Origin of the sequence: Butyrivibrio hungatei NK4A153 (genome assembly GCF_000424465.1) — a bacterium.
Lineage (GTDB): Bacteria > Bacillota > Clostridia > Lachnospirales > Lachnospiraceae > Butyrivibrio > Butyrivibrio hungatei_A.
Map to the genome: position 1 here is coordinate 1 of NZ_AUJY01000007.1, position 115343 is coordinate 115343.

Genomic DNA, 115343 nt, shown 5'->3' on the forward strand with positions numbered 1-115343 from the left:
TAAAATGAACCCCAAGAAGTGGACACAGCCAAAAAGCATTTTGGCAGGATTTCAAACAACAAATCCGACATGTGGACATAACATTGGCTGTATATTTACTAAAAAATGTGATAATCCCAACATGTGGACACGGATGTAACTGTCTTTGCTGATATAATTAGCAAGGGAGGACTCTATATGAATCCAAAAAAGAAACCATGTTACACAAATGAACAAGTTGCAATTCTTGTTCAGAATCCTTATACACACACAGCTACCCCCTATAGGCTAACGTTCACTCTTGAGTTCAAGGAATATTTTATTGACCAGGTAACTAACCATGGTCTTACAACACCTAAGATTCTTAAGGCTGCTGGGTATGATCCCTCGATGTTCGCAAGGACTACCATTGATAACATACGCAGAAATATCCTTGCAGAGGCGACTTCTCCTGAAGGATTAAAACCACCTAGGGGATTGTCACAAGCTGAGCGCACCAAGGCCTATGCAAAGAAAAACCTTGACGCCCAGAGGACTTCAACATCTATCAAAGAGATGCAGCAAAGAATCGTACATCTTGAACAGCAGGTTGAGTTTTTAAAAAAAATTCAAAATATATATCTTCATCCTCCGGGAAACTAGTTCATCAGAAGGAATATATATTTAAAGCCATCCAAAGAGAAGTCAGCTCTAATGACAGTTGTCTGGATGTAAAGGAGCTCTGCGAACTCGCAGGTGTATCGCGCTCCGGGTATTATCGCTACATATCAGAGGCTGCTTCACAACACCGTCTCCAGAGTGAAGCTAGGGATCTTCGGGATTTTGCTCTTATAAAACAAGCATATGACTTTAGAGGATACGCCAAAGGATATCGAAGCATATGCATGAGGCTTGTCAGAACGGGCACGCCCATGAATCACAAGAAAGTCATCAGGATTATGCGAAAGTATGGCTTAAAATGTCCTATTCGAAAAGCGAATCCCTACAGGCGCATGGCAAAAGCACTCAAGACAAATGCTGTTGCTCCGAACCATGTACAACGTCAATTCAAGAGCCATGGACCACGACAGGTGCTGCTAACAGATATAACCTACATCAGATTAAATGACGCTTTCTGCTATCTATCAGTGATTATTGATGCTTACACAATGCAAGTACTGGCTTTTCAGCTTAGTGAATCACTTGAAATAGACTTTGTTCTTGAAACAGTGCGTCAACTAATGAGGAATCACTTATACTCATTGAATGCTACTACATTCATTCACAGTGACCAAGGCTGTCACTATACTAGCGTTAAGTTTAGAGATCTTATTACTAACACAATCCTCACACAATCTATGTCCAGAAGAGGAAACTGCTGGGATAATGCTCCACAAGAGAGTTTCTTTGGACATATGAAGGATGAACTTAGCCCATATATAAAAACCTGGAAGACATTCGATGACGTCCAGAACAGAATAAATGACTGGATTAACTATTACAATAACGATAGGTACCAGGTGCAACTACAAGGGATGGCACCAAATGAATACTATCATTATAAAGTAACCAATCAACTACCATCAGCATTGGCAATAAATACTGCCAAAAAATGAAGCGTGTGTCCTTGACATGGGGTTCACATTATCACTCCCGCACCGCACACAATCTCCTCAGTCTCTCTGTACAGTGCACCTTCTCTACCGCACAAACTCAACGTACATTTCTCTGTAGCTCATCACTTACTCACATCTGCTAAGCGAAGCACCACCGCTATATGTGTCGGGGAATTCTTCTTCATTCCAGGTCTCATAGTATTCAAGTACATTCTCATCGCTTTCGGAAGTCTGATAAGTATACTTAACTCCTGTTGATGATGTCGCTTGTATTTTGCACTTTGCCCCCAGTAACAGCGCCTCTATCTTATCGACATGATCTACAACAAACTCTTCATCTTTAAGATGCCCGTATTTTATCTCTGAATCCGTAAATTCCACATAGTACTCGGGTTGCATACTTCCATCGTCTTCGTATGACATAGAAGCCGTCTGCCATCTTCCCTCCAATTTTGATTTAGAATCATGTAAAGCTGATACCAAGTCCGCCGAATTATCATCTGCATCCGAAGAAATATAGTCAGATGCCGGGCCATCATCGCCAATTACTTCCTCAAGTTCTTCAAAAACATCTTTGTTTTTTTGTCCGCAACTTACTGCTGACAATGCAAATGTTGTCAATAAAAGCATCAAAGGCAATCTTCTCATAGAAATCCTCTTCCAATCTTATTATTTATGCGCTGAATCTGCATATGTTTTTATTGAATCACATAGCATATTATTTCTCAAAATAACTCTTACTAAAAATATGCATAGAAGCGCAAAACTTCTATGCATATAATTATACATCTTACTATTTTGGGTGAATATCAATTTTTTAAGCATTTCAGGTTCCCCAGTACAACCAAAAAACTCAATCTCAAATACTACCCAAAATTGAAACACTTTTCACATAGCTGTATATCCACCATCAACCGGAAGGATAACTCCATTTACATATGTACTTGCAGGAGAAGAAAGGAAGATTGCAGCACTATCAAGCTCTCCTTCTTTTCCATATCGTTGCATAGGAATCATTGTACGTGCGTACTGTTGAAAAAACTCACTGTCCAAAGTTTCCTTTGTAAGCGGCGTTTCAAAATATCCCGGGCAGATTGCATTTACCGTAATGCCCTTATTTCCCCACTCGGAAGCAAGTGCTCTTGTAAGATTGACTACACCGCCTTTTGCAGCATGATATGCTACCGCAGGAGCAATATTGTTTCCAACAAGTCCATACATGGAAGCAATATTAATAATTCTGCCATATGCAGCAGGAATCATTGCTTTCTTTGCAACCGCTCTTGCCATCTTAAAGCTTCCTGTAAGATCTATAGCCACTTCACCTTCAAATTGAGAGTCTTCAACATTCTCGGCAGCTGTAGCTCCCGATCCAGTACCGGCATTGTTTATAAGAATATCGATTCTTCCGAATTCCTTCATTACAGTATCAACTGCATCATTTACATTTTCTGTGCTTGTAATATCACATACAACGCCGATTGCCTTAACCTTATATTTCTCACTGATTTCTTTTGCAACTTCATCAATAAGATTCTTGCGGCGGGCAACCGCTACAATATTGCACCCCTGTGATGCAAGCGCTTTCGCCATCTGTACTCCGAGTCCCGAAGAACAGCCTGTTATAATCGCAACTCTCTCTGATAAATCAAAATAATTTTTTTCCATGTTTTCTTCTGTATTATCCGATAATTAATGAAATAATGTCGGACATACTTTCCCTTTCCTAGTGCTGCTGTCATCAAATAACTCGACTTATTTGGTGACAGTAGCACTAATATTGTGTTATATTAAGGGCTTATGTAAGCTACCGTAATATCAAAAACATAACCATTTATTCCTTATTTCTCTGTTATTGTATATCCCAAAGCTTCTATATCTTTGGTAAAAGAGCTGTCGTCAACTTCCCTGTCGTAGCTGACAATCGCCTCTTTCCTTCGCAGATTGACTTTGGCTGAAACGCCGTCAATTCTGTTTATTGCGCGCTTAACTCGGTTTACACAGTTTTCACAGTGCATTCCTTCTATTTCAAACACTTTAGTCTTTATAACAGGACCGGCTAGCTCTTTGTCAGGTTCTTTCACTGTCGAGCCGCCACCTCCGCAGCAACTTCCTTCACCCTTAAAGTGTTTAATCGCTCCGCTAAAAGCCGCGAACAAAATTATTGCCAAAATCGCTGCTATTATAATATTTGACATAATCGGCACCTCACATATATGACATTCTATATTCGTAACCGCTTATCCCCAAACATGCCCCCACTACATTTATTCATTTAGACCTTATTCCCGATTCTTTTTTTGGAAGTAAACGTTATCCAAGCCTTCATCACTTCTTTACTATAACCTCATTTAAATCATTTTCCTTTATCACTTCTTCGCGATAACCGTTATCCACGGCTTGTTTCCATGATGATCCGCAACAACATTCTTAAATCCGGCTCCTTTAAGCGCACTCTTGATATCATCGATTGTATGACATTTCATGCCTTCAACAATCTTCTCAAATCCAAGGCTTGCCTTGTCCATTCCGTCAGATTCATTTACGATCATGAATGTTCCACCGGGCTTAAGCGCCTTATTCACTTCACCAAAACATCTCTCAAGTCCCGGCCAGAAATAAATGGTCTCAAAAGCCGTAGCAAGATCAAACTGCTCATTCATATTAAGCTCGGCAACATTTCCCTGCTGCACCTTACATCTTCCACTCGCTATCATATCCGCGTTAAATGCCTTGGCCTTCTCAACGGATAACTCGGAATAATCAATAGCCGTAAGCTTGGAAGAAGGATATTTCTTCATAAGCGCAGATGCATTTCTTCCGCCTCCGCACCCAACTTCCAAAATTTCATCCGGCGCAATTGTCTGAAGATGTGACATTCCCCAGTCAGCCATCTTCGCATGTCCGCCGTTCATAGTATCAATCATCATCTTTCCCAGAAAACCTTCCGGTTTACTCACCTGATTTACATACTTTTTGAATAATCCCATATTTTTTTCATCCTCATCTTTTTTATCCGGCAAGCTCAAACCCTAGTACATCATTTTCTAATTAACTATACATTTTTACTTGCTAAAAAGTGTATGTAATTAGAAAACGATGTACTAGCCAAGTCAACTTGCATAGTTCACATCGAATAATTTAACCAAAATCTGTCACTCAACATTCTTAAGTGCTTCACTCATCGGAATCTTACCTATCTTCCTGTACTCAATAACGGCAACAACCGCATAAGTAATTATTCCCATGAGGAACATCTTTACATAAACCGACGGATCAAGCCAGATAACCATCCATCCGCTCATCATCTGCTTTAACATAACTCTGAATATTCCTACCATGACATAAGACAATATCGGGTACGAAATAAGGAGCGAAGCCACAACCACAAGCGCCGTGGGGACTATATACAACGCCGCAACCTCTTTTCCCGTGTACCCCAGAATCTTAGCCATAGATATCGACTGCACATTCCTTTCGATGATGAGTTTGGACAAAAGATATATCAGCACAATAAACATGACCACCGAGAACCCGTCTATCATGTACATGAGATTCCCCATCGAAATCATAAGCTGCCTCGACACTCTTGTAAGCGACTCTTCATCTACGACAGTACCAATGTACTTATCTTCAATATCAGTAATCTCCGTATCGGAGAAATATCCCGAGAACATATCTTCCGAAAGTCCCATTATGTCATTTAGATGTTTTTTGCTCATAAAGACAGCAATTCCGCCGTCGTAGTCATATATTCCCGTTACATTAAAGCCGTAATACTTATCTTCGTAAGGCTCTTTAAGCGTTATCACATCGCCTTCTTTAAGCCCGTACTTATCTGCATACGCCGATGAAATAAGAACCGTCTTATCATCAAAGTCAGCGTGAATAAACTTACTGTTCTCTTTTATCCCGTACAGACTTACATCTTCAACTCTGCTTCCGCCTTCACCCGTTGTCTTAAGCCCGTAAGCAGAGAATTTCTCCGCCGTCGGATTATTTGTACTTATCTTGTTCAGTAAAAAGACATATGAAAAAGCCGTCGACAATTCATCTTCGTCATCTATCGCCCCTGCCGGAATCTGAAGCATATATGTGTGCTTTGCAAGCATATTCTCTGTCACAATCCCCTGAAAATGCACAAGAAGCGGCGGAAGCATCATTCCGAAAAAGAGAAGCAGATTGGCAAACAAAAGCCCCATAAAAAGAATTATATAACTGCTCTTATTCTGAATAAGAATTCTTATACGGAAACGGTCAAAAAACCTTATCTTTTTATTCAAAGCAATCGCAGCCCGTGGCTTCTTCCCGCTAAGGTCGCGCTTGATAAGCTTTAAAGGACTTAAGCTCAGTTTTTTCCTAAGGATAAAGTAAGTAATAAAGATCATTATCACTATAGGAATTGCCGTGGTCTTCCAAAAAGCCTCCGCACTCCAGATTGTCACATATGTAGGAAGTGAATAGCTTCCGTAATACATAGCAACGCATACGTTCTTAAAACATGTATATCCCAGAATATTTCCGATGACCGCCGCGATAACGGTTACAATAAGCGGCATTGACATATAATGTCTTATAAGCTCATTTATCGTATATCCTGACGCCCTGAGCGTACCTATTACAGTAGCTTCTTTATGTATAGTGTTATTGATCGTAACTCCGAATACAAAAGCAATAATGATGATTATTATGTACAAAAGAACTTCCATCATTGCCTTGTCGCCGACGATATCTTCTCCCGTGAACGTAATCGACTGATTAAGATATCCCGGAACAAAATTCTCGAGGGAAACAATATTAGCCAGAACGTCCATCAGATCGTCAGAAACTTTTTTCTCTTCTTCGTCAGTCTGTGGTTTATCGTCATACAGCCAAGCATAGTTATAACGAATCTTACCCTCATCGTATTTTGCAAACTGCTTATCCGATACGACTGAAACACCAAATGCAGATGCGTCAAACATCATGTCGTTATTGCTGTAAAAAAGTGCGCTGTAGTCAGACAATGCCACGAGACCTACAATCTCATAGCTCTCACTTCCCGAAACCAGTTTGTCTCCGACACTCAGCCCGTTATTATCTGCATACATCCTGTCTATCGCAATCTCATAAAGGTCATCCGGAAGTCTTCCCTCCATCACGCATACCTTATCTATCTGTTCCCTGTTTGCAAATATTCTAAGTTTTGTGTTGTTATCAAATTCTTTTTCTATATAGAAGTTTTCAAATATGGAAACTCCTTTTTTCTCAATCCGCTCTTTTTGCGCGGCGGTTATTTTCTCTTCTGTTCTGAAGTTCCCATCTTCTATGTTATATTTTTCAAAGCTCTCATTATAAGCTTTGATCATGCTCTCACCGGCAACAAGAAAACCCGAAACAAAGCCTATTGAAAAAACAAGCAGAATGAAAATAACAATGTATTTTCCAATATCGCCTGTAAGTTCTCTGATAAGTCTTTTGTTAAGCGGTTTCTTCATCTTACCAGTCAAGTTCTTCCGCTGTTTGTTTCGTTTCATTTCTGTAACTCTTTCTTATAACGCCGTCTCTTAATTTCACTACAAAATCTGCCATATTTTTTATGGCATCATTGTGAGTGACCATGATGACCGTATTTCCATATTCCTTATTAACTCTTTCGATAAGTGCAAGAATCTCTTTGGAAGTGTTGTAATCGAGGGCTCCTGTTGGTTCGTCGCACAAAAGAATATCCGGATTCTTTACGATTGCTCTTCCTATCGAGCATCTTTGCTGCTGTCCTCCCGACAACTGACTCGGTATTTTATTCTGATGTTCCTTTAGACCAAGTACCTCTATAATCTCATCGATATCAAGCGGATTCTTGGAAAGATATGCCCCCACCTCTATATTTTCTCTCACTGTGAGGTTTGGGATAAGATTGTACATCTGAAAAATATACCCAAGGTGCTCTCTTCTGTATGAAGTAAGTGCCTTCTCATCCATATCCGCCATACTCTTTTCTCTGATAATTATCTTGCCTGAATCGGCGGTATCAATCCCTCCGATTATATTAAGGAGAGTGGACTTTCCGGAACCTGACGGGCCAAGAAGTACCACAAACTCCCCTTTTTCAATGCCAAGGCTAATATCCTTAAGTACTTCAATACGGCTTCCACCCTCGCCATACGATTTTTTGATGTTCTGTAATTCTAATTGCATAATAATTCCTTGTTCTATGGAATGGTGCCGTCAATTATGTTTGATCATGTCTATTCTCTCAACAGCCCCAATGTCCTCCAATTCTTTTATCATACGATAAACAGTTGCTGTCCCTATTGATTCGTCTCTATTCTTGACAATACAGCATATTGTCTTGCATGAAACACCATCATTCTCAGCAATAACCTTAGCCACAATTTTTCTCTGTTTAGTTATTCGCATTCCGTTGTTTCGTAGCATCATGATTATCTGTTCATCATTCATAATCTCGTCTCCAATTCAAAAAGCCATCATACTGTTCCGTCTGTTATATATCGTATGTTAGCTTAAGCTAACCCTTTGTTATTAAGTAAGCCCGCATTAAACGGGCTTACAAATTATTAGTCAAGTTTATATTCAAGTACCATTTCTCTCTGAGTTCTCTTTATGAGATATACAATAACACCTGCAAATACTGCGATTGCAACAAGTCCTGCCGCAAATCCTGCGCCTACAGTTCCTGTTGTAATAAGTGTTCCAATCTGATATACAAGGAAACCAACAGTAAATCCGGATGCAAGCTGAAGTCCGATTGCTCCCCAGAGCCACTTGGCAGACTTCATCTCAGAATTCATAGCACCAAGAGCAGCAAAGCAAGGAGGTGTGTAAAGGTTAAACATAAGATATGCAAGAGCTGCAACCTTAGTGATTCCCATTACTGCCGCAACAGCGTTACCTTCTCCGATAAGCTCAAGTTCTTCCGTATCGATAAGATTTGAGATTGCATATACGGTAGCGATTGTTCCTACTACATTTTCCTTCGCAATAAATCCTGTGATAGCTGCTGCCGCAAGCTGCCAGCTCATGACACCTACAACAGGAATAAGAAGATAAGCAAAAGGTCCTGCAACACCTGCAAGGATCGATGTTCCTTCCATTCCCTCTTCTACAGGCTGGAAGCTGAAATCAAATGTCTGCATGATCTGAACTACAGTATTGCAAACAAGGATAACGGTTCCTGCTTTAACAATGTATGACTTACCTCTCTCAAGCATTGACTTAATCGCAAACATAAGGCTCGGAACCTTGTACTCGGGAAGCTCAATGATAAAGAAGCTCTTTCTGTACTTCATACCTGTAATAGCCTTGATAAGAAGTGCTCCGAGAAGGATAAGCAATATACCTCCCATATAGCAGATGAAACTTACCCATCTTGATTCAGGGAAAAATGCGCCTGCAAAAAGTGCGATAACAGGAAGCTTGGCTCCGCAAGGCATAAATGTTGCAAGCATAGCTGTTGCACGTCTTTCTCTCTCATTTCTGATAGTACGGCAAGCCATGATCGCAGGTATACCGCAACCTGTTCCGATGATCATAGGAATAACCGACTTTCCTGAAAGACCTACTCTCTTAAAGATAGGATCAAGCACAACAGTTGCTCTTGACATGTATCCACAATCTTCAAGAAGCGCGATAAGGAAGTACATTACCATAACAAGAGGAAGAAATCCTACAACCGCTCCTACACCGCCGATGATACCATCTACAAGAAGTGCATAAAGAAGCGGATTGGCATCTGCCATTGCATCTCCGACCATTCCCTGGAAACTCTCAATCCATCCTGCAAGAATATCCGCAAGCCATGTTCCGACCGTTGTCTGTGAAATATAGAACACAAGCCACATAATAGCAGCAAAAACAACAATTCCGATAACAGGATGTGTGATCACATTATCGATCGTATCACCGAAGTTCTTATCCTTTGTAAGAACCTTACGGTTCTCAACTTCACTTACAATCTTATTTACAAATTCAAAACGCTTTCTGTCAGCCGCTTCAACCGCCGCTTTATCATGAACGTCAACATCTCCCTGTCTGTAAGGCTCTTTCTGTCCTTTTCCTTCAAGTGATGCCGCAACCTTAACCACATCTTTAAGACCGTTCTCAGATGTTGCAACAGTCTTAATCACAGGACATCCGAGCTTTTCTGCCAATGCCTTCTCGTCAATTGAATTGCCCTTTTTGTCATTGGCATCATTCTTGTTGAGTGCAACAACAACAGGAATTCCAAGTTCAAGGAGCTGCGTTGTAAAGAAAAGGCTTCTGCTTAAGTTAGTTGCATCAACGATATTTATTATCGCGTCAGGATGCTCATTCTTTACATAAGCACTTGTGATGCTCTCCTCTGAAGTAAACGGTGACATCGAATATGCACCGGGCAGATCGACAGCGATCAGCTCTTTGTCTCCATCATAATAACTCTTTTTAATAGCATGCTCTTTCTTGTCAACAGTAACTCCTGCCCAGTTACCAATCTTCTCGCTCCTTCCCGTCAGAGCGTTGTACATGGTCGTTTTTCCACTGTTGGGATTACCTGCCATTGCGATTCTCATTACAATTCCTCCTAAAATCGTTTAAAAAAATTTATGGAAAGCAGATTTCTGCACATCCTCAGATATTGATAGCTCCCGCTAACTCAGGATCGATATTATATCTTGCATCCTTAATAGCGACCACAAGATTACGTTTCTTATCAACAACAGTAATCTTCTCTCCGCTATAACATCCCAGTGAAAAAAGGAAGCTCTCCATCTCCTCATCTCCACCTGTGTCTATAGCATCAATTATGTATTCCTTACCAAGTTCCGCATCATTAAGTGTCATATTACCCTCCTGTAACTCGAGTTAGCATCATACAATCATTATTAGCTTATGCTAACCTCAAACATAGAATATTCTTATTAAGAATGTTTGTCAATAGCATAATCGCAAAAACATTTCTATCCACCAAACCGCAGAAAAAATGCCGCATTGGCAAGATGCGGCATTTTGTGTAGGAGATTTCTGTAAACATACGTATGTCACACGTTAGATTTACCTAACTGCGTTCATGTTAGCACTTGCTAACTTCTTTGTCAACACTTTTCCGTTAGTTTCTGGTAACCATTTACAATTTTTTGTCTATTTTGCTCATATCAAAGCCGCGAAATCTATGATAGACTTCACTGGTGACTGGTTAGCACTCGCTAACATATTATTTTTCTACTTAAGAGAGGAGCTATAAATATGAAAATCAAAGTTTTGTCAGTCATCTTCTCTGCTATTCTTGTATTATCTCTTACAGGATGCGGAAAAGACGGCGTGGATTCATCCGCTTCCGATACCGGTAGCAGCACCACAGAAGTAGCCGATAATGCAACCGACAGTACAAGTGTCAGTGGAACATTTGTAAAAATGAATATTCCTTACGGAGATTTCTTTGCAAATGAATTCGAAGGCGGCGAAGGAGTTGATGCCGTATCAAGTGCGACCATGAATAAAGCCGCTAATGACAAACTCACAGGCGGTACCTATCACCTTAAAGATAACAGTATGATCTTAGGTGTCAGCTTTCCCGTCTGCATTCCTGAAGGAACTGAAATTGACGATAGCTTAAAGGTCAATGACGAAGCATCCTTATATGATGCTGCCGACTACTCTTATGTCGAGCTTGCAGAAATTCCAAAGAATTATAAAGAACTTTCAAAAGATTCTTCCGGAAAATATTCATTCAGTAAAACCATCGGTGATACCGAGGATCTTTCTTTATCCGAAGCAAGCATAAATACAGCCACACACTGGGGTGACTATGAGATTGATCTTGATGAATCACTTTCTTCACAGGTCGTATCTGCCGCAACCATTCATACAACAGAAGGAAAGACTTACGGAATGCGTTCACTTGAAAATGTATGGCGCGGCTTTGAGATTGCATTTGCAACAACAGAAAGCTATAAAGAGCCACACGGCAACACTGTTGCATATCTTCCGTATGCAGATCTTCCCGGAAAGACAATCGACGAGATCGTACTTTATACACCGGAAGGCGTAAAAAAAGCAAGTGTTAACCTCTATCTTCCTTTGAAATTCGATAACGAGATAACTGCTGCCGATGCAGCACTTACAAGTAATACAACTACCGTTAAAACAAGCGGTTTCCCTGAAGACTACGAGCCCGAATATTCAGTTGATGGTGACAGCAGCGATATCACATGTGACGGAACAAATATCACATGGAAAGAAGCCCTTGCAGGTAAATACACTCTTACCATAAGCGATAAGTCAGGTGTCTACGCACCTTATACAACCGATTTTGTTCTTTCAACAGACAAAGCTGTTGCAAAAGCCGATAAAGACGGTATAGTGAAAGCTGATGGTGTTTCAGACGAAGAGTTTGCCGCATATATCAAGAACATCGAAGCTTATGACGTCAGCGGCAACGAAGTATCCGGAACAGGCCATAAAGGCGCAAAGCTCATCAAAGAAGACGGCACTGTCGACAAGACTGTCTCAAATGTTTTTGACAAGACAGGTACATTTAAAGTAATTGTAAAATCTTCGGGATATCCCGATGTCACACTTGATGTTGATATCACCGAAGTGGCTCCCGCAAAAGAAGAGCCAAAGAAATAACATAGAAATAACAGATATATTTTTTCAAAAAGGAGCAATATTGCATGATTATTTTCATATCCTTACTGACAGCCATATTATTTGTTCTCCTGTTTGAAAAACCGCTGCAAAAAAATCCAATGCCCTTTTATGTGATTTTTTCAATCCTTTCCCTTGCAACAATCATCTTACAGTTGCAGGGGATAACCCCCGGCGGTTTTGTAGGAACATACATATTTCCCATGTTCACAAAAGCAGGTCTTGCCACCTCGTTTTTTGTCCTGGTAATGTATGCGGCAACATTTAAAAACGGATCGCAGCCAATAAAGCTCCTTATGTCTATAAGAGGGCCGCTGTCGATAATCGCATCAATTCTGGCTTTGGGACACGTTTTTTCTTTTTCTGCCCTGTTATCTCCAAATGCATCCGCACTGTATATCTTTTCAGTTATCATGCTGTGCATCATGATTCCTCTGTTCATTACATCTTTTATTAAGATCAGAAAAAAAATGAATCCGAAGGCCTGGAAAAAATTACAGCGTTTTGCATATATCTTTTACCCAATGATCTATGTACACATACTCTTGCTGTATGTAAAAGTCGCACTGAGAGGCGATTCAAGATCCGCTCTGAATATCTTTGTGTATTCAATCATATTCTTGTGGTATTTTATCTGTCGCCCTCTAAAGGCTTACAGCGCTTCTCACAAGGACTTTAACCTTGATAAATACAGATATATATCACTCATCCTTGTTACTTTTGTTTCGCTTATCTTCTATCTTTATATAACCACCGTTTCGAATCCCAAAAATGTTTCGGATGATATGAGCACAACTTCCGAAAGCACCGAATCAAGCACAAACTCATTATCAGTCACCGACGGTGTTTACAGCGCTACGAGCTTTGGATACACAGGAGATATAACGGTTGAGATAAAAGTAGAAAACGGAGAAGTTACCGATATTACTCTTCCCGATTACGAAGATGAAAGTGACTACAAGCATTATTCAGAGGAACTGGTTGATAAGATAAAGCAAGATCCTCTTGCAGATTTCGATACCGTAAGCGGTGCAACCTTTTCAACCGGGGCTGTAAAAGATGCTTACAATGAAGCACTTAAACAAGCAGGTTTGAAATAACTTTTTTGCATTATTGGCCAAAAGTTTTGTTGTTGAGAAATCTTCTCGTTTGCAATGCCGCACATATCTTCCATTTGAAATTCTATCTTCCTATAATGATTAATTACCAAAACATTAAATGATATGCGCATTTTTATAAAATGCACAGAAAGGATAACTTATGATCAAGTGGAGTACAGTTGGAAAGATAGCCTGTGGATTTTTGGTTGGAACGGCAGGAGTTAAAATTCTTGGAAGCAATGATGCAAAGAAATGCTACACTCATATAACCGCCGCTGCATATCGTTGCAAAGATTCAGTTATGGAAACATATACGAACATCAAGGAAAACTGCCAGGATATCAGCGCTGACGCAAAAGAGATCAATGAAAACAGATATGCCAAAGAAAGAGAAAAAGAAATCGCTGATGCCAAAGCCGTCCTTGAAAATGCAGGAGTATAAGCAAGAGGCGCTATATGAGATGTAAAATACTTCATGAATCAAAAGAAAGAATGAGAGTCCATTTATACCGGTCGCACATGACGCCTTTCGAAGCCGACCGACTTGAGTATTATCTGGACTCTTTTGATTATGTAAAAAAAGTTTCTGTAAACGAAAGAACATCGAATGCCATCATATTTTTTGACCAAAACAAACGTGATGAAGTCCTATCTTCGCTCGCGAGTTTTGACATTATAAATACCGAGGTTGCGGTCCCCGAACATACAGGGCGCGAACTTCGCATAGAATATGAAGATGAGATGTTCTTTCATATTGCACGAAAAGTACTGAACAGGCTGTTCCTGCCCGCTTCTATCGGCAGGCTGATAATCATTTGGAAAGCTATTCCGTATATCATCAGTGGTATTAAAACTCTTCTGCAGGGGAAACTCGAAGTATCTGTTCTTGACGCTACAAGTATAGGTGTTTCCTTACTTCGAGGAGATCACAATACCGCAGGTTCCGTAATCTTTCTTCTGAAAATCGGCGAGATAATGGAAGAATGGACACACAGAAAATCAGTTGACGACCTTGCAAGGGCTATGTCACTTAATATAGACAAAGTCTGGGTTATAACAGATGATTCTCAGGAAATTCTTGTAAATATTTCCGATGTAAAAATTGGTGACAACATAGTGGTCCGCACAGGAAGCATGATTCCTTTGGACGGAATTGTTTTACACGGCGATGCCTCCGTTAATCAGGCGGCAATGACAGGCGAATCCGCTCCCGTTCATAAAACAATCGATTCCCTCGTATATGCGGGAACCGTTCTCGAAGAAGGAGAACTTATCATCTCTGTTCAAAAAGCTCAGGGCTCGGGAAGATATGACCGAATCGTAACAATGATCGAAGAGTCGGAAAAACTCAAATCAGACACCGAAGCACATGCTTCCCACCTCGCAGACAGGCTTGTTCCTTACACATTTGATGCAACTCTCCTTACATGGCTGTTTACACGGGATGCCACAAAAGCTACATCTATTCTGATGGTGGATTTCTGCTGTGCACTTAAATTGTCCATACCTATTGCCGTTCTTTCCGCAATGCGCGAAGCCGGAAATCATAAAATCTCGGTTAAAGGTGGCAAATTCATGGAAGCCGTAGCCGATGCAACAACAATTGTTTTCGACAAGACAGGTACGCTTACTTATGCCAATCCCAAAGTCCATGATGTTATAACATTTAACGGCACGGATGCGGATGAAATGCTAAGGCTCGCAGCATGCCTTGAAGAGCACTATCCTCACTCAATCGCCAATGCCGTTGTTAAAGCTGCCAAAGATAAAAACCTGTCTCACGAAGAAAAACATACTAAGGCTGTGTACATCGTCGCACATGGAATTTCAAGTACCATCGATAATCAGAAAGTATGTATCGGAAGCCATCATTTCATTTTCGAAGATGAAGGATGCACTATTCCCAAAACAGAAAAAGAACGCTTTGACAATCTTCCAAATGAATATTCGCACCTATATATGGCAATAGGCGGAGTTTTGTCAGCCGTCATACTTATAGAAGATCCGATCAGAGAAGAAGCTCCGTCAGTTATAAAGAAGCTAAAGAACATCGGATTTGAAAATATCGTAATGATGACAGGCGACAGCGAAAGAACTGCCGCATCGGTCGCTTCAAAAACGGGTGTGACCAGGTATTTCTCAGAAGTTCTGCCTGAAGACAAAGCTGCATTTATCAAAGCGGAACACGAAGCAGGACGAAAAGTCATAATGGTCGGCGACGGAATAAACGACTCTCCCGCTCTCTCCGAAGCTGATGCCGGAATAGCCGTAAGCACAGGTGCTTCAATCGCAAGAGAAATTGCCGATATCACCATTTCTTCCGATGACTTGTCTGTACTCATAACTTTAAAAGAACTAAGCAGCAAACTGATGGACAGAATTGACTTTAACTATCGTACAATACTTGGATTCAACTCATTCCTCATCCTTATGGGAATGTTTGGAATATTCAGCCCCACAACAACGTCACTTCTGCATAACACATCAACGGTTGCACTAAGCATTAAGAGCATGACAGATTTGCTGGAATAAAAATGTGTTATGCCAAGTTTATTTAGAAATAATAGCTGTACCGAGTAGCTAAAATTATAGCTACTCGGGTACAGAAACACTTACTGGAAATTTCCTTGTATTTAAAAAAAATGCAGCAGACCATTTCTGATCTACTGCTCTAAGTGCATAATAATTATTCAATCACAAAAAACAGAGTGATTATTTTGCTACAGCCATATGCGCATCAACATATGCCTTAATATCGTCCCTGTCCTCTTCACAATAAATTAAATCATAAGCATCATCAAATGAAAGATTCTTATTGATCATTATCTTAATAATTGTATTTCCAGTATTTTCTATAACTGTTCTTTCTCTAATTCCTTCGCCTAAATTACACATAGTATTCGCCTCCTCACTCATTGACTTCGTCATTGGGATGTCAAAATCATTTTCAAGAATGCTCTTCTTTTCCTCCGGCTTTGTTTCTGAAGATAGCAAAACATCCAACAATCTCAGTATCGGCTTATCATTAGCTTCTTCAGCAGATCCAAGCCTAAGCATCAAAACCGTCATAAGATCATAATTGCTTTCTTTTTCAGGAACATTACCAATAATCTGTTCTTCGGTCACACTATACTTTGTGATGGTATTTTTATTTGCTTCATCTACATCCATCTGAATCCAGATAGAGTATACCTTGCGTATCTTTTCATAATGCTTCTTCGTGAACACTGTATTCTTCTGTGCACTTATCATTCTGCTAACATAATACAGTGCCCTCTTTATAAGCGGGTACGGTGTTTTGTCCGATTTCTGAGCCTCTACGTTAATAAAAAGCTGAACAGGCTCTTTCGAATCCGGAACCACAGCCGAAAACTTGATATCGTAGAAAACTTTTCCTTCCTTTATCGAGTTATCTTCTGTGTTCTTTCCCTCTATTCTTTTATCGGACATATCCTCAAGATACTGAATTTCATCTTTATCAAGTTCATCCTGATCAACTGCTACCTTTGATACCTGTGGTTCACATTCAATACAGTCCTTTGCTATCTGCGCAACAGAAAACTGTTTGAACTCCGATACACACTCTTTCATTATCCATGCAAGGACAAGTCTATTTGATAAAAGCTTCTTAACGCAAGTATCGTACTGTGCCTCCTGATCTGCTGTATCAATGCTGTTTGCAATTCCTGTCTGTTCAGCCATTATAATTCCTTCCAGTTACATATCTTCTCACCATCATAATACGTCAAAATGATATGATTTTCAATCAACTCTCGGTTATCTAAAACAGATGTCCTGAAGTCGCTATTTTCTGCCTCAAGACAAAAAGCACAGTCATCTCTCCAGATAACTTGCTTCCTCTGTACTTACTATGAAGCGTTACGTATGTTATGCCATCTTCCACTTCTCAGACTGCATCTGAACCGAGATCATATGCTTGTATATTCCGTCGATTTCTCTAAGTTTCGAAGGACTGCCTGATTCTGCAACCGTTCCATCTTTTAGGACAACTATCTTATCCGCTCCGTCTACAGTTCTCATACGATGTGCGATTATAAGAACCGTCTTGTCCTTTATGAGGTCACTGATTGCTTCCTGAATGAGCGATTCGTTGTCTACGTCTAGAGAGGCAGTTGCTTCATCCATGAGGATAATCGGTGAATCCTTAAGGAATGCTCTTGCTATAGAAATTCTCTGACGTTCGCCGCCCGAAAGCTCCGATCCGTTCTCACCTATAAGCGTGTTATAGCCATCGGGAAGTTTCTCTATGAATTCATCGCAGTGAGCAAGCTTAGCTGCTGCCATAACTTCTTCATCCGTAGCCTCTTTTCTACCGATCCTGATATTCTCAAGTACTGTATTATTGAAAAGAGTAACATTCTGGAAGACGATTGAATACATCGACAAAAGCTTCTCGGGATCGATCTTCGAAATATCCATTCCGCCAACCGTAATCCGGCCTGCGTCGATATCCCAGAATCTTGAAGCAAGTCTTGAAACCGTAGTCTTACCGCCTCCCGAAGGTCCGATGAGCGCTGTAACCTCGCCCTGCTTAGCCACAAAGCTCACATCTTTAAGAACAGTCTCCCCGTCCTCGTAGGAGAACTTTACATTCTTAAACTCAATATCATATCCGCTATTAGTAAGCTCCTCCGTTCCGGTCTGCTCATAATGTGAAAAGATTTCATCCATTCGCTCGCACTGGGTATCTGTTGCAATAAGTGCCGAGAAATTCTGAAGTGCGATCTGAAGAGGTTCATACATCCTTGATACTACAAGTAAGTACATGAAGAATGTAACAACATCAATCTCATTTTTGATAAGAAGTGCAGATCCTGTTACCGCAACCGTACCTATTCCCAATTTAAGAATCATCTGCGCGCTGCAGACAAATGCTGCATTTAAGAACTCCGAGAAAATATTGTGAGACTCAACATCTTTTATCTTCTGCGTAAGTCCAACCATATATGAGTCCTGCGCATTGTATGCCTTAAGATCACGCACAGTCTCAAGTGCCTCCTGAATCCCGTCAAGACATGCAACCTTGTATCTGCTTCCTCTTCTGTTTACAGCATGCATAACACTTCTTGATGTAAAGACTATGATGAAAGCTACGGGAAGCACCCATACTGCCGCAACAGCCATTCTCGCATCAAAGAAGAAAAGGCTGACAACCACGATTGTAGTTGAAATAAATGCTCCCACAAGTTCCGGCAGCCAGTGCGACGAAGCAGTCTCGATCATAGCACAGTCGGCCATGATTGTATTTGTAAGATCGGCAAGATCTTTTTTACCAAAAAAAGAAAGAGGGATCTTTCTAAGCTTTTCCGCAAGCGAACGCCTTCTTACACCACTCTCTACGTAGGTTGAAAAGAAAGTTGCATTATACTGCAGATACTCCGTAAAAGCGATAAGAAAAAGGCAAATAAGACCGCCTACCACAAACAGTATTACATGTTCCTTGGGAATACTGCCTGAAAGCAGATCTCCTGCCATTGTAAAAAGAATACCAACAGGCATCATCTGTGCAAGATTTGCTAAAGTGCACGCTCCGAAAGCTTTCACCATATCTTTGGTACCCTGCTCCGAAAGCGCATATTTGTGTTGCATTTTTTCCATTATACTCATGCGCCCTTACCTACCTTCCAATTAACAGATTTCTGATATTCATTCCACATATGGCTGTAGATACCGTTCTTTTTAAGAAGCTCATCATGTTTACCTGATTCTGCCACTTTTCCGCCTGACAAAACGCATATCTTATCGGCATCAACAACTGTAGATAAGCGATGTGCGATCATTATTACGGTCTTGTCTTTTGACAGATTTGCAAACGCCTGCTGAACCATGATCTCATTGTCAGGGTCTGCAAAAGCTGTCGCTTCATCGAGAATCAGAATCGGCGCATTCTTAAGGAACGCTCTTGCAATAGAGATTCTCTGTGCCTCTCCTCCGGATACGTAAGTGCCCTTACTTCCGATCATCGTGTGTATGCCATCGGGAAGCTTTTCTATAATATCCCAGCACATTGCATCTTTAAGAGCCTTAATAACTTCCTCATCCGTAGCGTCAGGTCTTCCCATTCTGACATTGTCTAAGATTGACATCTTAAGAAGCTTACTGTCCTGAAAAACGTATGAAACCTGCTTCATAAGCTCGTTGGTCGCAATATCTTTTACATCGACGCCACCAATCTTAATACTGCCCTCTTTAACATCCCAGAACCTTGCGATAAGTGAAGCGAGCGTGGTCTTACCGCCTCCCGAAGGTCCGACAAACGCAACATGCTCACCGGGCTTAATATCAAGTGTGATGCCGTCTATCGCATTCATCTTGTTTTCGTCATAAGTAAATTTGATATTGTCTATGCTGATTCCGCTATCTTTAGGGATCTTAGGATCTTCTGCCTCTCTAAGCGGTTCAACTTCCAAAAGAGAATACATCCTCTCAAGAGCATCTTTTACTATCATCTGACTCTCTCCCGCGTATGCCACTTTCATAAGTGTAACCGTGAGAATTGGCGTGATTATGATGTAGAAAAGAATGTTATACAAAAACGGATCCGTTACCGTATTTCTTGCAAAAATAAAACTGCATGCCACAAGCGCCGCGAATATCGCATTTGCCGCCGTTGTAAAGCCTATCATAGGCATCCTCATGCCGACAGTATAGGTAATAGTCCACTTTTCATATTTATCAATCGCATCTTTGAATCTTTTAAAAGAAAATACAGACTGACCGAAAGTCTTTACAACAGGAATACCTCTTACATATTCAACCGCCTCGGCAGACATCTCATCGAGGGCATTCTGATACTCCTTCATATCTTCCTGCATCTTCTCTCCCATCATACTGCCCATCATGAGAAAGGCCAGAACAGCGGGAATAAGACAGATAAGACCTATCTTCCAGTCAAAGATAAGAAGCATTGCAATAAGTCCTATGGGAGTTGCATAGCTTACCGCCTTGTCGGGAAGGCTGTGTGCCAGGAATGTCTCCGTAGCAGCACTTGAATCGGCAACTATCTTTCTTATCTTTCCGCTTCCCTGTGATTCGATATATCCCATTGGAAGCTTCATTACATGCTCCATCATCCTTGTTCTCATATTTGCCTGAACTCTGAATGCGGCAATATGTGAACACATAAGAGCTGCGATATATATCACCATCGCAAGAAGGCTCATCCCGACAGCGCTCCATCCGTAAGAAACAATATGTGTCGCCTTTCCGAAATCATCGCGAACTTCCACAACCTCTTTAATAATGCACCATATGTAATAAAATGGAACCAGTGCTACAATCGCACTTATCGCAGCCAGAATCCATGAACTTACAGTAAAATACTTGTGATTCCCCGCATACTCAAACAGCTGCGAAATAACGCTCTTTTTCTTTTCCATCTTTGCTATTTCCTCCGCTTATTTTAATATCAGCAACATGACCTTTTTCCAGTCTAAGAACAACTGTTGCGCATCTTCGTATAAGATCCGGATCATGTGTAACTACAAAAACAGTTTTGTTTCCTCTAAGCGACCTTATAAGTTCAGCTACTTTCTCCATATTGTAAAAATCAAGCCCGCTTGTCGGTTCATCAAATAATATTATTTCCTTTTCCGAAAGAACTGCACTTGCCACTGCAACTCTCTGCTTCTGCCCTCCCGAAAGACTCATAGGATGCCTGTCTGCAAATTCTTTAAGCCCAAGCTTTTCCAGAACTTCCAGCGCTATCTCTTCATTTTCATCGTCCATGCCAAGTGTCACTTCATCCATAACACTTTCACAGAAAAGCTGATGATTTACATCCTGCATAACCATATACGCGTTCTTAAGAAGCTTTCCGGATTTGTATTTTTTTCCATCGATCTCAATATATCCTTTGAAACTCTTCATAAGACCACAGACGCATTTAGAAAAAGTGGATTTTCCCGCCCCGTTATGTCCGACTATGGCAATCACTTCGCCGCGTGGAATTTCCTGCCTTTTTATATCAAGTGCATCGAAACCTCTGTAGCTGTATGAAAAATTTTCAAGAATCATATTTCCTGCATCTAAAGGACTTTCTTTTACGGGAGTCATTTCAAGATTCTCATTAACAGATCTAAGCCCATGACTTCTTAGTTCCGATTCACTTAAGTTTTTGAACTCATCCATCGTCATGTCAAAGACTATTTTGCCATTCTTTAAACATATGACTCTGTCGCATATGTCTTTTAGCCAATATAGTCTATGCTCGGCAACCACTATTGTCCTTCCCTCTTTTTTCCAACAATCCAATGTGTCTTTAAGATCATCGATTGCTTCAAGACTGAGATTCGATGACGGTTCGTCAAGAACGCATACTTCAGGATTAAGTGTATCGACAGAAGCACATGCTATTTTCTGCTTCTCTCCACCCGACATATCAAAAATACTTCTGTTCATCAGAGGTCTGATATTCATGGAAGATACCGTCTTATCAATTCTTGCAAGTATCTCTTTCTCGGATATCCCCATATTCTCAGGTCCAAATGCCAGCTCACTTGTGCTATCAACGCAAAAGAACTGACTTCTGGGATTCTGAAAAACAGATCCGACAATCTTTGCCGTTTCATAAAGCTCAGCCTGAATGGTATCCGTTTCATTCACGTAAACATGTCCATTCATCCGCCCTTCATAAAAATGCGGTATAAGACCGTTTATCATCCTGACAAGCGTTGTCTTTCCGCATCCTGATTCTCCGCATAGAAGGACCGCTTCGCCCTTTTTTATTTCCAAAGTGATATTTTCTACAGATGCATCATCAGAATCCGGATAATTAAAACTTACATTTTCAAACTTTATCATTTCACCACATCCACAATCAGTAATATCCACGGAATCAAACACAATGCCATTGCAACATAATCCTGCATTCGAAAACCTATCTTACAGATGTTTGTCCTTTTTACATTTCCGCCAAGCCCTCTTGTAAGCGCAGCTGCTGACAATTCTTCACCTATATTGACGCAACATGTCATAAGAGGCACCATTCTGTATTCAATGATCTTCGATGCATGCTTGCCGGTAAGGCTTATTCCGCGCATTTTCATAGCACATCCTATAGACTCAGCTTCATCTATTACCGTTGGAAAAAAGCGAAACATAACAGACATAGGTATAATAAAGTTGTCACTTACGTGCATTCTTTTCATTGCGGCATTAAACTCGCTGACCGTTGTTGATTCCATAAGATAACGTCCCATCATTATGCACGGAAGAAATCTTCCCAGAATTCCGCATGAACCAAGAAGAATGTAATATAGAAATCCGCTCATGCCGTGGGTATTTGCAAATCCTAAAAGAAATGTCGTAACCCAGAACAAAAATATCCCTATGACAGCCGTCTTAAATCTCTTTGCCGTAATAAGAAGCAGGAAAGGCATCATACACAAAACCGGCACGAGTGCTTCCACTCTTTTCCCGCCTGCACCGCCAAGCGCAAAGGTTGTTATCGTGATAAGGATAAGAAGCTTTGTCCTAGGATCCATAACAAGGCCTCGATTTAGTTTTTTACGATTGTATAATTCACTTTCCATTAAACAATACCGGCTTTCTCAAAATGCTTCTTCATAAAGCTCATTCCAAGAAGTGCTCCGAGAACACCGAAAACAAATGCACACCCCAAGATTATAGGTGCTGTCCAAGGCTGAAAAATAGTCTTGAGCACATTAACATAATCACTTCCGTAAGATGTTCTTGACGCAAAGTAACCGTCGATATCAAGATACAAAGGAAGAAAACATCCAAAGATCGTAATATTCATGATTCCATGGCTTAACATCGTCATCTTCTTGCTTGCGTAATTTCCACCCTTAGCAATAAGATCCGCAACAACACCGCAAATTATTCCAAAAATAAAAGGCCAATAGCCCATTCCGGTTATCCACAAAAATGCTCCGATCAAAACAGTAATGATAGTTATCATTCCAAACTTCTTTACCTTGGTATAAAAAAGCATCATTGTTATTCCGCCGATAAGAGGACACAACACCGCGAGCGACGGCATAAGAACAGGTATAAAACCAAGCATTGAGATTGCCGTCATGATCACGCAATAAATAGCGGCATATATTCCGATATTTATCAGATCCTTTCCCCCAAGCTTTCCGTTTGACTTCTTTGTGATTACTCCATCCATACTACTTGTACTCCTTTTGATATAATTGTTTTGGTTAGTTTTAGCTAACTAATAATTAAACTTACCTCGAGTGTCACTTCGACATTCTGATATATAATATCACCATTTGTTAGTTTTTGCTAACTTTTGAACAAAAAATTTTGGAGCAACACTTAATTAGATGTTGCTCCAAAATCTCAAAATAATCCCTTTTATAGTCTTACCCGTAGCTTTATTTATTCCAATACTTCTTTACTTCTCTGTAAAAATTTTCATGTGTTCCGGCAAGAATAACAACTACAAGTTCGTCATTAACATACTCTACAGTATATGCCACGCGATATTCCGTCCTGTTATATCTGAAACCATATGACAAAATTCCTTCAAGATCACCATGTTTTTCCTCTCCTACTGTAGGATCGGCTTTAATCTCATCAAATGCTTCCTTGAATAATTCCTTTAAATTCTTGTCTTTCAATTTCTTTATATACTTACCGGTAGCAGGAGAAATAATAATATTTGCCAATTACTTACTCCTCCTCACCAAATACATCATCATATGACATCGATTCCATTTCACCTTTAGCCATCTTATGAGCTTCATTTAGCATTTCCTTTATGGCAGGTCTGACTTTCGATTGTCTTGACTTAAATTCTTTTAAGAGATCCTTTCCCGAATACCCTTCATTTATTAATTCTTCAAGTATTTCTTCCGCAAATTCCCCGTTAGACTCCAAACGAGCAGGACGAATAACAAGTTCATTGTCTCTTATAATGCATTCTGCCTTGTCATCAAAACCAAGCTTTTCAAAAAATGCTCCCGGTATTGTTAATTGACGTTTGGAAGATATACTGATTATTTTCCTGTTCAATCCAGCAATCATCGGCTTTCCTCCTATATATAAACCAATTTCACATTTTCTTTGTTTCTTGGTTTCATTGTAATCAAATTTCTTTATTTTTTCAACTTCAGTATAGTATCTTTATACTTTTTTCATTTTCCCGCTTCACAAAATCAAAGGCCTATGCTATATAAAAAAAGCCATTTAGCGTTTAAACTAAATGACTTTTCTTATATTGATTCTTCAAGTATTTCTTCTGCAAATTCCCCGTTATTGTTCCTTACTGTACCATCGCCTTTCCTCTTTGATTATAACAAAGTCTGCATGATAGCCACAGCGTAATACACAATAAAAATGAAATTAGTATACCCTCCGCATATGACCATATGAAGTCCCTTGGGGAGTTTCCTTGATAATGGCTTTAAAAGAAAAAGAACTCCGGGAGATATCAGTGCCATCCACTGCGGGAACACTGTCTTTCCTAAAGCTATCAGAACTATCAAAATCAGAAGTCCCAAGCCTTCACCTGCATACAATATAAGTGCAAGCTTCTGAAAATACTTCATGGCTATATCTAAACCGTCTCGATGCTCATCTGCTCCAAGAAGTCCAAGATAAGCACAGTGACTGTGATATGCACCTCCTGCAATAATACCGAAACAACTTAGCAAAAATGCCGCAAACGCAGCATTATGAAATGCCTCATCCGTAATCAGTACAATGTGATAAAAGCCTATACAATAAAGAAACGCCGCTACAGGCCCTATCAAGCCGCCAAGCATAACACGCTTTGGAGGAAGCTCTTTCATAATATCAATAATAGGATTTATTGTTCCGTCTTGCACATAATCATCCTTATCAAAGTATAAGGTCATGTCTCCGCAGAACATAAGAAGCGCTCCTATAAGGCCTACTGTAATTACTGTTGTCATACCTGCTCCTTTTTATATTTATATTTTATGCAAAATACTTCTTCGCAAGCATCTGCAAATTTCCCTTATTCACATCAAGCATCTTCTCTGCATCCAGATCAAACATCCTTGTGCATGTGTGAGTGATAAACTCAAAGTCATGTGATACAAGAAAAATAATGGCTCCGCCGCCTGAAAGCTCTTTTATAAGTTCACTTACCCTTATCATAGAATCATAATCAAGTCCGCTTGTCGGTTCATCAAAATAAAGCACTTCACTGTTTTTTATAAGAGATGCGCCGATAGTAACACGCTGTTTTTGCCCTCCCGAAAGAGCTGCCGGATGTTTATCTTTATATTCTGAAAGTGCAAGCTTATCAAGCGTACCTGAAACAAGGTCACTGTCAACATCTGATATTCCAAGCGTAAGTTCCTCTTCCACACTTGTTGTAAAGAGCTGATAATCGGCATCCTGCATTACAAGATAAGATAACCTGCGCCTGTTTGCAGGTGAAAGCTTCTTTCCACCATAATACACCTTTCCGCCTTTCTCTTTTAATATTCCAGTTAGTACGGAAATCAATGTTGTCTTCCCCGCTCCGTTATGTCCGATAACACCTATAACATCTCCGGGAGACGCTTCAAATGAAATATTATCAAGTATCCTTTGCTTCTTTTCATATTCAAAAGAAAGATTTTCAACCTTAAGCTTATGTCCTCCAAGCCTCGATTTCACAGCCAATTTATCATCCTGCTTATTATCGATTTCTTTTTCGGGATAAACTGTTCTTAGTCCCTTATGAATCCTCAGCGTTTTATCAAGCTCACAAAACTCTTTTCCCGTGTATCTTGCAACTATACTGCCATTTTCTATATATATGACGCTATCAATAAGATCTCTTAAATAATAAAATCTGTGATCTGCGACAATTATCGTATATCCTGCACTTTTCAGCTTCTTCATTATTCCCGCAAGGCGCTTTGTAGCCTCATGATCGAGATTTGCAGAAGGTTCGTCAAATATGTATACTTTTGGCGCAAGTGCATATACAGAGCCAATTGCTATCTGCTGCTTCTCACCACTTGATAGCGCAAAAATACTTCGATTAAGATACTGTTCAAGCTCAAGATCGGTCACCGCTTTCTCAACTCTGCTTATTATCTCTTCGCGCTCATAACCCATATTCTCACAGCCAAAAGCAAGCTCCCTTGTCGTATCGGTCATAAAAAACTGAGAGCGCGGATCCTGAAACACCGTACCTACCTTTCCCGCAATCTCAGAAGGAAGCATCTTGAGCAAAGATTTATCTCCGTATAAAAGATCTCCTTTTGTTTCCACGGGATAAAAATGTGGAATCAGTCCGTTTAACGAACGAAGTAAGGTTGACTTTCCGCAGCCACTTCTTCCCGTGAGCAAAAGAAACTCACCGTCTTTTATCTCCATATTTATATTCTTCAATGTATCTTCATTCATTCCTTCATAACAAAAGGAAAAATCTGCAAATCTAATCATCCCTGTCTCCATAATATGTATTGGCCTATCTCAGACCTGTCTGCCACAAAAAGAGCAATGACCAAGCAAAGCGTACATGCAAGAATAACATATTCTTTAGCACCAAATTTTATCTTAAGAAGTGCATGGCGCTTATTCTCTCTTTCCATTCCCCTTGTGGTACCTGAAGCCGCAAGTTCATCCGAAACCTTAAGGCATCTCATAAGTAGCGGTATCAGTATGTATTCGACGGTCGCAAACGGGTGAGTTAATACTTTTAACACCGTATCGCTCACCCCCCGTATCCTCATGGTATTCCTGATCATCCTATACTCTATTGCAAGAGTAGGTATATACCTAAACATAACAACAAAAGGAATGATCACCGTAAGCGGCATACCTGCTCTTTCGAACGACACCGTAAGTTCATCCATATACGTACTTTTTATCACCCATCTTCCCAAAGTAATGATGGGAATCATCTTAAGCACCGTAACTCCGAAGATACTTATCATAAGGCTGAGCACCGGAATCGTCAGATATCTGAGACACGTATTCAGATATGAGATGACCAGATAAGTTATTAACATCTTTATTCCCCAACCGGGATCACTGCCTGCCATTACAAATAACGTAACCGACAACATCAGCAGTAATACAGGTATATCTCCATTTATAAAAAAGCTGACACATCCGAGTATTATCAGCAATAAAAGCTTTAGTCTGGGATCAAGTCTCGCAGTTCCATGAAAAGATACCGCAAGTATTTTTTCTCTTATAGATTGATTCATAATAAATACTCCGTAAAAAGATATTCTTTATTTATGAGCAAAAAGGCTGAGCCCTTAAAGCATCAGCCTTTTTCAATATATCTTGGAAAATTACATTCTTTTTTGGAATTTTAATACTTATGCTGCCTGCACAAGTCCTGCCTTTACAAAGTGCTTTTTAAGCACCTTAAGTCCGATGAAGCCTCCGACAAGTCCTCCGATGAAGCCTGCAATAATAATAACTGTGAGCATAGGCCACTGTGTCATATTGATAAGGCCGTCAACATACTCCTGTGAAAGACCATTTCTGAGTGTTGTCTGCATGAATGCATCTCTCAGAATATTCATGGGTGCAATGGCCCCGAATGTGAAAATTCCGCTAAATACCGAATATGCAGCGATCATCTTTCCTGTTGTGATCTCTCTTTTTCCGATAATAAGGAAATCAGCTAATAAAGCTCCGACAATAAGACCTGTTCCTACAGTCCAGAATGCGCCTACAAGGAATGAAAGAAGTCCCTGTATAACTCCTGCAATTGAAAGTGCTCCAAACTTTGGCACCTTTGCCAAAAGAAGCATCATAACAATACCATTTACAACTGAAACAGCGGGCGGATAGAAAACGTTGGTAACAGGTCCCGCAAGACTCATAACAATACTGATAATCATGTAGATAATAAACATAAGTGCTGTAAGTGCTCCCGTAAGGATAAGATCCTTTCCGATAAGCTTAGTATTTTTCATACCCTAATTCCTCCCATGTGATGTGATTGCGGTTAGTCATTGCTAACCTTTAAAGATTATATATTTCAATTTTTGTGCAGTCAAGCGCTTTTACCGTCTTTGATAAATGTTAGCATTGACTCAGATATCTTCCCGCCTTTAAAACCAAAATCTGATAATTCTTTCATCAAAACGTCCATTTCAATAAACTGCCATTTCATCTTATCTTCATACCCAGATATTGCCTCATCTCCGTTAAATATGCTGTATTCCAAAGTCCACTGATATAAATCACTGCCGAGACACTCTTTATTTTTAATTGTTGTCTCATAACGGTTCTTACCTACATAATTAACAGAAAGCATCGTTCCTATCTGTGCATCTTTCATTTTGGGATTAAGTAGCCCTATAAACATAGGAGCATTCGGAACCAGGACCTCACTCAGTTTTCTCCATAATTGCCTGCGCTCCTCTTCATATAGATGACCTATAACTCCGTCACATATTACTCCCCCTATCCTTCCCTTATACTCAAAGTTCTGAATATCACTGGGAATAATCGTTATGCGATTTCGAATATCATCATAATGATGCAATGCCAATTTTGAAAGAAACGCCGTGCGCATCACAAGAGATGGCTCAACCGCCAATATCTCTGCATCTTTGATATTGGTTGCAACTTCTATCGCCACCTTACCTGTTCCCGCTCCGATATCAAGTATCGGATATTGTGCATTTGCAAAAAGTTTCGATATTTTACCTAAAACAATTTTCTTTGTTTTCCATGTCTCAAGTTCTGAGATATCATAGTATTCGCTAGATTTATCGTACATTACACAAACTCCTTATTTGTTAATAATGTTATCGTAAACTGCCTTTACATCTCCTACACTTTCGTACTGTACTAACTTTGCGTATCCAACTCTTTGGCATATATCAGACCACAGCCTTGATACAAATATCTGATACTGTCCATCCATTCGCTTTTTTGTTATATCCTGTGAAAACAATTCATCTAATGCTTTTATAACAGCACCCGTCCATATCCTGCTAAATGTCTGCGATACACTCGGCGCTTCCGTTCCCGACAAAACTATTCCGGACGGTATATTAAGTTCTGCATCCCCATTTTCAAACCGAAGCGTATTATTTGCATTTCTGGGAATCTTTGCAAAAGGAAGCCAGACAATCGGCCCGTTTGTGTTGACCAGTATAAGCTTTCCTGTCGTAAATGTTATTCCTATCTCATGATAAAGATGCATCGGATGATCGGGATCTGTGCTGTCGACATTGGTATTAACTGTGATCATGGTTGGAATTTCGCCGATTACCGCATTTACCGTCCTGTTGCCTGCTCCGGATAAAGCTGTCTCAACACCTTCCGAAGCATCTCCCAGTTTCCACTTTGAGATATCTCCCAGTGCGCATCCAAGCATATCTATACCATCGTATAATACATGAATGGCACAGTTTAAACTTGCATTTATAATTTTAGATTTTGTAGCCATATACCTTGCAAGTTTTATAAACTCCGATACCGCCTCAGTATAACGATAAAACGGATTAAGCATAAAAGGTGTTGTCTTGGACGATGCCTTAAGACAATCCAAAATTTCTTTTTCATGTGCAGGATGCTCCAGAAGAGTCGGTATATTTTTCTTCAAAAGTTCACATGCTATTGCAGATCCGTTCCCACCGCCTGCCGCATTCGGAACGATCACACACGCTCCGTCTACCTTGCCTATCGCATCATTCATATCTGTATAGCACGGAACTCCAAACATCTCAGCAAGTTCCCGTGTCCTGCTGCTTCCCGTTCCCAGAATACCTCCAAGCTCGTATTTATCCGATTTAGAAATCGCATTAATATATATTTTCCCAAATCCGGTTCCGCATATAAGTAATCTTTTTTTTTCCATATCTGTCATTAGTCCTTATATTTTATGCTAAAAGACATATATCCTTGCATTGTTTTTTTAATCTCATCAATAATAGGACGATTTTCCATAACATCACATAATGGATATATACCTTTTCTTTCTTTGCAGATATCCTCATTTTTCACCAGAACATCTGCACTTAAAGCCAAAACAGTTCCTGTAACGGTTCCCGGATCTGCAGCCTCAAAACAAAGTTCCACACTTTTTCCGGCATCATAAAAAGCTGTGGTAATAATACATTTTTCCTCACTATACTTAAGCTCCGTAAGTTGCTTTGAATCAGGCTGTCCCATCAGCATTATCTGTCTCAATGCATTGTCTACGACCGTAAAAGAATCAAGATTTTTTATCTCTTTATTTTTGCCAAGATAAATAAATTCCTCAGATAAATACGGAATAAAACTAAATCCGTCAAGAACAGCCGGCTTATATTCAGATGTTATCCTCTGTATCGGAGAAATCTCCCCTTTTCTTATACAAGCCATAGGAATTCCTGCTTTGCTGTCTTTGGCTTCCTCTGCAAAATCAATTGCTGCAGCCTTTGAAAATGTATATATTCCGCCCACACAAGTTTCAGCCCTGCCATTATCTGTCACAGCGCCATATTTATTTACAAACAATCTCCTGGAATATAAAGTCATCCAACCTGACAATCCCGGAAACACACCTGCTCCCACTACCGACAAACTGTCAAACGGCTCACTTTCTTCATACTCACGTATAAGATGCATACCACCGGGATCAAGATAAGGAATTCTTCTTTTTTCCGCCATTTCAAGCATTATATGACTATAATATACAGATGGGCCTACTCCGCCGATAACCGCATCCGCACCTTCAAAAAAGTCATCAATCCAAGCCTCGTTATCACAGCTTTTTTTAAGCTCTCCGGAAAAAATTTCTATCCTGCCGGCATCCTCATCGCTTAAACCACTTTCCTTATAACTTTTCATCACTTCTTCAGGCTTTTTTCGACATAACAACCGTACAATATATCCTCTTTTTATCAGTTCAAGTGAAGCCGCCTTTCCGACAGCCCCACTTGCTCCAAGTACACAGATCATCCCTTTCACGCGATATCCTCCGTCAAAACATCAAGTACCTCATCCTTATTGCACTCTGTAACTTCTCCAAGTATACAATCTTTCCAAAGTCCCGATATTTCTTCATCTTCACAGGCAAGAACGATATCTCCGAGATAAAAAGTATTCTCTTCAGGTTTTCCGGGATCAACAAGGACTATCCTATCAATTGAATTTCCCTGCGTAAGAAGCTCACTTGCAATCTCAATAATCTTATTTGCCCCATCACCTCCGGAAAGAATGAATGTATTATCTTCGTCTTTTGAGGCAATATTCTTTTTAATATTTCCGATGTCACATATATTGCATGATATTTTTTTCTCTTTTGCCCTTGTTTCAAGATTGTCGATAACATGTGCCATACCCTTATCAACAACCAGTCTGACTGAATAATCATCGGAAAGATCATCAGTATCATCAACAGGTATCTCATTCTCTTTTTCCGTAGCGACTGAAGTTTCAATATATTCAGCAATACTAGCTATTGTCGATTTGGCAAGCGCAACTCTAAGGATTTCATCAAATCTGATATTCTTTGCCTTAGGAATCTCTTTTACAATTCTTCCTGCTGCCTGAGACAGCAAAAGCGAATCGAAGCCTTCCTCAATAAGATTCTCATAAAAGCCAAGCGTTGTTTTTCCTGAAATCTGCTTAAGGATATCCGCAATTTCTTCAGCTGTTTTGATATCCGGAAGCTTAATTTCATCAGTCTCCTTACCGGTTGAAGCATCCACAGAATCCGTAGAGACTGTTTTTAAACTTTTCGCATATTCAATAAGAGACTTTCTGTCTATTTTTCCGTTATTTGTTACCGGAATGAAATCTATCCTTCTGATTATCGAAGGAACCATCGCATCCGTAACTCTTTTCTTTAGAAATTCTCTGTATTCTTTGTACTTTTCATCAGGTTTCTCGGTTTTTATTGCCACAAAAAGATCATGATCAAGAAGCGTATATACACTCTCCTTCTTCGGAAATTCACTTACAAGATCCAATCCGGCACCTGTAAGGATTCTTCTCCATTCCGAACGTTCAAGGAAACACTTGTGGCCCTCCGCTCTCATATCCGTATGCTCAGGCATCATAAATTCCTGCGATACATTTATCTCAAAATGCTCTCCCACCGGTTCAGTTATAAATAAGATTCCTCCATGTTTAAGGTGATTACTGAGTTTCTCAACAGTCGCCGGAATATTGACAGTGTTGTTAAGAACTCCCGCCGCAATGATCACATCAAATGTTCCGAGATTCTCATCATCTATCCTGTCCATATCAAGAATAGCCGTACCCATCTCAGGATATTTTTTCTTGCAATTTGTCAAAAAGAATTCCGAAAGATCTGTAAATAAGTAATCATACTTAATATTATTATTCCTAAGGTTCTCAACAACTTTGTCTGTGGTTGCCCCAATTCCGCCACCAACTTCCAATATAGATATAAATCTACCCGGCGTAGATGCGTATAAGCTTATCGATTCGGCAATGATCGGATTCAAGTAACTTGCAATTGCCGTGCTGCCATATAATTTCTCAGCAATTGCCGTATCTCCCTCAGGAAACAGGAACACAAGCGGATTAAGTTCCTTCTTAAACAAAGCCTGTATATTATCTGCATGATGTCTTATGTATTCACTGACTTCAACAGGCGCCATATTAAGCATTTCAGAAAACTTAAACTCTTCCCACAACTCTGTGTTTGCTTCTCTTTCAAATCTATAATTTCCGCCGATGGAAGTTATATAATTCTTTTCACATAAAATTCCAAGCCATTTTTCAAATATGAGATCATATTCTTCTATAACTCCCAGTGCTTTCTTTATCTGCTCTTTTGCATATGTCTTTTCTTTGGAAAAAGAAGCATCATCATCTTTTACAGCATCACAAAAGCCCTTATATACACTTTCACAAATAGCACATTCAAGGAGGCGGTTAAACTTGATGATTGTCTCTTCACAGACGCGATCTTTCGGAAGATTCACTTTTGCAAAAGTCTCATCTTTCACACTGTCTTCCACAACAAATGCAGCCAGTTTCTCTTTTCCCATATCCTTATAGTGAACAACACAGCTTTCCTTGACATTCGGAATCTCATTTAGTGCGCTCTCAATCTCGCCAAGCTCAATTCTGTGTCCGTTGACCTTAACCTGATTGTCGATTCTTCCAAGGAATTCTATGTCACCGTCACTTACAAATCTTCCCTTATCTCCTGTTCTGTATATGTATTTCCCTATACTCTCAAGATATACAAATTTCTTATCTGTAAGTTCTTTGGCATTCAGATATCCCATGGCAAGTGACAATCCACCGATAACAATCTCGCCCGTAACATAATCGGGACAAATTTCAAGATTGTTATCTATAACGCTCATCCACTGCCTGCTGAGAGCTTTTCCGTAAAGTATGGACGGACGTTCTTCCTCTACTCCTATCTTATGGAAAATAGACCATATTCCACCTTCTGTTGCTCCACCAAGACTGGTTATTCCGGCATTTGGCATAATTTTCCTCAAGTCATTCGGAAGTCCTGTTCTTATCCAGTCTCCTGACAACCAGATATTCCTTACACTTGAAAAACTCTCATTTCCATCGACGAAATTTAACAGCATCTCTGCCTGCGCCGGAACAGAATTCCAAAGAGTTATACCGTACTTTTTAACCAATTCTGCCCAATGAGAAGGATCCGATCTCTTTTCAGGATCGGTAAGCACTAACGTAGCTCCCAGGTCAAACGTTCCAAAAACATCCGAAACAGAAAGATCAAATGACAACTCGGCAATTCCAATCACTGTTTCATAAGATGTAAGGCCAAATCTTTCCCTCATATCAACCAAAGTGTTGTATGCCGCTTTATGGCTCATCATTACACCCTTAGGCTCACCTGTTGAACCGGAGGTAAAAATGATATATGCAAGTTCATTTAACTTATCCTTATTAAAAGAAAACTCTGCTACGTTGAACGACAGCGCTTCCTTGATATTATTATCATCAAATATAATATCCGGCCGTGCTGAATCAATTATCTTGTTAATTCTAATTTCCGGTTGCTTAGTGTCAATAGGAAGATATGCGAAGCCTGCCATGATTGAGCCAAGTGCCGCCGCAATCTGATCTGCCGATTTTTTCATCCTGATCGCAGCAATCCTGCTGTTTGCTTTCATAACATTTTGGCTTATATATGCGGCAATATTGTTTGCTTTGACTAACATATCCGCATAAGAATATTCTCCTTTGTAATCAATTACCGCTGTTTTATCAGGATTTTTAAGGGCATTATAAAGAAAACCGTCAACCAAAGATATCTTCATATTATCCTGTATTTCTTTAATTTCCGATAATTCCTTATAATCACAACTTGTTCTTACATTAAGTAAAAGCTGCCTATGCCAGTCGCCTTCACTTTTTGCAATATCTGTTAGGGTATTTACAAAAGCATCAAACATATCGTCTACAATTTTCTCTTTGATTGCCCCGTTTCTTATATCCCAACTGATCATAAGTCCTTTGTCAGGTTGTCCCATCTCAGAAACATCAACAACCTGGCAATCAAGCCATACCTGCGGAGTTCGGCTAAATCCACCCTCAATAGTTCCGTTCATTGAAGATGCTTTTAAAACCCCCGTAAATACATACGGCATAAAGCCCGCATCGCGTCCTCGTTTCTTTGACAGTTCTCTTAGTACCTCAATACCTGAAAAGCTCTTATGTTCAAGATCTGAATACAATTGCCCCATTATAGCTTTGACGTTTTCAATAAAAGGCTTATTTTCTGTCAGATCAATTTCAAGCAGATTTACATTCGTGAAATCTCCCACCATTCCTGAAAGTGCTTCATCCTCAGAGCGGTTCTGAATAGGAAGATTTAATGTAAACTTCTTTTCATCACTCCATTTGGCACATACATAAGCATATAAAGTCACCAGAACCGCAGAAGGTGTCACCTTATTATCGGCTGAAAATCTTTGTATATTGCCCCATACAAAATCCGAAATATAACTTTGCTTTCTGCTAAACTGTTCTTCACAATCTTCCTTTGCCTTAGCCCTTCCGTCCCGTGGAAGCTGCGGCGCACAGGGAATTGCCTCTATCCTGTTCATCCAATATCTTCTGTCTCTGATTCCTCTTATACTGTTCCTTATCGCATCATTATATCTTGCAACAGAAGAATATCCGATTCTGACAGGCTCAAGCTCCTCATGGCATATCAGCCTGTCCAGTTCGTTTATAAGAATCTGCATACTTGCAAAATCAACTATGATAAGATCTACGGAAAGATGGAAATAATTGCCATCAGGCCGCTTGGTTATCAATGTCTTAAAAAGCGGTAGTTTGTCGGTATCATATCTGAGATTTGCAAATTCTTTTCTTATATCTCTGAGTTTTTGGTTTCTTTCTTCATCCAATAAGTTTGATACATCAACAACAGCCGTCTCAAAAGTAATCTCAGAAAAATCAACTGTTTCGATGCCTGTAGCAAGCACCTTGCTTCTTAACATCTCATGTCTTTCAACAAGTTTTTTCCATGCATCTACTATTTCCGGCACCGATTGATCGTGATAATTAACTTCTATATATCCTTGGCATCCGACATCCCCCCAATCAACCGCACCGGTTCTACCTGCAAGATATGCTGCCTGCACGCTTGTAAGCGGTATTGTTCCACTTGTCAAACTATCAATATTTATAGATGATTCTTTTTTTAGAATATCAATTATCTCTTGCTTCTTTTCTGAAATTTCTGCTCTAAGATCATCAGATAAACTTCCGGAATTAAGTTTGTACTTCAATTTTTCATTATCTAAATATAAGCAAATCCCTTGTTCTTCCAAATCCACAATAAACTCTTTAATATTGTGCGATTCATTGATGTTCATTATATTTCTCCTTCTTCTCCGTCTGCGCCGTCAATAAGTTGCATTGCTATGTCAGCCAGATCTCTGACTGTAGGATTTTCAAATACCGTGTTAAAAGAAATCGTCACATTATATTCAGTTCTCATACGTTCGATAAATTTCGCTATAGTTAGGCTGTCGGCTCCGAGTTTGAACACATCCTCATCAAGATTATCAATTGTTCTTCCCGTAAGTTTTTCCAATTCCCTGACTACCACATTTTTATCATCATCAGAATCATCTTTTGTTTTGACGATCAAAAGATATTTTTCTTCCAAAGCTCTTCTGTCAATCTTACCGTTCTGATTAAGAGGCAAGCTGTCCGTATATATATATTTACTTGGCATACTGTATTCGGGAAGGCAATCTTTGAGATAATCCGCAAGCTTTGCTTCTTCACACTCTTTTCCGGTGCAAAAAACAATGATTTCTTTATGGAATTTATCTCCCGAAGCAATTGCCGTTGCAGCAGCAACGCCTTCAATAGATTCAACTTTGTTTTCTATTTCACCAAGCTCTATTCTGTGCCCGCGAAGCTTTATCTGATTGTCCAATCTTCCAAGAAATTCTATGTTCCCATCAGGAAAATATTGCCCCAGATCACCTGTCTTGTACCACCTCTTATGACAATCGTCATATACAAACTTGTCATTTGTCTTTTGCTCATCGTTTATATAACCATTCGCAAGACTCCGGCCACCAATCCATAATTCGCCGCTCTTACCGGGTTCTTCTATGACTTTTCCGTCGCTGACTATACAAAATTCCTGATTAGGAAGTGCCTTTCCGTAAGGTATTGATACCCATTCATCTTTTACTTCATCAACCACAAAGTAATTTGACCAGATTCCCACTTCCGTAGCTCCTCCGAGAGAAACAAACTTGCTGCCTGCTTTCGAAAAACCATTCCACTTATCAAAAAGCCCCATGGGAATCCAGTCTCCCGAAAGAAATGCCAGTCTAAGTGACGAAAGATTATCTTTATCATTTGCTACCGCCGACAGCATTTCCATCAAAGCAGGAGCACTGTTCCATATAGTTACGCCATTTTCTTTGATTGCTTTATACCATGCCCCCGGATTTCTGTAATCCTCATCTCTTATCAGTACAACCGTTCCTCCGACCGACAAAATTGCATAGAAATCAAATACAGACAGATCAAAGTCTGAAGAAGAAACATTTAAGATACTGTCATTATTATCAATATCAAAAAGCTCTGTAACTTCATTTATGGTATTCATTGCTGCTTTATGAGACATTTCAACGCCCTTTGGAATTCCCGTAGATCCCGATGTATAGATTACATAGGCGGAATTGTTCTCATCCGTAACAATATCCTCATCATTAAACTGTATTTCATTTTCCGCTTCGCTCAGATCTTTGGATTCAATTAAAAAATCAGCTTTTGAATCCTCTATTATCTGTTGTTTTCTGTTCAATGGTTGATGGATTGAAACAGGAATATAAACAGCTCCAATACTCATGATTGCAATATAGGTTGCCAATTGCTGAGGTCCTCTTTCGATAACCACAACAACCTTATCTTTATTACTTATTCCTTTTTTCCGTAAATTAGCTGCAGTCCTCCTGACCATATCAGAAAAATCTTTATATGTGATACGTTCATCTTCATAAACTACAGCAATACTTTCAGGATTTTTTTTACTGTTTTCAAAAAAACCTTCATGTAATGTCTTATATCTACTAAGCTGCATCTTCATCATCCTTTATCTTATTTTGGTCTTTAACCAGTTCGATATCTCATTAAGTGCTTCCGGTTCAATTACGCCACCTTCGTCCTTAAGCGGTGAATCAACTCTCTCAAGACTGTGTCCGAGACCGCTGAATATCTTAATATCCGCGTGATCTCTACAACTCATTGCAATTCTCACACTTCCCTCAGGTGAGATCCATCCATCGTTTAGTCCATGCAAGATAAGCACCGGCACATCTATTGTCTTAATTTTTTCCAGTACTCCGTTCCACGTTTCTTTTGGTGCATTCTCCGCAAACCTTGCAAGGGATGTGGGATCTTTTACTATCTCGTCCGCAAGTTCAATCCACTTATCAATAGCAAACATTCCCTTATTCTCAGGATCCAGTTCCTTCTTAAACTGCACCTTTCCATCGCCAAGCATATCCAATACCAGAACATAAATGCTCAGCGTAAGAGAAGTTCCGTTAGGCATGCAGCCTGCAAAATCTGCCAATGTAAGTACTCCGTCATTATCAGTATCAAGTTCACGGAATTTTTCTACAGTAAGTTCTTTTAAGATATAGTCAAAATATGATCCCCAGCCATCGGCAAGACCTGCATGCAGAATAAAACCACCGGCTTTTACCTCATCCATCACTTCTGCAACAACTCTAACTCCCTCGCTCCATCCATATAAAAGAATCTCTTTTACCTCATCCATCTTGGAAACTGCATTTACAACTTCTCTTGCATCAGAGATGATCGTATCGATATCCGCCATCTCTCGCTTGTCATAGCGAAATACTGCATATCCCGCATCCGTCATTGTCTGCGCAATCTCATCAAAGTTATGTGAAACAACCTGTCCGTTTACAACTATTGAAGAATGCCTGTCTGAATTTCCCGATCCGTGGATAAGAATAAACGTCTTCCATTTATCGCCTGTAACAGGCATATCAAGTTCTCCCTTTAATACCTCTCCGTTAGCTAACTTCACTTCTACTTCTTTTACTGTCATGTTCATTTTGCATTAACCTCCAAGTCTAAAATTTTCCGTCAGATAAAACTTCTGATGTTTTCTACATATCTTTCGAAAACATCATTTATATATTTTTTTTCAAAAAGATCCCTGACATAATCCCAGGAAATCTTCAGAAAACCAAGATCGTCTCTCACATGATGATCAATCATCACCTGTGGAGTTTGACTTAATGAATAGGTCTCGGTAAAACCAAAACTTTCTCCGGTAACTTCTCCGCCCAGCATGCAGGTATATACAACAGGCATAACCGCTTTCCCAACTGCTCCGTCCGCGATCATTCCAAGTATTTTTGTCCCTTCAAAATCGCGATATCTAAGCAGATTCCAGAATTGCTTTTGAATTGCTTTCATCGAATCTTCAAGCTTCTCATTTTTTTCTTCATATCTGATAACGGCGTTATTGGTAAACTCTCCCAAGATTTCGTTTACCTTGTTTCCCCATTCTTTCTTTGTTTTTCTGTTAAACAAGGTCACATTTACAGCAATATCCTTATTTTTACTATAATCGGAAAGAGTTTTCATAAATAAAGTACAGATAACAGATGCCGGCGTTACTGCTATCTTTTTACATTTTTCGTAAAGCCTTTTCGTTTCTTCTTTCGAAAAAGAATGCTCTACTCTGTCAAATATCATTTCAGATATTTCACCAAACTTCTTTTTCGTCTGAAGTTTCGGAAACAAAGGCATCGTTTTTGTCTGTTCTTCCCAATACCCTAATGCCTTCTCATCTTCGGGATAATCACGCATTTCCTTCATGTATCCCTTAAATGTAAGCTCAGGAAATGTAATTTCTTTTCCTTCATAAATACGAAAGAGCTTCTCAACCATTAGCTTTGCACTCCACGCATCCAGGATCATGCAGTCAAAACTGATGTGTAAAACATCATTTCCGGCTCCGCTCTCATCCTTACCTACCGCAAAGTGAAACATAGGCCATGAACCTATCTCATAATCTTTATGCTGCCATGCCTCCCTGACTTTCATCCGTGAAGTCACATCATCATGCCCGTTCAAGGAATCCGTTTTATATCGCTCAACATGATACTTGCTGCAATTTCGAAAAAAGACCATATGCCCTTCCTTCTTTACAACCATCCTCAAAGCATCCGACTCTTTTATAAGTTCATTTACTCCCGCTTCCAATTTATCGATATCAATATTCTTCATCTCATATTCGATGTAATAATGTGAACTTATACCTCCAAGCTCACAGCTCTTTTCCTTACCCAATAGATATGCATATTGTATCGATGTAAGCGGCACGGTATCATTCATGATTTTTTCAAAAAAACCAATTATCCCGGGCTTGTTTTCTTTTATTGTTTCAAGGTGCTCAGGGGGAAGAGCACCTTTTTCACACTTATACTTAATCTTTCCCCCTTCAACATGAATATTGATTCCTTCTTTATTTAGAGCCTGAATATAATTGTTTATTTCATCGTCGTACTTAAGCAATCCGGCCACCTCTTTCTTCAAGGAGACGATCAATATCATTTATCGTAGGATTTTCAAACAGATCGCCAACTTCAATGTCCACATCTGCTCTTTCATCCATCAGATTTACGATCTTGATTGCTTGAAGTGAGCTTCCTCCCAGTTCAAAGAAATTATCTTCAGGTCTTACTTTTGTCCCGAGAACCGATTCCCAGATATTAACGAGCTTATGCTTTTGTTCGGTCATACTCTCTTCTTTTTCTTCTATAGATGTGTTATCTTCTGGACCCTGATTTCTTTCTTTTATAATCTCTTCATAATAGCTTCTGTCGACCTTTCCGTTTCCTGTAAGCTTGAATCCATCAGCTTTTATATAAACATTTGGAATCATATATGCAGGAAGGAAATCTCTGAGCTCTTTCTTAATTTCTTCATCCGCAAGATCCGGGCTCTCATCGTCAGATAACATGACTGCTCCAAGGATGGGACAGTTATTGTCCACACACAAAACAGCAATGACATCTCTAAATCCTTGTATCTTTCTGAGCGCATCTTCAACTTCCCCAAGCTCAACTCTGTAACCGTTTATCTTGACCTGATCGTCCATTCTTCCTAGGAACTCAATGTTTCCGTCTTTAAAATAACGTCCCATATCACCGGTGCTATATAGCCTTTCGCCTTTTACAGGATGAATAAAGAACTTTTCATTTGTCTTTTCTTCATCATTAAGGTAGCATTCCGCCAAACCGGTTCCGGCAATATAAAGTCCTCCCGGAACAAGATCCGGACAATCTTCAAGATTGGAATCTAATACGTAAAACTTCTGATTGGAAAGAGGCTTTCCGTAAGGTACGCTCTTTGACTCTTTATCAAAATCATCCGGAATCACATAGTCATTTGACCATATTGATGCCTCTGTTGCGCCTCCCAGGCTTACCAGTTTCACGCCACTGTATATTGCCCTGATTCTTTCAGGAAGAGTAACGGGAATCCAGTCTCCGCTCATCATTACAAGTTTAAGTCCGTTATGATCGGCACGTATATTTTCTGCTTTTTTGTTAAAAGACATATATTCAACAAGCATCTCCATAAACGCCGGAACACTGTTCCAAACGGTTATCTTCTCTTCGTTTATGCGCTTCACCCAGTATGAAGGTTCTTTTAACTTTTTATGATTTGGGATAACGAGTCTTCCACCGACTCCCAAAATTCCAAAAACATCAAATACAGAAAGATCAAAGTGCAGATTTGATATCGCAAAAGCACAGTCATCCGACGTAATTCCATATCTTTCTACGACATCCTTTATCGTATTAACCGCTCCCCTGTGTGATATGACCACGCCCTTCGGTGTTCCCGTCGTGCCTGAGGTATAAATGACATACGCCCTGTCATCCGGAGTGTTTATACTTTTTGCTAAATAAACCGGCACCATAGGTGCATTTTTCTCATCGATCAGAATGACTTTGAAATCTTCAGTCCATTGCTTTTCTTTACTTATGCAAGTATTTGTAACAATGAAACGTGAATTACTGTCATTTAATATTCTCTGCAATCTGCTGTCCGGATTACTTACATCAAGAGGAAGATACACTCCTCCTGCAAAAAGAATTCCAAACACCGCAGCAATCTGCTCCCATCCCTTTTCAAAAAGAACAGCAACAATATCACTTTTTTGCAAACCTGCAGCTTTAAGCTTTTCCGCAACCATTACCGCTTCACTGTATAATTCACAGTAAGCCATATTCATACCATCTGTAACTATGGCTACTTTATCCGGATCCTTTATACACCTTTTAATAAACATTCCATCAAGCGTATCCGTATCTATATCTTTTAACGTCTGATTGGCTTGTTTTCTAACATCGGAAATAGGCGCATTTATTACAGTGTTTTCAGATATACCTATGCTTCCTGTTCCGATATTTCTTAAAAGTCCGACATATGTATCAAACATCTGATTGATCATGTCTTTATCAAAAAGCTCTTCTACATAATCCCAGAACAGACAAAGTTCTCCGTCCATTTCAACCACCTGATGATCAAGCCAAACCTGCGGTGTCTGAGAAATATTGTAAGTAAGCTTTCCAAGCCACTTTCCATCATTCCACTCTTCAACGCCAAGTCCGCTTGTAAAGACAATCGGCATTACAGATGCTCTTGAATTACTGTTCTTCTTTTTTAACTCTCGTTCAAATTCAACCGCACTGTACAGCGAGTGTTCCATATCTTTGGCAAGTTGTTTTTGTACGCCGAGACAGCGCTCAGAAAAAGCTGTATTTTTTAAATTCCTTATTTCCAATAAAGTGAGCGTTGTAAAATCACCGACAATCTTTCCTACATCGGGATTGATCATCTTCCTGTTGAACTGCGTGAGATTGATCGTAATATCATCGTTTGAACTCCAAAGTCTTAACACCTCCGCATAAGCACTTATAAGTAAAACCGACGGAGTAACCTTTATCTTCTTGGCATACTTCTTAAGTCCTCTCCACTCTTCTTTTGAGAGCCTCGAGTTTCTTCTGCTGAATTTTTGTTCTTTGACTTCGCTTTCTTTTTTGATCAAAGGCAGCTGCGGCGCCGCTGAAAAATCTTCAAGTCTTTCAATCCAATATTTCTCATCTTCAAAATACTTATCTGTCTGCTTCTGTCTCTCAATCTCAAGAACATAATCTCTGAATGAGAAATCGATTCTTTCTTCAGCAAGCGTACCTCTGTAAGCTTCAGCCCATTCATTCAAAATATGGAACATGCTCCAACCGTCAAAAATAATATTGTCAAAGCTTACGTGTATAACCGAACTTTCATCGCTTTTTTTCGTGATCTGCACATCAAACAGCGGCCATTTTTCAACATCGATCACCTGATGTGACATAGCTTTTCTTTTTTCTTCAAGTGCTGCATCCTGCTCATTTTTTGCAAAAGAACTGATATCATATATCTTTATTTCATAATCCGAAACCTCAGACTCTGAAAGAATTCTCTGCATTCCATCGGAACTGATAACCACTCGCATCATTGCATGCTTTTTGATAAGCTCATTAAATGAATTCTGAACTTTATCAAAAGAAAGCTTCTCCGCTTCCAATTCAAAATAGCAATGTGTTGCAACTCCTCCCAGATCATACAGACCGTTTCTTCCGATCCAATATGCATATTGAACATCTGTAAGAGGAAACGGCTCGTTCATATTCTCAGGATCTGCCGGCACTTCCCGTAAATCTTTTGAAGATTCATAAGTGCCAAGTGATTCCAGTTCTGCAGCGAGTTCTTTAACTGTAGGCTTTTCAAAAATCTTAGCGATTGATATTTTCTTTTCGAATGCATTACCAATTTCAGTAACAAGCCTTGTCGCAACAAGCGAATCTCCGCCAAGCGCAAAGTAATTGTCTTCTATTCCGATATTTTCGTTATCAAATATCTTTTTCCAAATATCCAATAATTTCTTTTCGCTTGAAGTTTCTGCCTCTCTTCCCTTGACCGTCACTTTTGAAATATCAACCAATGCCCTCAGGGCTTTCCTGTCAAGTTTTCCGTTTCGTGAAGTCGGTAATTTATTAAGGAACTTATACACCTTTGGTACCATGTACTCAGGAAGTTTCTCTGAAAGACTATTTCCTATCTTTTCCGATGTATATATTGTCTTGGTGTCCTTATATCTTGCCCATACAACCGCTCTTTTATATATGTCCTTAAATACGATTCTGTCGGAAAACTCAGAGTCAGAAAAAATTTCATTAAGCATATCGCCATCAAACAATCCTCTGTTTTTCCTTTTTCGCATATCGGTTATATTGTTATAACCGTGTTCCAAAACTGCTGCCGTTATCTCCTGAACCGGACTTTCTTCGGTAAGCTCCTGAACATAAACAGCAGCTGACGGCGCCATAAGATACTTAAGACTCCTTATTACACGCTTAACATCCCTGCATCTGTGAAGCGAATTATATGCAATAACAATGTCATACTTAGCAATATCTATTGCTGTTCCAGTTACATCCTTCTCAAAATCAGCAACTATATATTCAGTATTCCTATCCGATACTCCTTCCCTTGCCATATCAACAAAGTATTTTGAATTATCAGTATAGTAATACTGCGCCTCTACTCCATTTAAAGCTTCTCTTATCCTTTTGCTTACAACGAAATCTCTGGTCGCCACTTCAAGAATCTTTAACGGCTTTTCACTTTTTATTTCACTTAAAGTCTCACAAAGATTATCCAAAAGCTCCGTTTCACCGGGAATCATTTTAATAAAACTGTTGGGTGTAAGTTCTTGTTGATCATCATAAAAAATCTGCAGTTCATTGGATTTTCCAACAAGAATATCCGGCAATGCTTTTTGGATAACTTTTATTTTAGGGAACAATTCTGTCTCATATTGTTTTTCTTCAATATCAGACTCTGTATCTTCCTTTTTATCCAGATAACAAGTCCATCTGCGCATAAGTGGTCTCCACTTATCGCAAGGTTCAGGCACTCTTCCAAGGATATCGGTGATAACACCTGTAACCGCAACATCAGACATTTCCGTAAATTTATCGAGTTTACATGTAATGTCTTCATCTTCCTTAATATTTACAAAAGATATTTTTTCCCAGATATCTTTTTTCTCAGGTTCTTCAGATACAGTGACTGCAATATCCGAACCGTCCTCCGGACGGCCTTCCACAAAAGCAACAAGATACTTATCTCCGTTTTTTTCACCCACAGCATCAACAACTGCATTTTCTACGCCTCTGACATCCTTAAGCGCTTTTTCAATCTCGCCTATCTCAATTCGATGTCCTCTTACCTTAACCTGATTATCCTTACGACCGAGAAACTCAATTGTTCCGTCTTTCCAGAATCTTCCCGTATCTCCTGTCCTATACCATCGGCCAAGTTCATCTGTCACAAACTTTCTATTTGTAAGTTCACTGTCACCTTTATATCCTTTGGCAACACCATGACCTCCTATCCACAATTCGCCTTCACACCAATAAGGGCAATCGTTTCCGTTTGCATCAACTACCCTGTAAGCCTGTCCCGGTAGCGCCCTTCCATATGGAATTGATTTCCACTCCAAAGGAATTGGCAATGTGACATCTATAAAGTTGGACCAGATACTGGCTTCCGTGGCACCGCCCATCGCAACAAACTTGCAGTTATCTGTATGATCGGATACCTTCTGAGGAAGGTCCAATCCTATCCAATCTCCGGACAGCATAACAACTCTGAGCGGAAGTTTTTCATCCTGCGCACTGATAAGAAGCATTTCCAAAAGAATCGGTACTGAATTCCATACAGTTACATTGTATTTTTTTACAAGTTTCAACCAATAATCTGCATCCCTCTTTTTTTCATCAGGAATTAGAACCAGCTTTCCGCCGGCTCCAAGTATTCCGAACACATCATAAACAGAGAGGTCAAAATCCATGGAGGAAATCGCAAGCGAAGTATCATCTGCGCCAATACCGTATCTTCCATTGATCTCATGTATCGTGTTCCATGCTCCGCTGTGCTTTATCTCCACACCCTTAGGAAGTCCTGTCGTTCCGGATGTCATGATAATATATGCAGAATCTTCCGGAGAAATTTTTGGAAGCATTTTCTCATTTTCAATCGTGCTTACATCTGCATTTCTCTCGAGGTCAGACAAATACAGTATCTCCACATCGTCTTGCCACGTTACTTGTTTTACATCCCTGTTTGTAATGGCATATTTTATTCCTGTCTTTTCATGAATGAGTTTTCTTCTCTCAACAGGTTGCTCTATGCTAACAGGCACATAAAAATTTCCGGACATTATGATGGCGTATGCAGCCACAATCTGCTCAAAACCTCTGTTAAGCGTAATCGCAACAGGGCTCTTTGAAATATTCATTTTGGCTATACTGCATGCAACTGCAACTATTTTCTTATAGAGCTGATCGTACGTAAGGATGATTCCTCTTTCAGCGTCAACAATTGCCACTGCATCGGGAGTTTCTTTGCATCTCTTTAAAAAAGCGCTGTGTATACATTCCTCGCCTTCAAGTTTTCCTACATCAGCCTGTTTTTTTACAAATTCGATATATTCTTTGGATGCAGTATCTATGTATTCATTCCAATCTCTATCAACAAGCTCTCTTATAAGATTTCCAAACGATGAAAACATCTCATCGATCATTCCTTCCGGGAACAGCTCATCGACTGTATCCCACGTCAGCATAAGGCCGTTTTTATTCTCATAAGATTGAAAATCTATCCACACCTGCGGAGTTTGCGAGATCATATATGTGAACTCACCAAGCTTCTCAGTAAAATCATCATCCACAAGCGGATTTCCCAGATTGCATGCAAACACGACAGGTGCAACATTCAGCTGCTCTCCATAATATGCCGCAATATCTCTTTGAAGCTGAACGCCCGAATATCTGCTGTGACGAATATCTTTGTGTAACTGCTTACTTATACTATCTACAAGATTTATAAAGCTCTCTTTTCCGGTACAATCTACCTCTAAAAGGAGAAGTGTCGTGAAATCTGCAATAACATCTTCTATTCCGTCATATTCAGTCTGCCTGTTAAACAAAGGAACATTTATTAAGAACTTTTTATTTGTACTGTACCTCTCAAGAACCTTAGCGTAAGCAGCCATGAAAACAATCGCAGGCGTAGTTTTGCTTGCTGCGGCTTTTTCCCTTATGATCTTCCATTCCTTATTGGTTACATTGAATATTCTTCTCTTAAATTTAGTCTCACTTATCTCATCAGGTCTCTTCTTAAGCGGAAGAGACGGTCCTAAAGGAAGGTCCTTTAGTCTGCTTGTCCAATACTCTTTTGCTTCCGTGTAAGCTTTTTGATCAAATTCGTTCTGCTGCCTGATATAATCGGCAAAATTCCAGTCTCGTGAAGTTTTCGGAAGTTTTTTTCCACTGTATGCTTTTTCAAGATCACGCAAAACTACCTGCAAACTCTGTACATCGGCTATTAAAAGATCGATATCAAAATGAATTCTGCTTTGTCCTTTTGGTAGAAGTGTAACTGTTATTCCTGCAACCTGCCCGCTGAAAACATCTAATTTTCTGTGTGACAGTCTCTCTCTGATTCTTGATAATTCTTCGGTTGCATCACTTTCTGTCATGTTTGTGAGGTCGCATACGGTAATATCATCACTGTATGCCTTTGCCATCACTTCCTGAGTTCCGTCTTCATTAAACTTCGCTCTTAGCATTGGATGATGCGCCTGAACTTTATTCCACGCCTTTTTTAATTTATCGACATCCATCTTTTCTTCCCTGTCAAATTCCAGATATGCATGGCACCCTATTCCGCCAAGCGCCTGATCGTCGCTTCTTCCGATCAGATACGCATACTGCACATCCGTCAAAGGGAATTTCTCCCCGATTTTTATATCTGAAACTTTTTTACCTTCCGATACCGCTTCTGTTTTATTCTTACCGGATCCGCCCTTTTCAATTAATTTATTCCACGCAGCCAATGTCGGTTCTTCCATCATTTCTCCCGACGGAACTTTTATTCCGCTTTTTCGCAACATACTGGCAATTCTGATAATCTTTAAAGAGTTCATTCCTCTTTCTATCAGATTTTCGTCATCTGATAGATTTTGAACATCACCAATACCGAGCATCTTGCATACTTGAGTCTTTAATTGTAAGTCGTTCATCTTATGTCCTTTCTCTTGTTATTCAAATACATTTTGAGCCAGTTTAACCAATTGCTTTTTATCAATCTTCCCAACGCTTGTAAGCGGCCACACATCTATATTTTCAACCTGATCGGGGATTTTATATCCCGCCAAGCCTTTATTTTTCAGAAAATGATATATTTCCTCCCTCTCAAACTCTTCTCCGTCTTCAGAAAGAATGAATGAACAGCTCCTAAATCCGAGTTCTTCATCAGGCACGCCTACGACAACCGCTTCTTTGATTCTTTCGTTTTGACATAAAAGAGCTTCAACCTCAGATGGCGTAATCTTTTCACCTGCGCGGTTTATCTGTTCTTTTATTCTTCCGCCCATGCGTATATTGCCTTCTTCTGTCCACATTGCACGGTCACCGGTCCTATAAAATCCATCCTCGGTAAAACTTATCCTGTTTACTTCATCCGCATTGAAATATCCGGGTATAGTATACGGGCCTCTTGAAAGAAGTTCTCCGAATTCTCCTCTCGGAACTTCCTTAAGATCGGAATCTACAATTTTTACTTCATCGGCTTCTGAAATAGGCTTACCCTGACAATTCACCACGACCTCGTCATCATCTGACAGATCGGTAAAACAAAGCAGTCCCTCCGCCGTTCCAAAGACCTGCATCAGTTTGCAGTCACTCCAGCTATCAATTACTTTTTGCGCAAGGCTTTCTTCAAGCATCGCGCCTCCAACCTGCAATATCTCAAGGCTTGAAATGTCAATGTCTTCATCCCATTCACTCATTTCAAGACATAGATTTAACATAGCCGGTACAAGTGCCGTTATAGTAACCTTCTCTTCCGAAATCAGGTTAAGAATCTCATCAGGAGTAGTGTTCGAAGCAAGAACAACTTTTCCTCCAACATCCAATATTCCAATTATTCCCGGGCAACAAAGAGGAAAATTATGAGCAATGGGAAGAGCCGCGAGATAAACGCTGTTACTGTCAGCCCTACATTTTAGTGCCGACATTCTTCCGTTATACAGATAATCTGTATGAGTTCTCGGAATGAGTTTTGGTACTCCAGTAGTTCCCCCGGACAAAAGAAGTACTCCTGTATCGTATCCGTCTGATTTTGTAAAAAAGTCTTCACTTCCGTTTCCAGAATCCATAACTTCTCTGCCTGAAATTATGATATCTTTTATCAGATAATCGCCGCCTCTCTCACCATCAACTATCAAAAATTCAAGGCTGCTGCTTTCCTCTTTTATCCTTTTTGCCATCGGCAGGTAATCAAATCCCATATACTTCTCCGCAACAATATAAGCTTTGGGTGAAGCAACTTTGATTATTCCTTCTATTTCCGTTTCCCTATATGCAGGCAGTGCTAAAATGGGAATTGCTCCTATTCTGATAACGGCAAACAGAGTTATCACAAAGCTAAGCCTGTTTGGTATCTGAACAATCACCTTATCTTTTGGAGCAATTCCCAGTTTATATAAACCATATGCAATTTCATCTATTTCACGATCCAGTTCTCTGTAGGTGACCTCTCTTTGCGAATCTACAATCGCTATTCGATCACTGTACTTATTCGTAATATTTCTCACCCAGTCACTGAGTGAGATTCTCTCCCATCCATTCAAACCTTCATATTTTGTCATATCCTTTATATATCTCATCTAGCATCCATCCTCTTCTATATACACTTAAGTATTTTTTCTCTTACAAAACCTGTTACCTCGGCTTCGCTTTGCTTAATAAAAAAGTGTCCGCCGTCAAAAACTTTATAAGCAAATTTTTCTCTGGTAAAATCACCCCAACGTGATATATCTTTCTCGTTTGCTTCTGAATCTTCCTTTCCTCCAAGAGCAATTATTGGGCAATTCAATATAGTGACACCCGGAGAATAGTATTTTTCATCAAGCTCAAAATCCGCTCTGAGCATTGGTAAAAAGAAATTCATAATATCTCTGTTCTCCGTAATTTCTTTGGGCATTCCGTTGAACCTCTTTATGGCATCCAAAAATGCTTCATCGGAAAGTTGATATACAGGATTAGGTTCCGGTACATTGGGAACTCTGCTTCCCGATACAATCAAAAGTTCCGCTCCGCAACCTTCGTCTTCAAGCTTCTTTGCAACTTCGTACGCTATCTTTCCTCCCATGCTATGCCCGAACAAAACTAGTCGTTTGTTTAATTTTTTTAACTCTTCCATGATATCGCAAACCAGCATTTCCATATTTCTGTAAGGCTTCTCCATTATCCGGTCTTCTCGTCCCGGAAGCTGGATTGCACAGACGTCGATCAGATCGCTAAGCCTTTTTACCCAATTGTTATATGCTGATGCCGCTCCACCCGCAAAAGGAAAACATACCAAAACATATTCTTTTGTAAAACCACTCGGGCATCTAATAAATGTCTTACTATTATGCATAATCCCTCCATCAGTTTTCTGAAAAACAGTTTTGAATCTTGATTAAATTAAAAATGGAATAAATATTGATATTAAGATTAAATCAGATTTTCTTTTCATTTTGATTTTCAAGCCTCGTAATTATGTCGTATCGTTAGTTATGGCTAACAGAATAGCACTCATATTTTTCTGTGTCAAATCACGTTTATGCTTTTCTCAAAACAAATTTATTTGGTGCAATCACACAAAAAACCCGTGTTGTAAAACGATTCGTCATACAACACGGGCATTCGTAAATGCGATTTTTTCTTAATAAGATTCAACCAAGCCCTACATCAAGAGCCATCATCAAAATGAATCCTGCCGCGAAACAGAGTGTCCCAATATTTGAGTGCTCTCCTTCCGACATCTCAGGAATAAGTTCTTCCACTACAACGTAGATCATCGCTCCCGCCGCAAAACTGAGAAGATACGGCATCAATGGAATCAATACTCCCGAAGCCACCAATACAAGAACAGCTCCAATCGGCTCAACTATTCCCGATAATACACCATACAAAAAAGTCCTTCCCTTTGGCACTCCCTCACCAAGAAGCGGCATTGAAACTATCGCTCCCTCAGGAAAGTTCTGTATGGCAATACCAAGTGCCAGCGCCAACGCTCCCGTATAAGTGATGGAGTTGTTTCCATACATCCATCCCGCACATACTATTCCAACCGCCATTCCTTCCGGAATATTGTGCAGAGTTACGGCAAGAACAAGCTTTGTAGTTCTCTTAAGTCCGCTCCTCGGGCCTTCTTCAAGTTTATCCAGATGCATATGGGGAGTCACAACATCAAGCACAAGAAGAAATAACATTCCTATGCCGAATCCTATGGATACGGGAACAAATCCCAGCTTTCCCATCTCCGCGGTTTGATCAAGTGCCGGTAAAAGCAAACTAAAAAAAGAAGCCGCTACCATCACACCCGATGCAAAACCTGTAAGCGCACGCTGCATCTTTTCTCCTATTGCTTTTTTAAAAAAGAATACTGTCGCAGCCCCGAGCGCAGTTCCTAAAAACGGAATCAAAATAATCTCAAACATAAAAATACCTCGTTAAGTTAAGTGTTCTGCTCAATAAATGAGGAAGAAAGCAAACGCTTTCTCCCTCATTCTATCACATTATTTTTTGATTCCAACCGCCTTGGACCAATTGAACAGATCTCCGACCACTTTGCAGTGATGTTCAATCTCTTTATCAGACATACCATGAACAATCGGTTCCGTGTACAACTTCCACAATGCCGAGACAAGCACGTGAAGCTCCTTGCGAGAAATTTTCTTATCTGCAAGATTCCTTTCCTGCAAGGCTTTTAAATAGTCATAGTCTATATCTGACATTTTTTCAAGCCACTGTTCGTGGTAGCGACTGTACTTTGATCCTTCCGAACACTTAAGAAGCAGTTCCAGTCCGTCTTTCATATCCATGAGACGTTCATTCCAAAGTCTTGTATTCTCCTCGGTATTAACCCAAACTCCTATAAGTTCATCATCCGAAAGCTTATATGGATCAACATTCTTTGCTTCCTCCAAGATTCCGTTCATACTTTCTACCGTATCTTTTACAACGGCTTCAAACAGTTCTTCTTTTCCTTTATATCTATTATAAATTGCTCCTGTGGTAATTCCTGCATCCTTACAAATATCTGAAAGCTGCGCGCCCAAAAAACCTTTTTCCCGAAATTGCTTCCTTGCACTTTCAAGTAATCTAGGATCTATGCTTGTATCTCTAACTGCCATAATCAGCCAATCTTTCTTTTGCACCATCCGGAATCGGAATTCTTGATCTGTACGAAGTTCTTATAGATTCCGTCTTTTTCCATAAGTGCATCATGTTTTCCTTTTTCAACAATCTTACCATTGTTTACAACAAGGATGCAATCAGAGTCCTTAATAGTCTTAAGTCTGTGTGCGATTATAATGAGCGTCTTACCATTGCAGAGTTCTGAAATTGCCTGCTGGATAGCAGCTTCATTATCGGCATCGATGCTTGCTGTCGCTTCATCAAGGATAACGATGGGCGAATCCTTAAGAATACATCTTGCAATTGATATTCTCTGTTTTTCACCACCTGAAAGTGATGCTCCGCCTTCACCTACCATTGTTTCAAAACCATCGGGAAGGCTCATGATAAAGTCGTAACATCTTGCCTTCTTGGCTGCCTCGATAACCTCTTCTCTTGTAGCATCAGGTCTTCCCATGATGATATTGTTGTAAATGGTATCTTTGAAAAGATATACATTCTGAAATACCATACTGATCTGTTCAAGAAGGTTCTTAAGCGGTACATCTTTTATACTGGTTCCGTTTACCAAAATATCACCCTCATCAATATCCCAGAATCTCGCCATAAGATTTGCAAGTGTACTCTTTCCGCTTCCGGAAGGGCCCACAAGCGCTATTGTTTCGCCCTCATTAACCTTGAACGAAACATTGCTGATCGTCTCTTTTGCATCATATGAGAATCTTACATTCTTAAACTCAACGGCAGGCACGCCTTCTTTTGCAGTTGTTATCTTCTTATTTCCCGAATCAGAGAGTTCCTGCTCATTCATAACTTCTTCGATTCTGTCAAGGCACTTATCCATGATTGTAAGCTTCTCAGATTCCATATATGCAACTCTCAAAGGAATAAATACATTAAGCATGAAAAGAGTTACTCCAAGAAATGCCGTTATATCTATCGTTCCGTTTAAAAATAGGATTGAAGCCACAAAACCAAGCGCTACAGAACAGATCTCAAAAATGATATTTATGGCAATTCCCAAAGGAATCATCTTACCTTCAAATCGTAAACTTTCTTCACATGACTTCTCGAAATTATCACTCATTTCTTTTGACTTATCTCCGAGAAGATTGTAAGTCTTGGTGATTCCGATTCCTTCTATGTAATCAAGAACTGCTTTTGTAAGTCTTTCGCTCTGCTCCTGTCTTTCACCCGAAAGAGTTATGCCTCTTCTGTATTTCACTTCACCGGCCAAGACCAAAACCAATGATCCTATAAGTGCAACTGCGCCGAGCGCCGGATTAAAAACAAGCATGAATACTGTAAAGATTGCAGCTGAGAAAAGATAGCTCATTGTATCCGCAAGTGTCATCATTGAGTTTTCCTCAATAAATACCATATCTGTTGAAAGAACCGAGCTGATCTTACCGATGTTTCCAGCTGTAAAATATCCCATCGGAAGCTTTCTTAAATGCTCACCAAGCTTTATTCTCATATCAGCCATGAGCATAAATCCCGCAGCTGACTGAAGTCTGTCTGAGGCGTGGATGAAGATTGCCTGCGCAATAACACATCCAAGCAGCATAAATCCATATTTTACAAAACTTCCCGCTACAAGCGTTCCCTTAAAGAACTCGTCAACCATAAGAACCGTCAATATGATTACCGCATTCTGAAGAACTGATTTCAAAAAGGAAAAAATAAAAGCAATCTGTATCCTTCCTTTATATTTTCCCGAACAGTCTATAATTCTTTTTATTGCCCCGATCATGCAAATGCCTCCTTCATTGTTACCTTACTGCCTTTACCTGCAGCAGACCACTCCTTTGCGCCTTCAGACAATTCCCAAAGGTTTTTGTACATTTCAGAAGTCTTAAGAAGTTCATCATGAGTTCCCTGCGCCTGAATCTTGCCGTTTTTCATAACTACGATCTTGTCTGAATTCTTGATTGAATACAATCTGTGAGCTATTACTATTACAGTCTTGTTTGAAATAAGCTCTGCTATCGCATTGTTCATCTTCTCTTCATTTTCGGGATCCATAAATGCAGTAGCTTCATCAAGAACAATAATCGGTGCATCTTTTAATATAGCTCTTGCAAGCGCGATTCTCTGTCTCTCACCACCTGATAACATCTTTCCTGCAGCACCTGACGTTGAATATATTCCATTCTCAAGTCTCTTGAGGAATTCTCCGCACTGCGCTTTGTTTGCAGCTTCAATTACTTCCGCATCGGAAGCTCCGGGCTTTCCAAGTCTGATATTCTCAAGGATACTCATGTTAAAAAGGAACTGTTCCTGTGATACATAAGATATCTCGCGGTTCAGAGCTTCCAACGTCATACCTGTGATATCCTGTCCGCCAATCTTTACACTTCCTCCGGTAACATCATAGAAATGTACCAGAATCTTTGCCAAAGTTGACTTTCCGCTTCCTGACTCACCTACAAGTGCCGTTACGGTATTTTCCGGAATTGTAAGGCTTACATCTTCTATTACATCCACTTTTTTGTCATAAGAGAATTTTACATTCTTAAATTCAATCGAATGATCTTTTCCCTCAAAAGACTTAGTTCCCTGCTTAAGAGGCTCTGCCGAAAGAATATTTTCCAAAGCAGTGATCTTAAAGTTAAGCTGAGGAAGAACACTCATAAATGTGAGCGCTCTTAAAATAGTAGGTCCTATTGAGAAAGTCATGCACATAACAAGCAGGAAATTTGAAAGAGTTGAACTTCCCGTATATACAAAATATCCTCCGATAGGAAGTGTCAAAAGAGCTACACAAGGAAGGAAACTTCCGTATAAAGCCATCCATGGCCAACAGATCTTGTACCATGCAAGAGTGAAATCCCTGTAACTCATGACATCCCCTGAAAATCTCTTGTAGCTGTCACCGTCACGTCCAAAGATCTTTACAACTTCCATGCCGTTTACATACTCAACGATGGTATCATTCATTTTCTGAGCAGAAGCATAATAATCACCCATCTTGCTTGTTCCCGCACCATACATGGCAAACATTGCCACCATTCCGATGGGAAGAGACGCAAGTGAAAGAAGCGCAAGCTTCCAGTCAATAAAGAACATACTGACAATTACAAGAACCGGAACCACAATATTGGAAAAACCTTCCGGAAGTGCATGTGCGATAAGAAGTTCCATATTATCGATATCATCAATAAATACTTTCTTAAGCGATCCCACGCCAAGCTCCTGAATAACTCCAAGCGGAAGATTCTCCATCTTTTTCTGGAGAGATATTCTCAGGTTCTTAAGTGTCTGATAAGCACTGAAATGTGATCTATCCAATCCGTAAATATATAATGCAACGTATATAAAACCACAGATCAACATTATAACTGCCCATTTAGCATAGAAAGAAATACTCGTCTCTCCTCCCGTCGCACCATCTATCATTTTATAGATAGCCACGAACTGCAAAACATTAAATGCCAGTCCTACAACCAGCATGAACATTGCCAGAAAAGTATATTTCTTATACTTCCCCGTATACTCCAAAACCTTTTTTAACATTGCTTCCTCCTGTCTTTGTCGTTAGGTATTGCTAACGGAATAATAAAAAAATCGCAGAGGATGATAATTAAATTATTGATAATCCTTTTATCACCCTCTACGATTTTTAATACTACCTCATATAACTGTAAAGTCAATACAGTTCAGACTTTGGTATTGATAAGTTTTCTCAGCAGACAACAGTAAGTTGCTCCAAAGGTACTCCGTTTCTGTGCGCTGTGCTGTAGATTTCTGTAACCTTCTTGTATTTATCGAATGTCTCAAGCGCTGACTTGGTGTCGCCGTAAACTTTCCAGAAGCCTGTGTATTTCACGCCCTCATCAGGGCTTTTCATGAATCCCAAAACATCTGCCACGGGATATCCGAGAAAAAGACCTATCTCATGCGGAAACTTTGCATCCTGTCTCAAATGCTTCGCAAGTTCCGCAACGCACAGATCTGCGTTAGTGTATGAGTAGCCTTTTTCTTTGAGGACTTTGCATACTTCTTTATTCGCAAAATCTCTTTTTAAAAAATCAGGTCTGTAAACATAGATAAGGACTCGCTTTTCGTAATACTTTACGGGTATCATTCGCAGTCCTTTCTTCGCAAACCTGTAATTAAAGTCTCTCACTTCTTTGTTAAAACTCTCCCTGTCATCGATATCGACAGTAAAAAGATTTCCTGTTTTGAGCCCCGCCAAAGTCGGTGAACAAAGACTTATAAGTAATTGATCTCCCATTACTCCTCCAAATCATTTTTTCTAATTTGATAATTGGCATCATACGTTGTGTTAGCTGCACCTAACGCATATGCAGAATACTCTCTTTTCCTGCATGTTTATGGCACTTTCTCAATCAGTAAAATATTGAAAAATATTATCATGTTTTTTTATTGATATTTATGTTAGCATTTGCTAACGTATTTTTCAAGAGCATGACTCGCGAAATTGCTCAGAAAGGATGATCATTTTTATGAGTAAAGTTAAAGTAGTTTTTTGGAGTGGAACAGGAAATACTCAGGCAATGGCCGATGCAGTGGCAAACGGAATCACAAGTGCAGGCGGCGAAGCTGAGGTAACAACATTTGACGCTATCAGCGCAGCTGATGCAGCAAAAGATACTGTTATCGCATTCGGTTGCCCCGCTATGGGAGCAGAAGTACTCGAAGAGACAACAGTTGAGCCATTCATGGCTGATTATGAAGGTTTTGCAAGTGGCAAGAAGATTGCGCTCTTTGGTTCATACGGCTGGGGAGACGGCCAGTGGATGCGTGACTGGCAGGACAGACTTACATCTGCAGGCGCAACCATCATTGGCGGCGAAGGTGTGATGGCTAACGGTGCCCCCGACGAAGACGCAATTTCAGCCCTTGAAGATCTCGGAAGACAGCTTGCGCAGGCATAAACCCTTAACACAACAAACATGTATTTAACCCCGTAAAATTCATATAACGTAAAAAGACGTGTAGCACCATTGCTACACGTCTTTTTTGGCCACTGTCCCTTAGGACCACTTCATTTGTCGCTTCTTATTTTTTCACATGGAATGCATCCATCTGAGGATATACGGCGCTTTCACCGAGCTGTTCTTCGATGCGAAGGAGCTGATTGTACTTGGCAACACGCTCTGAACGGCTGGGTGCACCTGTCTTGATCTGACATGTATTGAGCGCTACAGCAAGATCTGCGATTGTTGTATCTGCAGTCTCACCTGAACGGTGTGAAGAAATTGCAGTGTAGCCTGCGTTGTGAGCCATCTTGATTGCTTCAAGTGTCTCAGATACAGAACCAATCTGATTGAGCTTGATAAGGATTGAGTTACCTGCTCCAAGAGAGATACCCTTTGAAAGTCGCTCTGTGTTTGTAACAAAGAGATCGTCACCTACAAGCTGAACCTTGTTACCAATCTTAGCTGTCATCTTCTGCCAGCCTTCCCAGTCTTCTTCATCAAGTCCGTCTTCGATTGAGATGATAGGATACTTATCAACAAGACTCTCCCAGTGAGCGATAAGCTCATCTGATGTGAACTCTTTGCCTGACTTGGGCTGCTTGTAGAAACCTTTTCCTTTTTCGCTCTTCCACTCTGATGAAGCGGCATCCATAGCGATCATGAAATCTTTTCCGGGCTCAAAGCCTGCTGCCTTGATAGCCTCAAGAATCTTCTCGATAGCATCCTCGTCGCTCTTGAGCTGATTGGGAGCAAATCCGCCCTCATCACCAACTGCTGTTACATCGCCCATATCCTTGATGAGCTTCTTGAGGCTATGGAATACCTCTGCACACCAGCGAAGAGCTTCTTTGAATGAAGGAGCACCTACAGGCATGATCATGAATTCCTGTGTATCAACGGCACTGTCAGCGTGAGCTCCGCCGTTAAGGATGTTCATCATAGGTACAGGAAGTCTGTTTCCTGAAACACCGCCAAGGAATCTGTAAAGTGGAATATCAAGTGACTTAGCTGCTGCTCTTGCAGTTGCGATTGATACCGCAAGGATTGCATTTGCGCCGAGCTTAGACTTATCCTTTGTTCCGTCTGCCTTGATCATTGCCGCATCTACAGCATATGTATCAGAAGCATCGATACCTTTAACCGCATCGTTGATCACATTATTTATATTATCTACAGCCTTTGTAACTCCTTTTCCGAGATAACGTGACTTATCTCCGTCTCTGAGTTCAAGTGCCTCAAATTCACCTGTTGATGCACCACTCGGAGCAGTTCCGGTTGCCACTGTTCCGTCTGCAAGAGTAACCTCTGCCTCTACTGTAGGATTTCCTCTTGAATCTAAAATTTCTCTTCCGATTACTTTTTCAATTGCAAGCTTTCCCATTGTTTTGCTTACTCCTTTCAGATTTTAAACACAGAATTCCCCTTCAGCGTACTGGCACGTTGACTTTTGATCAATTACGAAGTGAAATAATTCATGTACAAGGCGGAGACCATCGTCGATGCGAGCATCGACGATTGACGACAACGCAGTACATGGATTATTTCGCAAGTAATTTATCTAATTGTCATCTTGCCAGTACGCTAGTAGCCGATTCATAAGTCCGGCTAATCAAAAGAGGAATTCACATGATTTACTCAAGTGTTAGCAGATGCTAACACCGCATATTTTATTATAGCTTTTTTTGCATGTCAACGAATCAGACGTGTTTTAGGGGTTAATGAGAAATAGTATCATTTTTTATTAAAGCCACAATCTTTACATATTTATGGATCATAGTACCCCCTTCAGAACCTCCTTAAGTGTATCCGCCGATGCCTTTAGCGCTTTCTTTTCCTCATCGCTGAGTCTGATGGGGACTGCACCCTCAACACCGCTTCTTCCAACAATTGCCGGCATACTGAGCGCAACATCGTCTATTCCGAACTCGCCATGCTGAATACTTGATACGGGAAGGATTGACTTTTCATCTCTTACAATGGCTTCACATATACGTCTTACACTCATTGCAATTCCGTAGTATGTTGCGCCCTTTTTCTCGATGATCTTATATGCACTGTTCTTTACATTCTCAGCAATCTCTTTCATTGATTTCTCATGTTCGAAATGACCTCTCATCTCACAGAAATCATTGAGCGGAATTCCCGATACGTTCGCACTGCTCCAAGCCGCGATCTCGCTGTCTCCGTGTTCGCCTATAATGCAGGCATGAACAGATCTGCTGTCAATCTTAAGATGTTCTCCGAGAAGATATTTAAGCCTTGCGGTATCAAGCACGGTACCTGAACCGAATACTCTGTTCTCAGGAAATCCACTGAGTTTTGCCGCCGCATATGTAAGTATGTCTACAGGATTAGCAACAATAAGAAGGATTCCTTCCGTGTTATATTTTGCAATCTCGGGAATGATGGATTTAAAGATTCCGACATTCTTTTTTACCAGATCAAGTCTTGTTTCGCCCGGCTTCTGACCCGCACCTGCAGTCACAACGACAACCGCCGCATCCTCAGCATCTTTATAATCACCTGCATATATCTGCACAGGCTTTGCAAAAGGAAGTCCGTGACTTATATCAAGAGCTTCACCCTCTGCCTTTTCTTTGTTCACATCTATCAGCACCATTTCAGAAAACAAGCCGCTTTCCATAAGTGCAAATGCTGATGCCGATCCGACAAATCCACAACCTACTACCGCTACTTTTCTTTCATTTAATGTTGCCATGACGTACCTCCTTTTTACTGATATACTAAGCAATCTCAGGTTTTCTGATAAGGTCATACATATGGAAGTTCTCTCCGCAATTTCTTACTCGGTCAAGCTCCATTCCAAGATATCTGTACCTTTCGCTCTTATCCTTATCATCGGTGTCAAGAATTACAGAAATGCCTTTTTTATCTGCCATATCATATACATACTTTAGCATCTTCTTCATAAATCCCTGTTTCTGAAACTCTTTTCTAACTACCAAAACTTCGATCTTAATGAATTTCTTTTTGGCTTTTTTCATTCTTGTTTCGATGGAATGACCATTAGAAAAGCATGCTGAAATGAACTCTTTCATCTTCCTGAATCCGCCGAGGGCTCTTTTCTCTGCAGATATCATCTTCATTCCGTCTACGAAACCGACAGTGCCTACTCCTTCTCCCGAAAGCACCAAAAAGCCTTCTCTTTTCTCAGAAGTCGTGTACAAGATACCACTTCTGTAGGCAGCTCTGATAATTCCGCCAATGTATGTATACATACTTTCTCTATTTGGAATGAACTTTATAAGTCCTTGGTCTTCTTTGTTATATTCATAATCGTAAAATGCGTCAGCTATCTGCCTTGAGATAGCCTCAACTTCCGAATCAGACAATCCTGCAAGCTTAATCATTTTTTCCCTTTCTTGCAACAAGGTGCAGCCTAAACTTGGGCGCAGCTTCAAGCCCCGTGTAATGCTTATTCGGATTCTTTTCATAGAGTAATGAAATCATCGGTCCTGTTCCACATCCGCAATCAAGAAGATCATGATACTCCTCTTTATCAAGCTCAGATGCAATATATGGATAATCCTCCTTACACATTTCATATATTCCCGCTTTATCTGATTCATATATTTCAGCCGCCTGGGTAAACTCTTTTACTGTAAGATCTTTGTATTCTCTGTCTGTTCTCATTTTTCGTCACCTCACTTTTTGCCTATTAAAAGAGTAGAACCGGAAAGTCCCATCCATGAAGCTTCCCACTTGCTCATGAACATTCCGTTTGTCGTATCAACAAGTCTTACCTGCTCATAGCCCATATCTTTGAGTTTCTTTGCAAAGCTCTCCATATCTCCGTATTTGCTTTTAGACATAATGTCATGGATTGCGAAAGTTCCGCCTTTCTTAAGAGTCCTTAGTGTCTCAAGCAAGATTGCCTGTCTGTCCTTACTTGGAATATTATGATATACGTAATTGCTTGTCACCGCATCAAAAGTCTCATCGCCAAAATCAAGCTTCACAGCATCACCCTGCTGAAAGGTTGTATTTAAAACACCTTCTGCGACAGCATTGCTTTCGCATAGATTTTTGCTAAAAGAAGCATACTCTTTGCCCCATCTGTCTATTCCAATCATTTTTGCACCCGGATTTTTCCTGGCACATGCAATGGTAAGCGCCGCGCTTCCGCATCCGACATCAAGGCCAACACCACCGTCAGGAATAACCACATATGAAGACACTCCTTCAATTATCTGCTTTGACATCTGCCTTGTTCCGTTATAAGAAAAAGCTCTGTACATAAGAAACATCCATATAGTCATAAATGCACTCAGCACCGTAAGAACCAACAAAATCTTTCCGATTATTGTTCCGATTCCCACTAAGCAAGTTAACGCACATAACACTACTGTTGATATAAGCGCCCCTTTTATCATTCCCTTCGGCATCCAGTTTTTATAATTCGCTTTCATACTCTTCCTCCCTAACTAAACCTGTATCTTAAACATTTTTGTTAGGGCTATCTGTTACGATTTGATTCCATTTGGTTTCAGCTGTCCATATTACATGGACTGTATCAGCTAATGTTATCAAATTGTTATCATGGTGGTGTTATCACGCTAGGTTTTTTTGAAACAACTGGTCTTCAGTTCCATATACGGTTTTGAAATCACCGATTTTTTCAAACCCGTATTTCTCATACAATCCCTGTTCACCGCTCATAATATAAATCCTCTCATAACCAATGGATCTGGCATAGTCCGAAGCGACATTAATCATTCGTTCAGAAACTCTCTTTCCTCTGCTTTTTTCATCAACAAAAACAAATCCAATAAATGGTGTATATGGGGCATCATCCGGCAATTCATCTTTCTTAGCAAAAGTACAATATCCGATGATTTCTTCGCCCTCACTAGCAACGAACACGCGCTCTGTTTCCGAGAACTCTTTGTTACGCATCATCTTGGCAAGATACGGTCCGGCCTTCCATGAACAGTTTTCCGCGAAGGAAATTGTTTTGTCCCAAAGCGGATGACCATATGTCATAACTGATATTTCCACGCTCATATGCTTATCCAAAACCTTTTTATTTTATCGCCATCAACATCGATGGTCTTCTCGTATACCCCGCCATTAGCAAGAATCGTTTTCTCGCTGGCATCATTTCCCTCGTCGCAGGTCACAAGCATCTTATTGATCCCGAGTTCTTTTGCCTTTAACTTGTCCAGGCGTAACATTTCCTTGGCATAGCCTTTTCTACGCTCGGAAGGACGAACCGAATATCCGCAATGTCCACCCCAAGTACCAAGGATGGGATGATCAATATGATGACGAAGATCTATTACACCAACAATTCTGTTATCCTTCTTCCTTATTGCCAGATAAGTATGTGAAGGAACTGTCGTTCCTACTTCTTCACATGTTTTTTCGTCTTTTCTAAGAAAACATATTCGGATTCATTCGTCAGCAGAACTACTTGAATCCAATGACATGCATCCAGCAAATTGATCTTCATTATCAGCATCTTTATCTATTATTTCCTGTCTGAACGCCCATAGATCCTCGGCATATTCCAGACTTGGTTCAACAAGTATGAGTTCATTCATAATTCTTTATCTAAGCTCCTCTATAAAATTCTGTATTCTCTGAGTCGCAATTTCATCCCGTGACAATTTACGCAACTCATCGCAAGTAACCCATTTGTAAGCAGATGTCTCGCCCTCTTGAAGGATAATGCTATCTTTATCGACGTCCGTATTGCATAAATAATCTACATAATATGTCTTATGACCATAATGCAGAACTCGACCGATTTCCGTAAGTTGCATGTCCTGCATCTCGTTTATTGTAAAATCCAATCTAAGCCACCTCTATTTTTCAGCAACTACATAGTCACCATTTTTATAATTTCTCATCGATTTACTGATTCTAAATCCCGCCTTTTGCATCTCTTTAACCAAGGTATGCATATAAAATCCTTATTCCCAAATATTTCTATTGCAGTGTCCCGACTTCTAGGCAAGGTACTAACGTATACTCGTTTTAGATTAAAAACAGGAATATCATAAGACATCCGCATAATTGGTGCCTTGTCATACTGAGTACAAGCCTTATCAAACTCACAGGAACTATACGTTCTTTCCCAGTCATAAGCAACTGGTCCATGTCGTATTATAATTACTTTCAAATATCAAAATCCCCCACTATTTCACAAGCCATGAGCCTGTCTTCTTAGATCCGATTCTTTCAATCACGCCCTCGTCCAGCAATTCCTTCATTAACATTTGCACCGCTCTTCTAGATTTGTTCATCATCTCTGACAGTTCTGCTTGCGTCAATGAAGGATTTTCTTTAAGAAGCAGCAATAGATGTTCTCTATCCGAGATCATGCTTTTCTGCGCTTTATCAAAAGCGTAGTTGAGATTCCACAACGTAAGGAAAGCGCAGAAAAACTCTAGTTAATTTATCTGCGCCTTTCATATCTTTTTTTTGCAATTGCAGTAAACTCTCCCGGAAGTTTCTCGTTCTCCCATGAAGGATGCTCATCAAAACGCTCCAAAGTAAATCCGCTCCCGATGATAGAATTGATGATCTCGCTGATTGTGTACTTCCTGTAATGGCATTTAGGGATCTGCTTACGGATCTCCTCATCGTAAAATCTTGCGTGCGCCATCTCACCTTCAAAGATATCTGTTGAGAAATAACTCATGGTTGGCTGCTGCAGCCCAAGTATATCGGAAATCTTAGTAAATGGATGGAAGTCACTGCAGATCATCTTTCCACCGGGTTTAAGCAATCCGTTCATAACATTCATAAAAACATCTATATCGTGGAAATAATGAAGGATTCCACCCTCCATAATGACAACATCAAAAAAGCCGGCATACTTGTCCATATCGATTTCCATGATATCACAAACTTCATAGCCAATGTTTACGCCTGCAGCCTCAGCTGTTTCCATGGCATATTTCTTATTGGCTTCGGATATATCAAATACTGTAACCTCTGCTCCCAAAAGAGCCAGCGGAATTGCTTTCTTGCCGCAGGATCCGCAGATATTAGCTACCTTGACGCCTTCAAAAGAATCAAAGTAGTTCGCATACTGCTTTAGCATCTTCCTGGGGTTTTCTTTATCCTTTGATGCTCTTTTCTCCGGAGTCCCAGCGGTTCATGTTCTTCTCACACTTCTCCAATCATCCAAAGTAGCTTGTTTTTACCAACTTCTGGAGAAATATGCTCCCATTTATCTTTGTACTTCTCTTGAAGCGCTTTCTGCATTTCAAGCATTTCGTTAATCCCAAAATCTGACATTGTATTATCCCCTTTTATAATTTCAAAACTGCTATAATCTCTTCTCCATCCATATCACCAGTTTCAATAAATCCAAACGATGCATATAACTCCTTCGCAATTTGATTCTCCGGTTCATAAGATAGCCAGCAATATTCAGCCGGTCCACATGGATAGGTCTTAATAAAATCCAACGCTAGTTTTACTGCTTGCCTACCATATCCTTTGTGCTGATAATTCTTATCTATCATCAATCGCCACAAGTTATAATTACCTGTAGCAACATCTGGTGCATCTTCCCAATAATCATCCTTATCAAATCCAATCATCAAAAATCCTACCGGAATATCACCATCATAGATTCCAAAGGGATAAGCATAACCACTGGCTGTAATAGCTGTGTATGCTTCAATGATACTTATCTCGTTACTAGCTACAAACTCCCTTTGTGAATTATTGACAGATAGTTTTAAAATGTTCCATACATTTTTACCATTTATTTTTTCTAGCCTTAACATTTCTTGCTCCCAATATTTCCCTAATTATTCTTCGTTTCCAGCTAAATTATGAACACGTTATGAAATGCAAAGCACCTGAAAAACATTCTAACAAATAGCACATACCTAAACAACAAAAACTGTAATACTGTCGCATATAAAGCAGGAGCTAAACCCATCTTTTTCCTCTGATATAAAATAACGGAAGCGTGACACGCTCCCGTTACAATAACCATACAAAAAAGCCGTAGCAAATGTATTGAATACATTCACTACGGCTCATTTTATGAACTGATTTATAGTTTGCTATTTACTCTAAAATAACACCATATTTTCAAAGTGTATTGTCATTTTATTGTCACTACACTTCCATACACCTCTCAAAACCTTGTAAATACTGGCTTTGCAGAAACGCTGGTATTATTCCAGCTCCCTAACTTAACCTGTACCTTAAACATTTTTGTTAGGGTTCTCTGTTGCGATTTGACTTCATTTGGTTTCAGCTGTCCATATCACGTGGACTGTATCAGCTAATGTTATCACGGGAGTGTTATCAACACCAATCTAAACTAATCCTAGATGCTTCTCAACCAAAGAAACTGTTTCTTCTACGCTTCTTTTGGTGTCTCGCTCAATCCAGAAATAGTTTCCTGACTTTATTTGCGCATATTTTTCTGCATTAAGCGAATATAGAGTTTCATTACAAGTTCTTTTCGCACTTTCAAAATCAGTCGCACTGTGTATAAAGTCACTGAACCCCTGATGATCCGGTCTATTGCAATAATCGTCAACCAAATCGGTCGGTTCTTTGATCATAAAAACTACTCTCGATGGATCTGACAATAAATCAGCCTGTTCTACTGTCAAATGGCAATCACAAATGACCTTTGCATTTTTAGAAAGCCTGATCAAATCCAACACCACAAAATCAAGTTGTTCGCGAGTATTAGCGATCAGCCAATTCCGATACTCTTCAACAGACCTTCCAAAGAATTCGTCAGCATCTGTAAAAGTCATATTCATAGCAGGCTGATGCTCAGCATTTGACAGCAACTGATGACTTGGGAACATCTCATCAATGTCATAAACTTGAATACCATATTTTTTTCCTAATGCTCTTGATACGGTAGTTTTTCCTCCGCATGGTGTTCCGGTGATAAAATATACGTTTTTTAAATACTCTTTAATTACATTATCTTGAAATATCATAATGCTCCTTTATTTATTAGTATGCTTTTTATGTACTTTATAAGCATGAAACTAATAATAAAGTCTCATGCTATCAGATATTTCTTAATCTCAAAAATGCCACCATAGTAGTATTCTCCCTTCATTATCATTAAATAATATGTCTATTGTAGATAATCACTATCTAAATATAGATATCACATTTCTCTTAAGCTTGCAATCTGATTCACCATATATTTGGCATAATCCTTTGCATGATTAGCACTGATTACAGCTGAGTATTGAGCTGCTTTTGTACAATCAAATGCCTCATTCAATGCCTCTTTATATTCAATACTGTTTATCAGCAAAACAATTCTTATAAACATATTAAGACAGCGAATTGCTGTATATTATCATTTTCGCCGCTTGTATTCTTTCTATTGCCACCGTCTAGACAGCGATACTGTTAATAGTTACTTTTCCGCTGCTTAGAACCCCCCTCATGGCTCATTTATTGCAGCGGAATATTTATATTTTAGGTTTCCGATGCCACAAGACAGCCTCATACTTCTTTTTCAACAGCGTGATTATTTAAAATGGGATTTTCGATGTCTGGAAGTTTCAACTCCTTCAAAAAACATCGGTATTTGAAAAAAGAAAGTTTTCGATGCCCCGCGAATGGGGGCATCGAAGAATAATACTAAATAAGATAATTTTACTGATACTCCGGATTTACACTAACGCTATAGTAAACCCGCGATTTGTCTAATAATTTCGTCACCTGCAAACCACCCGGTATTATTCCAGCTCCATACAAAATATCATCTATGGATTTCATGATATCACTTTTTGTTAGCCATTGCTAACATTTCTCAAAAAAACAAAGAGCTGCTTTGCAACTCTTTGCTCGCTGATACGTAAAAGTATTATGCTGATCACAAACATGCTGCTTTCCATGTTTCCTCTTTAAATCCCGGAATCACTTCAGTATCTGTAACAAGAAGCGGTCTCTTTACCAGCATTCCGTCAGATGACAAAACATCCAGCATCTCATCATCACTCATATTCGGAATCTTTTTTGATAAATCCATCTCCCTATACAGAATTCCGCTTGTATTAAAGAACTTCTTGAGCGGAAGACCACTCTTTTCGTTAAGCTCTTTTAGCGTATTTTTATCAGGATGCTGTTCTTTTATATCAAGGCTCTCATACTTAATTCCATTATCATCCAACCACTTTAAAGCCTTCTTACATGTTGAACATCTTGAATAGCAATACACTTTTATCATGACTCTTCCTCCGTAAATTCATAGCAGACTATACAAATAAATAATTCATCTGACGCATTCTTTCATAGCAAATAATTCTGACTCTATCAATTATTTCGTTGCTATAGCTATCACTCGGCACATTATCAAGAACCTCATCAACATCTCGCTTTATAAAATTAAATTCAATGTTTTGACCATATAATTTTTCAGCAATTTCAAGTTGTTCAAAAAAATCATCGCAAAAAGTTTTTGGCCTAACAGAATTTATCATCTCATATATATCTCCGCCAATCGGATAATCCAACGTAGTGTCGGAAAGGAGCCCTGCGCCTTGATCAAATATCGGGCATAATCTGTATTCACCTCTGTCGTTTACCAGTACTGCTATATTATGCGTATGCCTATCCTCATTCAGGAAAAGAGAATCTATAGTTATCATTTTTGACATGTAAGCGCCAAATTTCTTTAATCCTGTCACTCTCTCTGTTTCTTCTACCAAAGCTTTTAGTCTTTTTTCCTTATCGCTTATGGTATATATCATCGAGTTCAAACTTCTGCCATAGACATTTTTGAAAAGTCGCTCTAATGTAATAAGTTGCCACCTGTCCTTAAGGAAGTTTTTGCTTTTGACACCGTGAAAAACATTGCTCTTATATTTTATGTTTTCAAGATCATACAGCAAAAACTCCTCCTCACTTAATGACGATTTCATGATTAGATGGGATATAACATACTCCGCTAATCCTTCATACCCGGTGTAATCAGCCTTATACCATTCATCACCATTTCTCCATTTCAACTGATTGCCTTTTGAAGATTTATTATCTGTTTCAATTATTTCTTTTTCAAATAATTCAACCATTGAATTACCTTTCAATTACAATATGAAACTCATCCTCTTCCATGCGACCTCCCGTCTTCTCAACTATCAAAAACGGATCGTAAAAAGGAATGTCATACTCTTTAAGCACAAGTTTCATTTTATCTCGTGATTTAGGAAAACATCTGGATTCCAAGAATTCTTCATAATCAGAAAAAGAAGGATGCTCATTTTTTCCAAAAGCCCGATACAGTAAATTATCTGTATAATTCCTGATATATACACGTTGTTCAATCTCATTAACATCGATAACTGTGCAAAGCATATCGCGATAATAATACTTTAGTCTAATCGGTGTTTTTCTCTCCGGCAAAGTATATTCCTGTTCAATTTGAGGCATACGCCTTAATATCTCGATAATCAGGACTATCGGGCCTCTTATCGGTTCATTAGCCGATTCCCATCTCTCTACAGTAGGTTTGGAAACACCAACAAAATCCGCAAATTGTTTCTGCGTAAGCTTTAGAATACTGCGGATATTCTTTACCTCAGCAGAATCTGTGTATTTGGGAGTTATATATTCTTTTACCATATAATCACCTCTGATTATATTAAACCATCATTTTGATGGTTTTTCAAGACGCTTTTACCATCATTTTGATGGCTTACACTTCTTCGCAAATATATATCCGTTTCTTTTTCGTCCAATCAAGGGCTTCTTTTTCATTGGCAAATTCTTTTCCGGTCGCAGAGTTGAACGCCTCAAGGTTAGTGATCTTTGCCATTATCACGGGATTGTCGGGAAGCACTTCTCCCATATCGAGTTTTCGAAGTTCGTCTTCCTTGTTCATTCTTCTGACGTAGTCATCGTCTCTGACACAGTAGATATCATATTTTTTCTGAATTTCATAATAACTTGGAATCCTGTCTTTAGAAAAATCGCATATCTTTTCAAAGCCCATCCAAGAATATATGGACTCATCAACAGGTAAAAGAAATATAAAAGGGATTTTCTCTCCCTTAAGAAGTTCAAATGTCTTTTCAAACACGCGGGTCATGTACCCTCTATGTCGCATGCTCTTCTTGGTTGCAACCGCAACGACGTAATAACTTGAAACGACCGTTCCGCACAGATTTACAGAAAAAGGATTCAGGTGAAGCATCGATACGACTTCCCCACCCTCAAAGCTCACTATCATCCTGTTATCGAGGCACTTGTCAGAATAATAATAATCGACAAATTCTTTCGGATCGTCAAATGCCTCCTCGTAAAGTTTTCTTGTCCTCTCTTTTTCCGCATATTCTATTATCATAAATTCTTCTCTCACTTTTTCCGTCAGATGACCTTCTCGCAAACTCTGTATTTTCTGGCATAGCCGATCGGATTGTAGCTTTCCTTGGCCTGCCTCAGTCCTTCGAGTCCCATGTCGTCTTCTCTGTTTACAAGTTCCGCATCTTCGAAAGCGTTTAAAAGAAATTGCTGATTGATCATCTGATATATTCCGGGGATTTCAGGATTTCCTTTTTCTACACTGATAACCGCCATCTTTTCCCGACTGTTATATGAACCGATGGAAAACGCCTCAAGAACTTCATCGATAAAAATACCGCCAATCCTGAAAGTAACTTTATCACAGTTTCTGAGTATATCTATAAGTCCGTCTTTTTCTGAAATAAGGGTTTCTTTACTCTCCGCGCCCTCGGAAAGCCTTGTATCAACCCATTCTTTCATAAATTCTTCAAGGAAATATTCATCAACACAGCACATGGTCCTGTATTCCCATCTGCCTTCATATTCCTTCATAAATTTATTTATCAGATTTCTCTTCTTTTGGAACTTTTTTCCCGATAGATTTCTGAGCTCATCGGCGTCATACAGATAATCCTTAAGATCACTCTCCTCTTCTATCGTGAAGTCGGGATTGCAAAGAAGTCCCAAAGCCCGCATCGCATCTTCATCAGCAAGATCGATCCTTAGCGGACGCTTAAGTTCCTCATTAAAATACTCCCTTAGAAGCTCAAAATACTTGTGAATCTCCTCTTCCCTGCAATAGGGCATTGCCGCGAAATATCCCTTGTCATCCTGCATCAATATGATCGCAGCCTCATCCTCAAGATATATTTGGGTATTATACAAGTCTTTCCAGAGATACGTATCAAGAACCGTACTGTCGCAGGTCTTGTTGTCTCTTAACGCGTATACCTCCGAAAGTTTTGCCGCTTCTTCAAATGTCGGTTTATGAAAATCAAGATTTTTTTCCATATGACCTTTCCGTTCCACGCATGCGTATTATAAATGTGCCGCAAGCTCCGCTCCGATATTGCTTTCCTTGATTCGATTCTTTTTGTACCACACATATCTAAGCCATGCGGTAAATCCACTCATTGACCAGACGATTCCGACAGACCACCAGATTCCCCAGAGTCCGATAAACGAAATCTGTGTCAGAAGAACCGGAACTATAAATCTGCCGATAACCTCGACAATTCCGTTGAGCAGGGCAAAAAACGAATCTCCGAATCCGTTGAGTACACCTCTTACAACATATATCATTCCAAGCATAACATAAAAATAGCTTGTTATTCTAAGCGCCATCGCTCCCATTGCGATAACGGCTTCATCTTCAACAAAGATTCTTATGATAGCCTCGCCAAAAAACTGCATTATCGGAAGCATAGCCGCTGAAAAAATTGCCATCAGCATCATGCTCTTTTTATAACCTGCAGTAATGCGGTCATTCTTACTTGCGCCATAATTCTGTCCCGTAAATGTTGAAAGTGCGGCGCCGAGTGTCTGATACGGCTGATGAATCAGCTGTTCAATCCTACTGGTTGCGGTAAATGCGGCAACAGCTACTTTTCCAAATGAATTAACTACTCGCTGAAGTGCCATGCATGAGATTGCAATAAGCGAAAACTGCAGTGACAAAGGAATTCCCAGCTTCAACACTTTCATAGAAATATTCATATCAACCTTAAGTTCATCACGCCTGATTTTGAAATACTCATTAAATTTCATGGCATAGATAAGACAACTGATTCCTGAGACAAGTTGTGCAATTACCGTAGCAACTCCCGCGCCGGCCACACTCATATGAAGTCCGCACACGAACAGCACATCAAGCGCTGTATTAAGAAGGCATGAAAAGATAAGGAAGTAAAGCGGCGTCTTTGAATCACCGAGCGCCCTAAGCATCGAAGATGCATAGTTATAAAGTGACACAAAAACAAGGCCGAGGCACATGATCCTAAGATATGCCACAGCATCTGCCATTATCTCATCAGGCGTTGCAAGCATTTTTAAAATCGGTTCAGATAAAAGAAATGCAACTATACCGACGATAATCGGAAATACCAGCATAATATAACCTGTGTTGACAATGCAGCTTTTTATCTCATCAGTATCGCCTTTTCCAAAAAACTGAGATGTTATTATTCCTCCGCCACTTCCGATTCCGTTGCACATGGCAAAAAACAGGAATGTTACAGATCCTGTCGCTCCGATTGCAGCAAGTGCATCAGCGCCGACAAATTGTCCCACGATAACAGAATCCACCAGATTGTACAGCTGCTGGAAAAGATTTCCTATAAGCATCGGTATCGAAAACCGGATGATCAAAGAAACCGGGCTTCCTTCGGTCATATTAATTACTGATGATCTTTGTGCTTTCATTTCAAAACTTCCTTGTAATCAGAATAAAGAGTTGCCATACAACTCTTTGCGCGCCTTATCCTACATAACCAAATAGAAATTATATGCCCGTATTTTTTTCAATGCTTCTTATTTTCTGTTATGAAACATCTCAATTTTTGTCTTTTTCTTGCAAGTCGGACGCTGTTTTGCGCTTTCTGTACAATGTAAGCGTCTGGCAAATAATCAGACAATACAGTGATATCCTTGTAAAAAAATCTCTTACTATATAAATTGAACACATTGTGACATCATCAATCGTATATTTATAATTTTCCATCACGCCACGCCTTTCATTAAGCATCCAGTCAATATCATTATTCACAGCATTTATTATTCCCCATATCGAAGCAACCATAATGATATTTACCCATAATTTACGTTTTGAGCCTCGTATAAAAAAGAAATACACAGCAATTAACAGCATTATTGCAGGACAATATAAGGGTATATCACATTCAAGACATATCGAAATATATTCCCATATACGATTTCTAAATGATCTGTTAAAAACCTCAAGCTGATTCCTAAAGTTGTAGCAAAACCAAAAGAAGCCATCGATTAAAAAAATCAAAAAATACGAAATCAAAACAATCCCGATTCTCTTTGGAGTCTGAATATCTTTTATCGCACAATATAAGCCATAAGAAAAAATTGCTATATATAACGCCTCTATTGTATAACCAAAAACACTTCCAAAATCGAAAGTTCCATAATCAAACCTTTTAGGTCCCTGTATTCCATACCATTCCATTAGATACTGCATATGCTCTATAAACCGTAGCAAAACTATACTCATAAATAGAGCAATCGTAACGTTGTTAGCTACCTTACTTTCAATAACGGGACTCTTTTCCACAACTTCCGGCATATCCTCGTCGGATAACAAACTATCGATACTAAGCCCCAGTATCCGGGCTATTCTCTTTGTCGTCACAAGATCCGGATAACGGTCGCCACGCTCCCAACGCGAGATTGACTGTCTCGTTACATATAATTGTTCTGCAAGAGCCTGTTGTGACAGCCCCTTTTCCTCTCTAGCTTTTTTCAGTCGCTCCCCAAACTCAACCATTTTAAACTTTTTTATTCCTCATCTTTTAATCAACTGTTTTCATTAAGATATGTTGTGACCCTGTTCTGAATAAGGTCTGCAACTTCCTCTGCTGTCTTTTGTCCGCCAAAAAATGCTGAAGTCTCCTCACTTACAATATCACAGATACTGCTGTCATTACATCCTTGCGTCTTGATAGAAAGAACATAATCATAAAACTTCTTTATCTCATCCTGAGTAAGTGGCTTCATTTTTACTAGATCCTGTTTGGATTGGTCATAAGCATAAGCCATTCTGTCATCATCGCTTCTTTCCTTTAGAGCTTCCTGTAATTGCTCTTCAAATATAGGTTTTACAGTAGAAAATTTATCAAAATCTCCGCGCTGCGAAAGAAGCATATTTCTAATTAAATCATATATCTCATCCTGGTGGCTCGTACTGCTGTTTACAGCAAAAGCATCCCCACGTATCACCGCTATATTATCGCCGCTGTTATTTGGCAAACCGACAAACTCAATATCATCATGAAATACCATCTGCTTAAGCCTTACATAATCATCAATTCCATAAAATGTATGAATATCAAATAATGCTTCATCCGCCATATACTTATCGTCAATAAACAGATAATCTGCATCGGATCCTTTTAGTTCATCCGGAAACTTATTCATAAAATTCAAAAGATCGATAAATTCAGGTCCTTTAAAATTGCACTTTTTGTTTTTCCGATCAATAAACTTATCTCCATAAAATGGCCAAATATATTCAAAAGATGATTTTTTTAATCCTCCGAAAGCAATACTGTAATCAGTGCCCATACTCTTTATAAGATTGTCACAGTCCTGATATGTAAGAGATTTTTTTCCACCTGCAAACTTAGCCCTTACTATACTCGTTTCAAAATAGAACGAGGGCATAAATGAATAAGTATTGCCGTCAATCTTCACCATCTCAGCTATATTGGGAAGGATCTCTACATCCCCCAATGCTCCGTCTTTTTCAAAAGCAGGCGTCAGATCCATCAGTATTCCCTTATCGGCATAGTTCTTAAGCATATCTTCCGAAACACTGAAAATATCAGGAGCTTTTCCTGATAATATATCAAGCTCAAACTGCTTTTGCGGATCCTCAGGATATAATTCGCAATAGTCGACTATTTTTATCATATACTTATCGCTTGATCTGTTGAATTGCACAATCTGACCATTAGAGTTGGAATCAATCCCCCAAACCGTTCCCAAAGTAATGATTGTCTTATCCACTACATCTTTTGGATTCACTTTGGTAAGTCTCACAAGCTCATCATAGTATCCTGAATCTGAACACAAACCGGCAATAAACTCATTATCGCTTAATGCTGTAGCCCTAATATCCGTCTGCCCACCCAATCCAACATTGGAATCGCTATAGTTAAGCAGCTTATCCAGTTTAGATGTCTTCATGTCATATTTATATACTCCGCTACCATCAAGTGGTGAAACATATAGATTACTTCCACCATCCGTAAAGAAAGTATATTGTGATTCGCTTCCTAAACCTTCAGGATTTTTCACGACTTCCTTTGTATCAAGATTAACCATATCCGCTTCAGATTCATTTATGTAATATATCAGCAATTGATTATCTGACACCTTAACAAGATCGGAGATGGTTCCACTTGCTTTTAATTCTACAAGCTTTTCGAAACCGTTTTTCTCATCATAGGTATAAATCCCCTTTGTCGTATGACAGATAAGACCATATTTTTCATGCCATGTAATCGCCATAACATCGGAACCTTCTTCGGAAGAATCTTTCGTAGCTTCTTTGGTAAGGTCCAACCTATACAGTTCTTTTCCTGATGCATCATACTTGATAAGATAATCTGTATCTTCCTCTGAGTCTTCAGATTCTATCCTTTCCAAGCACCTTATATAAACGTTTCCGTCATTATCAAACGCAGCTGAAGATGTAAAGCATTTATTCTCTGATTTAATGTCAAAAGACTTGGCATCCGATCCATCCGGATTAAATGAAACGAATCTACACTTTCCATTATCTGTCTGAGCAATAACCTGTATTCTATCATCTTTCCTATCGATAACAGCGACTTCTTCGCCATCTTCAAGGATACCTTTTATATCTTCCTGTTTAAAAATATGCTCCTTATCAATCTTTTCTGCTTGAGCCAAAGCCTCTTTTCCTCCGGCCTTAACAATATCGTCTTTTTGGCCGCAGCCTGACGTTGTTATACAAAATGTAAACGCCAGCATACCGCTTAGTACTCTTTTCAATATTTCTGTTTTCCTCATCTACTTTCCCCTTAATAATCTCTTTTTGTACCATCTGATTACGCGTACGATGTTTCTTAAGTATCTCTTAACACCAAAAACATTACAAGAATTCGCATAAAAATAAGGTGCGCCAATATGGTGCACCCCAGTAAATATCTGCGTTTCAGTTATATATACTTGCTAAAACAAAAAATTCATCTAAATAAATAACACATAGTAATGTGGCAGTATTATTTTCGCACCTGACACCCCATTCCTATTGGCTATTAATTTGTATGCCTTATCGGGCGAATACTCTTTTATATAATTATTAAGTGAAACCGATGCCTTATTTCCAGCCTTCACCTCTATCGGTACTACCTCTCCATCTTTTTCAATAAGAAACTCCAATTCATGCTCATCATCAGGTTTATAATAATGGAGATTATAGCCGCGTTTGATAAGACATTCAGATATTATATTTTCATAAATGCCACCTTTAGCATTTCCCTAGTCTTCGTCAATATCAATGCATAAAATCGGGGTGCTGTTTTATAGAAAATTGCATAAAATCGGGATGCTTTTTTCTTGAAAAATACATAAAATCGGGATGTCTATTTTTCTTTTATACTCGCAAGAACATCATCGCTCATATCGTAACTATCCCCAATTACGAAAAACACAAATAACCAGACAAACAAAAATACTCCCAAGAACAAATGATAAACACCTATAATATTTCCAAACAATAAAATCAATGCTGACATACCTATATTCCTCCCATGATTCTTCAAAAAAATATATTCAACATAAATTCTGCTTTTTAGCTTTCAAAGAAGTTATCTTCAGTATCTTTTTCAGCCGGGAATATTACAAGCAACGCATCGGAAAATGGGCGCTCCAATATGGTGACATGCGGTAAAATCAAGGTTTCAGCGTCACATTTTATGTTGCTTTTTCAAAAAAGGAATGGCACCTGCTTTTTTAAAAAGAAAACGCCACAGAAAATCCTCTTAGGAAATTCTGTGGCGTTTTCTCATTGCACCGTGGCTTCCACAAGCTGCTCTTCGCTGCTTAGATCCATAGCCATTCTGCGCTTTCTGTACAAAGTGTATGTCTGATATATGACCAGAGCCGAAAATGCTATACCAAGCATAAAGCCGGCTATTATTTCATTTACATTCCCAACAGCCTCTCCAAGGGTAGCCGTTGAGTAATTCGCTGTATAAAACTTTTCCATCTTAAATCTTTTGAAAAATGTGATAACAGTATCAAGTTATATGCCCGAATTTTTTTTGAATGCTTCTTATTTTCTGTTATGAAACATCTCAATTTTTGTCTTTTTCTTGCAATTTCATAGCTGTTAGTCTCTTCCTATATAAAACATTCGACTGATAGACAATCAAAACAAATACCGCAATTCCAAGCACAAAATCTGCTGCTGTCTCTCTGGCAGTTGTTGTGACCATTGACGCTGCCGGGAAAAACATTCTCGCTTTGCTTATGTCATGGTACGTATTCAACATATTGCCGATTATACCGACAATTGAGATTACTGTGAACATATTTACCCATACTTTACGATTATTTTCGCGTATAAAAAAGAAATATGATGCAAGCGCTCCAATTCCGCCCGGAACAGTAGCCCGCATAAGTTCAACCACTACTTTCCTAAGCCACCGCATACTATCCGTGGCTCCGTCAATCATAGAAGCATAAAACGATCCAAAATAATCGATTACTATAATCCCATCAAGCAAAAACAATGTAATGAAATAGCTCATCATCATCACACCTATTTTTTTAGGTGTTAACGTATCTTTTATTGCGTGATATAAAGCAAATGAAAAAACAATGACATAAACTATATATCTCAGAATAACAATTCTCTCATCAACGGAACCCTGCATATAGTTCATCGGCCTCGATTCAGACAAAGATTTAAATGACTGAATAAAAAATATCATTGCCCTCTCAGCTATTTTTATAAAAAAAGATATAACTACAACGGCATATAGTGCAATTACCATATTATTTACCGCTTTATTTTCAACTACCGGATTTCTTTCCGCCACTTTAACCATCTCCTTTCCGGACAGTAGAGTATCAAGGCTCACATCCAGAATCCGAGATAGATTTTTTGTTGTAACAAGATCGGGATAACGCTCTCCGCGTTCCCAACGTGAAACTGATTGCCTACTCACAAACAATTGATCCGCAAGAGATTGCTGCGTCATCCCTTTCTTTTCTCTCGCTATTCTTAGTTGCTCGCCAAATTCTACCATATATAAAAAATTCCTTCCAAAAAATCTATATTCTCATCTGCGCAAGATGTTGAAATCAGTATCTCTTTTCCCATTATATTATACAAGCACCACCTGAAAAAAGGATGCACCTATATGGTGCATCCGGATAAATACTGCATTTGCAGCACATTCATAAGTTTAGTTCACTATCAAATTCTTGGTCCAATAACCCCGTCCCCCAGGGTCATTTCTTCATCAAAAATATCTACATAACCTTTCAGCGAAAGAGCTTTTTGACGAAGTGTCTTGGAATGTCCCCAGACCAAAATGTGGGATTTTCCTTTTCCGTTCTTGGCTTCCTGAATGAGATTGGCTGCGGCGCTGTTTCCGTCAAAGGCAACGACCATCGATGGTCTTCTCTCAAATATCTCATAGTTAAAGCTCTTGTAAATGCCCATTCCCTGAGTCTCCGTAGAAACCCGAATCCTGACATTATAAGAAAGAAGCATATCTTTTTCCTTCTCGGTGATCATGGCGGGAACAACCGCATATACAATGAAATTCTTCTTGTTGTTATCAAGAAGGTACTTTTCATATCCGGACAGCTTATGTCCTATGACAAAGCAGACTTCCTCAGGACTAAGCTTATCCATAAGGGCATCAAGCTGCGCAGCACCTTCCTTGGTAACTCTTGTAGCTCTGTTCTCTGTATTAAAGCTGCCTCCAAGAAGCACGACCGGGAAATGTGACCAGGAAATTTCTCTTATGCGATCCTTGAGTTCTTTATTGGCATCGAGTAAAAGATCTTTTGAAGAAGGTCTCTTTTTCGATATCTTAACGGCTTTCATCTTCTCAAGAAGCACTTCTTCCATATCCCTGTCTTTTATAAGAGCATTGAACGCTTCTTTCTTGGCCGCGTAAGATGCTCTGCTTATCTCTATTATATCTGTCTCCGCCTGTTTCATTAGGCTAATGTCGTTATCAGAAAGTCCCAGCATCTTAACAAGTGAAAGCTGCTCGTCCACCGAATTTGTTCCGTAAAGAGCCGCTCCGTCGGTTCCCTGAACACACTTAAGCCCCTGTTTCAGATATTGCTTCAAAGGGTGCTTATCAAGTGAATTAAGGTTATTAAGTCGTACATTACTCGTAAGCTGAAACTCAAGAACCACGCCGTTTTCCTTAAGCTGTTTAAGGACTTCTTTTCCCTTCTGAGACCTCGGGCTGTAGGTATATAGACCGTGTCCAAGTCTCATACGCGGCATCTGCTGTCCGGGAGCAAGTGATTCTCTTACACACTGTATGCTGTGCGAGATGTTATCTTTCTGGCTGTCGTTCTCTCCCGCATGAACTCTTATAACAAACGAAGGATCTTTGGCCGCGATCTTCACTATCTCTTTAAAAGCGGGCTTCAAAGTTATAATGTCATTTATCTCTTCTCCAACAAAGTCGCATCCCGCCACATACGGATCAAGTGCCGTTGCTTTCAGAACTTCGAGATTCTGCTCAAGATAATTTGCCGGAGTTACCGCATCTTTAATGATCGTAAGCGGTATCCTTCTCATAGCGGCAAGAAATCTGATCATGACTCCCGTCTCTCTGTGTATGCTCGGCATAACCTCGTGCACCTGCCTTAGCATATCGATCGACTCATATTTTTTTACAAGAGTCGTGTCGCTTATTTCTGCGTAGTAGATGCCCTGCCTTTTGTAGTTTCTTGCAATCCACAGGAGCTTATCCTGAAAAAGAGTATTGTGACAGTATTCTTCCGTTTCTTTGTCCATCAACATCTTTTCCAAAGCTCTTTTCACATCTTCGTCGGGAATCTGGGAAACGCTGTGAATATCTATCTTTTCATCACATTCTTTTCCCTTGGTAAAGATATATCTGTAAATGTAAACCTTCTCAAGATTGGTAAAAACGGCCTGTCCGTCCTTGATAACGGCAAGAGAGCCTCTAATCTTAACAATGTTCAGCTCCGCGTCATTTAAGTTATTAAGGATAAGATCCGCAAAGTTGATAAAGGTGTTGTCATCTATTTTTCTGTCAAGATATTTACCCTGAAGTTCTGATGAAGAGAACTGTCTTGCGACTTTCTCCCTGTTCTTGAGAACCTTGATCCACTGCTTCTCAGTGAGCTCGAGATTCAGTTTTTTTACATAATACAAAGGGTATCTAATCTGATGATAGATTCCGAGCGCGATAAGAATATCCGCAGGAAGGTTGCCGTTCATATGCGTATGAAGATCGGTCCTGAACTTAAGATTCTTGTTTATATAAGTCTTGAAAACAGTCTTGTTAAGGTCAAGCTGATAGTTCTTGGTCTGGCTCATCAGTGTCTTGGCGATCGCCGGAACCGAAGCCATGACTTCAACTCTTTTATCCGGAAAGATCTTGGCTATCTCTACATCACGCAAGCTGAATATATAGCTTTCTTCATTGTTTCCGTCAATAAAACAGGGAACCTCGCCCTTTGCAACAAGCATCCCATTCTCATCCTCAGAAAGAGTCAGTTTGCATATTGCGGCGAGGTTCCTTATAAGGTTTCCGGTGTGATGGTTTGGCGTTGAAAGCACATACCACATCCTATCAAGGTCTTTGTAAAGACTTACTATAATATCTTTTTCATCATCAAGAAAAAAACATGTAAAATAAGTCATAAACGTTATCCTTCCTTCATGTGCTTCATAAGCTCATCAATCGTAAGCTCTTTTCCCGTCTGCTGCTCATAGATTTCGGTGAAAGAAAGTCCCTGGTCCGCAGGGTTAAGGTCAACGTCTTTGGTTTTGGCTTTCCATCTGTTGTCATCAGGAAGAAATGCATAAGCAATATTATGCTGTTCCCACTCGTAAGCCATGTCATCGGGAGTTCTGTATGACTCCATGTCTCTTCCGTGCACCTGATGCTCTTCTATCAGAGCCGAGCAGATGATCTTCATATCCTCATTATTAGAAATCTTGTAGGAGTCAATTATCTTCCAGTTGTCCTTGGTATATACCGCGGAAAATTCCTCATTTCCATAGGTAAAAGCGTAATTTTTGCCTTTTCCGTCAACATCGTGAAGCTCGATATCGGAAGGGTCGCTTAAGATTCCGTCTTCTTCCAGATTTTCTTTTACTTCCTTAGCCTTCTCTACGCCTTTTTTAATCTTCTTTTTTGCCTCAGAGTCAGCATCGTTAAAGCCTTCTATCTCTATTCCGATACCAAATTCAGACTCAAGATAAGAGCTTGCATCGGAAACAAATCCGGTCATAACGTCAGAAACGGTTGCTAGTCCCGAAGAGATATCTTCCGTCTCCTCAAACTGCGAAAGAAAATCTCCGCATCCTACAAAGCACATCACCATAACAAGCACAAGTGCCAGGATTATTATTTTGTAATTATAATTTTTTCTACCCATACCGTAATTATAAGGGTTCAGGTCAAAAAGGTCAAAAAAGTTAACAAACTACATCTTTGACACTATTATGTTTATGGTGTATTTTGGAAAAAAGAGATAAAGAAATAACGCTCAAATTAAGGAGGAGTTTTCATGTCAGATACAATTACACTTACAATTCCAAAGCAGAAATCAATTGCACTTATCGCTCATGACGGCAAAAAGCCTGAGCTTATCAAATGGTGCAAAGATAATGCCGAGACATTAAAAAAGCATTTTCTCTGCGGCACAGGTACAACGGCAAGAATGATCACAGATGCCACAAATCTTCCTGTACGCGGATATAATTCAGGCCCTCTTGGCGGCGATCAGCAGATCGGTGCAAAGATCGTAGAAGGAAAGATCAATTTCGTAGTATTCTTCTCAGATCCTCTCACAGCAGCACCTCACGATCCCGACGTTAAGGCTCTTATGAGAATCGCACAGGTATACGATATTCCTTTTGCAAACAACAAGGCTACGGCTGATTTCCTTCTCCACTCAAGTTTTATGGATGAAGAGTATGACCACGATGTAATAAACTTCAAGCAGAATATTGCACAGCGCGCTGAGACACTCCCGAATGAATGATGTGATTCTTTAACCGATAGGTTATGCGAGAAGGTCAAGGTATCAGTATATAAGGTGCATTTTCACAGTGAGTATTGTTCGTTGACATTCAAGGCATATAAAGACGGAGTAATTTCCTTCATTTCAGTATTTCTCAGCATTTACTTAAATCTCTTAAAGAATATCCTGCACTAAGCTATGTTTGCCGTTATTTGATTCGTAGACGAAAATTTCGCAGTTCTTGGGGCGTGGGCGCCAGATGTAGCCGCGCTTGGCGTTTTCGAAGTAGCCGCGAATGGGGCGAATGATTCCGCCGTGGCAGACAACGAGTACGTTTTCGTAGTCTTTTTGCTCAAGTTCTGTGAGGAAAGATTTGGTGCGATCGACCATTTCTTTTATAGTCTCCACTCCTGACGGAGCCGGAAAAATTTCAGGGAGCGTCCAATACGCTGTCATGGGAAGTGCTACTTTGTAGTAATTTACTCCGTCATACTTTCCAAAATCCGCTTCAATTATGCGCTCATCGGTTATTATATTTGAAGTATCTATGTCACCGATAATTGATGCCGTCTGCACCGCTCTTATAAGTGGGCTTGCGTATACTGCGTCAAACTTAACATCACCGACTTTAGCCTTGGTTGCGCGTGCCTGCTCCATTCCGGTCTCATTGAGAGGAATATCAATTCTTCCCTGCATCAGTTCTTTTTTGTTATAGTCAGTCTGCCCGTGTCTTGTAACGTATATCTTCATCTGTATTCCTCATCTAAAGCTTATCTTGCACGTTTTCCTCTCTAATGGAAAAACGCATATCATATTGCATTTATTCAAGTCAGCGCCTTGCCTTCTTGCTGTAATCGGGTCTGGCGTTTTTAAGATCTTCGTATATTATCTTATAATTCTCGTAGCGAACTGCAGAAATCTTGCCTTCGCTAAGCGCATTCTTTACACCACAGTCAGGTTCTGCGATATGCGAGCAGCCACCGAATCTGCACTCGGGTTCAAACTCCTCGAATTCAGGATAGTACTGCATAAGATTGTCTGTCGTGACGTCATTTAAGTTAAGCGACGTAAATCCGGGAGTATCAAAGAGATATGTCTCATCTTCGCCCTCTGAAAGCTCACTTACGAAAAAGAGCTCCGAATGTCTCGTCGTATTTTTTCCCCTGTCTATCTTACGGCTTAGCTCACCTGTCTGCATAAGCGCATCAGGTACAAGTTTGTTTAAAAGAGATGACTTACCGACTCCGCTCGGTCCCGCGAGAGTTGTAGTCTTGCCGCGAAGGAGCTCTTTTAACTCATCAAGTCCCTTGTCCTCTTTGACACTTATGAAAAGGACTTTATATCCACACTTCTCGTAGGCGTTATAAAGTTCCTGTTGTTCTTCCTTCGTCGCAATATCCTGCTTGTTGAAACAGATTATGACGGGGAGATTCTGCTGTCTCATCATGATAAGAAAACGATCAAGCAGATTGTAATTGGGATCGGGCTTAACTATGGCAAACAAAATAACCGCCTGATCCACATTGGCAACAGGCGGTCTTAAAAGCCGGTTCTTGCGGGGAAGTATCTCTGTGATATTCCCCTTTTTATTCTCTTCGTCGATAATGTCTATCATGACATTATCTCCAACCAGCGGTTTTACATTATCTTTTCTGAAGATGCCCTTTGCTTTACATTCATAGATTCTCGCGTCATGAGTTTCTATGTAGTAAAAGCCGGCAATTCCTTTAATTATCTTTCCCTGCATTAATGGGTCTCCTGTGTAAACTGAGCTCGCAATTGAACATCAACCCGTTCCGGAACAAAGCCTGCATCGGGTTCTGCCGCAGGTACGGATACATAATATGTATAACTTACAACTCCCGTGGGTGTTTTAATTCCGGCGATTTCAACAGGATACGGGAATGAAGTTGTATCAAACTCGCGAAGTACCGTACCTTCCGAGGAAGTAATGGTTATATGCACCTTATCTCCGGGATTATAAGGATATTTTCCGCCTTCAGGTGCAGGTAAACTCTCTTTAAAGGAATATGAAATTTCACCGGGTCCTGTAGATACCTCTATGTGCACAACAGTTCCTTCCTTGACCTTCTTTCCGGCTTCGGGAATCTGTCTGCAAACCTTATCCATAAGTTTAGGATCGGAATTCTTCACATCCTTGGCTGTTCCAAGTTCAAGTCCTGCTTCTACCAACACAGCCATAGCTTCATCTGTCTCAAGTCCTACAAGATCCGGAACTTCTATCTCACCTTCCATTGAAGAAGCATCAGATGATGCATCTGCTTTTCCCTTATATTTTGAACCGTTACTTACATACACAGTGATCGTAGAGCCTTTATCAAGCTTCTCACCGGCCGCAGGTGATGTTGATACAACGGTATTGTTGGGCTGTGTGTTATCTTTATCGGCTTCTTTTTTTACCTTATAGCCTCTGTCATCTTCAAGCAATGACTTTGCCTCTGCATATGTCTTTCCAACTACATCGGGAACTTTTCCCTTGTCGCTGTCCTCAGCTGTAACCTTAGCATCACTTGCACCGGAAGAACCTTCGTTAGAATCAATCGTTCCGAAAAGTCCGATTCCTCTGGCAACAAGCAAGACAACAACAAGAGCAACTATCACCGCCATCACAATGGCTATTGAAGATGTGATTCTCTCAATCTTACCATCTTCCTGCATTGTTCCTCTGCGTCTTCTGTCATGCTCTTCGCGGTAATAATAATCTTCCTCTTCTTCATCGGCATCGTCGTCTTCATAATCTCTGCCGTATTTTCTTATTTCTCTATCATAATCGTCATAGTCATCCTGTTCATATTCTCTGACTACATCGCGTTTGAGCCTCATCTGCTCAGGTTCAGGCATACGTGGATCTCTATTCTTCACATGCCTCACCTCCTCATCGGACGCAACTCTGGTTACGCCGTCCTCATCAGGATCTACCATGGATACAAAATCCTTGTCAGGTGTAATAAGTGACTTCTTAAGGTCCTGAATAAGCTCAGCTGCATTCTGATATCTTCTGTCAGGACTCTTTTGACAACATTTAAGAACAATCTTTTCCACACTGATAGGAATTTCTTCATTAAAGTCCGTCGGTGTGGGAAGTTCCTCCTGAATATGCTTAATAGCTATTGCAACGGTAGTGTCCCCGTTAAAAGGAACTCTTCCGGTAAGCATCTCAAAAAGCGTGATACCAAGTGAGTAAATATCACTCTTGGCATCGCTGTATCCGCCTCTTGCCTGCTCGGGAGAAGTATAATGCACCGATCCCATAACATTGGAGGTGATGGTGTTACTTGTAGCTGCTTTTGCAATACCAAAGTCGGTAACCTTAACCTTACCGTCTTTGGAGATCATAATGTTCTGAGGCTTGATATCTCTGTGAATAATATTGTTATTATGTGCAGCCTCAAGACCCATGGCAACCTGTATGGCAATGCTGACAGCCTCTTTTACAGAGAGTCTGACCTTTTTCTCAATATATTTTTTGAGAGTGATTCCGTCTACAAGTTCCATGACGATATAGTTGATACCGTCCTCGTCACCAACATCATATACGTTTACAATGTTAGGATGCATAAGCCCCGCTGTTGACTGCGCCTCAACACGAAACTTTGCTACAAAATTCTCGTTCTCGGAAAATTCCTGTTTCAGTATTTTTACCGCAACAAGACGATTAAGTTTATGATCTTTTGCTTTATAAACATCGGACATTCCGCCGGTGCCGATCTTTTCAAGCACCTCGTAGCGATCTCCGATCACCATACCTATTTTAATCATTCAGTCCTCCATCGCGAGTGGGTTCATCGGCAAAGGGTTCTATCAGGATAACTGCTATATTATCCTTGCCTCCGTTATTATTTGCCGCGACAACCAGCTTCTGGGCCTTCTCAATAATGTCTCGCTGACCGCTGACAATCATGCGGATTTCTTCATCTTCAAGCATATTCGTGAGACCGTCCGAACACATAAGGACGATATCCCCTCGATTAAGTTCCACTGTAAAAAAATCGATGTCTACAGTTTCCGTGGCACCGATTGCCCTCGTGATAATATTTTTATCAAGATGTGTCCGAGCAGTTTCTCTATCAATTCCGCCCATTCTGACCATCTCTTCCACAAGGGAATGGTCTCTTGTTATCTGGGTGATTTTATCATTGATGACGTAGAGCCTGCTGTCACCGACATTCGCTACTTGCAAATACCTGCCGATAACCGTACATGCGACAACCGTTGTTCCCATACCAAAGAGCGACGGGTTTTCTGCCGCTTTTTCTCTAAGGTTGCGATTCGCTATCTTAATCGCGTTCTCCAGAATTTTAACAGGACTCTGTTCAAAAGACTTCTCTATCTCTTCTACCATTGTGTCAACCGTATACCTGGACGCATAGTCACCTGCATTGTGACCTCCCATGCCGTCCGCAACAATAAACACATTGGAAAGATTACCGATTTTTCTGTCTGAGGAAAAGATATAATCCTGATTAAGCTTTCGCTTCTTTCCAATATCCGTCACGGAAAAAGTCTTCAACAAACCAACATCCTCCACAAACCCTTTTTCATCATACACACACAAAATAAGCAGGTACTACACTTTCTCCTCCAAAAGCTTCCTGCAAAGTAGTTTACAGGCGCTATAAACATCCCTGCTCATTTCACTCCTAATTATAACCAACTTTATAGTCTTTAGCAATTATAAGTGTTTGATATTGTATTTGCAATCTTTTCATATTTTAGTCATCAAATGCCTTTATATCCCCATTTTTATGTATCGACCGCGATCACTTTTACATTGCCATCGCAAGAAATGCCAAAATATATATCGCTATAACCGATACCGTCGCAAATATATCAAATATACCTAAGATCTTTACAGTCTTGTCGCCTTTTCCCAATGAACGTCCCACAAAAAAGAACACAAAGCCAAAAAATGCAAAAAACATTGTAATTGAATTGATTGCTCTTATAAAGTTTGAGTCCTCAAAAGCATATAAAAAGATAAAATTCAAAACTGCCGATACTATCGGTACTATCTCCACTATTGTTGCTATCTTTTTCTTGTCCATTCCCCTGTTATCATGGTCATCCGAAAATGACCATTACTCCTTTCCTTTTCTTTCCAATCACTTGAATTCTATTCTAACTCATAATCGGAATTTTTTTAAGTTTCGATATTTCGTTTCCCAGTGTTTTCAAGCGTTTCCAAGCAACAGTATCAGATCTTTTTCCCCGAACCGATCTCAAAGTGGCACTTTACGATACCGATATCCACCTTGCTGAAAGGGCCGCCATTGTCAATAAATTCAACTTTTTCACCATCTGCAAGTTTTATCACGAACTTCTGCTGATTTATTGCAGTGGGAGCCAAAAGAGCCATCTCAACGCCTTGATTAAACCAATCCGGACGCTCACCTGCTGCCTCAACCACCTGCTCAAAAGTCTTGGATTTTCTAACTTTCCCCTGATCCTTGCCATAACCTATTGCGATAGCTATAACAAGTTTTTCATCGGGAGCAACTTCGGCGGATATGGTCTTATGATTAAAGCCCCCTGTCCAGCATGTGTTAAGTCCTAAACTCTGCGCAAAAAGAACCAGTTTCTCGCCATAGTAACCAATCTTTTGTTCCAGGTCATCCGAAGCTCTGCCGACACATGCGACAACGCTCGGTGCCGAACCAAGTCCCCTTGCTCTGTTTACCAGATTAGTATATGTTCTTCCCGCATCTTCAATAAACTGCAAATGAAGTCCGCTCTCAGCATTGAGCTCACTCACTTTGGCTCTGAGCTGTATGATTTTCTCCGGCTCGATCATCTGCGGCTTATAACTTCTAACCGAATGTCTGGCCTTGATTGCTTCGATTTCTGTCATATTTTTTCTCCTTCCAGATATGAAATGGTCTTCCCATGTCTCTTTGCATATTCAATCTCAGATCTTGTGCTGTCTCCGATATAACCTCCGACATTTATCACAAAAATCTCATCAGCCATATCTATCTTTCTCTTATGCATATCATCAAGCATTTCTTTTGTCTTTGTAAGCGTTCCCTCGTCCATGCTCTCCCAGACTTCTTTATCACCTGAATGACCAAAAAGCCCTACGCTGATAACGATTTTTCCATCCAATGTCAGTTTCTTCTGAGCTTCCATAAACTCGTTCTTAAAACGTGTGCTGCCGCATAATGTGACTACTTTGTAGTTTCCGACCATTGATAAACACTCCCATTGTGTATTTTTCTTATCTCTATTTATTCTTGAATATAACATTCAGATATTTTATGAACAAGGTAATTTTTATATTTATTTTATACTTTTTCTCTTCATATACAAAACGCTTCCGTCGATAATAAAAATAAGAAATGGGTAAGTATTCGCTCATTGTATTTGAAACGGATGTCAGCACTGATACGCTCTATGTTTTATGACAATTTACCGGAGCGTTTTTTACAAGGAGGTAAAAAGAATATGTCAGGAATTAACAGTATTTCCTCATCCGGAGGAAACTCAGAAATCAATAAAACTTCTTATACAAATAAAAGCAATCAGGCAAGCTCAGCGAAAAATACTCAGTCGTCTAAAGTTGAAACCAAGTCATGGAGCCCTATCGATACCAAAAGTTCGCTTGTTCCATCTATGACCGATTACGGCATGACTATCGGCAACGTTGAGCTTTCAGACAAGGCTAAAGATTACCTTGATAAACTCAAAGCCAAATATCACAACATGGAATTCATCACCGTCAGCAAGGATATGAAGGCGCAGGTTCAGCAGAATGCTGCGGCATACGGCAATGCCAACAAGATGGTAGTTCTCATAGATGAAGAAAAGCTTGAGCGCATGGCCACAGACGAAGCCTTCCGCAATAAGTACGAAGGAATCATCGCTTCATCGCAGGCCAAAATGATGCAGGCAAAGATGGGACTTACAAGCAGCGGCGCAAATATAAAGAATTTCGGAATGTCCGTCGACTCAAACGGCAAAGAGAGTTTCTTCGCTACAGTAAGCGATTCTCTCGATCTGCAGAAAAAACGCCTTGAGAAAAAGGCTGCCGAAAAGAAAGCGGAAAAAGCCAAAGAAAAGAAAGCAGCTGAAAAAGAAGCCCGTGAAGAGCGTATTCAGAAAGCAAAAGAGAAAAAAGCCGAAAAAGCAGAAGCTGATAAGGCTGAATCAGACAATGATATTAATGAAATTGATGATGAAAATTTCGTTATGTTTGAGGCCGATTCAATGGAAGAACTTTTATCTAAAGTTCAGACATACGCTTACAACAGTTCATCAAACAAGATTAAGTCTACTTCCGAGCGCATGGTTGGAACCACAATAGATTTCAAGGGATAAGCGCATCCTGCGGAACATTTTAGTACGATAAAAGTGCAGCTGTCAGAGAATGATAAACTCTAACATCTGCACTTATCTTTTTATGGTCCATTAAAACATAACTCCTATTAAGACTTCTTCTCGCCCACATAGCGTCTTCTGAGCTGGCCGCAGGCTCCGTCTATGTCCCTGCCCATCTCTCTACGAATCGTCGCATTTATTCTGTTCTTTTCAAGCTTATCCTTGAACTTAACCGCATGAGAACGATCGGTAGGTTTGAAATCTCTTTCTTTTATCGGATTCACGGGAATCAAGTTTACAACACAGTTAAGTCCGGACAAAAGCTTTGACAATTCGGCTGCATCTTCATCAGAATCGTTAACTCCCGCAACAAGCGAGTACTCAAAAGTAAGCTGTCTTCCGGTCTTGTCAAAATAGGTCTTGCAAGCATTCAGCACTTCATGAATCTCATACTTATTTGCGATAGGCATGAGCTCTTTTCGCTTGTCATTATTTGATGCGTGAAGAGAAAGCGCCAGATTTATAGACAATTTCTTTTCCGCAAGTTCTAAGATCTTAGGCACGATACCGCATGTGGATACCGTAAGATTGCGCTGTCCGAGGTTCATTCCGTGCTCATCGGAAAGAAGCTCGATGAACTTAAGAAGATTATCATAGTTATCAAGCGGCTCTCCGCTACCCATGACAACGACTCTGGATATCTTTTCCCCTGTGTAACATGCTATAGCATATATCTGATCAAGTATCTCCGATGGCAAAAGATTCCTCACAACGCCGTCAATTGTCGACGCGCAGAACCTGCATCCCATCCTGCATCCAACCTGCGAAGATACGCAGACACTGTTACCGAATTTGTATTTCATGAAAACGCTCTCGATAACGTTGCCGTCATAAAGTCCAAAAAGGAATTTTTTCGTACCGTCGATCTGTGATTCCTGCACCTGAACAACTTCAAGACTTGTATAGCTACACTTCTGATCGAGCTTTTCTTTGAGCGACTTTGGGATGTTCTTCATCTCGTCGTAGTTTCTTGCTCTCTTGACATGCATCCAGTCATAGAGCTGTTTTGCCCTAAATGCAGGCTCACCGATTTCCTTGATGAAAGCCGTAAGTTCATCGAAGTTTAGGGATTTTATGTCTATTCTATTATCTTTTCCTAAAATGTAATCGTCCATAATTCTTTCCATTGACTATCAAACATTCGTTCTATATAATCTTATTTTGGTGCTACCAGTAATTACGGTAGGCGGTTAGTCCTTCAATCGGAGGACTGTGACCTCCGTTAATCATAGAAATCTCTCATGAGAAATCTTTGTTGGAGGAACTTGCGTATGCTCACCATCACTGACCTTATCGCAGTGCTTGCGCTGTGTGCGACTTTTTATAGTCTTGGTTATATGCATGGAAAGCATGATTCCAAGACACAAAAATAACCGCCTGGCCTGAGAAACTAAGCGGTTATCACAACGTTTATTCATCTTGGGACTAACCGTCTACCGGTAGCACCTTTTCTTTTATTATACTACCATCAACTTATAGCATCGTCAAACAATTCTTCTCTACTCCTGGCATAACACCTCACCTCTGCAAACTCTGCGGTTTCTGAGTATCAATCCCAGCACCAGTATAAACGCCAAAGGAATAATACCGCTTACAGGATTCATAAATATATCATAAGTCTTATTTAATTTAAATTTCCCTACAGGCACAAAGATAAGCGAATATGAAAGTTCCTCGGTCATATGCAATAAATACGCAGGAATAAATGATATAGTAGCTCTTCTTACTTCAACAAACAGCGGTGTCCACATAAGCATAATCACGATTCCCGAAAGTATTGTTTTTAATTTCATATTGCCATCCAGTCCGACAAAGTAAAGATAATACGGGATATGCCAGCATCCCCAGATAAGTCCTGTTGAAAGATATATCAAATAATCGTTCCACTCTGTTTTTTCAAAAAAAGGAACCATATTGCCGCGCCAGGTTATTTCTTCTACAAGGTTCTTGAGAACAGCCCCGGCCACAACAACACCTACAAGCGATCTGTCAAATCCTCCAACTATAGTCTGATTAAACTGATATGCTGTTCTTGTACATACAATTGAAATCAACGGAAAAATAAGAAGTGAAATAGCATAGATTTTTGCATTCCGGCCAAAGTTCATTTTGAACCCAACAGGCTCGAAGTACCCCTTATTGGTCAATCTGATGATCACAGATATAAGAAGCGGAAGTATTAACCATATCAGCATTCCCAAAGACTGCCCTTCAGGCTGCTCTGTCAGTACCATATCTACAGCTCTTCCTATAAAACCTGATGCCAAAGTAAAAACAGAAAAAACAACGATTACAAGCTTATCTCTTTTCTTCATTATTCAATCCACCTTCCGCCTTATTATGTCATTTCAGTAACTTCTTTGCCTTGGTACACCACTTGAGATACGTCTCGCATGTATCTATCCCGAAAGTAACCGTGAGATAGAAATTTATATGATATTTTTCATCTATTACTTTTTCAAGCTTCTCCTTATATATCCTAAGAATCTGCAATTCATCTTTTACCTGATTCTCAAAAACTTCAATATTGCGTATTGTTACAGCCTTATCTTCCCCGCCGCCAAAATAGATTTTTAAAAGCGTCTCGTACTTAAGGTCATTGCTTGCACTTTCTTCCTTATGAGATGCATTTTCCTTTTTCGGCTTCTATATGAAGTTGCGGCAAATGAAGCCGGCCAGGACTGATCCTGTAAACCGACACTTTAATTATCTTTTTTATTTCACTACTCTTTTAAGTTTTGCAATAAAGAAACCGTCTGTTCCGAATTCTCCGGGAAGAAGCTGTATAAAGCCCTTCTTTGCGGTGTCTTTTATGTTGTACTTATCGTTTTCTGTAATGTACTTTGGAAGCACATCTGTGATATCCACGGGTTCAAACGGAAGCTCGGTGCAGATTCTTTTTACCATCTGCTCATTCTCGGCCTTGTTCACCGTACATGTGGAATACATAAGCGTTCCGCCGACTTTGACATAGTCCCAGCAAGCCTTAACTATGTCCCACTGAAGTTTTGTCAGTTCATCAAGTTTAGCTTTTTTAATATTTTGCTTGATATCGCTCTTTCTACCTATGATTCCAAGTCCGGAGCATGGAACGTCGAGATAGAGATAATCGGCGTTTCTCTTCATATTATCATCATGGATCTTGGCATCGACAACCTCTATTGTGATATTATCAAGCCCAAGTCTTGCAGCATTCTCAGCAATAAGCTCCTTTTTTGCCGTAGAAACGTCTCGTGAAAAAACTTTTCCGTCTGCGCCGACTTTCTGCGCCGCATGCATGCTCTTTCCACCGGGAGCGGCACAAACATCAATAACCGTGTGTCCTTTCAAAGGATTCGCGATTTCTGTAAGGAGCATGGAACTTACGTCCTGAACCGCAAATTTTCCTTCCGCATATCCCGGAAGATATCTGATATTGTCGGTCTTTTCAAGTTCAAGTGCATATGGCAGGATCGGATTTTCTTTTACAACAACTCCCGCTTCTTCGAGTTCTTTTTTCAGCTTGAGCGCAGCAGCTTTCGCAGCTTCCGTATCCGATAAGCCGTTATCCGTGTCAGCTTTGCCCGCTGTACATCTGATAACCGTCGGGCGCGGCTCGAGGAAAAACTTAAGCATTCCTTCCGTCCTCTCAAAGCCGTACTCCGTAAGCCACATCTTGCACAACCATGAAGGCTGCGAATAAACTACGGACAGATAATCAACTCCCCCGTTCTCATTTTTGTCCGGATATGAAATATTTTCTTTATTCCTTGAAATGTTCCTAAGAACGCCGTTGACAAAGCCTTTCAGCCCCGCGAACTTATGCTTTTGCGCAAGTTTTACCGCCTCGTTGCAAGCAGCGCTGTCGGGAATGTTATCCATGAACATTATCTGATACGTTCCCATTCTTATCAGACTTCTTATCAGAGGCTGCATCTTTTTTACCTCTGTCTTGGAAAAAGAATCTATAACGTAGTCTATCTGTATATTTCTCTCAAGGCAGCCCTCCACCACTCTTTTAATAAATGCTTTGTCTCTTGTTTCAAGATAATCGTATTTTTCAAGTGCATCCTTTAAAAGCGTAGTTTTCCTGCCGCCATCCTTGTCGTACTCCATCAGGATGTTAAGTACTATCTCCCTAATATTCACCATAGATCAGTGCCTCTCATTTTTATTTTCGTATTTTTCGCAGAACCTTGCTGAAAAAGAAGGTTCTTCCCCCGCGATATTAAGATGAGTAATGTCTCCCATTCCTATTGTTCTGAACGATCCTATCCCCTTCTCACGCTCTTCGGAAGCTACGATCGTAACCGAAGTCGGCGCAAGTGCAATGAACTGAAACAGAACAAAAGGTGAGACATTCCATAGATATGACAGAAGAACAGACGTAATGCCATAATGGCAGAAAAAAGCTATAACTTTGTCATTACTCTTATTTACCTTAAATATCAGCCCGTCTTTCTCATAACCCTGCTTACGCAAAAAATCATCAAAAGACGAAACCACATAATCATACACCTTACACATATCGCTGTATATAACAGGTTCGGCATTTCTCCACGCATCCTTGTCAAAAAGCTCCGGATGAGCGCCATAATACGACGGAAGCATATCCCACAAAATCCTCGTCTCGTATTTGCCTGTCGCAGGATCTGTCTTAAGCTCGGTTTTATAAGCCTGCCTTGCACTCTCTGAAAGATTCGGATCGAACTGAGCCGGGAACTCTTTTAACCAGTCATAAGTAACCGCCTCTTTTCCTAGTGCCTTAAGCGAATACTCCGCAGTTTTCTGCGCCCTTCCAAGAGGCGACATATATATCTCATCGATGTTGTAATTCTTTATGTACCCGGCAAGGAACTGCGCCTCTCTCTGCCCCTTCTCGGTGAGCCCGTCAATCTCATAGTCCGGATCACCGTGCCTAATAAATATCAGTTTCATTTCTCTTTCCTTCATCAAAAAAATTAGCTTTCGCCATGTAATTATTATATATCCAAAACGGCTCACGGTGGGCTCTTATTAAGAATCCCGCTTTACAAATCCCGTCTCATTTTTCTCGACTTTCAAAAAACTTTTATTGTTTCTCAATAAAAAAATATTGCAAATCAAAAAAGAACGTGTTATAAAAAAATTATACAAGTACTTGGTGAAACAATTGGAGGATAACATGGATAGTAGATTAAATAATTTCGTTAAAGCCATCTTGGATCTTTGCTTTTATTTCGGGCTTGTGGTCATTGTCACAGTTCCTTTTTTCCTAAAGCATGCAGTTAAGCTGGCAGTCTACACTTTAGGTGAAAGCACAGAATACAGTGCGATCAACGATCACTTCGGATACGCGCTGGTTTCTATCATGATCGCAGGCAGTGCTGCTCTTCTCATTTTGTACGAACTTCGAAAGATGATGAAAACAGTAACCGATGACAACTGTTTTGTTGATGCGAATGTAAAAAGCCTGTACCGCATGGGAACTTACGCTTTTATCATAACAGGGATCAAACTTCTTAGATGTTTCGTATACTTCACCCCGGCAGCAGTGGTTATCGCAGGTGTATTTCTTTTCGCCGGACTGTTCAGTAAAGTCTTGGCAAGGGTCTTTGACAGGGCCGTGAGATACAAGCAGGAAAACGATTTAACCATTTAACAGGGCAGGTGAGAATATGATTGTAATTAACTTAGATGTAATGATGGCAAAGAGAAAAATGGGACTGACCGAGCTCGCCGGCAAAGTCGGTATCACCCTGGCTAATCTTTCTATCCTAAAAAACAATAAGGCGAAGGCCGTCAGGCTCGAGACCCTTGATGCAATTTGTAAAGCTTTGGATTGTCAACCGGGAGATATCCTTGAATACGTTGACTCTCAGGAGGAATAAAAGTATGGAAACACAAAATAATCAGATGCCGCAGAATAACAATAACGGATATGAATATAATGGACAAACAGGCAATTACACCCCTGTCGGAGCCATGCAACAGCCCGTAAACCATTTTGCGATTCAAGCTGCTGCCGTTCAAAAAGAAAGCGCTGAACATTTTAAAAAATACGGAATATTATCCGCTATATTCGGCTTAATATACAGCATCTGTCTGTATAATAACCACTCAAGCATAACATACCCCGTATTTATGCTCTGCGCTCTGATAATACTCAAACTTGTAAGGGGAAAAGACGGCCTCTCACTGATAGCCGACTGTAACGGAAAAAAAGGACTCGGAATCTTTTACGTAGTTTCTCTGATGCTTCTTTCCGTACACAGATGCCTTACAACCAGTTTCACATTGGCTTTTTGGGAAAGAACCGCTATCTTCATGCTGTTCTTCAGCTACATAATCTATCTTTATGTAGACACGACAGGATTCAGTATCGGCGAGTGGCTCATAGGTCTTTTTTCAACCGTCATAAAACCTTTTGAGCACTTTTCACGCCCGTTCTCAGACTTTGTTGCACATGTCAAGCTCAAGAACAACGATGTTGACACAAGTGAGAAAAAGAAAACTATCCGTGCGGTACTCATCGGAATTGCCATCGCAGTGCCTATGCTTCTTGTGATTGTTCCTCTCCTTTGCTCTGCGGATATGGTTTTTAAAGATGTACTGACAACCATAAATATCGATTTCAGCATCACTGAAGAAATATATCATACGATAATGATGGTCTTTACTGCAGTTTTTGTCTTCTGGAGTTCGTATACCATCATCACTTCGATGATTGCAAAAGAACTGAAGATAAAGATCAATGACCTCGGCACAAAGAATCCTGTAATTGCCATTACATTCACAGGCATCATCGGCGCTGTTTATGTTCTGTTCTGTATTATTCAGCTTCTTTATCTTTTTAGCGGAAGCGTCGCTCTTCCCGAAGGATATACTTATGCAGAATATGCGCACGAAGGTTTCTACCAGCTTTTGACCGTTTGTATCATTAACATCGTTATGGTATCGGTCTGCCAGACCTTTTTCAAAGAATCAAAGGTACTTACAGCCCTGCTTACAGCCATAGCCGGATGCACATATATAATGATCGCATCTTCAGCAATGAGAATGGTACTCTACATCGGTGTTTATCACCTGACATTCCTAAGACTTTTCGTACTCTGGTTCCTTGCCGTACTGTGCTTCTGGCTCGCCTTTCTTATTGCAAGCATGTACATCAAAAACTTCCCTGTATTCAGAGCCGGAATGGTGACGATAACAATTGCGTTTTTGATATTTATCTACAGTAATCCGGAATACAGGATTGCCAAATACGACATTGAAGCGACAGGCCCGTCAATAAACGTGCAGTCTCCCGACGCCTCATATATAAAGTGGTTTCTTTCTTACGATGCGGTTCCGGCGCTTGAAGGAAATGAAGTCTTAATATATGACTACAAGGACGGCCGCAAAGATTACAAATTTGATGATGAGAAAAAATATACGGGACTTAGAAGATTCAATTTTTCGTATCATATTGCGCAGAAGTATCTGAAATAAACTTTTCAGGCGGACACCTTTACGTGCCCGCCTGAATTTTTACAAAGAAATTTCTTTATACGATACTTCCATATACATTTCCGGAATCCCAGCCTCCTTCGAACAAACACAGAGACTGTAATTCCCTTCAAATTCATATCTCATAAAATGATATTCACCGGATTCTTCGCCATTTTCGCAAAGCTTATACTCTCCGTCTATTTTTACGATTCCAAACTCATCAAGCGGCTTGTAAAGTCCCATCCCGATACATTTTATGTACGCCTCTTTAAGACTCCACATGTCATAAAAGAGCTTTCTCTTTGCATCATCCGAATCCGAAGCTCTTTTAAGCGCATCTTTTTCTTCCTGTGAAAAAAATCTTTCGGCTATATCAAGTCCTCCGCTCTTATGCTCCTGCACATCGATTCCGACAGGACTACCGGCGACCGCGCATACCACATAGTCTCCCGAATGTGAGATATTGAAATGAACACCTCTTTTTCCGACTACATGAGGCTTTCCGTACTTATTCTTTTCCACTCTTATCTCATCTAAAGAAATTCCAAACGCCTTAGTTATCGCATATTTGGATAAAAGAATTCCTGCGAGAGCTCTTTTTTTATCCTCAATGAAATGAAATCTCATTATCCTGTCTTTCTGCTCAGGATCTATCTTGGACAAAGCGCATTCAAATTCAGCATCACTTAATTCATTTAGCGCATTTATAACATATACCTGCATATGCGATCACCATTCAGACAAGTACTCCGCTTGCTTTTCTCCCTCGATTATCTTTTTGATCTTTCTTGTAAAGACTGCTCTTACAAGGAAACAGATCAAGTTTAATATAACAAACATATAGACAATCGTAAAACCTGAAACCTGAAACGGCATGTAATCGCCTGTTGCAAATGACGTATTTATCTGTATTTTTCTCGCCGCATATATGCAAATCGGAATCGATAGGAAAAAGATTATATTCGATACGATCAGGTACGGATCAAGAAGTATACTGTTTATCTTCTTATTGTCATATCCAAGCAGGTCAAAAATCAGGATGCTCTCCGTGTTTCCGGACAGTCCTATAAATATCGCAAGGAAGATAAGCAGGCACCCTGTTGCAACGCCGATGCTCTGGTTTATTATCGCGCTCGCTTTGTTGGAAGTCTGATCTCTTGAAAGCGCCTCCATCTTATCTTCATAGAGAGTGCTTGCGCTCTCATCCAATGAAGCATTTGACCAAACACCGTTGTATGCTGCATTATCAACATCCATTAACGCGGCAAGTTTTTCTTTTGAAATGTACATGCTCTTTATGCCGGCATTTCTTGCGAGATTCGTCGCTTCGATTTCAACTGCTCTTCCATTAACCTCGATACTTAATTTGTCTCCAACTTTAATGCCATAGTTCTCGGCAAGTTCAGGATTAAGAACAACGCCCGGTTCGTTTGAAAGGTCGATTTTATTGTGCTTTTTATCATATAGGGAAAAGAGCTCATTATTGCTGTCGGTGCCTATGATGTTGTAGGATATCTTTTCGCCGTCATGATCGATTGCTGCATTATATCTGAGATAATACGAAATATCACCGGCGCTGTCAGGTGGTACTGTATCTGTGTTTCCTTCATCTGCAGTACTTTCCTCGACATTTCTTACCTCATCATACTCAGTCACATAGCTGTATTCTCTTCCTTCGCGCTGCGATCCCATAATCTCTCTGCTACTTAGAAGAAGTGATACGCTAAGAACAAACATGATTCCAAACGTAACAATCGCAGTGACAAGAAGCAATAACTCACTTATATTCTTCAAAGTAAGCTTGTACTTATATCCTCCTTTCATCTTGAAAAAGCCGATGAATTTCTCGACAAATCCGGGTTTACCCGCTGAGCTGTCAGCTTTTTTCATAAGGAGTGCGGCTTCCTTATTAGCGGATAATGCATATGCAATAAGAGTCACGATATCTATAAACGACGCCCATGCAAATGGATAAATGAAATCCGAAAAGCTTATACCCTTTGAAAGCGATTCAACCATGTAGGTCTTCTTATATGCAGAAATAAGTATGCTTGAGCCGAAAAAGCCGACAAAAGCTCCGATCATAGCAGTGATCCAAGACACTACGGTCAATAAATTGAAAGTCTGTATTGCTATATCCCAGGTTGTAAATCCAAGCGACTGCAAAAGTCCCATCTTTGCCTGATTCTTCTTTATGGTATTTGTCAAAAAAAGAAATAGTATCAAAAGAAATACAGCGATCATCGCAGATGACATATTTCGAATCAGAACTTTATTGATTTCAAGCGCGTTAATAAACTTGAGCTCGTTCTCGGCAAGAGCCGATTGATCAAGTTTTCTGTATATATTTAAGTTTTTATCAACAGAAAAGTGAACAAAGTAATGTAGAAAGGATGTACCGATCAAAAACAACGACAAAATCGCCATCATTGTTTTTTTTGCCAAAAAATCTTTTTTAATATGCTTATATAATAATTTCATTGTGCTCAAATCCCCCATGCCATCGCGTCAGGCTCAATGATCTCATCGTTCATATAATCGTTTATGATATTTCCGTCTTCGAGCACCAGCACCCTGTCGGCTGTCTTTGCTATTTCTCTGTTATGTGTGGTAAAAAAGATCGTCGTTCCGAATTTCTTTTTTATCTCATGAAGGAGCTTAACGATATTGATGCTGTTATCCTTATCAAGCGCTCCCGTTGCTTCATCGCAGAACAAGATCTCAGGATTTTTTGCAACAGCTCTTGCAATGCATACTCTCTGTTGTTCGCCTCCCGAAAGCTTATATGGGTACTCGTCAAGATACTTATCTATTCCAAGAAGTGCGCTTAGTTTCTCAATTTCACTCATATCAGTTTTATCATGTTCATAAACATCTCTTTTCTCCGCTCCAAGGAAAATATTCTCTCTTACAGTGAGATTCGGAAGAAGCATATAGTGCTGGAAAACAAAGCCTATCTTGTCTCTTCTTAAGTTTGCTATCTCTCCCTTTGAAAATCGGGTAATATTTTTTCCGTTATAAAAAACTTCTCCGCTTGAAGGCGTAAGAATCGTTGAAAGAACATTTAAAAGTGTCGACTTTCCGGAGCCGCTATGCCCCAAAACCGCGATAAAATGGCCTTTTTCAACAGAAAGACTGACTTCGTTAAGTACATTTCGTTCGTCAAATTTCTTTGTTACTGATTTTGCTTCAAGAATTACGCTTCCCATGACTGTCTCCTCTTTTCCTACTGCTGTCTTTTGTTTCATTAGTGTTGCTGTCTCAATAACATGTTTCTACTTTTAGCCGACGTTGAACTTCTCAAATGTAGTCTGCTCAACAACCCTGTTTCCCAGAAGTGTAATTGCCTGCGCAGGGCAATGACTGATACATCTGTAGCACATGGTGCACTTGCCCTGCGGCACCGGTTTACCGCCTGATTGCTGCACAAGATTGTCCATTGGACATTCATTGACGCAAAGTCCACATCCCACGCATGCATCACTTATTTTTAATTTATCCGAATACTTTAAAGTCTTTCCGTAAAACCACAAGCGCTGGCCGAACAAACCTGCAATATGATCGCAAAATCCAAGTCCCTCTTTCGGGTACTTTCCGCTCTTGATCTTCGCTACCCATGCTTCAATCTTTTCATCAGCCAGTTTAACTATCTTCTTATTTGCCTCTTCTGTCTTTTTCAAGAGCTTGCTGTCACAAACAGAATCAGGCATCTTGATCTGCAATCCGCCTGTCACCGTAGCTCCGTAAATCTTAAACAATCTTGCGGTGCAACCTGTACCGTCGCCGCTAAAAGCACCCATGGTATTTATGCAAAAGATTCTTTTACCTTCCCAAATGGTGCTGTTATTCCTGATAAAATCTCTCACCATAAGCGGTGCATTGGAAAATTGCGTAGGATAGCCCACAACAATATCCGTCTCATTTTTAATTTTTTCAATAACTTGTGGATTTTCAATTGGAAAAGTCCTGCCGTTTTCATCAAGTAACTGCACAAACTTTTCCACACAGTGCTTAGAATTGCCTGTTCCGCTTAGATATAAGCCAATCATTCCCCCTACCTCCCTGTTAAAACAACATAAAATATATTTTAGCAGGGTAACGTAGTGAATTGCAACTCTTTCCATTCAAAAAGAGTGCTATCTCGCACTAAGATAACACTCCTCGTATACTTTACTCAACACTCTCTATCATAAATTTGACCGTCTCACCGCAGTCTGTGCACTGGTAAGGACCCGGTCTGAGATTTCCGCCTCTTCTGAAAGCATAGACAAAGGGATAAATTGCATTCATCGCAACCATGCACACATTGTCGCTCTTCTCTTTATCAAGCAGACTTCCTTCGAAGCAGATCACATCACCCTCTTTATACTTTGGGCAATGGCTCTCGATCACGGTAACTTTTACTTTATTATCTGTATAATTCATGTCTGTTCCTCCCGGTTAATATTTAGATAATATATAAAAAATCACCATGGCAAATCTGCTTTATACCGATCTGCCATAGTACTAATATAAAAACATTTCGCTCGCGAAATGCTAGCGCGCGAGCGGTAATGCGACGCAATTATATACCATTCCGCAAGCTGCGCATACAATATCAGTCTCTCCTTCTGCCGTTCAAGAGAACAAGTCTTAAGAGCTGTACTACTGCTGCCGCTGCGCTTGCAACATATGTCATTGCAGCCGCGGAAAGGACTTTTCTTGAGTCCTTAACTTCCTCGTATCCGAGAATTCCGTACTCTTCAAGCATTACAAGTGCTCTGTGAGAAGCATCAAATTCTACGGGAAGTGTCACAAGCTGGAACAAAACAGCTAATGAAAATACCCATATTCCTATTGTGATAAGCGGAGAAAAGCTTACCAACATACCAAGGAAAATAAGTGGGATTCCTGCCTTTGAGCCGATATTGGCAGCAGGAACTATAGCTGTCCTTATCTTAAGAGGTACGTAGCCGTAATAATGCTGGCAAACGTGGCCGCACTCATGCGCAGCAACGCCTATTGCCGCAACACTCGGAGAATTGTATGTCGCATCCGAAAGACGGATAACTTTCGCCTTCGGATCGTAATGATCTGTAAGATTACCACTGACGTGCTGTATCATAACATCGGTGATCCCGTTTCTTCTAAGTATCTCAGCAGCAACCTGTGCTCCTGTCATGTTACACATACTGCGGATTCTCTCATATTTTTTGTATACGGATGAAACCCTGTGGCTTGCGATAAGACACAATATGCCCATTATTATCACAAGAAAATACATTGGATCAAATCCGTATCCATACATCACTCTGCTTCCATAACCGTAACCCATTTAACTCACCTCCGATTCCGGTATACCATCATCCTATCACTATGCATTGCATCTACTACAGTAACAATCTGCCGTCTACCATAAATGCTTTGCTCAGATCATATAGACTAATTCTTATTAAATCATATTATCAACGCATCTGGAAACTTGTCCCGATCTCTACTTTATTTCCAAGCAAAAAATCTTTCACAAGCATCCTCTTTTTACCTTCAAGCTGAACTTCCTTTAAAACCAAAGTTCCCTTTCCCGTTGCAACGCCGATAACTTCTTTTGTGACAAAAGAAACTGTTCCGGGCTCAGCATTCTTCATAACTTCGGCATTTCCCGCAATTTCTTTTACATTCTTATCATCAATAGCGTCAGCGGTCCAAATCTTGAGCATCTTGCCTTCAAGACGGGTATAAGCACTTGGCCAAGGATTAAGCCCTCTTACAAGATTCCTTATATCCACAGCGTTCTTATTAAAGTCTATTTTTCCCATGTTCTTGGAGAGTTTCCCACACTTCGTAGCAAGCTCTTCATCCTGCGGAACAGGTGTAAGCTCGCCTCGCTCTATCTTGGGAAGCGCCTCTACGATAAGCTCCGCGCCAAGTTCCGACAACTTATCAAACAGACCGCCACCCGTTTCATTGTCGCCAATAGGTATTTCCCTCTGAAGGAGAATATCGCCTGTGTCCATGCCTGCTGCCATCTGCATGATCGTGACGCCCGTTGTTTTCTCGCCGTCAATAATTGCCTGCTGGATAGGCGCAGCTCCTCTATACTTGGGAAGAAGCGATGCATGAATATTGACGCATCCAAACTTTGGAATATCAAGTATTTCCTGTGAAAGAATCTGTCCAAAAGCTGCAACAACGTATATGTCAGCCTCATAGTTTTTTAAATAAGCAACATTTTCGGGAAGCTTTATTCTTTCAGGCTGAAACACAGGGAAACCATGTTTCAGAGCACATGCCTTAACATCCGAAACCTGAAGTTCGCCGCTTCTGCCCTTTGGCTTATCGGGCTGTGTAACAACCAGAGTTATCTCATGCCCCGCTTCTGCTATTTTTTCCAAAGCGCTCGCCGCAAAATCAGGCGTACCCATAAAAATTATTTTCATATTTACGCATCCTCATTTTCAGCCATGAGATCTTCGTTATCTACAAGCTCGCCCTCAACTTTTTCAACATACATATGTCCGTCAAGGTGATCGTTCTCGTGAAGAATCGCTCTTGCAAGAAGTTCCTCGCCCTCTATAACAAATTCTTCGCCTTCAAGATTGATTGCCTTAGCCTTTACATAATTAGGTCTTGTGACAATTCCTGATTTTCCGGGAAGTGAAAGGCATCCCTCATATCCCGTCTGCTCTCCGCTTGTCTCAAGTATCTCGGGATTGATAAATACTATCGGTGAATCACCCTCAGGAGATACATCTATAACAAATACTCTTTTAAGTATTCCAACCTGCGGAGCGGCAAGTCCTACACCGTTTGCATCATACATGGTGTCGATCATGTCCTGCACAAGCTCTTTTATCCTGGGCGTGATCTCTTTTACTTCTTTACAACGGCTCTCAAGTACATTGTCGCCGTATTCTCTTATAGTTCTAAGTGCCATTTCGGTCTCCTCTTACACGTTTATTAGAAAAACAACTATAGACGATTGTCTAATATTTTAGTTTCATCATGTTATTATAAAACGCACCCACACTATTATCAAATCATTTTAATATCGGCCATTATAACATAGTTTCTTTCAACATCCGTCTTATTCCTTTAATATCAAGAGGATTTCCTGTTGTTTCATATGTAAACAGCAGATTCTTCCCGGGATATATTCCGTTATCCCTGTAAATATCCATCTTACATAAAGTATCTTTTCTATAGCTCTCATCATCCATAAAGCCAAAGTGTTCAAGATATACAACTTCTCCCGTTCTCTTTTTAAGCAAAGTAAAATCCGGATACTTTATCTTTCCATCTCTTAGCCTAACCGGACACTCGTAATGATACGGAATCCCCATTTCAAAAAGCATATCTGCGATTATAGCTTCAGATTTAGACCTGACTTTTTCTCCTCTTCTCGTGTCATATATTTTATTTTCAATTTTATATGGATTTGTCTTAAATGTCTTAGACTGCCATTCTTCAGCAATTTGATCATCCAACGGGATATATGATGTAACAAGATTTTGTCTTTCTTCAGATAGGTCTTCATATGCGGTTTCAGATTGTTTTTTTTGATAGCTTGCAAGCATTTTCTCAAGCATTTTCAATTCGTCCGCAGCAGATTTAAGAAAATGCTTATTGTAGTCTTTTTGTGCCAAAAGCCTTATCATGCACATTTGCTCGTTCTTGGGCAGATACTCTCCGCTTGTATCCCGTTCTTTACTTACTTTATAATACCGTATTCTCCCGTTACTCCTACTGGTTCGTAATCTCCCTTTCGGAAAAGAGCCTTTCTCCTTCTCTGCGCGCCTTATTACACGCTTCAGAAACGCGATACGATTGTTTACACTTTCAATAATGGTATTCATTTTTCTTTTGATAATCTCCTTTATTATTTGCTTATTGAGTCTACTTTTGGTTTTGCACTTTTTACTTCTGTGTTTGTACTGCCCGCTTCTGTTTTTGTACTGCCTGCTTCTGTTTTTGTACTGCCTGCTTCCATGGAAGACTTTCCGCGCATTGTAAAAAATACAAAAAGTGACTAATTCGATCGTTTTCATGTTCCTTAGTCACATTTTCCGCTAAAATCTGCGCTTTTGGAACCTTCAATACCGGAAAAGGTGAGAGAATTTTGACTATATCAAATGTTATGAAACATATTAGTCACTACACTCTTATATACTCAAGAAAAAACGTGACTAAATCGATATATTTTTTACGTATTAGTCAAAAAATGGATTTTTCACGAAGACTGCGCTATAGAGCGCGTTCGTAGCATCTTGCAGAACACTCCGCAAGCACTGCAAGCAGCGCCATAGAGTATAATCGACGCGACGGAACCAACCGCCGCGATTGAGTAATAGTACTGCTGTCCCCCAATATCTCGCCCTTTTAAGAAGAGTAAATTGTCATTCTGCAAAGCAGAGGAATGAGCTGTACCGAGCGATACGGCAATTGCCGACAACAATGCAGAAAACACTTCAGCCAAGTAATAAAGTCGACTTATTTGGTGACAGCAACACTATTTTATATATAATTTTATATATAGTATCAGAACCCATTTACCGGGTCAAAATCAAACTGAACCGATATAGTCTTAAGCCTGCCGGAATCCTGCAGATCTTTTATGTATTTCTCAAGTACATCTTTCAGAATGATCAGGCCGTCATAGTCATCAAGCTTAACGTACACAGCGATCCTGTACACATCGTTGATCCTGCCGATTGTGGCAAGCGCCGGCCCGATAAATACAGCATTTTGAATATGCTGTTGCTCCATAAGAGCTCGGAGCCTATTTGAAAAAGCCATTCCCTCTTCTTCATCCCTACTCTGGATCTGAACCGACATCATATGAGAGATCGGAGGATATCTCAAAATGTCCCTATATGCGATTTCTTCGGCATAGAAGGCATCGTAATCCTGCTTTGCCGCCGTCTGAATGCTGTAGTGGTCGGGCTGATAGCTCTGAATAACTACGTTTCCTGCCCTGTCTCCTCTTCCTGCTCTTCCTGCGGCCTGCGTAAGAAGCTGGAAAGTCCTCTCACTTGCTCTGTAATCCGAAGCATAGAGCGACATATCCGCGGCTAGCACGCCTACAAGCGTAACATTGGGAAAATCGTGTCCTTTGACTATCATCTGCGTTCCCACGAGGACATCCGCTTCCTTATTTGCAAATGCAGACAAAATCTTCTCATAACTTCCTTTTGTCCTCGTTGTATCAGCGTCCATTCGAAGGACTCTCGCATCAGGCCAGAACTTTTTGACCTCATCCTCAATCTGCTGTGTTCCTGCCCTAAACGAAGACACGAACTTGGATCCGCACTTGGGACATATCTTCTTTACAGGCTCCTCATATCCGCAGTAGTGGCAGACAAGCCTGCCGCCCCTGTGCTCCGACAAAGACACATCGCAGTGAGGGCATTTAAACACATGACCACAAGACCTGCAGGAAACAAATCCCGCAAGCCCTCGCCTGTTGATAAAGAGCATCGCCTGCTCGCCTTTTTTTATTCTGTCATCCAGAAGTTCCTGCAATCTCAGGGAAAAAATAGATCTGTTACCTTTTCTGAGTTCTTCTCTAAGATCCGCTATCTCAACGGTAGGAAGCGTTCCTCCCGTTAGTCTCTTAGTTAGTTCAAAAAGCTCGTACTCTCCGCTTTTTGCTTTGTAATATGCTTCAAGAGAAGGTGTTGCACTTCCGAGCACCACACAGGCGCCGTCCGGAACGAGCCTTGCAAGCTCTATCGCGGTCTCTCTTGCATGATATTTGGGCATCGTCTCACTCTTATAGGTAGTCTCATGCTCCTCATCGATTATGATGATTCCCGTATTGGGGAACGGGGTAAAAAGAGCCGATCTGGGACCTATTATTATATCTATATCCCCTGTTCTTGCTCTCTCCATCTGATCAAACTTTTCGCCCGGAGACATAGAGGAATTTACCACAGATACCCTGTCTCCAAAATGCCTGTAAAAGCGCATAAGTGTCTGATATGTAAGTGCTATCTCAGGAATAAGGACTATCGCCTGTTTTCCCTTTTTTACAATCTCATCTATAAGCGCTATATAAACTTCAGTCTTTCCGCTTCCGGTTATGCCGTGAATCAAGTAAGTCTTTCGTTTACCCTCATCGTAATCTCTTATAACACTGTCAACAATGTTCTGCTGTTCGTCGCTTAGAGTCTTTTTCCCATACCTTGTGGTTTCTGCAGCAACAGGATTTCTATAGTATTCTTCACTGTCTATCCTGATGATTCCTTTATCCGAAAGGCTCTTTAATGTTGCAGAAGTGACATTCAGCTTACTTGTCACAAGTTCATAAGGGATCCTGTCTTCGGGATTATCGAGAAGTTCCCTGATGATTCTCTCCCTTGCCGTCTGCTTCTTTCTCACACATTCGTAGTAATACTCGGTCGCATCACGCTGGGATATTCTGAGCGAAACATATTTGTGAACCTGCCTGTTCTGCTTTTTTCCCGAAGGAATAACCGTACGGAGAGCCGCATTCATGGTTGAACCGTAATGTCTTTTCATCCAGGCCGCGAGCTTCATTGAAAGGTCTTCAGCCGAAACGGTATCTCCGGCTATATCAATGATTTCTTTTATCCTGTCCACTTCCCACTGAGGCTCGTCGGTAAGTTCGACAACATAGCCTTTCCTGACATTGTTGCCTCGCCCAAAAGGAATGTTCACCGGACTTCCTACATCCACCTTGCCGATAAGCCTGTCCGGAATACGGTACTGAAATGGTCTGTCAACCTTCTCATGCGATATGTCTACTATTACATTAGCGTATATAAACTCGGCCACAGCCCCTCCTTCATGCGCAATTTATTTGATAGGTACTATCAAATAAATTAGTTTAATGAATTAAACTAATTTTATTTCTCATCCAATATCTCCTGAATTAATTCTCTTTCATCCATGTGATATTTTACACCTTTTATTTCCTGATAATCCTCATGTCCTTTTCCGGCAAGAACAATGATATCTCCCTTCTCGCCGTTCTCGATAACGTAGCGGATTGCTTCTTTTCTGTCGGTTATCTTGATATATTTGCCATCAGTCTTCTTCATACCTGTCTCGATGTCATCGATGATGGCTTCAGGCTCTTCAAATCTCGGGTTATCAGATGTAATAACTGTAAAGTCTGCATACTTTCCGCTTACTTCACCCATCTCAAAGCGTCTGTATCTGCTTCTGTTTCCGCCGCATCCAAAGAGACAGATAAGTCTGTTAGGATGATAATCCTTGAGCGTTGTCAAAAGACTCTTGAGCGCCATTGCATTGTGCGCGTAATCTATCATAAGAGTAAAGTCATCGGAAACCTTTACCATCTCAATTCTTCCTTTTACCTTGGCCTCTTTGAGAGCAGGTGCGATTTCCTCAGGTGTGCAATCAAAATGTCTCGCAACAGCGATAGCGCAAAGCGCGTTATAAACACTGAACTTACCGGGAGTTCTTATCTCGGCGTGCATGTTTATAAGTCCGTCTGTGTCAAAGAAGACGCCAAGCTGACCCGGCTTATGGATATATGCAAGATTTATTGCTCTTATATCCGCACCCTCAGAGAATCCGTATGTCTCAACTTCGCAGGTATGACCTTCAAGAATATCATCTGTATGCACATCATCGGCATTGCAGATACCTACTTTACACTGTTTGAACAAAAGACCTTTGCAATGCATATAGTCTTCAAAATCCTTGTGCTCGTTTGGTCCGATATGATCCGGTTCAATATTTGTAAAGATACCCATATCAAAAACAAAGCCCTGACTTCTGTGAAGCATAAGTCCCTGAGATGAAACTTCCATAACAACACTGTCGCAGCCTGCTTCTACCATTTTTGACATATAATACTGAAGCATATATGACTCAGGTGTAGTATTCTCGGCATGTATATGCTCATCACCGATGATAACTTCGATTGTTCCGATAAGACCTACCTTGTGGCCTGCGTTCTGAAGCATATCTCTTATAAGATATGTAGTTGTTGTCTTTCCCTTCGTTCCTGTTATTCCTATTGTCTTAAGCTTCTTTGCGGGATGTCCGAAGTAAGCCGCAGAAATAAATGCCATCGCATATCTTGTATCTTCCACATGAACAACAGGCATTTCACATCCTTCGGGAAGTTCTACATCATGGCAGACAACGATAGCTCCGGCCTTTTTCTCGGAAGCCTCTGCCGCACAGGAATGTCCGTCAAAATTTGCGCCCTGAATACATAAGAATAAAGAACCTTCCGCAATCTTTCTGTTGTCATTTACCACATCTTTAATCTCTACAGACGCGGGATCAACGGTCTTATCTGTGTTTCCGGCAGTTACAGTAAATGTAAGTCCCTCTAATAATTCACTTAAAAGCATATTCAATCCTCCGTTTACTTTTATTAAAATTATCTCTAAAATAAGAAAGTTTAATTATCGAATTTAGCTCAAAAAGATTAATTCTAATTTTTTATATTTTCGACACAATTTATTCATAATTTTAGTATATGATTAATAACATAGAAGTGAGTTGTTAATTCAACTCGCTATCTCCCCCTCATAAGAAACCGCAAACACACGCTTCGCGTGTGTTTTTGTGGTTTATGCGGAACACTTGCTGAGGTCTTATCGAAGCTAGTGTGTGCTATGGGATATACTTAACGAGGTTCCTCACGAGTTTAGTATATATCCCATATGCGGAACTTTTTAATAAATTATGTGAAGTCATTCATAATTATCTGAATACTTTCTCTTCCCTGATACGTATTTATATCAGGCTGATACGCGATACTGACTTTCATTGTTCCGTCAGTTGATCCGCTGTACAGATTTTCCACATTACTCTCACCATATTTATCCTTGAGGAAATTATGCCATCTTTCCATATCACCAAAGAACAACATGTCATATAACTTACCGCCTTCATCGGTGACTCTGTATTTACCGCAATTTTTATTCTTGCCCATAATACGTCCCGATAAAAGAGATACGTCTCTTTGTGCAAATAAAGGCTTTGAATTGCCGGTTCCGAACGGCTCCAATATAGAAAACTCTTTTACAAGATCCATATCGATATATTTAAGCGGCATGACCATATCAAGATGCAATACGGGAACAAAGTCCTCCTCGGTAAGATCGCAATTCTCATTGAGCTTCGTTCTGAGGATCTCTATATTCTCTTCGGGAAGAGAAAGCCCGGCCGCCATCTTATGGCCTCCAAACTTGGTAAAAAGCTCCTTACAGCGAGATAATTCCTCGTACATATCGTAGCTTTCGATAGAACGTCCGGATCCCTTCGCACCGCCATCTGCCGCCTTTGTGAGGACTATTGTGGGTCTGTAATACTTTTCCTTTATCTTACCTGCAATAATTCCCGCAATCGACTCATGAACTTCAGGAAGGTACAGAACGATCACCTTGGGCATTCCGCCCTTTTCGATTTCCTGCTCAACAAACGTAACCGCCTCATCAACTCCGTTTTTGGTCATATCCTTTCTGCTGTCGTTAAGGCTCTTCAAATCCCCTGCAATCTTGGCTGCCTCAGCGGCATCATCCTCAAGGAAAAGAGAAAGCGCCCTTGTTGCAAGATCAAGTCTTCCCGTTGCGTTAAGGCACGGTCCTATAACGAATCCGTAATTATATCCGGTCATATGATATGCATCAAGACCGTTTACGTCTATAAGAGCTTTTAAGCCCTTATTATCCGTTTTTGGAATGCGTTTAAGTGATTCCCTAACTATTACTCTGTTTTCGTCCTTAAGCTCCATTACGTCGCACACAGTGGCTATACCGGCAAAGATAAGCTTCTGGAAAAAGAATTCCTCTCTTTCCTCCTCTGAAGGTCCTTCTTCTTTGCTAAGCTCAGACATTGCTTCAAGGAACTTATACGCAACAACAGCTCCACAGATTTCTTTAAACGGATATTCTCCTTCAGATCTCTTGGGATCAATCACGGCATCAGCCGGAGGAAGTATCTCCGTTTTGTTTTCATCATCGTCCATCTCAAAAGGAACTTCGTGATGATCGGTAACAACAACAGTCATTCCCTTTTCCTTTGCGTGCTCAATCTGCTCCGCTGCGGCGATTCCGTTGTCACAGGTAATTATGGTATCAATTCCCGCTTCATAAGCCTCATCAACAAGTTTGACGCTCAGACCGTAGCCATCTTTTATCCTGTCCGGAAGAACACAATCAACATCAGCTCCAAAAAGCTTTAAGCCGGATACCAGTATGTATGAAGAGCATATTCCGTCAACATCGTAGTCGCCGATAACTCTTATGCTCTTATTATCGCGTATCTTATCGAGGATAATCCTTGCACCCTGCTCCATGTCCTTCATCAAAAAAGGATCGTGGAGAAAAGAGATATCCCCGTTTATATAGGTCTTAACCGCTTCCTCGTTACACTGAATATTTTCTTTTGTCCTGTCTGTGATAAGCCTGTTGGCTATCAGTCTCGCAGTTATGTTTTTTATGGAGAATTCGCGGGCCAGCCCGTCAAAATCCGCCTTCTTATTTGCTATCATCCATTTTGCCATATCAAACTCCGTATATATATATTAAAAAAGGCTTATGAGTTGGTAATAAATGCTGTGAAAAAAGGTAATACTACCCCCTAAGCCCGGTGAACTTAAAAACGCCGTCTTGGGTGTAAAACTACACCAAAGACGGCGCCCTTATTTATTATACATCAGCAATTACTTTTTAGCTGCCTTTTTGACCTTTGTCTTAAGATCATACCATACAGGTGATGCGATGCAGATTGAAGAATATGTACCGCAGATCACACCAACCATAAGAGGAAGTGCAAATGCCTTAATATCGGCCACACCAAAGATATAAAGAGCAAGTACTGTGAAGAATGTTGTCAAAGATGTAAACAAGCTTCGTGTGATTGTCTGAGACACACTCTTATTAACAAGTTCGCCAAGCTCTTTCTTATTGGTTGCATTGTGCTGGTTCTCACGGATACGGTCAAATGTAACAATCGTATCGTTAATTGAATAACCGATAATGGTAAGAACTACAGCAATGAATGTTGTTCCTACAGCATATCTTGAAATTGCATAGGCAACAACAACGACAAGTGCATCATGTGCGAGTGCGATTATAGCAGCCGCACCAAATTTAATATCCTTAAATCTGATCCAGATGTAGATAAGCATAAGTATAAGAGCAATAACAAGTGACTTAACCGCATCTACTCTCATCTCACCACTGATGGTTGAGCTGATCGTCTCGGCAGCAATGTTGTCATTGCTTACGCCATACTTCTCTTCCATCATCTTATCAAATGCTTCTCTCTGATCTACAGTAAGTGTACCTGTCTTAAATACAATCTGATTTGTTCCTTCTACAGCCTGAGGAAGGACTTCCTTAGCACCTGTAACTTCTTTGATCTGAGGAACTATGTCAGACTCTACTGTAGCAAAATCATATGCCTTATCAAATGTAACGGTTGTAGATGTACCACCTACAAAGTCAAGGCTGTAATTGAATGCTCCCTTTCCCTGTGAAGCATTAACTATCATAAATACTACTCCGACTGCAACAACAGCGCATGAAATAGCATAGAATATCTTTCTCTTCTGTACGAAAGGCTTTGTTGAAACTGTTTTAGCCTTGCCGTAGAATACAGGATTCTGAATACCAAGTCCGAAGAAGATTGAAGTAATCGCTCTTGTAACAACAAGTGCCGTGAACATTGAAAGGATGATACCAAGGATAAGTGTCTCTGCAAATCCCTTAATTGATCCTGTTCCTCCGACTCTAAGAACTATGGCAATAATAAGTGTTGTAATATTTCCGTCGAGGATTGATGAAAGAGCTTTGTTATAACCGTTCTTTCTCGCATCATCAACAGCTTTTCCGACTGCAATCTCTTCTCTTATTCTCGCAAATACAAGAACGTTTGCGTCAACCGCCATACCGATTGAAAGAATGATACCTGCAATTCCGGGAAGTGTAAGCGTCATCTCGAATGCTGAAAGCAGGAATACGATAAGTCCGCAGTAGAATCCGAGAGCAAGTGTAGCTGAAAGACCGAGTATTCTGAAGAATACGATCATAAATACCGCAATAAGTGCGAATCCGACAGCTGCTGCGATCAAACTTGTTCTGATAGCATTTGAACCAAGCTGTGCTCCGACAACATTTGAACGAAGTTCCTGAAGCTGAAGCTTAAGCGATCCGACTCTGATATTTGTTGCAACCCTATCAGCCTCTTCAAATGTAAATCCACCGCTGATAACACTCTTTCCGTCAAGGATTTCAGCCTTAACAGAAGGAACGCTTATGAATCTTCCGTCATAGTAGATTGCAATAGTATCCTGATTGTTGTTAAATGCTTTTTTGGTTGCTTCTGCGAAAGCTTCTCCGCCCTCTTTAGTAAACTCAAGCGATACTACAGGCTCCTGCTTACCATACTCATCATTCTGTCCGACTACCTGAGAAGATGCAACCTGATCACCCGAAAGAACAATCGATCCGTCCGCAAGAAGCTCATCTATTGACTTATTGAGCTGATATCCGGGCGTAACACCTTCTTCAAGTTTCATATTACCGTTTTCATCGGTAGTAAAACCACTGTGATATGTGTAATTCTCATTGCCGTCCTTATCAAGATGGCTGATGAAGTAAAGATTACCGGGCTGACCAAGTTCCGAAAGAATCTTGTTTGCATCGGAAGCTCCGGGAATCTCGATGTTGATTCTGTTGCTACCCTCCTGATAAACCTGTGCCTCTGTGCTATACTGATCGACACGCTGCTGAAGCTTGAAGATTGTATCGCTCATATCTTCCTTGCTGGGATTCTCATCACCAACAACTTCGTAAGTGATGCTGACACCACCTGCAAGGTCAAGTCCAAGGTCAATACTTGACAATGATCCGGATTTGTCTGCACCCAATCCGTATGCTGCTGAGTAACCAATTCCAACCAAAAGAGCAAGCATAAGGATCAAAGCAGGAATCCACTTTAACTTTTTCATTATACAGTTCCTCCCATGAATTTTTCTTATTCGGCCAACGCCGCTTTAATCATAATCGCACACTCTATACGTTTTCTCTGAAGCTCACAACCATGCTTGTAAGTTGCATTGATATCTCCGTTGAAATTGTATGCGTTAGCAGCACAACCACCGCTGCAATAATATCTTGCAAAGCATTTCTGACATTCGGGTCTTGAATAAACATTGCTCTTCTTGAACATGTCCCTTATGTCGGGTCTGGTTATTCCATCGAAAACGTTACCCATGATAAAGTCTTCGTTACCAACGAACTGGTGGCAGGGGTAAAGGTCTCCCCAAGGTGTTACACCAAGGTACTCACATCCCGATCCGCAACCTGACAATCTCTTGGCAACACAAGGGCCGCCCTCAAGATCTATGTTAAAGTGGAAGAAATTAAATCCTTTTCCTTCCTTGTGTTTCTCAATATAATACTTTGCAAGTTTGTCGTACTCTTCACAGATGATCGGAATATCCTCATCCTTAAATGCGTACCAATCTTCAGGCGAAGCAACTACAGGCTCTACGGATATCTGCTTAAATCCAAGCTCTGCAAGATGCTTAACATCTTCCGAGAAATCAAGATTGGCATGAGTAAATGTTCCTCGAACGAAGTATCTGAGCTGGTGACGGCTCTCCGCAACCTTCTGATACTTGGGAACAATGTCATCATAGCAACCCTGTCCGCCTGCTCTGGGACGCATGGAGTCATTGACTTCCTTTCGTCCGTCGATGGAAAGGACTATATTACCCATCTCCTTATTAACAAACTTAAGTATCTCATCATTTAAAAGAGTTCCGTTTGTTGTGATAGTGAAACGGAAATTCTTGTCATATTCTTTTTCAATTGAGCGTCCGTACTCAACGAGCTTCTTGACAACTTCCCAGTTCATAAGGGGTTCGCCGCCAAAGAAATCGACCTCGAGGTTCTTTCTTCCGCCTGAATTCTTTACAAGGAAATCAAGCGCAGCCTTTCCGACCTCTTCGCTCATAAGCGCTCTTCTACCGTGATACTCACCTTCATCCGCAAAGCAGTATTTACATCTCAAATTGCAGTCGTGAGCCACATTCAGGCAAAGTGCCTTAACAACGGTTTCTCTGTTCTGAAAATCATCCACATATCCTTCATACACATCATCCGTAAAAAGAACCTGTGCCGCTCTCAGTTCAAGAATCTCTTCGATTCCCTCTTTTATATCCTCGGTTGAATATTTAGATGCCAGATCTGTTTTTGCCAGGACACCTTTATACAACCTGTCAAGTTCGCCCGTAATAACCGTAGTCTGACCTTCGGGTGCCGCTGCGGTACCGTATGTTCTCTTAAGCTTATCCTCAATGATCTTGACAAGGTCAAAAACTACATCGTCAACAACATGTACCGATCCGCTATTAACATCCAGAACAATATTATACCCATTGTTCTTATATGCGTGAATCATAATATCTCCTGTAACCTACATACGGCGGGCAGCGACCATGGCCGCTGCCCGCCTAATTTTACTTTAATTAAACAATATTATTTGCTAAGCTGCTCACAGCTCTGATTTCCAACTGTGCATGATGTCTTGCATGCTGACTGGCATGATGTCTGGCACTCACCGCATCCGCCCTTCTTCATTGATTCTTTAAGATTTCTTGTAATCAAAGACTTAACGTGCTTCATCGATTTTCCTCCTACTGATTGCCTCAAAATACTTATAGTTTCTGAGCCTTATACATCGACTCAGTATATCATATATTTCTGAAATATTAAAGTGTTTCTTTTTGTTCCTTCGATAGTTCGCAGTTGACTGTCATAAGCACTTTCGTGATCCTGTTTCTCTTGATACCGCGCGCTGTAAGCGTTATTCCGCTGTCAAGAGTGACCGTCTCCCCGTAGCTCGGAAGCCTGTCAAGATTCTCTATCATCAGACCGCCGATAGAATCGTAATCTTCTGATGAAAGATCGGTTCCGAGAGCATCATTGATATCTGCGAGCTTCATATTTCCTTCCACAAGGTATTTCATACCGCCTACATTCTTTATTAGCTCGGCTTCATCCGAATCATACTCATCTCTGATCTCGCCGACTATCTCCTCAAGAAGATCTTCAAGCGTTATCATTCCCACAGTAGATCCATATTCCGAAAGGACAAAGGCTACGCTTCGTGTCTTTTCTCTCATTTCCACAAGAAGGTCCGATGTCTTCTTGTATTCATATGTGTAATAGGCCTTTCTGATGTGGTCTTTTACCTTGAAATTCTCTTTATCCTTGATAAGAATGAGATCTTTTACATTTATAAGACCAATGA

The 115343-nt window shown here is 40.2% G+C and carries 105 protein-coding genes and 1 pseudogene (1 of these 106 running past the window's edge); 12 read left to right on the forward strand and 94 right to left on the reverse strand.

The features are described 5' to 3' along the window. Positions 1-177: 177 nt before the first annotated feature. Both G628_RS0104480 and G628_RS16400 read left to right on the forward strand, forming a co-directional pair. Positions 178-621, forward strand: coding sequence for an HTH domain-containing protein (locus G628_RS0104480; RefSeq protein WP_026667562.1), 444 nt, complete (start codon positions 178-180; stop codon positions 619-621). Positions 622-650: 29 nt separating this feature from the next. Beyond that, a complete protein-coding gene (locus G628_RS16400; protein WP_278246541.1) occupies positions 651-1574 on the forward strand; it encodes an IS3 family transposase in 924 nt (307 codons plus the stop codon). 126 nt (positions 1575-1700) lie between these two features. Here the strand turns inward: G628_RS16400 and G628_RS0104490 are convergent, their stop codons facing one another. The 9 genes from G628_RS0104490 to G628_RS0104530 form a co-directional block, all read right to left on the reverse strand. Continuing rightward, a complete protein-coding gene (locus tag G628_RS0104490; protein ID WP_027208565.1) occupies positions 1701-2222 on the reverse strand; it encodes a hypothetical protein in 522 nt (173 codons plus the stop codon). Positions 2223-2462: 240 nt separating this feature from the next. Next, positions 2463-3242: an SDR family oxidoreductase gene (locus tag G628_RS0104495; RefSeq protein WP_027208566.1), complete on the reverse strand. Its 780-nt coding sequence runs from the start codon at positions 3240-3242 to the stop codon at positions 2463-2465. Between the two features lie 173 nt (positions 3243-3415). Continuing rightward, complete coding sequence (locus G628_RS0104500; RefSeq protein WP_027208567.1) at positions 3416-3772, reverse strand: heavy-metal-associated domain-containing protein; 357 nt, start codon at positions 3770-3772, stop codon at positions 3416-3418. 171 nt (positions 3773-3943) lie between these two features. Further along, positions 3944-4534 (reverse strand): class I SAM-dependent methyltransferase, encoded by a 591-nt coding sequence (locus G628_RS0104505; RefSeq protein ID WP_242827168.1) that lies wholly within the window; start codon positions 4532-4534, stop codon positions 3944-3946. 195 nt (positions 4535-4729) lie between these two features. Next, positions 4730-7051 carry an ABC transporter permease gene (locus G628_RS0104510; protein ID WP_027208569.1) on the reverse strand — a complete coding sequence of 774 codons (2322 nt, stop codon included), beginning with the start codon at positions 7049-7051 and terminating at the stop codon, positions 4730-4732. 1 nt (position 7052) lies between these two features. Further along, complete coding sequence (locus G628_RS0104515) at positions 7053-7751, reverse strand: ABC transporter ATP-binding protein (RefSeq protein ID WP_027208570.1); 699 nt, start codon at positions 7749-7751, stop codon at positions 7053-7055. Positions 7752-7781: 30 nt separating this feature from the next. Next, the gene (locus G628_RS0104520) at positions 7782-8015 is read right to left on the reverse strand and encodes a transcriptional repressor (protein ID WP_026655416.1); all 234 of its coding nucleotides are present in this window, start codon (positions 8013-8015) and stop codon (positions 7782-7784) included. A 116-nt stretch (positions 8016-8131) separates the two neighbouring features. Then, positions 8132-10123, reverse strand: coding sequence for a ferrous iron transporter B (gene feoB / locus G628_RS0104525; protein WP_026655417.1), 1992 nt, complete (start codon positions 10121-10123; stop codon positions 8132-8134). A gap of 58 nt (positions 10124-10181) precedes the next feature. Beyond that, the gene (locus G628_RS0104530) at positions 10182-10394 is read right to left on the reverse strand and encodes a FeoA family protein (protein WP_026512996.1); all 213 of its coding nucleotides are present in this window, start codon (positions 10392-10394) and stop codon (positions 10182-10184) included. Between the two features lie 402 nt (positions 10395-10796). On the opposite strand from G628_RS0104530, the gene G628_RS0104535 reads away from it, so the two are divergent. Then, positions 10797-12182, forward strand: a complete 1386-nt coding sequence (locus G628_RS0104535) for a hypothetical protein (protein ID WP_027208571.1) — start codon at positions 10797-10799, stop codon at positions 12180-12182. 127 nt (positions 12183-12309) lie between these two features. Here G628_RS0104535 and G628_RS18855 read toward each other — a convergent pair whose 3' ends face one another. Then, entirely contained in the window at positions 12310-12642 is a 333-nt protein-coding gene (locus G628_RS18855; RefSeq protein ID WP_176756584.1) for a hypothetical protein, read from the reverse strand. 82 nt (positions 12643-12724) lie between these two features. On the opposite strand from G628_RS18855, the gene G628_RS18860 reads away from it, so the two are divergent. The 3 genes from G628_RS18860 to G628_RS0104555 all read left to right on the forward strand — a co-directional run bounded on the left by G628_RS18860 (position 12725) and on the right by G628_RS0104555 (position 15832). Then, positions 12725-13300, forward strand: a complete 576-nt coding sequence (locus G628_RS18860) for an FMN-binding protein (protein WP_196803704.1) — start codon at positions 12725-12727, stop codon at positions 13298-13300. Positions 13301-13460: 160 nt separating this feature from the next. Then, positions 13461-13742, forward strand: a complete 282-nt coding sequence (locus G628_RS0104550) for a DUF6110 family protein (RefSeq protein WP_027208574.1) — start codon at positions 13461-13463, stop codon at positions 13740-13742. 14 nt (positions 13743-13756) lie between these two features. Continuing rightward, positions 13757-15832, forward strand: coding sequence for a heavy metal translocating P-type ATPase (locus G628_RS0104555; protein WP_027208575.1), 2076 nt, complete (start codon positions 13757-13759; stop codon positions 15830-15832). 180 nt (positions 15833-16012) lie between these two features. On the opposite strand, the gene G628_RS16405 is transcribed toward G628_RS0104555, so the two are convergent. The 27 genes from G628_RS16405 to G628_RS0104690 all read right to left on the reverse strand — a co-directional run bounded on the left by G628_RS16405 (position 16013) and on the right by G628_RS0104690 (position 56311). Then, positions 16013-17002, reverse strand: coding sequence for a PD-(D/E)XK nuclease family transposase (locus G628_RS16405; protein WP_051199028.1), 990 nt, complete (start codon positions 17000-17002; stop codon positions 16013-16015). 186 nt (positions 17003-17188) lie between these two features. Next, on the reverse strand, positions 17189-18922 hold the full coding sequence (locus G628_RS0104565) for an ABC transporter ATP-binding protein (protein WP_027208576.1): 1734 nt from the start codon (positions 18920-18922) through the stop codon (positions 17189-17191). A gap of 2 nt (positions 18923-18924) precedes the next feature. Beyond that, positions 18925-20700: an ABC transporter ATP-binding protein gene (locus G628_RS0104570; protein WP_034500641.1), complete on the reverse strand. Its 1776-nt coding sequence runs from the start codon at positions 20698-20700 to the stop codon at positions 18925-18927. After that, positions 20663-22123, reverse strand: a complete 1461-nt coding sequence (locus tag G628_RS0104575; protein WP_026514316.1) for an ABC transporter ATP-binding protein — start codon at positions 22121-22123, stop codon at positions 20663-20665. The genes G628_RS0104570 and G628_RS0104575 overlap by 38 nt, the downstream gene beginning before the upstream one ends. Continuing rightward, positions 22120-22806, reverse strand: coding sequence for an energy-coupling factor transporter transmembrane component T (locus G628_RS0104580; protein WP_242827169.1), 687 nt, complete (start codon positions 22804-22806; stop codon positions 22120-22122). Before G628_RS0104580 ends, G628_RS0104575 begins: the two co-directional genes overlap by 4 nt. A gap of 47 nt (positions 22807-22853) precedes the next feature. Continuing rightward, a complete protein-coding gene (locus G628_RS0104585; RefSeq protein ID WP_026667578.1) occupies positions 22854-23456 on the reverse strand; it encodes an MptD family putative ECF transporter S component in 603 nt (200 codons plus the stop codon). A 211-nt stretch (positions 23457-23667) separates the two neighbouring features. Then, positions 23668-23961 carry a type II toxin-antitoxin system RelE/ParE family toxin gene (locus G628_RS0104590; protein WP_026514313.1) on the reverse strand — a complete coding sequence of 98 codons (294 nt, stop codon included), beginning with the start codon at positions 23959-23961 and terminating at the stop codon, positions 23668-23670. A gap of 4 nt (positions 23962-23965) precedes the next feature. After that, entirely contained in the window at positions 23966-24319 is a 354-nt protein-coding gene (locus G628_RS0104595) for an AbrB/MazE/SpoVT family DNA-binding domain-containing protein (protein ID WP_027208578.1), read from the reverse strand. A gap of 266 nt (positions 24320-24585) precedes the next feature. Further along, a complete protein-coding gene (locus tag G628_RS0104600) occupies positions 24586-25209 on the reverse strand; it encodes a DUF6796 family protein (RefSeq protein WP_026667917.1) in 624 nt (207 codons plus the stop codon). Between the two features lie 25 nt (positions 25210-25234). Next, complete coding sequence (locus G628_RS0104605; protein ID WP_027208579.1) at positions 25235-26701, reverse strand: ABC transporter ATP-binding protein; 1467 nt, start codon at positions 26699-26701, stop codon at positions 25235-25237. Continuing rightward, entirely contained in the window at positions 26698-27471 is a 774-nt protein-coding gene (locus tag G628_RS0104610) for an energy-coupling factor transporter transmembrane component T family protein (protein ID WP_026667915.1), read from the reverse strand. Before G628_RS0104610 ends, G628_RS0104605 begins: the two co-directional genes overlap by 4 nt. A 117-nt stretch (positions 27472-27588) precedes the next feature. Continuing rightward, a complete protein-coding gene (locus tag G628_RS0104615; RefSeq protein WP_027208580.1) occupies positions 27589-28194 on the reverse strand; it encodes an MptD family putative ECF transporter S component in 606 nt (201 codons plus the stop codon). A gap of 80 nt (positions 28195-28274) precedes the next feature. After that, on the reverse strand, positions 28275-29006 hold the full coding sequence (locus tag G628_RS17980) for a class I SAM-dependent methyltransferase (RefSeq protein WP_051199029.1): 732 nt from the start codon (positions 29004-29006) through the stop codon (positions 28275-28277). Between the two features lie 12 nt (positions 29007-29018). Beyond that, positions 29019-30092: a Gfo/Idh/MocA family oxidoreductase gene (locus tag G628_RS0104625; RefSeq protein ID WP_027208581.1), complete on the reverse strand. Its 1074-nt coding sequence runs from the start codon at positions 30090-30092 to the stop codon at positions 29019-29021. Between the two features lie 8 nt (positions 30093-30100). Then, on the reverse strand, positions 30101-31186 hold the full coding sequence (locus G628_RS0104630; RefSeq protein WP_027208582.1) for a hypothetical protein: 1086 nt from the start codon (positions 31184-31186) through the stop codon (positions 30101-30103). Beyond that, positions 31183-36066 (reverse strand): amino acid adenylation domain-containing protein, encoded by a 4884-nt coding sequence (locus G628_RS0104635; RefSeq protein ID WP_027208583.1) that lies wholly within the window; start codon positions 36064-36066, stop codon positions 31183-31185. Before G628_RS0104635 ends, G628_RS0104630 begins: the two co-directional genes overlap by 4 nt. Then, positions 36066-37799 (reverse strand): non-ribosomal peptide synthetase, encoded by a 1734-nt coding sequence (locus tag G628_RS0104640; RefSeq protein ID WP_027208584.1) that lies wholly within the window; start codon positions 37797-37799, stop codon positions 36066-36068. The genes G628_RS0104635 and G628_RS0104640 overlap by 1 nt, the downstream gene beginning before the upstream one ends. Positions 37800-37811: 12 nt before the next feature. Beyond that, complete coding sequence (locus tag G628_RS0104645) at positions 37812-38804, reverse strand: alpha/beta hydrolase family protein (RefSeq protein WP_242827170.1); 993 nt, start codon at positions 38802-38804, stop codon at positions 37812-37814. 32 nt (positions 38805-38836) lie between these two features. Continuing rightward, positions 38837-40276: a condensation domain-containing protein gene (locus tag G628_RS0104650; protein WP_027208586.1), complete on the reverse strand. Its 1440-nt coding sequence runs from the start codon at positions 40274-40276 to the stop codon at positions 38837-38839. Continuing rightward, the gene (locus G628_RS0104655; RefSeq protein WP_027208587.1) at positions 40269-47906 is read right to left on the reverse strand and encodes a non-ribosomal peptide synthetase; all 7638 of its coding nucleotides are present in this window, start codon (positions 47904-47906) and stop codon (positions 40269-40271) included. Before G628_RS0104655 ends, G628_RS0104650 begins: the two co-directional genes overlap by 8 nt. Positions 47907-47924: 18 nt before the next feature. Then, positions 47925-49553: a (2,3-dihydroxybenzoyl)adenylate synthase gene (locus G628_RS0104660; protein ID WP_027208588.1), complete on the reverse strand. Its 1629-nt coding sequence runs from the start codon at positions 49551-49553 to the stop codon at positions 47925-47927. Between the two features lie 17 nt (positions 49554-49570). Then, complete coding sequence (locus G628_RS0104665; RefSeq protein ID WP_034500642.1) at positions 49571-50308, reverse strand: thioesterase II family protein; 738 nt, start codon at positions 50306-50308, stop codon at positions 49571-49573. A 298-nt stretch (positions 50309-50606) separates the two neighbouring features. Continuing rightward, positions 50607-51374 carry a ZIP family metal transporter gene (locus G628_RS0104670; RefSeq protein ID WP_027208590.1) on the reverse strand — a complete coding sequence of 256 codons (768 nt, stop codon included), beginning with the start codon at positions 51372-51374 and terminating at the stop codon, positions 50607-50609. A gap of 78 nt (positions 51375-51452) precedes the next feature. Continuing rightward, complete coding sequence (locus G628_RS0104675) at positions 51453-52070, reverse strand: TetR/AcrR family transcriptional regulator (protein WP_027208591.1); 618 nt, start codon at positions 52068-52070, stop codon at positions 51453-51455. A 2-nt stretch (positions 52071-52072) separates the two neighbouring features. Then, positions 52073-53827, reverse strand: a complete 1755-nt coding sequence (locus G628_RS0104680) for an ABC transporter ATP-binding protein (RefSeq protein ID WP_026514096.1) — start codon at positions 53825-53827, stop codon at positions 52073-52075. Then, a complete protein-coding gene (locus tag G628_RS0104685) occupies positions 53824-55590 on the reverse strand; it encodes an ABC transporter ATP-binding protein (protein ID WP_027208592.1) in 1767 nt (588 codons plus the stop codon). The genes G628_RS0104680 and G628_RS0104685 overlap by 4 nt, the downstream gene beginning before the upstream one ends. A 169-nt stretch (positions 55591-55759) precedes the next feature. Then, positions 55760-56311 (reverse strand): DUF3793 family protein, encoded by a 552-nt coding sequence (locus tag G628_RS0104690; RefSeq protein WP_026514098.1) that lies wholly within the window; start codon positions 56309-56311, stop codon positions 55760-55762. 232 nt (positions 56312-56543) lie between these two features. Here G628_RS0104690 and G628_RS0104695 point away from each other — a divergent pair, with 232 nt between their 5' ends. Then, positions 56544-56975: a flavodoxin gene (locus G628_RS0104695; protein ID WP_027208593.1), complete on the forward strand. Its 432-nt coding sequence runs from the start codon at positions 56544-56546 to the stop codon at positions 56973-56975. A gap of 124 nt (positions 56976-57099) precedes the next feature. On the opposite strand, the gene eno is transcribed toward G628_RS0104695, so the two are convergent. From eno to G628_RS0104845, 29 genes are all read right to left on the reverse strand, one after another. Beyond that, positions 57100-58401 (reverse strand): phosphopyruvate hydratase, encoded by a 1302-nt coding sequence (gene eno, locus G628_RS0104700; RefSeq protein WP_026514103.1) that lies wholly within the window; start codon positions 58399-58401, stop codon positions 57100-57102. A 390-nt stretch (positions 58402-58791) separates the two neighbouring features. Next, the gene (locus tag G628_RS0104705; protein WP_027208594.1) at positions 58792-59739 is read right to left on the reverse strand and encodes an L-lactate dehydrogenase; all 948 of its coding nucleotides are present in this window, start codon (positions 59737-59739) and stop codon (positions 58792-58794) included. 25 nt (positions 59740-59764) lie between these two features. Beyond that, positions 59765-60391: a GNAT family N-acetyltransferase gene (locus G628_RS0104710; protein WP_027208595.1), complete on the reverse strand. Its 627-nt coding sequence runs from the start codon at positions 60389-60391 to the stop codon at positions 59765-59767. Beyond that, complete coding sequence (locus G628_RS16415; RefSeq protein WP_185750412.1) at positions 60384-60674, reverse strand: class I SAM-dependent methyltransferase; 291 nt, start codon at positions 60672-60674, stop codon at positions 60384-60386. Before G628_RS16415 ends, G628_RS0104710 begins: the two co-directional genes overlap by 8 nt. An 11-nt stretch (positions 60675-60685) precedes the next feature. Next, a complete protein-coding gene (locus G628_RS0104720; protein WP_026655428.1) occupies positions 60686-61450 on the reverse strand; it encodes a class I SAM-dependent methyltransferase in 765 nt (254 codons plus the stop codon). Positions 61451-61592: 142 nt separating this feature from the next. Beyond that, positions 61593-62045: a GNAT family N-acetyltransferase gene (locus tag G628_RS0104725; protein WP_196803706.1), complete on the reverse strand. Its 453-nt coding sequence runs from the start codon at positions 62043-62045 to the stop codon at positions 61593-61595. Then, complete coding sequence (locus tag G628_RS19110; protein WP_330365434.1) at positions 62042-62434, reverse strand: GNAT family N-acetyltransferase; 393 nt, start codon at positions 62432-62434, stop codon at positions 62042-62044. Before G628_RS19110 ends, G628_RS0104725 begins: the two co-directional genes overlap by 4 nt. Then, positions 62435-62584: a hypothetical protein gene (locus G628_RS19115; RefSeq protein WP_242827171.1), complete on the reverse strand. Its 150-nt coding sequence runs from the start codon at positions 62582-62584 to the stop codon at positions 62435-62437. Between the two features lie 6 nt (positions 62585-62590). Next, entirely contained in the window at positions 62591-62836 is a 246-nt protein-coding gene (locus G628_RS16425; RefSeq protein ID WP_185750413.1) for a hypothetical protein, read from the reverse strand. Between the two features lie 345 nt (positions 62837-63181). Further along, positions 63182-63367 carry a winged helix-turn-helix transcriptional regulator gene (locus G628_RS19230; protein ID WP_034462027.1) on the reverse strand — a complete coding sequence of 62 codons (186 nt, stop codon included), beginning with the start codon at positions 63365-63367 and terminating at the stop codon, positions 63182-63184. 74 nt (positions 63368-63441) lie between these two features. Continuing rightward, positions 63442-64092 (reverse strand): class I SAM-dependent methyltransferase, encoded by a 651-nt coding sequence (locus tag G628_RS16435; protein WP_081670565.1) that lies wholly within the window; start codon positions 64090-64092, stop codon positions 63442-63444. A gap of 65 nt (positions 64093-64157) precedes the next feature. Then, a complete protein-coding gene (locus G628_RS19235; RefSeq protein ID WP_034462412.1) occupies positions 64158-64289 on the reverse strand; it encodes a hypothetical protein in 132 nt (43 codons plus the stop codon). 14 nt (positions 64290-64303) lie between these two features. Next, positions 64304-64786, reverse strand: coding sequence for a GNAT family N-acetyltransferase (locus G628_RS0104760; protein WP_026655432.1), 483 nt, complete (start codon positions 64784-64786; stop codon positions 64304-64306). A gap of 543 nt (positions 64787-65329) precedes the next feature. Further along, the gene (locus tag G628_RS0104765) at positions 65330-65974 is read right to left on the reverse strand and encodes an AAA family ATPase (RefSeq protein WP_026655433.1); all 645 of its coding nucleotides are present in this window, start codon (positions 65972-65974) and stop codon (positions 65330-65332) included. Positions 65975-66150: 176 nt separating this feature from the next. Continuing rightward, entirely contained in the window at positions 66151-66321 is a 171-nt protein-coding gene (locus tag G628_RS18865; protein WP_155841151.1) for a hypothetical protein, read from the reverse strand. A 549-nt stretch (positions 66322-66870) separates the two neighbouring features. Continuing rightward, complete coding sequence (locus G628_RS0104775; RefSeq protein WP_027208596.1) at positions 66871-67224, reverse strand: arsenate reductase family protein; 354 nt, start codon at positions 67222-67224, stop codon at positions 66871-66873. 28 nt (positions 67225-67252) lie between these two features. Next, on the reverse strand, positions 67253-68068 hold the full coding sequence (locus tag G628_RS0104780; protein ID WP_026655434.1) for a hypothetical protein: 816 nt from the start codon (positions 68066-68068) through the stop codon (positions 67253-67255). Between the two features lie 4 nt (positions 68069-68072). After that, positions 68073-68618, reverse strand: a complete 546-nt coding sequence (locus G628_RS0104785; RefSeq protein WP_034462029.1) for a helix-turn-helix domain-containing protein — start codon at positions 68616-68618, stop codon at positions 68073-68075. A gap of 73 nt (positions 68619-68691) precedes the next feature. Continuing rightward, entirely contained in the window at positions 68692-69339 is a 648-nt protein-coding gene (locus G628_RS17990; RefSeq protein ID WP_027208597.1) for a GNAT family N-acetyltransferase, read from the reverse strand. Positions 69340-69362: 23 nt separating this feature from the next. Beyond that, a complete protein-coding gene (locus tag G628_RS0104795; RefSeq protein WP_034500644.1) occupies positions 69363-70289 on the reverse strand; it encodes a DUF2156 domain-containing protein in 927 nt (308 codons plus the stop codon). A gap of 27 nt (positions 70290-70316) precedes the next feature. After that, positions 70317-71699, reverse strand: coding sequence for an MATE family efflux transporter (locus G628_RS0104800; RefSeq protein ID WP_027208599.1), 1383 nt, complete (start codon positions 71697-71699; stop codon positions 70317-70319). 130 nt (positions 71700-71829) lie between these two features. After that, positions 71830-72789 carry a helix-turn-helix domain-containing protein gene (locus G628_RS17995; RefSeq protein WP_051199030.1) on the reverse strand — a complete coding sequence of 320 codons (960 nt, stop codon included), beginning with the start codon at positions 72787-72789 and terminating at the stop codon, positions 71830-71832. Positions 72790-72818: 29 nt separating this feature from the next. Next, entirely contained in the window at positions 72819-75059 is a 2241-nt protein-coding gene (locus G628_RS0104810) for an extracellular solute-binding protein (RefSeq protein WP_027208600.1), read from the reverse strand. A 180-nt stretch (positions 75060-75239) separates the two neighbouring features. Continuing rightward, positions 75240-75512 carry a DUF4143 domain-containing protein gene (locus G628_RS19395; RefSeq protein ID WP_081670566.1) on the reverse strand — a complete coding sequence of 91 codons (273 nt, stop codon included), beginning with the start codon at positions 75510-75512 and terminating at the stop codon, positions 75240-75242. A 122-nt stretch (positions 75513-75634) separates the two neighbouring features. Then, positions 75635-75787, reverse strand: a complete 153-nt coding sequence (locus G628_RS18665) for a hypothetical protein (protein ID WP_155833766.1) — start codon at positions 75785-75787, stop codon at positions 75635-75637. A gap of 269 nt (positions 75788-76056) precedes the next feature. Then, positions 76057-76260: a hypothetical protein gene (locus G628_RS0104825; protein ID WP_026655441.1), complete on the reverse strand. Its 204-nt coding sequence runs from the start codon at positions 76258-76260 to the stop codon at positions 76057-76059. Positions 76261-76348: 88 nt separating this feature from the next. Further along, positions 76349-77305, reverse strand: coding sequence for a helix-turn-helix domain-containing protein (locus tag G628_RS18000; RefSeq protein WP_051199031.1), 957 nt, complete (start codon positions 77303-77305; stop codon positions 76349-76351). 170 nt (positions 77306-77475) lie between these two features. Beyond that, the gene (locus tag G628_RS16460; protein WP_051199032.1) at positions 77476-79923 is read right to left on the reverse strand and encodes an adenosine deaminase; all 2448 of its coding nucleotides are present in this window, start codon (positions 79921-79923) and stop codon (positions 77476-77478) included. 5 nt (positions 79924-79928) lie between these two features. Next, positions 79929-80663 carry a hypothetical protein gene (locus G628_RS0104845; protein ID WP_026655442.1) on the reverse strand — a complete coding sequence of 245 codons (735 nt, stop codon included), beginning with the start codon at positions 80661-80663 and terminating at the stop codon, positions 79929-79931. A 132-nt stretch (positions 80664-80795) separates the two neighbouring features. Here G628_RS0104845 and G628_RS0104850 point away from each other — a divergent pair, with 132 nt between their 5' ends. After that, the gene (locus G628_RS0104850; protein WP_026655443.1) at positions 80796-81272 is read left to right on the forward strand and encodes a methylglyoxal synthase; all 477 of its coding nucleotides are present in this window, start codon (positions 80796-80798) and stop codon (positions 81270-81272) included. A gap of 153 nt (positions 81273-81425) precedes the next feature. Here G628_RS0104850 and G628_RS0104855 read toward each other — a convergent pair whose 3' ends face one another. From G628_RS0104855 to G628_RS0104885, 7 genes are all read right to left on the reverse strand, one after another. After that, on the reverse strand, positions 81426-82001 hold the full coding sequence (locus G628_RS0104855) for a histidine phosphatase family protein (protein WP_027208602.1): 576 nt from the start codon (positions 81999-82001) through the stop codon (positions 81426-81428). A 79-nt stretch (positions 82002-82080) separates the two neighbouring features. Next, positions 82081-82998: a ribosome small subunit-dependent GTPase A gene (gene rsgA / locus G628_RS0104860; protein ID WP_027208603.1), complete on the reverse strand. Its 918-nt coding sequence runs from the start codon at positions 82996-82998 to the stop codon at positions 82081-82083. Beyond that, on the reverse strand, positions 82998-85031 hold the full coding sequence (gene pknB / locus G628_RS16465; protein WP_051199033.1) for a Stk1 family PASTA domain-containing Ser/Thr kinase: 2034 nt from the start codon (positions 85029-85031) through the stop codon (positions 82998-83000). The genes rsgA and pknB overlap by 1 nt, the downstream gene beginning before the upstream one ends. Beyond that, positions 85024-85782 (reverse strand): Stp1/IreP family PP2C-type Ser/Thr phosphatase, encoded by a 759-nt coding sequence (locus G628_RS0104870; RefSeq protein ID WP_026655447.1) that lies wholly within the window; start codon positions 85780-85782, stop codon positions 85024-85026. Before G628_RS0104870 ends, pknB begins: the two co-directional genes overlap by 8 nt. 256 nt (positions 85783-86038) lie before the next feature. After that, positions 86039-86317 (reverse strand): hypothetical protein, encoded by a 279-nt coding sequence (locus tag G628_RS0104875; protein WP_026655448.1) that lies wholly within the window; start codon positions 86315-86317, stop codon positions 86039-86041. Positions 86318-86466: 149 nt separating this feature from the next. After that, positions 86467-87120 (reverse strand): nitroreductase family protein, encoded by a 654-nt coding sequence (locus tag G628_RS0104880; RefSeq protein ID WP_027208604.1) that lies wholly within the window; start codon positions 87118-87120, stop codon positions 86467-86469. Beyond that, positions 87117-87458: a hypothetical protein gene (locus tag G628_RS0104885; protein ID WP_027208605.1), complete on the reverse strand. Its 342-nt coding sequence runs from the start codon at positions 87456-87458 to the stop codon at positions 87117-87119. The genes G628_RS0104880 and G628_RS0104885 overlap by 4 nt, the downstream gene beginning before the upstream one ends. 255 nt (positions 87459-87713) lie before the next feature. Between G628_RS0104885 and G628_RS0104890 the strand changes: the two genes are divergently transcribed. After that, a complete protein-coding gene (locus G628_RS0104890; RefSeq protein ID WP_051199034.1) occupies positions 87714-88586 on the forward strand; it encodes a DUF6033 family protein in 873 nt (290 codons plus the stop codon). A gap of 107 nt (positions 88587-88693) precedes the next feature. Here the strand turns inward: G628_RS0104890 and rlmN are convergent, their stop codons facing one another. From rlmN to G628_RS0104920, 5 genes and pseudogenes are all read right to left on the reverse strand, one after another. Beyond that, positions 88694-89773 (reverse strand): 23S rRNA (adenine(2503)-C(2))-methyltransferase RlmN, encoded by a 1080-nt coding sequence (rlmN, locus tag G628_RS0104895; protein ID WP_051199035.1) that lies wholly within the window; start codon positions 89771-89773, stop codon positions 88694-88696. Positions 89774-90145: 372 nt separating this feature from the next. Then, positions 90146-90961, reverse strand: coding sequence for a type II CAAX prenyl endopeptidase Rce1 family protein (locus G628_RS0104905; protein ID WP_027208608.1), 816 nt, complete (start codon positions 90959-90961; stop codon positions 90146-90148). A 28-nt stretch (positions 90962-90989) separates the two neighbouring features. Continuing rightward, positions 90990-91226: pseudogene (locus G628_RS19400) on the reverse strand (hypothetical protein); the annotation flags it as partial. A gap of 135 nt (positions 91227-91361) precedes the next feature. Then, a complete protein-coding gene (gene rsmB / locus G628_RS0104915; RefSeq protein WP_027208609.1) occupies positions 91362-92777 on the reverse strand; it encodes a 16S rRNA (cytosine(967)-C(5))-methyltransferase RsmB in 1416 nt (471 codons plus the stop codon). Between the two features lie 3 nt (positions 92778-92780). Further along, a complete protein-coding gene (locus G628_RS0104920) occupies positions 92781-93563 on the reverse strand; it encodes a histidine phosphatase family protein (protein WP_027208610.1) in 783 nt (260 codons plus the stop codon). Between the two features lie 226 nt (positions 93564-93789). Between G628_RS0104920 and G628_RS0104925 the strand changes: the two genes are divergently transcribed. From G628_RS0104925 to G628_RS0104935, 3 genes are read left to right on the forward strand one after another with little or no spacing between them, the layout of a single operon-like run. Beyond that, a complete protein-coding gene (locus G628_RS0104925; protein WP_026667738.1) occupies positions 93790-94266 on the forward strand; it encodes a DUF2975 domain-containing protein in 477 nt (158 codons plus the stop codon). A gap of 16 nt (positions 94267-94282) precedes the next feature. Next, positions 94283-94495 carry a helix-turn-helix domain-containing protein gene (locus G628_RS0104930; RefSeq protein WP_026655458.1) on the forward strand — a complete coding sequence of 71 codons (213 nt, stop codon included), beginning with the start codon at positions 94283-94285 and terminating at the stop codon, positions 94493-94495. 4 nt (positions 94496-94499) lie between these two features. Beyond that, positions 94500-96095 (forward strand): DUF4153 domain-containing protein, encoded by a 1596-nt coding sequence (locus tag G628_RS0104935; protein ID WP_027208611.1) that lies wholly within the window; start codon positions 94500-94502, stop codon positions 96093-96095. A gap of 39 nt (positions 96096-96134) precedes the next feature. Here the strand turns inward: G628_RS0104935 and G628_RS16470 are convergent, their stop codons facing one another. The 16 genes from G628_RS16470 to G628_RS0105020 form a co-directional block, all read right to left on the reverse strand. Next, complete coding sequence (locus G628_RS16470; RefSeq protein WP_034500648.1) at positions 96135-96818, reverse strand: 4'-phosphopantetheinyl transferase family protein; 684 nt, start codon at positions 96816-96818, stop codon at positions 96135-96137. Between the two features lie 6 nt (positions 96819-96824). After that, positions 96825-98576: an FtsX-like permease family protein gene (locus G628_RS0104945; RefSeq protein WP_027208612.1), complete on the reverse strand. Its 1752-nt coding sequence runs from the start codon at positions 98574-98576 to the stop codon at positions 96825-96827. A 5-nt stretch (positions 98577-98581) separates the two neighbouring features. Further along, positions 98582-99343, reverse strand: a complete 762-nt coding sequence (locus G628_RS0104950; RefSeq protein ID WP_242827173.1) for an ABC transporter ATP-binding protein — start codon at positions 99341-99343, stop codon at positions 98582-98584. Between the two features lie 33 nt (positions 99344-99376). After that, positions 99377-100144, reverse strand: coding sequence for an EFR1 family ferrodoxin (locus G628_RS0104955; protein ID WP_027208613.1), 768 nt, complete (start codon positions 100142-100144; stop codon positions 99377-99379). 121 nt (positions 100145-100265) lie between these two features. Then, on the reverse strand, positions 100266-100520 hold the full coding sequence (locus G628_RS0104960) for a TIGR04076 family protein (RefSeq protein WP_027208614.1): 255 nt from the start codon (positions 100518-100520) through the stop codon (positions 100266-100268). A 172-nt stretch (positions 100521-100692) separates the two neighbouring features. Further along, positions 100693-101409, reverse strand: a complete 717-nt coding sequence (locus G628_RS0104965) for a zinc metallopeptidase (RefSeq protein WP_027208615.1) — start codon at positions 101407-101409, stop codon at positions 100693-100695. Positions 101410-101539: 130 nt separating this feature from the next. Then, the gene (gene fmt / locus G628_RS0104970; RefSeq protein WP_027208616.1) at positions 101540-102511 is read right to left on the reverse strand and encodes a methionyl-tRNA formyltransferase; all 972 of its coding nucleotides are present in this window, start codon (positions 102509-102511) and stop codon (positions 101540-101542) included. Positions 102512-102513: 2 nt separating this feature from the next. Then, entirely contained in the window at positions 102514-103008 is a 495-nt protein-coding gene (gene def / locus G628_RS0104975; RefSeq protein WP_027208617.1) for a peptide deformylase, read from the reverse strand. A 121-nt stretch (positions 103009-103129) separates the two neighbouring features. Next, positions 103130-103927, reverse strand: coding sequence for a hypothetical protein (locus G628_RS0104980; RefSeq protein ID WP_027208618.1), 798 nt, complete (start codon positions 103925-103927; stop codon positions 103130-103132). Positions 103928-104609: 682 nt separating this feature from the next. Then, on the reverse strand, positions 104610-106868 hold the full coding sequence (gene priA, locus G628_RS0104990; protein ID WP_242827174.1) for a replication restart helicase PriA: 2259 nt from the start codon (positions 106866-106868) through the stop codon (positions 104610-104612). Between the two features lie 71 nt (positions 106869-106939). Then, positions 106940-108424 carry a UDP-N-acetylmuramoyl-L-alanyl-D-glutamate--2,6-diaminopimelate ligase gene (locus G628_RS0104995; RefSeq protein ID WP_026667728.1) on the reverse strand — a complete coding sequence of 495 codons (1485 nt, stop codon included), beginning with the start codon at positions 108422-108424 and terminating at the stop codon, positions 106940-106942. 335 nt (positions 108425-108759) lie between these two features. After that, entirely contained in the window at positions 108760-110583 is a 1824-nt protein-coding gene (gene recJ, locus G628_RS0105000; protein ID WP_026667727.1) for a single-stranded-DNA-specific exonuclease RecJ, read from the reverse strand. A 159-nt stretch (positions 110584-110742) separates the two neighbouring features. Next, positions 110743-113034 (reverse strand): protein translocase subunit SecD, encoded by a 2292-nt coding sequence (secD, locus tag G628_RS0105005; protein WP_026655474.1) that lies wholly within the window; start codon positions 113032-113034, stop codon positions 110743-110745. A gap of 26 nt (positions 113035-113060) precedes the next feature. After that, entirely contained in the window at positions 113061-114491 is a 1431-nt protein-coding gene (scfB, locus tag G628_RS0105010; protein ID WP_026655475.1) for a thioether cross-link-forming SCIFF peptide maturase, read from the reverse strand. Positions 114492-114568: 77 nt separating this feature from the next. Next, positions 114569-114715 (reverse strand): six-cysteine ranthipeptide SCIFF, encoded by a 147-nt coding sequence (gene scfA / locus G628_RS16475; RefSeq protein ID WP_034462031.1) that lies wholly within the window; start codon positions 114713-114715, stop codon positions 114569-114571. A gap of 86 nt (positions 114716-114801) precedes the next feature. Further along, positions 114802-115343 carry the 3' end of an HlyC/CorC family transporter gene (locus tag G628_RS0105020; RefSeq protein WP_026655476.1) on the reverse strand. It continues 739 nt past the right edge of the window, so 542 of the gene's 1281 nt are visible here — the last part of the coding sequence; its start codon lies beyond the right edge, outside the window; its stop codon occupies positions 114802-114804.

What these genes read in the sequence shown, in the direction of transcription:
- G628_RS0104480 (WP_026667562.1), top strand. Translation starts at nt 178, where the DNA reads ATGAATCCAAAAAAGAAACCATGTTACACAAATGAACAAGTTGCAATT.
- G628_RS0104490 (WP_027208565.1), bottom strand. Translation starts at nt 2,222, where the DNA reads ATGAGAAGATTGCCTTTGATGCTTTTATTGACAACATTTGCATTGTCA.
- G628_RS0104495 (WP_027208566.1), bottom strand. Translation starts at nt 3,242, where the DNA reads ATGGAAAAAAATTATTTTGATTTATCAGAGAGAGTTGCGATTATAACA.
- G628_RS0104500 (WP_027208567.1), bottom strand. Translation starts at nt 3,772, where the DNA reads ATGTCAAATATTATAATAGCAGCGATTTTGGCAATAATTTTGTTCGCG.
- G628_RS0104510 (WP_027208569.1), bottom strand. Translation starts at nt 7,051, where the DNA reads ATGAAGAAACCGCTTAACAAAAGACTTATCAGAGAACTTACAGGCGAT.
- G628_RS0104515 (WP_027208570.1), bottom strand. Translation starts at nt 7,751, where the DNA reads ATGCAATTAGAATTACAGAACATCAAAAAATCGTATGGCGAGGGTGGA.
- G628_RS0104520 (WP_026655416.1), bottom strand. Translation starts at nt 8,015, where the DNA reads ATGAATGATGAACAGATAATCATGATGCTACGAAACAACGGAATGCGA.
- feoB (WP_026655417.1), bottom strand. Translation starts at nt 10,123, where the DNA reads ATGAGAATCGCAATGGCAGGTAATCCCAACAGTGGAAAAACGACCATG.
- G628_RS0104530 (WP_026512996.1), bottom strand. Translation starts at nt 10,394, where the DNA reads ATGACACTTAATGATGCGGAACTTGGTAAGGAATACATAATTGATGCT.
- G628_RS0104535 (WP_027208571.1), top strand. Translation starts at nt 10,797, where the DNA reads ATGAAAATCAAAGTTTTGTCAGTCATCTTCTCTGCTATTCTTGTATTA.
- G628_RS18855 (WP_176756584.1), bottom strand. Translation starts at nt 12,642, where the DNA reads ATGAACAGAGGAATCATGATGCACAGCATGATAACTGAAAAGATATAC.
- G628_RS18860 (WP_196803704.1), top strand. Translation starts at nt 12,725, where the DNA reads ATGATCTATGTACACATACTCTTGCTGTATGTAAAAGTCGCACTGAGA.
- G628_RS0104550 (WP_027208574.1), top strand. Translation starts at nt 13,461, where the DNA reads ATGATCAAGTGGAGTACAGTTGGAAAGATAGCCTGTGGATTTTTGGTT.
- G628_RS0104555 (WP_027208575.1), top strand. Translation starts at nt 13,757, where the DNA reads ATGAGATGTAAAATACTTCATGAATCAAAAGAAAGAATGAGAGTCCAT.
- G628_RS16405 (WP_051199028.1), bottom strand. Translation starts at nt 17,002, where the DNA reads ATGGCTGAACAGACAGGAATTGCAAACAGCATTGATACAGCAGATCAG.
- G628_RS0104570 (WP_034500641.1), bottom strand. Translation starts at nt 20,700, where the DNA reads ATGGAAAAGAAAAAGAGCGTTATTTCGCAGCTGTTTGAGTATGCGGGG.
- G628_RS0104575 (WP_026514316.1), bottom strand. Translation starts at nt 22,123, where the DNA reads ATGATAAAGTTTGAAAATGTAAGTTTTAATTATCCGGATTCTGATGAT.
- G628_RS0104580 (WP_242827169.1), bottom strand. Translation starts at nt 22,806, where the DNA reads ATGGATCCTAGGACAAAGCTTCTTATCCTTATCACGATAACAACCTTT.
- G628_RS0104585 (WP_026667578.1), bottom strand. Translation starts at nt 23,456, where the DNA reads ATGGATGGAGTAATCACAAAGAAGTCAAACGGAAAGCTTGGGGGAAAG.
- G628_RS0104595 (WP_027208578.1), bottom strand. Translation starts at nt 24,319, where the DNA reads ATGATTGCTGGATTGAACAGGAAAATAATCAGTATATCTTCCAAACGT.
- G628_RS0104600 (WP_026667917.1), bottom strand. Translation starts at nt 25,209, where the DNA reads ATGACAACAGTAATTACAGTAGGCCTTATAGGAGCGCTTCTTATGTTC.
- G628_RS0104605 (WP_027208579.1), bottom strand. Translation starts at nt 26,701, where the DNA reads ATGATTAGATTTGCAGATTTTTCCTTTTGTTATGAAGGAATGAATGAA.
- G628_RS0104610 (WP_026667915.1), bottom strand. Translation starts at nt 27,471, where the DNA reads ATGAATCAATCTATAAGAGAAAAAATACTTGCGGTATCTTTTCATGGA.
- G628_RS0104615 (WP_027208580.1), bottom strand. Translation starts at nt 28,194, where the DNA reads ATGAAAAATACTAAGCTTATCGGAAAGGATCTTATCCTTACGGGAGCA.
- G628_RS17980 (WP_051199029.1), bottom strand. Translation starts at nt 29,006, where the DNA reads ATGTACGATAAATCTAGCGAATACTATGATATCTCAGAACTTGAGACA.
- G628_RS0104625 (WP_027208581.1), bottom strand. Translation starts at nt 30,092, where the DNA reads ATGGAAAAAAAAAGATTACTTATATGCGGAACCGGATTTGGGAAAATA.
- G628_RS0104635 (WP_027208583.1), bottom strand. Translation starts at nt 36,066, where the DNA reads ATGAACATCAATGAATCGCACAATATTAAAGAGTTTATTGTGGATTTG.
- G628_RS0104640 (WP_027208584.1), bottom strand. Translation starts at nt 37,799, where the DNA reads ATGCAGCTTAGTAGATATAAGACATTACATGAAGGTTTTTTTGAAAAC.
- G628_RS0104645 (WP_242827170.1), bottom strand. Translation starts at nt 38,804, where the DNA reads ATGAACATGACAGTAAAAGAAGTAGAAGTGAAGTTAGCTAACGGAGAG.
- G628_RS0104655 (WP_027208587.1), bottom strand. Translation starts at nt 47,906, where the DNA reads ATGAACGACTTACAATTAAAGACTCAAGTATGCAAGATGCTCGGTATT.
- G628_RS0104660 (WP_027208588.1), bottom strand. Translation starts at nt 49,553, where the DNA reads ATGAGATATATAAAGGATATGACAAAATATGAAGGTTTGAATGGATGG.
- G628_RS0104665 (WP_034500642.1), bottom strand. Translation starts at nt 50,308, where the DNA reads ATGCATAATAGTAAGACATTTATTAGATGCCCGAGTGGTTTTACAAAA.
- G628_RS0104670 (WP_027208590.1), bottom strand. Translation starts at nt 51,374, where the DNA reads ATGTTTGAGATTATTTTGATTCCGTTTTTAGGAACTGCGCTCGGGGCT.
- G628_RS0104675 (WP_027208591.1), bottom strand. Translation starts at nt 52,070, where the DNA reads ATGGCAGTTAGAGATACAAGCATAGATCCTAGATTACTTGAAAGTGCA.
- G628_RS0104680 (WP_026514096.1), bottom strand. Translation starts at nt 53,827, where the DNA reads ATGATCGGGGCAATAAAAAGAATTATAGACTGTTCGGGAAAATATAAA.
- G628_RS0104685 (WP_027208592.1), bottom strand. Translation starts at nt 55,590, where the DNA reads ATGTTAAAAAAGGTTTTGGAGTATACGGGGAAGTATAAGAAATATACT.
- G628_RS0104690 (WP_026514098.1), bottom strand. Translation starts at nt 56,311, where the DNA reads ATGGGAGATCAATTACTTATAAGTCTTTGTTCACCGACTTTGGCGGGG.
- G628_RS0104695 (WP_027208593.1), top strand. Translation starts at nt 56,544, where the DNA reads ATGAGTAAAGTTAAAGTAGTTTTTTGGAGTGGAACAGGAAATACTCAG.
- eno (WP_026514103.1), bottom strand. Translation starts at nt 58,401, where the DNA reads ATGGGAAAGCTTGCAATTGAAAAAGTAATCGGAAGAGAAATTTTAGAT.
- G628_RS0104705 (WP_027208594.1), bottom strand. Translation starts at nt 59,739, where the DNA reads ATGGCAACATTAAATGAAAGAAAAGTAGCGGTAGTAGGTTGTGGATTT.
- G628_RS0104710 (WP_027208595.1), bottom strand. Translation starts at nt 60,391, where the DNA reads ATGATTAAGCTTGCAGGATTGTCTGATTCGGAAGTTGAGGCTATCTCA.
- G628_RS16415 (WP_185750412.1), bottom strand. Translation starts at nt 60,674, where the DNA reads ATGAGAACAGACAGAGAATACAAAGATCTTACAGTAAAAGAGTTTACC.
- G628_RS0104720 (WP_026655428.1), bottom strand. Translation starts at nt 61,450, where the DNA reads ATGAAAGCGAATTATAAAAACTGGATGCCGAAGGGAATGATAAAAGGG.
- G628_RS0104725 (WP_196803706.1), bottom strand. Translation starts at nt 62,045, where the DNA reads ATGAGCGTGGAAATATCAGTTATGACATATGGTCATCCGCTTTGGGAC.
- G628_RS19115 (WP_242827171.1), bottom strand. Translation starts at nt 62,584, where the DNA reads ATGAATGAACTCATACTTGTTGAACCAAGTCTGGAATATGCCGAGGAT.
- G628_RS19230 (WP_034462027.1), bottom strand. Translation starts at nt 63,367, where the DNA reads ATGATCTCGGATAGAGAACATCTATTGCTGCTTCTTAAAGAAAATCCT.
- G628_RS16435 (WP_081670565.1), bottom strand. Translation starts at nt 64,092, where the DNA reads ATGCTAAAGCAGTATGCGAACTACTTTGATTCTTTTGAAGGCGTCAAG.
- G628_RS19235 (WP_034462412.1), bottom strand. Translation starts at nt 64,289, where the DNA reads ATGTCAGATTTTGGGATTAACGAAATGCTTGAAATGCAGAAAGCGCTT.
- G628_RS0104760 (WP_026655432.1), bottom strand. Translation starts at nt 64,786, where the DNA reads ATGTTAAGGCTAGAAAAAATAAATGGTAAAAATGTATGGAACATTTTA.
- G628_RS0104765 (WP_026655433.1), bottom strand. Translation starts at nt 65,974, where the DNA reads ATGATATTTCAAGATAATGTAATTAAAGAGTATTTAAAAAACGTATAT.
- G628_RS18865 (WP_155841151.1), bottom strand. Translation starts at nt 66,321, where the DNA reads ATGTTTATAAGAATTGTTTTGCTGATAAACAGTATTGAATATAAAGAG.
- G628_RS0104775 (WP_027208596.1), bottom strand. Translation starts at nt 67,224, where the DNA reads ATGATAAAAGTGTATTGCTATTCAAGATGTTCAACATGTAAGAAGGCT.
- G628_RS0104780 (WP_026655434.1), bottom strand. Translation starts at nt 68,068, where the DNA reads ATGGTTGAATTATTTGAAAAAGAAATAATTGAAACAGATAATAAATCT.
- G628_RS0104785 (WP_034462029.1), bottom strand. Translation starts at nt 68,618, where the DNA reads ATGGTAAAAGAATATATAACTCCCAAATACACAGATTCTGCTGAGGTA.
- G628_RS17990 (WP_027208597.1), bottom strand. Translation starts at nt 69,339, where the DNA reads ATGATAATAGAATATGCGGAAAAAGAGAGGACAAGAAAACTTTACGAG.
- G628_RS0104795 (WP_034500644.1), bottom strand. Translation starts at nt 70,289, where the DNA reads ATGGAAAAAAATCTTGATTTTCATAAACCGACATTTGAAGAAGCGGCA.
- G628_RS0104800 (WP_027208599.1), bottom strand. Translation starts at nt 71,699, where the DNA reads ATGAAAGCACAAAGATCATCAGTAATTAATATGACCGAAGGAAGCCCG.
- G628_RS17995 (WP_051199030.1), bottom strand. Translation starts at nt 72,789, where the DNA reads ATGGTTGAGTTTGGGGAGCGACTGAAAAAAGCTAGAGAGGAAAAGGGG.
- G628_RS0104810 (WP_027208600.1), bottom strand. Translation starts at nt 75,059, where the DNA reads ATGAGGAAAACAGAAATATTGAAAAGAGTACTAAGCGGTATGCTGGCG.
- G628_RS18665 (WP_155833766.1), bottom strand. Translation starts at nt 75,787, where the DNA reads ATGTCAGCATTGATTTTATTGTTTGGAAATATTATAGGTGTTTATCAT.
- G628_RS0104825 (WP_026655441.1), bottom strand. Translation starts at nt 76,260, where the DNA reads ATGGAAAAGTTTTATACAGCGAATTACTCAACGGCTACCCTTGGAGAG.
- G628_RS18000 (WP_051199031.1), bottom strand. Translation starts at nt 77,305, where the DNA reads ATGGTAGAATTTGGCGAGCAACTAAGAATAGCGAGAGAAAAGAAAGGG.
- G628_RS16460 (WP_051199032.1), bottom strand. Translation starts at nt 79,923, where the DNA reads ATGACTTATTTTACATGTTTTTTTCTTGATGATGAAAAAGATATTATA.
- G628_RS0104845 (WP_026655442.1), bottom strand. Translation starts at nt 80,663, where the DNA reads ATGGGTAGAAAAAATTATAATTACAAAATAATAATCCTGGCACTTGTG.
- G628_RS0104850 (WP_026655443.1), top strand. Translation starts at nt 80,796, where the DNA reads ATGTCAGATACAATTACACTTACAATTCCAAAGCAGAAATCAATTGCA.
- G628_RS0104855 (WP_027208602.1), bottom strand. Translation starts at nt 82,001, where the DNA reads ATGAAGATATACGTTACAAGACACGGGCAGACTGACTATAACAAAAAA.
- rsgA (WP_027208603.1), bottom strand. Translation starts at nt 82,998, where the DNA reads ATGCAGGGAAAGATAATTAAAGGAATTGCCGGCTTTTACTACATAGAA.
- pknB (WP_051199033.1), bottom strand. Translation starts at nt 85,031, where the DNA reads ATGATTAAAATAGGTATGGTGATCGGAGATCGCTACGAGGTGCTTGAA.
- G628_RS0104875 (WP_026655448.1), bottom strand. Translation starts at nt 86,317, where the DNA reads ATGGACAAGAAAAAGATAGCAACAATAGTGGAGATAGTACCGATAGTA.
- G628_RS0104880 (WP_027208604.1), bottom strand. Translation starts at nt 87,120, where the DNA reads ATGACAGAAATCGAAGCAATCAAGGCCAGACATTCGGTTAGAAGTTAT.
- G628_RS0104885 (WP_027208605.1), bottom strand. Translation starts at nt 87,458, where the DNA reads ATGGTCGGAAACTACAAAGTAGTCACATTATGCGGCAGCACACGTTTT.
- G628_RS0104890 (WP_051199034.1), top strand. Translation starts at nt 87,714, where the DNA reads ATGTCAGGAATTAACAGTATTTCCTCATCCGGAGGAAACTCAGAAATC.
- rlmN (WP_051199035.1), bottom strand. Translation starts at nt 89,773, where the DNA reads ATGGAAAGAATTATGGACGATTACATTTTAGGAAAAGATAATAGAATA.
- G628_RS0104905 (WP_027208608.1), bottom strand. Translation starts at nt 90,961, where the DNA reads ATGAAGAAAAGAGATAAGCTTGTAATCGTTGTTTTTTCTGTTTTTACT.
- rsmB (WP_027208609.1), bottom strand. Translation starts at nt 92,777, where the DNA reads ATGGTGAATATTAGGGAGATAGTACTTAACATCCTGATGGAGTACGAC.
- G628_RS0104920 (WP_027208610.1), bottom strand. Translation starts at nt 93,563, where the DNA reads ATGAAACTGATATTTATTAGGCACGGTGATCCGGACTATGAGATTGAC.
- G628_RS0104925 (WP_026667738.1), top strand. Translation starts at nt 93,790, where the DNA reads ATGGATAGTAGATTAAATAATTTCGTTAAAGCCATCTTGGATCTTTGC.
- G628_RS0104930 (WP_026655458.1), top strand. Translation starts at nt 94,283, where the DNA reads ATGATTGTAATTAACTTAGATGTAATGATGGCAAAGAGAAAAATGGGA.
- G628_RS0104935 (WP_027208611.1), top strand. Translation starts at nt 94,500, where the DNA reads ATGGAAACACAAAATAATCAGATGCCGCAGAATAACAATAACGGATAT.
- G628_RS16470 (WP_034500648.1), bottom strand. Translation starts at nt 96,818, where the DNA reads ATGCAGGTATATGTTATAAATGCGCTAAATGAATTAAGTGATGCTGAA.
- G628_RS0104945 (WP_027208612.1), bottom strand. Translation starts at nt 98,576, where the DNA reads ATGAAATTATTATATAAGCATATTAAAAAAGATTTTTTGGCAAAAAAA.
- G628_RS0104950 (WP_242827173.1), bottom strand. Translation starts at nt 99,343, where the DNA reads ATGAAACAAAAGACAGCAGTAGGAAAAGAGGAGACAGTCATGGGAAGC.
- G628_RS0104955 (WP_027208613.1), bottom strand. Translation starts at nt 100,144, where the DNA reads ATGATTGGCTTATATCTAAGCGGAACAGGCAATTCTAAGCACTGTGTG.
- G628_RS0104960 (WP_027208614.1), bottom strand. Translation starts at nt 100,520, where the DNA reads ATGAATTATACAGATAATAAAGTAAAAGTTACCGTGATCGAGAGCCAT.
- G628_RS0104965 (WP_027208615.1), bottom strand. Translation starts at nt 101,409, where the DNA reads ATGGGTTACGGTTATGGAAGCAGAGTGATGTATGGATACGGATTTGAT.
- fmt (WP_027208616.1), bottom strand. Translation starts at nt 102,511, where the DNA reads ATGAAAATAATTTTTATGGGTACGCCTGATTTTGCGGCGAGCGCTTTG.
- def (WP_027208617.1), bottom strand. Translation starts at nt 103,008, where the DNA reads ATGGCACTTAGAACTATAAGAGAATACGGCGACAATGTACTTGAGAGC.
- G628_RS0104980 (WP_027208618.1), bottom strand. Translation starts at nt 103,927, where the DNA reads ATGAATACCATTATTGAAAGTGTAAACAATCGTATCGCGTTTCTGAAG.
- G628_RS0104995 (WP_026667728.1), bottom strand. Translation starts at nt 108,424, where the DNA reads ATGCTTTTAAGTGAATTATTAGAGGGACTTACATTTACTGTAACTGCC.
- recJ (WP_026667727.1), bottom strand. Translation starts at nt 110,583, where the DNA reads ATGGCAAAATGGATGATAGCAAATAAGAAGGCGGATTTTGACGGGCTG.
- secD (WP_026655474.1), bottom strand. Translation starts at nt 113,034, where the DNA reads ATGAAAAAGTTAAAGTGGATTCCTGCTTTGATCCTTATGCTTGCTCTT.
- scfB (WP_026655475.1), bottom strand. Translation starts at nt 114,491, where the DNA reads ATGATTCACGCATATAAGAACAATGGGTATAATATTGTTCTGGATGTT.
- scfA (WP_034462031.1), bottom strand. Translation starts at nt 114,715, where the DNA reads ATGAAGCACGTTAAGTCTTTGATTACAAGAAATCTTAAAGAATCAATG.